The sequence below is a fragment of the Serratia sp. DFXYC6 genome (assembly GCF_057196085.1).
On record NZ_JBXUNV010000007.1, the window covers coordinates 1 to 111,477 of the forward strand.

Annotated in this window: 107 protein-coding genes (1 of these 107 only partly in view); 46 read left to right on the top strand and 61 right to left on the bottom strand. The window is 59.8% G+C overall.

Going from position 1 to position 111,477, the window contains the following annotated elements; genetic code table 11:
* Positions 1-328 precede the first annotated feature (328 nt).
* Both mobB and mobA read right to left on the bottom strand, forming a co-directional pair.
* Positions 329-847 carry a molybdopterin-guanine dinucleotide biosynthesis protein MobB gene (gene mobB / locus AC2CGQ_RS23425; RefSeq protein WP_049240865.1) on the bottom strand — a complete coding sequence of 173 codons (519 nt, stop codon included), beginning with the start codon at positions 845-847 and terminating at the stop codon, positions 329-331.
* Positions 844-1,434 (bottom strand): molybdenum cofactor guanylyltransferase MobA, encoded by a 591-nt coding sequence (mobA, locus tag AC2CGQ_RS23430; RefSeq protein WP_049240864.1) that lies wholly within the window; start codon positions 1,432-1,434, stop codon positions 844-846. Before mobA ends, mobB begins: the two co-directional genes overlap by 4 nt.
* 148 nt (positions 1,435-1,582) lie before the next feature.
* Here mobA and AC2CGQ_RS23435 point away from each other — a divergent pair, with 148 nt between their 5' ends.
* The 3 genes from AC2CGQ_RS23435 to dsbA all read left to right on the top strand — a co-directional run bounded on the left by AC2CGQ_RS23435 (position 1,583) and on the right by dsbA (position 3,590).
* Positions 1,583-1,852 carry a YihD family protein gene (locus AC2CGQ_RS23435; protein ID WP_004931268.1) on the top strand — a complete coding sequence of 90 codons (270 nt, stop codon included), beginning with the start codon at positions 1,583-1,585 and terminating at the stop codon, positions 1,850-1,852.
* Between the two features lie 98 nt (positions 1,853-1,950).
* Positions 1,951-2,937 (top strand): serine/threonine protein kinase, encoded by a 987-nt coding sequence (locus AC2CGQ_RS23440; RefSeq protein ID WP_166445500.1) that lies wholly within the window; start codon positions 1,951-1,953, stop codon positions 2,935-2,937.
* 29 nt (positions 2,938-2,966) lie between these two features.
* Positions 2,967-3,590 (top strand): thiol:disulfide interchange protein DsbA, encoded by a 624-nt coding sequence (gene dsbA / locus AC2CGQ_RS23445; RefSeq protein ID WP_004931264.1) that lies wholly within the window; start codon positions 2,967-2,969, stop codon positions 3,588-3,590.
* A gap of 42 nt (positions 3,591-3,632) precedes the next feature.
* Here the strand turns inward: dsbA and AC2CGQ_RS23450 are convergent, their stop codons facing one another.
* Positions 3,633-4,529, bottom strand: a complete 897-nt coding sequence (locus AC2CGQ_RS23450; protein ID WP_015379457.1) for an acyltransferase — start codon at positions 4,527-4,529, stop codon at positions 3,633-3,635.
* Positions 4,530-5,026: 497 nt separating this feature from the next.
* Between AC2CGQ_RS23450 and polA the strand changes: the two genes are divergently transcribed.
* Positions 5,027-7,825: a DNA polymerase I gene (gene polA, locus AC2CGQ_RS23455; protein ID WP_085337664.1), complete on the top strand. Its 2,799-nt coding sequence runs from the start codon at positions 5,027-5,029 to the stop codon at positions 7,823-7,825.
* 191 nt (positions 7,826-8,016) lie between these two features.
* Positions 8,017-8,064 carry a small protein SpfP gene (gene spfP / locus AC2CGQ_RS23460; protein ID WP_071892919.1) on the top strand — a complete coding sequence of 16 codons (48 nt, stop codon included), beginning with the start codon at positions 8,017-8,019 and terminating at the stop codon, positions 8,062-8,064.
* 278 nt (positions 8,065-8,342) lie between these two features.
* Here the strand turns inward: spfP and yihA are convergent, their stop codons facing one another.
* A complete protein-coding gene (yihA, locus tag AC2CGQ_RS23465; protein ID WP_004931258.1) occupies positions 8,343-8,987 on the bottom strand; it encodes a ribosome biogenesis GTP-binding protein YihA/YsxC in 645 nt (214 codons plus the stop codon).
* Positions 8,988-9,721: 734 nt separating this feature from the next.
* On the opposite strand from yihA, the gene yihI reads away from it, so the two are divergent.
* Positions 9,722-10,264 (top strand): Der GTPase-activating protein YihI, encoded by a 543-nt coding sequence (gene yihI, locus AC2CGQ_RS23470; RefSeq protein ID WP_015379455.1) that lies wholly within the window; start codon positions 9,722-9,724, stop codon positions 10,262-10,264.
* A 182-nt stretch (positions 10,265-10,446) separates the two neighbouring features.
* The gene (gene hemN, locus AC2CGQ_RS23475; RefSeq protein ID WP_166445499.1) at positions 10,447-11,820 is read left to right on the top strand and encodes an oxygen-independent coproporphyrinogen III oxidase; all 1,374 of its coding nucleotides are present in this window, start codon (positions 10,447-10,449) and stop codon (positions 11,818-11,820) included.
* Positions 11,821-11,854: 34 nt separating this feature from the next.
* On the opposite strand, the gene AC2CGQ_RS23480 is transcribed toward hemN, so the two are convergent.
* From AC2CGQ_RS23480 to glnA, 4 genes are all read right to left on the bottom strand, one after another.
* Positions 11,855-11,977, bottom strand: coding sequence for a YshB family small membrane protein (locus tag AC2CGQ_RS23480; RefSeq protein ID WP_015379453.1), 123 nt, complete (start codon positions 11,975-11,977; stop codon positions 11,855-11,857).
* A 112-nt stretch (positions 11,978-12,089) separates the two neighbouring features.
* Complete coding sequence (glnG, locus tag AC2CGQ_RS23485) at positions 12,090-13,502, bottom strand: nitrogen regulation protein NR(I) (RefSeq protein ID WP_015379452.1); 1,413 nt, start codon at positions 13,500-13,502, stop codon at positions 12,090-12,092.
* Between the two features lie 8 nt (positions 13,503-13,510).
* Positions 13,511-14,560, bottom strand: coding sequence for a nitrogen regulation protein NR(II) (glnL, locus tag AC2CGQ_RS23490; RefSeq protein WP_004931246.1), 1,050 nt, complete (start codon positions 14,558-14,560; stop codon positions 13,511-13,513).
* A 194-nt stretch (positions 14,561-14,754) separates the two neighbouring features.
* On the bottom strand, positions 14,755-16,164 hold the full coding sequence (gene glnA, locus AC2CGQ_RS23495; protein WP_004931244.1) for a glutamate--ammonia ligase: 1,410 nt from the start codon (positions 16,162-16,164) through the stop codon (positions 14,755-14,757).
* 370 nt (positions 16,165-16,534) lie between these two features.
* Here glnA and typA point away from each other — a divergent pair, with 370 nt between their 5' ends.
* The 5 genes from typA to fabY all read left to right on the top strand — a co-directional run bounded on the left by typA (position 16,535) and on the right by fabY (position 21,463).
* A complete protein-coding gene (gene typA / locus AC2CGQ_RS23500) occupies positions 16,535-18,358 on the top strand; it encodes a ribosome-dependent GTPase TypA (protein ID WP_004931243.1) in 1,824 nt (607 codons plus the stop codon).
* Positions 18,359-18,524: 166 nt separating this feature from the next.
* On the top strand, positions 18,525-19,115 hold the full coding sequence (gene yihX / locus AC2CGQ_RS23505; RefSeq protein WP_004931242.1) for a glucose-1-phosphatase: 591 nt from the start codon (positions 18,525-18,527) through the stop codon (positions 19,113-19,115).
* A 51-nt stretch (positions 19,116-19,166) separates the two neighbouring features.
* Positions 19,167-20,060: a virulence factor BrkB family protein gene (locus AC2CGQ_RS23510; protein ID WP_021504485.1), complete on the top strand. Its 894-nt coding sequence runs from the start codon at positions 19,167-19,169 to the stop codon at positions 20,058-20,060.
* Positions 20,057-20,494: a D-aminoacyl-tRNA deacylase gene (gene dtd / locus AC2CGQ_RS23515; RefSeq protein WP_025304712.1), complete on the top strand. Its 438-nt coding sequence runs from the start codon at positions 20,057-20,059 to the stop codon at positions 20,492-20,494. Before AC2CGQ_RS23510 ends, dtd begins: the two co-directional genes overlap by 4 nt.
* Before the next feature lie 21 nt (positions 20,495-20,515).
* Entirely contained in the window at positions 20,516-21,463 is a 948-nt protein-coding gene (gene fabY / locus AC2CGQ_RS23520) for a fatty acid biosynthesis protein FabY (protein ID WP_004931235.1), read from the top strand.
* A 37-nt stretch (positions 21,464-21,500) separates the two neighbouring features.
* Here the strand turns inward: fabY and AC2CGQ_RS23525 are convergent, their stop codons facing one another.
* Positions 21,501-23,162 (bottom strand): AsmA family protein, encoded by a 1,662-nt coding sequence (locus AC2CGQ_RS23525; protein ID WP_015379449.1) that lies wholly within the window; start codon positions 23,160-23,162, stop codon positions 21,501-21,503.
* A gap of 128 nt (positions 23,163-23,290) precedes the next feature.
* On the bottom strand, positions 23,291-24,691 hold the full coding sequence (locus AC2CGQ_RS23530) for a nucleobase:cation symporter-2 family protein (RefSeq protein WP_484593915.1): 1,401 nt from the start codon (positions 24,689-24,691) through the stop codon (positions 23,291-23,293).
* Between the two features lie 240 nt (positions 24,692-24,931).
* Here AC2CGQ_RS23530 and gltS point away from each other — a divergent pair, with 240 nt between their 5' ends.
* The gene (gene gltS, locus AC2CGQ_RS23535) at positions 24,932-26,143 is read left to right on the top strand and encodes a sodium/glutamate symporter (protein WP_060557979.1); all 1,212 of its coding nucleotides are present in this window, start codon (positions 24,932-24,934) and stop codon (positions 26,141-26,143) included.
* Positions 26,144-26,189: 46 nt separating this feature from the next.
* Here the strand turns inward: gltS and recG are convergent, their stop codons facing one another.
* The 6 genes from recG to AC2CGQ_RS23565 all read right to left on the bottom strand — a co-directional run bounded on the left by recG (position 26,190) and on the right by AC2CGQ_RS23565 (position 32,881).
* Positions 26,190-28,271 (bottom strand): ATP-dependent DNA helicase RecG, encoded by a 2,082-nt coding sequence (gene recG / locus AC2CGQ_RS23540; RefSeq protein ID WP_021504482.1) that lies wholly within the window; start codon positions 28,269-28,271, stop codon positions 26,190-26,192.
* Positions 28,268-28,963, bottom strand: coding sequence for a tRNA (guanosine(18)-2'-O)-methyltransferase TrmH (gene trmH / locus AC2CGQ_RS23545; RefSeq protein ID WP_004931227.1), 696 nt, complete (start codon positions 28,961-28,963; stop codon positions 28,268-28,270). The genes recG and trmH overlap by 4 nt, the downstream gene beginning before the upstream one ends.
* Positions 28,964-28,968: 5 nt before the next feature.
* A complete protein-coding gene (gene spoT / locus AC2CGQ_RS23550) occupies positions 28,969-31,080 on the bottom strand; it encodes a bifunctional GTP diphosphokinase/guanosine-3',5'-bis pyrophosphate 3'-pyrophosphohydrolase (RefSeq protein ID WP_004931224.1) in 2,112 nt (703 codons plus the stop codon).
* An 18-nt stretch (positions 31,081-31,098) separates the two neighbouring features.
* On the bottom strand, positions 31,099-31,374 hold the full coding sequence (gene rpoZ, locus AC2CGQ_RS23555; protein ID WP_004931221.1) for a DNA-directed RNA polymerase subunit omega: 276 nt from the start codon (positions 31,372-31,374) through the stop codon (positions 31,099-31,101).
* Positions 31,375-31,428: 54 nt separating this feature from the next.
* Positions 31,429-32,052 carry a guanylate kinase gene (gene gmk, locus AC2CGQ_RS23560; RefSeq protein WP_004931218.1) on the bottom strand — a complete coding sequence of 208 codons (624 nt, stop codon included), beginning with the start codon at positions 32,050-32,052 and terminating at the stop codon, positions 31,429-31,431.
* 211 nt (positions 32,053-32,263) lie between these two features.
* Entirely contained in the window at positions 32,264-32,881 is a 618-nt protein-coding gene (locus AC2CGQ_RS23565) for a trimeric intracellular cation channel family protein (protein WP_025304704.1), read from the bottom strand.
* 253 nt (positions 32,882-33,134) lie between these two features.
* Here AC2CGQ_RS23565 and AC2CGQ_RS23570 point away from each other — a divergent pair, with 253 nt between their 5' ends.
* Positions 33,135-33,569, top strand: a complete 435-nt coding sequence (locus tag AC2CGQ_RS23570) for a DUF3574 domain-containing protein (RefSeq protein ID WP_015379443.1) — start codon at positions 33,135-33,137, stop codon at positions 33,567-33,569.
* A 34-nt stretch (positions 33,570-33,603) separates the two neighbouring features.
* On the opposite strand, the gene AC2CGQ_RS23575 is transcribed toward AC2CGQ_RS23570, so the two are convergent.
* Entirely contained in the window at positions 33,604-34,788 is a 1,185-nt protein-coding gene (locus tag AC2CGQ_RS23575; protein WP_004931212.1) for a NupC/NupG family nucleoside CNT transporter, read from the bottom strand.
* A gap of 371 nt (positions 34,789-35,159) precedes the next feature.
* On the opposite strand from AC2CGQ_RS23575, the gene AC2CGQ_RS23580 reads away from it, so the two are divergent.
* A complete protein-coding gene (locus tag AC2CGQ_RS23580) occupies positions 35,160-35,549 on the top strand; it encodes a hypothetical protein (protein ID WP_015379442.1) in 390 nt (129 codons plus the stop codon).
* 55 nt (positions 35,550-35,604) lie between these two features.
* Here AC2CGQ_RS23580 and AC2CGQ_RS23585 read toward each other — a convergent pair whose 3' ends face one another.
* Positions 35,605-36,468: a YicC/YloC family endoribonuclease gene (locus AC2CGQ_RS23585; RefSeq protein WP_015379441.1), complete on the bottom strand. Its 864-nt coding sequence runs from the start codon at positions 36,466-36,468 to the stop codon at positions 35,605-35,607.
* A 126-nt stretch (positions 36,469-36,594) separates the two neighbouring features.
* On the opposite strand from AC2CGQ_RS23585, the gene rph reads away from it, so the two are divergent.
* Complete coding sequence (gene rph, locus AC2CGQ_RS23590) at positions 36,595-37,311, top strand: ribonuclease PH (protein ID WP_025160305.1); 717 nt, start codon at positions 36,595-36,597, stop codon at positions 37,309-37,311.
* A 96-nt stretch (positions 37,312-37,407) separates the two neighbouring features.
* A complete protein-coding gene (gene pyrE / locus AC2CGQ_RS23595) occupies positions 37,408-38,049 on the top strand; it encodes an orotate phosphoribosyltransferase (protein WP_004931204.1) in 642 nt (213 codons plus the stop codon).
* A 31-nt stretch (positions 38,050-38,080) separates the two neighbouring features.
* Here pyrE and slmA read toward each other — a convergent pair whose 3' ends face one another.
* The 3 genes from slmA to coaBC form a co-directional block, all read right to left on the bottom strand.
* Entirely contained in the window at positions 38,081-38,677 is a 597-nt protein-coding gene (gene slmA, locus AC2CGQ_RS23600) for a nucleoid occlusion factor SlmA (RefSeq protein WP_004931203.1), read from the bottom strand.
* Between the two features lie 250 nt (positions 38,678-38,927).
* The gene (dut, locus tag AC2CGQ_RS23605; RefSeq protein WP_015379440.1) at positions 38,928-39,386 is read right to left on the bottom strand and encodes a dUTP diphosphatase; all 459 of its coding nucleotides are present in this window, start codon (positions 39,384-39,386) and stop codon (positions 38,928-38,930) included.
* A complete protein-coding gene (coaBC, locus tag AC2CGQ_RS23610; RefSeq protein WP_033633512.1) occupies positions 39,364-40,581 on the bottom strand; it encodes a bifunctional phosphopantothenoylcysteine decarboxylase/phosphopantothenate--cysteine ligase CoaBC in 1,218 nt (405 codons plus the stop codon). Before coaBC ends, dut begins: the two co-directional genes overlap by 23 nt.
* 183 nt (positions 40,582-40,764) lie before the next feature.
* Between coaBC and radC the strand changes: the two genes are divergently transcribed.
* The 4 genes from radC (at position 40,765) to mutM (ending at position 43,023) form a co-directional block, all read left to right on the top strand.
* Positions 40,765-41,448, top strand: a complete 684-nt coding sequence (gene radC / locus AC2CGQ_RS23615) for a RadC family protein (RefSeq protein WP_004931197.1) — start codon at positions 40,765-40,767, stop codon at positions 41,446-41,448.
* A gap of 262 nt (positions 41,449-41,710) precedes the next feature.
* Entirely contained in the window at positions 41,711-41,947 is a 237-nt protein-coding gene (rpmB, locus tag AC2CGQ_RS23620; RefSeq protein WP_004931195.1) for a 50S ribosomal protein L28, read from the top strand.
* An 11-nt stretch (positions 41,948-41,958) separates the two neighbouring features.
* Complete coding sequence (gene rpmG / locus AC2CGQ_RS23625; RefSeq protein ID WP_002442576.1) at positions 41,959-42,126, top strand: 50S ribosomal protein L33; 168 nt, start codon at positions 41,959-41,961, stop codon at positions 42,124-42,126.
* 81 nt (positions 42,127-42,207) lie between these two features.
* Complete coding sequence (gene mutM, locus AC2CGQ_RS23630; RefSeq protein WP_172575035.1) at positions 42,208-43,023, top strand: bifunctional DNA-formamidopyrimidine glycosylase/DNA-(apurinic or apyrimidinic site) lyase; 816 nt, start codon at positions 42,208-42,210, stop codon at positions 43,021-43,023.
* Between the two features lie 5 nt (positions 43,024-43,028).
* Here mutM and coaD read toward each other — a convergent pair whose 3' ends face one another.
* Genes coaD through waaA form a run of 3 tightly spaced genes read right to left on the bottom strand, consistent with a single transcriptional unit; the run spans position 43,029 to position 45,569 of the window.
* Positions 43,029-43,514: a pantetheine-phosphate adenylyltransferase gene (gene coaD / locus AC2CGQ_RS23635; RefSeq protein ID WP_033631353.1), complete on the bottom strand. Its 486-nt coding sequence runs from the start codon at positions 43,512-43,514 to the stop codon at positions 43,029-43,031.
* 3 nt (positions 43,515-43,517) lie between these two features.
* Positions 43,518-44,291: a glycosyltransferase family 2 protein gene (locus AC2CGQ_RS23640; RefSeq protein ID WP_172575034.1), complete on the bottom strand. Its 774-nt coding sequence runs from the start codon at positions 44,289-44,291 to the stop codon at positions 43,518-43,520.
* Complete coding sequence (gene waaA / locus AC2CGQ_RS23645; protein WP_015379436.1) at positions 44,292-45,569, bottom strand: lipid IV(A) 3-deoxy-D-manno-octulosonic acid transferase; 1,278 nt, start codon at positions 45,567-45,569, stop codon at positions 44,292-44,294.
* 125 nt (positions 45,570-45,694) lie between these two features.
* On the opposite strand from waaA, the gene AC2CGQ_RS23650 reads away from it, so the two are divergent.
* Positions 45,695-46,708: a glycosyltransferase family 9 protein gene (locus tag AC2CGQ_RS23650; RefSeq protein ID WP_033631351.1), complete on the top strand. Its 1,014-nt coding sequence runs from the start codon at positions 45,695-45,697 to the stop codon at positions 46,706-46,708.
* Positions 46,709-46,749: 41 nt separating this feature from the next.
* Here the strand turns inward: AC2CGQ_RS23650 and AC2CGQ_RS23655 are convergent, their stop codons facing one another.
* The 3 genes from AC2CGQ_RS23655 to rfaQ are packed head-to-tail and all read right to left on the bottom strand — an operon-like array spanning position 46,750 to position 50,062.
* A complete protein-coding gene (locus AC2CGQ_RS23655) occupies positions 46,750-47,853 on the bottom strand; it encodes a glycosyltransferase (protein WP_172575033.1) in 1,104 nt (367 codons plus the stop codon).
* Positions 47,854-47,855: 2 nt separating this feature from the next.
* Positions 47,856-48,983 carry a glycosyltransferase family 4 protein gene (locus tag AC2CGQ_RS23660; RefSeq protein WP_033631349.1) on the bottom strand — a complete coding sequence of 376 codons (1,128 nt, stop codon included), beginning with the start codon at positions 48,981-48,983 and terminating at the stop codon, positions 47,856-47,858.
* Positions 48,980-50,062, bottom strand: coding sequence for a putative lipopolysaccharide heptosyltransferase III (gene rfaQ / locus AC2CGQ_RS23665; protein WP_041922294.1), 1,083 nt, complete (start codon positions 50,060-50,062; stop codon positions 48,980-48,982). The genes AC2CGQ_RS23660 and rfaQ overlap by 4 nt, the downstream gene beginning before the upstream one ends.
* Before the next feature lie 210 nt (positions 50,063-50,272).
* Here rfaQ and AC2CGQ_RS23670 point away from each other — a divergent pair, with 210 nt between their 5' ends.
* Both AC2CGQ_RS23670 and AC2CGQ_RS23675 read left to right on the top strand, forming a co-directional pair.
* The gene (locus AC2CGQ_RS23670) at positions 50,273-51,229 is read left to right on the top strand and encodes a polysaccharide deacetylase family protein (RefSeq protein WP_166445498.1); all 957 of its coding nucleotides are present in this window, start codon (positions 50,273-50,275) and stop codon (positions 51,227-51,229) included.
* Positions 51,230-51,237: 8 nt separating this feature from the next.
* Positions 51,238-52,332: a glycosyltransferase family 9 protein gene (locus tag AC2CGQ_RS23675; RefSeq protein WP_021504470.1), complete on the top strand. Its 1,095-nt coding sequence runs from the start codon at positions 51,238-51,240 to the stop codon at positions 52,330-52,332.
* A gap of 36 nt (positions 52,333-52,368) precedes the next feature.
* Here the strand turns inward: AC2CGQ_RS23675 and AC2CGQ_RS23680 are convergent, their stop codons facing one another.
* The 6 genes from AC2CGQ_RS23680 to rfaD are packed head-to-tail and all read right to left on the bottom strand — an operon-like array spanning position 52,369 to position 58,742.
* Positions 52,369-53,346, bottom strand: a complete 978-nt coding sequence (locus AC2CGQ_RS23680) for a glycosyltransferase (protein WP_484593916.1) — start codon at positions 53,344-53,346, stop codon at positions 52,369-52,371.
* Complete coding sequence (locus tag AC2CGQ_RS23685; protein WP_044030121.1) at positions 53,343-54,584, bottom strand: O-antigen ligase family protein; 1,242 nt, start codon at positions 54,582-54,584, stop codon at positions 53,343-53,345. Before AC2CGQ_RS23685 ends, AC2CGQ_RS23680 begins: the two co-directional genes overlap by 4 nt.
* Before the next feature lie 28 nt (positions 54,585-54,612).
* Positions 54,613-55,779 (bottom strand): glycosyltransferase, encoded by a 1,167-nt coding sequence (locus AC2CGQ_RS23690; protein WP_172575029.1) that lies wholly within the window; start codon positions 55,777-55,779, stop codon positions 54,613-54,615.
* Positions 55,776-56,741, bottom strand: a complete 966-nt coding sequence (gene rfaC / locus AC2CGQ_RS23695; RefSeq protein ID WP_004931160.1) for a lipopolysaccharide heptosyltransferase RfaC — start codon at positions 56,739-56,741, stop codon at positions 55,776-55,778. The genes AC2CGQ_RS23690 and rfaC overlap by 4 nt, the downstream gene beginning before the upstream one ends.
* Positions 56,742-56,743: 2 nt before the next feature.
* Positions 56,744-57,790: an ADP-heptose--LPS heptosyltransferase RfaF gene (gene rfaF, locus AC2CGQ_RS23700; protein WP_484593917.1), complete on the bottom strand. Its 1,047-nt coding sequence runs from the start codon at positions 57,788-57,790 to the stop codon at positions 56,744-56,746.
* 22 nt (positions 57,791-57,812) lie between these two features.
* Positions 57,813-58,742 (bottom strand): ADP-glyceromanno-heptose 6-epimerase, encoded by a 930-nt coding sequence (gene rfaD / locus AC2CGQ_RS23705; protein ID WP_016929696.1) that lies wholly within the window; start codon positions 58,740-58,742, stop codon positions 57,813-57,815.
* 240 nt (positions 58,743-58,982) lie between these two features.
* Between rfaD and kbl the strand changes: the two genes are divergently transcribed.
* Both kbl and tdh read left to right on the top strand, forming a co-directional pair.
* A complete protein-coding gene (gene kbl / locus AC2CGQ_RS23710; protein ID WP_004931154.1) occupies positions 58,983-60,179 on the top strand; it encodes a glycine C-acetyltransferase in 1,197 nt (398 codons plus the stop codon).
* Positions 60,180-60,188: 9 nt separating this feature from the next.
* Positions 60,189-61,214, top strand: coding sequence for an L-threonine 3-dehydrogenase (tdh, locus tag AC2CGQ_RS23715; RefSeq protein ID WP_004931152.1), 1,026 nt, complete (start codon positions 60,189-60,191; stop codon positions 61,212-61,214).
* 41 nt (positions 61,215-61,255) lie between these two features.
* Here the strand turns inward: tdh and AC2CGQ_RS23720 are convergent, their stop codons facing one another.
* Genes AC2CGQ_RS23720 through gpmM form a run of 3 tightly spaced genes read right to left on the bottom strand, consistent with a single transcriptional unit; the run spans position 61,256 to position 65,100 of the window.
* On the bottom strand, positions 61,256-62,209 hold the full coding sequence (locus AC2CGQ_RS23720; protein ID WP_021504465.1) for a divergent polysaccharide deacetylase family protein: 954 nt from the start codon (positions 62,207-62,209) through the stop codon (positions 61,256-61,258).
* A gap of 2 nt (positions 62,210-62,211) precedes the next feature.
* The gene (gene envC, locus AC2CGQ_RS23725) at positions 62,212-63,546 is read right to left on the bottom strand and encodes a murein hydrolase activator EnvC (protein WP_028128084.1); all 1,335 of its coding nucleotides are present in this window, start codon (positions 63,544-63,546) and stop codon (positions 62,212-62,214) included.
* A gap of 9 nt (positions 63,547-63,555) precedes the next feature.
* A complete protein-coding gene (gene gpmM, locus AC2CGQ_RS23730) occupies positions 63,556-65,100 on the bottom strand; it encodes a 2,3-bisphosphoglycerate-independent phosphoglycerate mutase (RefSeq protein ID WP_166445496.1) in 1,545 nt (514 codons plus the stop codon).
* Positions 65,101-65,397: 297 nt separating this feature from the next.
* Between gpmM and AC2CGQ_RS23735 the strand changes: the two genes are divergently transcribed.
* The 5 genes from AC2CGQ_RS23735 (at position 65,398) to cysE (ending at position 68,584) form a co-directional block, all read left to right on the top strand.
* Positions 65,398-65,832, top strand: a complete 435-nt coding sequence (locus tag AC2CGQ_RS23735) for a rhodanese-like domain-containing protein (RefSeq protein WP_015379424.1) — start codon at positions 65,398-65,400, stop codon at positions 65,830-65,832.
* A gap of 28 nt (positions 65,833-65,860) precedes the next feature.
* Complete coding sequence (gene grxC, locus AC2CGQ_RS23740; RefSeq protein WP_019452217.1) at positions 65,861-66,109, top strand: glutaredoxin 3; 249 nt, start codon at positions 65,861-65,863, stop codon at positions 66,107-66,109.
* 57 nt (positions 66,110-66,166) lie between these two features.
* On the top strand, positions 66,167-66,637 hold the full coding sequence (secB, locus tag AC2CGQ_RS23745) for a protein-export chaperone SecB (protein WP_004931139.1): 471 nt from the start codon (positions 66,167-66,169) through the stop codon (positions 66,635-66,637).
* Positions 66,637-67,656 carry an NAD(P)H-dependent glycerol-3-phosphate dehydrogenase gene (gene gpsA / locus AC2CGQ_RS23750; protein WP_033631338.1) on the top strand — a complete coding sequence of 340 codons (1,020 nt, stop codon included), beginning with the start codon at positions 66,637-66,639 and terminating at the stop codon, positions 67,654-67,656. The genes secB and gpsA overlap by 1 nt, the downstream gene beginning before the upstream one ends.
* A gap of 106 nt (positions 67,657-67,762) precedes the next feature.
* On the top strand, positions 67,763-68,584 hold the full coding sequence (cysE, locus tag AC2CGQ_RS23755; protein WP_004931135.1) for a serine O-acetyltransferase: 822 nt from the start codon (positions 67,763-67,765) through the stop codon (positions 68,582-68,584).
* Positions 68,585-68,645: 61 nt separating this feature from the next.
* Here cysE and AC2CGQ_RS23760 read toward each other — a convergent pair whose 3' ends face one another.
* From AC2CGQ_RS23760 to cpxR, 5 genes are all read right to left on the bottom strand, one after another.
* Entirely contained in the window at positions 68,646-69,317 is a 672-nt protein-coding gene (locus tag AC2CGQ_RS23760) for a DUF3313 domain-containing protein (RefSeq protein ID WP_484593918.1), read from the bottom strand.
* A 104-nt stretch (positions 69,318-69,421) separates the two neighbouring features.
* A complete protein-coding gene (locus AC2CGQ_RS23765) occupies positions 69,422-70,195 on the bottom strand; it encodes a CHAD domain-containing protein (RefSeq protein ID WP_060557955.1) in 774 nt (257 codons plus the stop codon).
* A gap of 50 nt (positions 70,196-70,245) precedes the next feature.
* Entirely contained in the window at positions 70,246-70,719 is a 474-nt protein-coding gene (trmL, locus tag AC2CGQ_RS23770) for a tRNA (uridine(34)/cytosine(34)/5-carboxymethylaminomethyluridine(34)-2'-O)-methyltransferase TrmL (RefSeq protein ID WP_004931130.1), read from the bottom strand.
* A 43-nt stretch (positions 70,720-70,762) separates the two neighbouring features.
* Positions 70,763-72,157, bottom strand: a complete 1,395-nt coding sequence (gene cpxA, locus AC2CGQ_RS23775) for an envelope stress sensor histidine kinase CpxA (protein ID WP_015379421.1) — start codon at positions 72,155-72,157, stop codon at positions 70,763-70,765.
* Positions 72,154-72,852 (bottom strand): envelope stress response regulator transcription factor CpxR, encoded by a 699-nt coding sequence (gene cpxR / locus AC2CGQ_RS23780; RefSeq protein ID WP_004931124.1) that lies wholly within the window; start codon positions 72,850-72,852, stop codon positions 72,154-72,156. The genes cpxA and cpxR overlap by 4 nt, the downstream gene beginning before the upstream one ends.
* A gap of 148 nt (positions 72,853-73,000) precedes the next feature.
* On the opposite strand from cpxR, the gene cpxP reads away from it, so the two are divergent.
* The 4 genes from cpxP to AC2CGQ_RS23800 all read left to right on the top strand — a co-directional run bounded on the left by cpxP (position 73,001) and on the right by AC2CGQ_RS23800 (position 76,885).
* Positions 73,001-73,480, top strand: coding sequence for a cell-envelope stress modulator CpxP (gene cpxP, locus AC2CGQ_RS23785; protein ID WP_004931122.1), 480 nt, complete (start codon positions 73,001-73,003; stop codon positions 73,478-73,480).
* A 132-nt stretch (positions 73,481-73,612) separates the two neighbouring features.
* Positions 73,613-74,515: a CDF family cation-efflux transporter FieF gene (gene fieF, locus AC2CGQ_RS23790; RefSeq protein WP_048326689.1), complete on the top strand. Its 903-nt coding sequence runs from the start codon at positions 73,613-73,615 to the stop codon at positions 74,513-74,515.
* 231 nt (positions 74,516-74,746) lie between these two features.
* Complete coding sequence (gene pfkA / locus AC2CGQ_RS23795) at positions 74,747-75,709, top strand: 6-phosphofructokinase (protein WP_484593919.1); 963 nt, start codon at positions 74,747-74,749, stop codon at positions 75,707-75,709.
* A gap of 186 nt (positions 75,710-75,895) precedes the next feature.
* Positions 75,896-76,885 carry a sulfate ABC transporter substrate-binding protein gene (locus AC2CGQ_RS23800; protein WP_015379419.1) on the top strand — a complete coding sequence of 330 codons (990 nt, stop codon included), beginning with the start codon at positions 75,896-75,898 and terminating at the stop codon, positions 76,883-76,885.
* Between the two features lie 65 nt (positions 76,886-76,950).
* On the opposite strand, the gene tpiA is transcribed toward AC2CGQ_RS23800, so the two are convergent.
* Both tpiA and AC2CGQ_RS23810 read right to left on the bottom strand, forming a co-directional pair.
* On the bottom strand, positions 76,951-77,718 hold the full coding sequence (tpiA, locus tag AC2CGQ_RS23805; protein WP_004931113.1) for a triose-phosphate isomerase: 768 nt from the start codon (positions 77,716-77,718) through the stop codon (positions 76,951-76,953).
* Positions 77,719-77,845: 127 nt separating this feature from the next.
* Positions 77,846-78,430, bottom strand: coding sequence for a DUF1454 family protein (locus AC2CGQ_RS23810; RefSeq protein WP_048326688.1), 585 nt, complete (start codon positions 78,428-78,430; stop codon positions 77,846-77,848).
* Positions 78,431-78,629: 199 nt separating this feature from the next.
* Between AC2CGQ_RS23810 and AC2CGQ_RS23815 the strand changes: the two genes are divergently transcribed.
* Positions 78,630-79,049: a DUF805 domain-containing protein gene (locus AC2CGQ_RS23815; RefSeq protein ID WP_004931108.1), complete on the top strand. Its 420-nt coding sequence runs from the start codon at positions 78,630-78,632 to the stop codon at positions 79,047-79,049.
* Positions 79,050-79,057: 8 nt separating this feature from the next.
* Here the strand turns inward: AC2CGQ_RS23815 and fpr are convergent, their stop codons facing one another.
* Positions 79,058-79,804 (bottom strand): ferredoxin--NADP(+) reductase, encoded by a 747-nt coding sequence (gene fpr, locus AC2CGQ_RS23820; protein ID WP_004931107.1) that lies wholly within the window; start codon positions 79,802-79,804, stop codon positions 79,058-79,060.
* Between the two features lie 3 nt (positions 79,805-79,807).
* Entirely contained in the window at positions 79,808-80,419 is a 612-nt protein-coding gene (locus tag AC2CGQ_RS23825) for a helix-turn-helix transcriptional regulator (RefSeq protein WP_004931104.1), read from the bottom strand.
* 297 nt (positions 80,420-80,716) lie between these two features.
* Between AC2CGQ_RS23825 and emrD the strand changes: the two genes are divergently transcribed.
* Positions 80,717-81,901, top strand: coding sequence for a multidrug efflux MFS transporter EmrD (gene emrD / locus AC2CGQ_RS23830; RefSeq protein WP_166445494.1), 1,185 nt, complete (start codon positions 80,717-80,719; stop codon positions 81,899-81,901).
* 194 nt (positions 81,902-82,095) lie between these two features.
* Here the strand turns inward: emrD and glpX are convergent, their stop codons facing one another.
* From glpX to AC2CGQ_RS23845, 3 genes are all read right to left on the bottom strand, one after another.
* A complete protein-coding gene (glpX, locus tag AC2CGQ_RS23835; RefSeq protein WP_016929713.1) occupies positions 82,096-83,106 on the bottom strand; it encodes a class II fructose-bisphosphatase in 1,011 nt (336 codons plus the stop codon).
* 129 nt (positions 83,107-83,235) lie between these two features.
* A complete protein-coding gene (gene glpK, locus AC2CGQ_RS23840) occupies positions 83,236-84,744 on the bottom strand; it encodes a glycerol kinase GlpK (RefSeq protein ID WP_004931097.1) in 1,509 nt (502 codons plus the stop codon).
* Between the two features lie 42 nt (positions 84,745-84,786).
* Positions 84,787-85,632 (bottom strand): MIP/aquaporin family protein, encoded by an 846-nt coding sequence (locus AC2CGQ_RS23845; protein WP_004931095.1) that lies wholly within the window; start codon positions 85,630-85,632, stop codon positions 84,787-84,789.
* Between the two features lie 523 nt (positions 85,633-86,155).
* Between AC2CGQ_RS23845 and zapB the strand changes: the two genes are divergently transcribed.
* Positions 86,156-86,395, top strand: coding sequence for a septal ring assembly protein ZapB (zapB, locus tag AC2CGQ_RS23850; RefSeq protein ID WP_004931092.1), 240 nt, complete (start codon positions 86,156-86,158; stop codon positions 86,393-86,395).
* 59 nt (positions 86,396-86,454) lie between these two features.
* On the opposite strand, the gene rraA is transcribed toward zapB, so the two are convergent.
* From rraA to priA, 7 genes are all read right to left on the bottom strand, one after another.
* Positions 86,455-86,940, bottom strand: coding sequence for a ribonuclease E activity regulator RraA (rraA, locus tag AC2CGQ_RS23855; RefSeq protein ID WP_004931090.1), 486 nt, complete (start codon positions 86,938-86,940; stop codon positions 86,455-86,457).
* A 75-nt stretch (positions 86,941-87,015) separates the two neighbouring features.
* Positions 87,016-87,933 (bottom strand): 1,4-dihydroxy-2-naphthoate polyprenyltransferase, encoded by a 918-nt coding sequence (locus AC2CGQ_RS23860; protein WP_033631325.1) that lies wholly within the window; start codon positions 87,931-87,933, stop codon positions 87,016-87,018.
* Between the two features lie 96 nt (positions 87,934-88,029).
* On the bottom strand, positions 88,030-89,364 hold the full coding sequence (hslU, locus tag AC2CGQ_RS23865; protein WP_033631324.1) for an ATP-dependent protease ATPase subunit HslU: 1,335 nt from the start codon (positions 89,362-89,364) through the stop codon (positions 88,030-88,032).
* Positions 89,365-89,376: 12 nt separating this feature from the next.
* Positions 89,377-89,907, bottom strand: a complete 531-nt coding sequence (hslV, locus tag AC2CGQ_RS23870; RefSeq protein ID WP_004931085.1) for an ATP-dependent protease subunit HslV — start codon at positions 89,905-89,907, stop codon at positions 89,377-89,379.
* A gap of 102 nt (positions 89,908-90,009) precedes the next feature.
* Positions 90,010-90,954, bottom strand: a complete 945-nt coding sequence (ftsN, locus tag AC2CGQ_RS23875) for a cell division protein FtsN (protein WP_166445493.1) — start codon at positions 90,952-90,954, stop codon at positions 90,010-90,012.
* A 65-nt stretch (positions 90,955-91,019) separates the two neighbouring features.
* Positions 91,020-92,048, bottom strand: coding sequence for a DNA-binding transcriptional regulator CytR (gene cytR, locus AC2CGQ_RS23880; protein WP_004931082.1), 1,029 nt, complete (start codon positions 92,046-92,048; stop codon positions 91,020-91,022).
* A gap of 291 nt (positions 92,049-92,339) precedes the next feature.
* Positions 92,340-94,535: a primosomal protein N' gene (gene priA / locus AC2CGQ_RS23885; protein ID WP_004931080.1), complete on the bottom strand. Its 2,196-nt coding sequence runs from the start codon at positions 94,533-94,535 to the stop codon at positions 92,340-92,342.
* 200 nt (positions 94,536-94,735) lie between these two features.
* Here priA and rpmE point away from each other — a divergent pair, with 200 nt between their 5' ends.
* The gene (gene rpmE, locus AC2CGQ_RS23890; protein WP_004931078.1) at positions 94,736-94,951 is read left to right on the top strand and encodes a 50S ribosomal protein L31; all 216 of its coding nucleotides are present in this window, start codon (positions 94,736-94,738) and stop codon (positions 94,949-94,951) included.
* A 77-nt stretch (positions 94,952-95,028) separates the two neighbouring features.
* Here rpmE and metJ read toward each other — a convergent pair whose 3' ends face one another.
* Positions 95,029-95,346, bottom strand: a complete 318-nt coding sequence (gene metJ / locus AC2CGQ_RS23895) for a met regulon transcriptional regulator MetJ (RefSeq protein WP_004931076.1) — start codon at positions 95,344-95,346, stop codon at positions 95,029-95,031.
* A 304-nt stretch (positions 95,347-95,650) separates the two neighbouring features.
* Between metJ and metB the strand changes: the two genes are divergently transcribed.
* The 3 genes from metB (at position 95,651) to metF (ending at position 100,374) form a co-directional block, all read left to right on the top strand.
* Positions 95,651-96,811 carry a cystathionine gamma-synthase gene (gene metB, locus AC2CGQ_RS23900; RefSeq protein WP_015379413.1) on the top strand — a complete coding sequence of 387 codons (1,161 nt, stop codon included), beginning with the start codon at positions 95,651-95,653 and terminating at the stop codon, positions 96,809-96,811.
* 2 nt (positions 96,812-96,813) lie between these two features.
* A complete protein-coding gene (locus AC2CGQ_RS23905) occupies positions 96,814-99,249 on the top strand; it encodes a bifunctional aspartate kinase/homoserine dehydrogenase II (RefSeq protein ID WP_166445492.1) in 2,436 nt (811 codons plus the stop codon).
* 228 nt (positions 99,250-99,477) lie between these two features.
* A complete protein-coding gene (gene metF / locus AC2CGQ_RS23910) occupies positions 99,478-100,374 on the top strand; it encodes a methylenetetrahydrofolate reductase (protein WP_004931071.1) in 897 nt (298 codons plus the stop codon).
* 106 nt (positions 100,375-100,480) lie between these two features.
* On the opposite strand, the gene ppc is transcribed toward metF, so the two are convergent.
* Complete coding sequence (gene ppc / locus AC2CGQ_RS23915; RefSeq protein ID WP_004931070.1) at positions 100,481-103,117, bottom strand: phosphoenolpyruvate carboxylase; 2,637 nt, start codon at positions 103,115-103,117, stop codon at positions 100,481-100,483.
* 258 nt (positions 103,118-103,375) lie between these two features.
* Positions 103,376-104,521, bottom strand: a complete 1,146-nt coding sequence (argE, locus tag AC2CGQ_RS23920; protein ID WP_033631320.1) for an acetylornithine deacetylase — start codon at positions 104,519-104,521, stop codon at positions 103,376-103,378.
* A gap of 216 nt (positions 104,522-104,737) precedes the next feature.
* Here argE and argC point away from each other — a divergent pair, with 216 nt between their 5' ends.
* From argC to argH, 4 genes are all read left to right on the top strand, one after another.
* Entirely contained in the window at positions 104,738-105,742 is a 1,005-nt protein-coding gene (gene argC / locus AC2CGQ_RS23925) for an N-acetyl-gamma-glutamyl-phosphate reductase (protein ID WP_004931065.1), read from the top strand.
* A gap of 20 nt (positions 105,743-105,762) precedes the next feature.
* Positions 105,763-106,536, top strand: coding sequence for an acetylglutamate kinase (gene argB / locus AC2CGQ_RS23930; protein ID WP_016929723.1), 774 nt, complete (start codon positions 105,763-105,765; stop codon positions 106,534-106,536).
* A 25-nt stretch (positions 106,537-106,561) separates the two neighbouring features.
* Positions 106,562-107,782 (top strand): argininosuccinate synthase, encoded by a 1,221-nt coding sequence (locus AC2CGQ_RS23935; protein ID WP_004931061.1) that lies wholly within the window; start codon positions 106,562-106,564, stop codon positions 107,780-107,782.
* A 68-nt stretch (positions 107,783-107,850) separates the two neighbouring features.
* Positions 107,851-109,224 carry an argininosuccinate lyase gene (gene argH, locus AC2CGQ_RS23940; RefSeq protein ID WP_033631318.1) on the top strand — a complete coding sequence of 458 codons (1,374 nt, stop codon included), beginning with the start codon at positions 107,851-107,853 and terminating at the stop codon, positions 109,222-109,224.
* A 36-nt stretch (positions 109,225-109,260) separates the two neighbouring features.
* On the opposite strand, the gene AC2CGQ_RS23945 is transcribed toward argH, so the two are convergent.
* The 3 genes from AC2CGQ_RS23945 to AC2CGQ_RS23955 all read right to left on the bottom strand — a co-directional run.
* Positions 109,261-109,587 (bottom strand): type II toxin-antitoxin system HicB family antitoxin, encoded by a 327-nt coding sequence (locus AC2CGQ_RS23945; RefSeq protein WP_015379405.1) that lies wholly within the window; start codon positions 109,585-109,587, stop codon positions 109,261-109,263.
* Positions 109,588-109,769: 182 nt separating this feature from the next.
* Positions 109,770-111,218, bottom strand: a complete 1,449-nt coding sequence (locus AC2CGQ_RS23950; RefSeq protein ID WP_021504448.1) for a dihydrolipoyl dehydrogenase — start codon at positions 111,216-111,218, stop codon at positions 109,770-109,772.
* Between the two features lie 72 nt (positions 111,219-111,290).
* Positions 111,291-111,477: the final stretch of a glutathione peroxidase gene (locus tag AC2CGQ_RS23955; RefSeq protein ID WP_015379403.1), read on the bottom strand. Its footprint extends 545 nt past the window's final position; only the last 187 of its 732 coding nucleotides appear in the window; its start codon lies beyond the right edge, outside the window — the gene reads right to left on this strand; its stop codon occupies positions 111,291-111,293.

A 111,477-nucleotide genomic window follows, 5' to 3' on the forward strand; every position in this document is an offset into this window, starting at 1 on the left:
AAGTGAAACGCCGTAGCGCCGATGGTAGTGTGGGGTCTCCCCATGCGAGAGTAGGACACTGCCAGGCATCAAATAAAACAACAAGCCTCATGCGAAAGCATGGGGCTTTTTGTTTTGTCTGTTATCTGGCGTTCTGCCCGAGCATGGGCATCCTGAGACGAATGGTGTAGGACAAATCCGCCAGGAGCGGATTTGAACGTTGCGAAGCAACGGCCCGAAGGGGGGCGGGCAGGACGCCCGCCATAAACTGCCAGGCATCAAATAAAGCCGAAAGCCCTGAACTGACGTTCAGGGCTTTTTGCTGTGCGTAAAACGTAAAAAAGCGCAGCTACGCTGCGCCTTTCAACCACTCGACAATAAAGTCGGCGATGCTTTCCGGTTGATTGAGATCCAGCTGCTTAGCTGAGATGGATAGTGGTCGGTCGCTGGCTACCGCCACGACAAACTGATCCAACATGTCTTCCAACGGTTTGCCGATCTCGGTCCGATAAAGCAGGATTTTGCTGACCGGCTCATGTTTAAACCCTTCAACAAGAATCAAATCGATCTTATCGGCATCAAAACGCTCTGCCAGGTAGCGTAGATCCAAAGGTTGTTGCTCCGGCGTTTCGGTCATTAATGCCCAGCGGCGATCGCTGGCGACCAGCGTCTGATCGGCGCCCGCTTTACGCAGCTCATAGCTGTCCTTACCTGGCGTATCCACATCCATATCGTGATGCGTATGTTTGATCAGTCCAATCCTTACCTGGCGCTGTTTCAGCAACGGGATCAGCTGTTTGAGCAGGGTGGTTTTTCCCGTACCGCTGTAGGCGCCGATGGCCAGCAAGGGGGGCAATGAACGATTCATTTCTTTAACTCTCGTGTTTGCTGCCAATGTCGGCAGTCTTCCGGCGTATTCAGGTTATGAAATGCCGCTTGTTGTCCGCTGAACACCACGCGTTGTGCGTTAATCTGATGCAAGAACAGCATCAGCTTGCGTTCACCGCGCGCCAGATAGTCGGCCAGCTGCGGCGCTATTTGGGTATGCAGTAACGCCAGCGTAGGGTGATCACGTTCGCCATCGCTGGCAAAGGCAGCCGGCGCAGCGCCTTTTTGCCGCCAGAGTTGTGCCACTAAGTCAGCGGGAAAGTCGGGGACGTCACAAGGGACGAAGGCCACCCATTCGTTGGAAGATTGCTTGAGTCCGGCCAGCATACCGGCCAACGGCCCGGCGAAATCGGGCGTCAGATCGCCAATCACCGGCAAACCGCTCGCCTGGTAACATGCCTGATTGCGATTGGCGCTGATGACGATGGAAGCCACCTGCGGCCGTAACCGAGCCAATATGTGTTGATAGAGTGCGATACCACCAATCGACACCAGGCCTTTGTCTTCACCGCCCATACGCGTGGCCCGTCCACCGGCCAAAATGACGCCGCTGATTTCTTTATGCATCTCGTTTATCCCGCCTTGTCGATGGGCTGATTGTAGCGCTAAAGCAGGCGTGACATCAGGATTTACCTTTATTGACAAGCCGGTTCTTTCACTGTGTGGGTAAGCCTGTTACTTTGTGAGTTTATTCATGCTATTGGACGATATTGAGATGAAAACGCATCGCGTAAACGAGTTGATCGAGCTGTTGCACCCGGCCTGGCAGGAAGATCCCGATCTCAATTTGATGCAGTTTTTGCAAAAGCTGGCGAAGGAAGCGGGCTTCCAGGGCGAGTTGTCCGAACTGAGCGACGACATTCTCATTTATCACCTGAAAATGCGCGGTAGCGCCGGCACGGATCAGATCCCGGGTCTGAAGAAAGATTACGAAGAAGATTTTAAAACGGCGCTGCTGCGCGCTCGCGGCGTTATCAAGGACTGATCCTCGTGCGGTGCGAGAAAGCATAGCGCGTGAAATGCGCCATTAATGCTACTATTTCTCATTCCCGGCACCGTGCTGTCAGCGATCAAACGAACGTTATGAATAACTCTGCTTTTAATTTCGAAACCCTGTCGCCCGATTTGATTATGGACGCGCTAGAAGGAGTTGGCCTGCGCGTCGATTCCGGCCTCACGGCGCTGAACAGCTACGAGAACCGCGTCTATCAGTTTATGGACGAAGATCGCCGGCGCTACGTGGTGAAGTTTTACCGCCCGGAGCGCTGGAGCGCCGCACAGATCGGTGAGGAACATCAGTTCGCTCTGGATCTGGCCGGTGCGGAGATCCCGGCGGTGGCGCCGTTGGCGCTGCAAGGCGCTACCCTGCATACGCACGGCGGTTTTTTCTTTGCCCTGTTCCCCAGCGTGGGGGGCCGGCAATACGAGATAGACAATCTGGATCAGTTGGAATGGGTGGGCCGCTTTCTGGGGCGTATCCACCAGGTCGGCGGTGAGCGTTTGTTCGCTGAGCGGCCAACGATGGGGATTGAAGAGTACCTCACCGCCCCGCGTCAGGTGCTGGCCGATTGCGGGCTGCTACCGGCAACGCAGCGTGACGCGTTCCTGCAGGCGACGGATAATCTGATTGCGGCGATCAAGTCGCACTGGCATCTGAACTGGCAGCCGCGCCGTTTGCACGGTGACTGCCATCCGGGCAATATTCTGTGGCGCGATGGCCCGCTGTTCGTCGATCTTGATGACGCGCGCAACGGCCCGGCAGTGCAGGATCTGTGGATGTTGCTGCATGGCGAACGTCGCGATCAACTGATGCAGCTGGATGTCTTGCTGGAGGCGTATAGCGAATTTGCCGAGTTCGATCAGCGCGAGCTGGCGTTGATTGAACCACTGCGGGCGATGCGCATGGTGTATTACCTGGCCTGGGTCGCTCGCCGCTGGCAGGATCCGGCCTTCCCTAAGAGTTTTCCGTGGATGGCGGAGTCTGATTTCTGGTTGTCTCAGACTGCGGCCTTCACCGAACAGGTTAAGCTGTTGCAGGAGCCTCCTCTGCAGCTGACGCCAATGTATTGAAGCTTTAACACAATGGAGAGTTTAGTCTTATGAAAAAAATATGGTTGGCGCTCGTTGGCATGGTGATGGCATTCAGCGCCTCGGCGGCACAGTTTAGCGATGGCGCTCAGTATGTGACTCTGGACAAACCGGTGACCGGCGAGCCGCAGGTGTTGGAGTTCTTCTCCTTCTACTGCCCGCACTGCTACCAGTTCGAGCAGGTCTATCATGTGTCTGAGAACGTAAAGAAAGCGCTGCCTGCCGGCACCAAAATGACCAAGTACCACGTGGAGTTCCTGGGGCCGTTGGGCAAACAGCTGACTCAGGCGTGGGCGGTGGCGATGGCGCTGGGCGTGGAAGACAAGGTGAGCCCGCTGATGTTTGAAGCGGTGCAGAAAACCCAGACCGTGCAAACGCCGGACGATATCCGCAACGTCTTCGTGAAAGCGGGCGTGACCGCTGCAGATTATGACGCGGCCTGGAACAGCTTCGTGGTGAAATCTCTGGTGGTTCAACAGGAGAAAGCCGCAGAAGATCTGCAGCTGCGCGGCGTGCCGGCGGTATTCGTCAACGGCAAATACATGGTTAAAAACGATGGCCTGGACACCAGCTCGATGGACGCTTACGTGAAGCAGTTCGCCGATGTGGTTAAATTCCTCAGCCAGCAGAAATAAGCCTGATTCAATATGAAAAACGCCGGCATCGCCGGCGTTTTTTTATCCGTATTGCCGCTTCAATTTATCCAGCAACCGGTCTTTTTCCTGCCACAGCGTATTCAGCCACAGCTGGAAGCGCCGCTTGAACTGTTTGTCGTTGAAGTAGTCGCCGTGCAGGGTTTCATCGATCGGCAGCGTCTCTATTCTCACCACGATACGCGTCAGCCGCCCACACAGCATATCCATAAAAGGCCGCTGGTTATTTTCCGGATAGAGCAGAGTAACGTTCAACACTTTGTCGAACTGATTGCCCAGCGCGCTGAGCGTAAACGCGATGCCGGCGGCTTTAGGCGCCAGCAAATTGCGATACGGCGAATTGCTTTTAATTTTCTTGGCTTCAGTGAAGCGCGAACCCTCGACGAAATTGACGATGGTGGTTGGACGCTGGCGGAATTTTTCGCAGGAACGGCGCGTCGTTTCGATATCCTTGCCGCGCTTTTCCGGATGCTTGAGCAAATAGGCGCGGGAATAACGCTTCATGAATGGCATATCCAGCGCCCAGCAGGCCAGGCCGACAAAAGGCACCCAGGCGAGCTGTTGCTTGAGGAAATACTTATTCATTGGAATATGATTTCTGAACAGCACGCATAACACGACAATGTCCGACCAGCTTTCGTGGTTGCTGATCAGCAGATACCAGTTTTTGCGATCCAACCCTTCCAGCCCTTCAATATCCCAACGCAATTGCCCATTAATGCGCAATAACAGCGCCAGCCCTTGGCACCAACACCACATCATGAAATCGGCGAAAGCCGAGATATATCGCCAGACGGCGGGAATGGGCACCAGGAGTTTCACGATGCCGGCCAGCGTGATGGGGATGGAGCACAACACCGTCACCAGAATGGTAAGTATGACGGAAATGATAAAGATAACAGGCGTTAACAATCTTGGCATGATTATGGGCTGACGGTTGTTGGGAACATCGTTGCATGCCAAAGCGCATGAACAAAAACGCATTTTAACAGAAATCGCCGGGGTAAAGCGCCGCTAAAAATCACTGTTTTTCGTCTCGATGGATAACCATTTGCTGAGTTTTCGTGCAACTTGTCCAGCTTGTGCTATGGTAATTGAGGCGCCGAATTTGATTAATAGTGCGATTAAAATCCGGCGAAAGTTATATCCACAAATTCAATAAATGCCAGTAATAAAGCGTCGCCGGAATTCGTTCTTTTAACGCGGTGATTTAAATAGGAATTTTATTCGCCGTTATAACGATAATCGCAGCGTTATAATTCGGTCTCTTTTCTATGCACAAAGTTATCCACAGGTAAGATCTTGCGGATCCTCGCACACAATCACATCATTTTCGTCCGCAATGCACGCTAAGGTTCGTCTCCGGCGGCCAGCTATGGCATGCTTACCTCTATGTCCGATCACGATAAAGAAACGCTATGGCCCAGATTGCAGAAAACCCACTAATCCTGGTTGACGGTTCCTCCTACCTCTACCGCGCTTATCACGCCTTCCCGCCGCTGACCAACTCGGCGGGCGAGCCGACCGGCGCGATGTACGGCGTGCTGAATATGCTGCGCAGCCTGCTGCTGCAGTATCAACCGAGCCACGTTGCCGTGGTGTTTGATGCCAAAGGGAAGACCTTCCGCGATGATCTCTTCGCTGAATACAAATCACACCGGCCGCCGATGCCGGACGATCTGCGCGCGCAGATCGAGCCGCTGCACAGCATGGTCAAAGCGATGGGCCTGCCGCTGCTGGTGACACCCGGCGTTGAGGCGGACGACGTTATCGGTACGCTGGCGTTGGAGGCCGAAAAGGCCGGCCATGCGGTGCTGATCAGCACCGGCGACAAAGACATGGCGCAGCTGGTGACGCCGAACGTCACCCTGATCAACACCATGAACAACACGATCCTCGGCCCGCAGGAAGTGTGCGACAAGTACGGCATTCCGCCGGAGTTGATCATCGACTTCCTGGCGCTGATGGGCGATTCATCGGACAACATTCCCGGCGTACCGGGCGTGGGCGAGAAAACCGCCCAGGCGTTGCTGCAGGGGATCGGCGGGCTGGATGCGCTGTACGGCAATCTGGAGAACATCGCCACGCTGAGCTTCCGCGGCGCCAAAACCATGGCGGCCAAGCTGGAGCAGAACAAAGAGGTCGCGTACCTCTCCTATAAGCTGGCGACGATCAAAACCGACGTCGAACTGGATCTGACCTGCGCGGACCTGACGGTATCTGAGCCGGATGTCGATACGCTGCAACAGCTGTTCAAACAGTACGAGTTCAAACGCTGGCTGGCGGACGTGGAAGCTGGCGTCTGGCTGGAAAACAAGAAAGGCGCGGGCGCGAAAGCTGCCGGCGCCGCCAAACCGGCAGCCGCCGTGGAAGCGCCGAAAGCCTTGGCGGAAGCCAAGCTGTCCCAGGACGGATATGTCACTATCCTGGATGAAGCGACCTTTACCGACTGGCTGACGCGGCTGAAAAAGGCCGACGTGTTTGCCTTCGATACCGAAACCGACGGTCTGGATACCCTGACCGCCAACCTGATCGGCCTGTCCTTCGCGATCGCGCCGGGCGAAGCGGCCTATTTGCCGGTGGCGCACGATTATCTGGATGCGCCGGCGCAGCTGGATCGCGCTTATGTGCTGGAGGCGCTCAAGCCGCTGCTGGAAGACGAGAAGGCGCTCAAGGTCGGGCAAAACCTGAAGTTCGACATGAGCCTGCTGGCGCGCTACGGCATCGAGATGCGCGGCATCGCCTACGACACCATGTTGGAGTCCTATGTGCTGGACAGCGTCGGCGGCCGTCACGATATGGACAGCCTGGCCGATCGTTATCTGGGCCACAAAACCATCACCTTCGAAGAGATCGCCGGCAAGGGCAAAAACCAGCTGACGTTCAATCAGATCGCGCTGGAGCAGGCGGCGCCTTACGCCGCCGAAGATGCCGATGTCACGCTGCAGCTGCACCTGGCGATGTGGCCGCAGCTGAAACAGAGCGCGGAACTGCTGACGGTATTCAATGAGATTGAAATGCCGCTGCTGCCGGTGCTGTCGCATATCGAACGCACCGGGGTGCTGATCGATCCGGCCATTTTGTCGGCCCACTCCCAGGAGTTGGCCAAGCGTCTGGCAGAGTTGGAGGCGCAGGCCCACGAGCTGGCGGAAGAGCCGTTCAACCTGGCGTCGACCAAGCAGCTGCAGGCGATCCTGTACGAAAAACAAAAGCTGCCGGTGCTGAAGAAAACCCCGGGCGGGGCGCCGTCCACCAACGAAGAGGTGCTGGCCGAGCTGGCGCTGGACTACCCGCTGCCGAAGGTGATCCTGGAATACCGCGGCCTGGCGAAGCTGAAGACCACCTATACCGACAAGCTGCCGTTGATGATCAATCCGGTCAGCGGCCGGGTGCATACCTCGTACCATCAGGCGGTGACCGCCACCGGCCGCCTCTCCTCGAGCGATCCGAACCTGCAGAATATCCCGGTGCGCAACGAAGAAGGGCGGCGCATTCGCCAGGCCTTTATTGCGCCGGAAGGCTACCGCATCGTTGCGGCCGACTACTCGCAGATCGAGCTGCGCATCATGGCGCATCTGTCACAGGATGAGGGGCTGCTGAAGGCCTTCGCCGAAGGGAAAGACATTCACCGCGCCACGGCGTCGGAAGTTTTCGGCGTGCCGTTGGATAAAGTGACCGGCGAGCAGCGCCGCAGCGCCAAGGCGATTAACTTCGGTTTGATTTACGGCATGAGCGCCTTCGGCCTGGCGCGTCAGTTGGGGATCCCGCGTGGGGAAGCCCAGCGCTATATGGATCTCTACTTTGAGCGTTACCCGGGCGTGCTGGATTACATGGAGCGCACCCGTCAGCAGGCTTCCGAGCAGGGCTATGTCAGCACGCTGGACGGCCGCCGTCTGTATCTGCCGGACGTCCGCTCCAGCAACGCCATGCGCCGCAAGGCGGCCGAGCGCGCCGCCATCAACGCCCCGATGCAGGGCACGGCAGCCGATATCATCAAGCGTGCGATGATCGAGGTCGACGCCTGGCTGCAAGGGCAGGAGAAGCCCTTGGTGCGCGCGATCATGCAGGTGCACGATGAATTGGTGTTCGAGGTGCATGAATCGGTGATCGAAGAAGCCAGCCAGCGCATCCGCCAACTGATGGAAGGCAGCATGGCCCTGGCGGTGCCGCTGAAGGTCGATGTGGGCGTCGGCATGAACTGGGATGAAGCGCACTGATCGCCGGGTTATCGCCGTATGCGCTAACTGGCGAGAAGCTAAGCACTTTTCGTAATTAAGCTACAAGATGCGGCGATAGTTTCCCCAACTTCGCCGTTCTTGCGCCGCAAATTGTGTAAGTAAACTACAAAAAATTCTTTTTCCCTGCGAAAAAATGATGTAGAGTTACAGGCGTAGGGTACAGAGGTAAGATGTTCTATCTTTCAGACCTTTTACTTCACGTAATCGGATTTGGCTGAATATTTAGCCGCCCCAGTCAGTATTGACTGGGGCGTTTTTTATTGTAAAAACAGCAGCAAACCATACGTTTTTCCTATCGCTCGGCCCCGCTTTTCATTTCAGCTTTCGCTCCCTCAATCCGCGTAATTCGGCGAGACAAGCCCGTTTTGGCAATAAGTCTTTATGATGGCTTTATTTCAAAAGTGTAATTAGATAACAAAAAATCCCGCCTGCGGCCGATCTGCGGGCATAAAAAAGCCGATGCGGCAAGGCATCGGCTCAAACGTGCGATCAGGGCTTATTCGCCGATGTCCTCTTCCGGCAGTACTTCCGGCGGGATCTCGTTAAACCAGGTGTCCAGCTTCTGGCGCAGCTTGTCGACGCCGATCTTTTTCAGCGATGAGAAGGCTTCGACCTGGATATCCCCCATAAACGGCAGCACCGCTTCACGCACCATGTTGAGCTGCGCCTTGCGTGCGCCGGAGGCCAGCTTGTCGGCCTTGGTCAGCAACACCAGCACCGGCGTGCCGACGTCGACCGCCCACTGGATCATCTGCTGGTCGAGATCTTTCAGCGGATGGCGGATATCCATCAGCACCACCAGCCCTTTCAGGCTGTTGCGCATCTGCAGGTATTCGCCCAGCGCGCGTTGCCATTTGCGCTTCATTTCTTCCGGCACTTCGGCGTAGCCATAACCCGGCAGGTCGACCAGACGAATGCCGTCTTCCACTTCGAACAGGTTGATCAGCTGGGTGCGCCCCGGCGTCTTACTGGTGCGCGCCAGGCTTTTTTGGTTGGTCAGCGTATTCAGCGCGCTGGATTTACCGGCGTTGGAACGGCCGGCAAAGGCGACTTCAATTCCTGCATCCCCCGGAAGATGGCGAATATCGGGTGCGCTGGTGACGAAATGGGTCACATGATAGTTGTAGTTCTTGCTGGTCAAAATTTTTCGTCTCCGTGAGGATGGCTAACTGGTTGGCGATTATAACTGCATCAGCGGTAAAAATGGCGTGTTTCTCCGTTTTTAAGCGGCGGGGCGCGATAAAACAACAGTTAAGCCGACCGTACGTTGTGAGACATTTGCCATTCGAATCGCGGGTAATGTCGCTTTATTCGAAAGTAATATTTCTGTTTTTATTTTAAAAACAACATGTTGTTTTTTCGTTGTGTGGAAATGTCAGTCAAATCGGTGTCAGGTGCCTTGAGCCTTCGCAACAATAACGTAAAGTACTCGTTAACGCAGGGTTGCGCAGGATTAGGGAACATCCGGGAAGGATGACAAATCTCAGGGAATGCACAGGGCGTGCAATGAGTGCCAGGATGAACACAAAAGGAAGTGACCCTTTCGCACCGGAATAGGCGGCAGGCACATCGGATGGTGAAGTATCGGCAGTTTGGATGCCCGCAGGAAGCGCGCTCGGGAAGAGCGGATGCGAATGGATTGCGCCATGGACGATTTTCCTTTCAGGATGAAGGACGTAGTGGCAGGGAATGCGGTTATAGCAGAAGGAAAAACCGGGATGTTGCATGTACGCAAGGAGCGCGTAACAGGAATACCCTTCGCAAGAAGGTGCGAAATAGGCGGCAGGTTTAACCTGCCGCCTTTTTTCTTTGTCCGCTTTCTGCTAGATTCCGCCGCAATTCTATACTGAATCTACATACCTAAGAGCACACGCTATGAACCAGCCATCAAAAGCACCTCGCGGCAGCGCGGCGAAGTCAAAAACGAAAAAGAAAAGCCGTATGGAGCTCGATCAGGAAGCGCGCGAGCGCAAACGCCTGAAAAAACGCCGCGGCCACGCTTCCGGTTCACGCACTCAGGTCGAGTCCGGCAGCCAGAAAAACAAATCGGCGGCGGAAGCCAAAGATCCGCGTATCGGTAGTAAAGTGCCGGTTGCGCTGGTGGTCGATGAAACCAAAGTGAAGGCTAAACCGCAACCGAAGCCAAAGGCCGAAGCGAAACCGCGCCTGTCGCCGGAAGAAGAGCTGGCGAAGCTGGAAAATGACGAACGCCTGAACGCGCTGCTGGATCGCATCGACGATGGCGAAACGCTGAACGCGCAAGAGCAGGCGTATGTCGACAAGACGTTGGATCGCATCGATGTGCTGATGGACGTGCTGGGCATCGAGCTGGGCGATGAAGACGATGAGGAAGAAGAAGAGAAGCAGGAAGATATTCTGAAGCTGCTGAAAGGCGGCAACCCGAAGGACGCTTTTTAACGCGCCATGTGGCTGATCCCGACAATAGCCCTACTCTTGATGTGTTATCTGCTGTGGTTATTCGGTAAACTATGGCGGCTGTCTAAGCGCAAAGCGCGTTTTCGCAGCGCTTCCGTGGCCAGACAGCGCAGACAACCGCCCCTCTCCCGGCCCGGTAGAAAAAGATATCGGAAGGAGTGAGCATGTCAGAGCAGACGATTGTCTGGGATTTGGCCCTGATCCAAAAATATAACTACTCAGGGCCGCGTTATACCTCATACCCCACGGCGCTGGAATTTAACCAGCGCTACGACGAAGCGGCGTTTCAACGCGCCGCGGCGCGCTACCCTGAGCGGCCGCTGTCGCTGTACGTGCATATCCCTTTCTGCCATAAGCTGTGCTATTTCTGCGGCTGCAACAAGCTGGTGACGCGCCAGACGCACAAGGCCGACGAATACCTGAACGTTTTGGCGCAAGAGATCGCCAGCCGTGCGCCGCTGTTCGCCGGCCGCAAGGTTGGCCAGATGCACTGGGGCGGCGGTACGCCAACCTACCTGGACAAAGCGCAAATCAGCCGGCTGGTGGCGCTGCTGCGTGAACATTTTGATTTTCTGCCCGATGCGGAGATGTCGATCGAGGTCGATCCGCGCGAGATAGAGCTGGATGTGCTCGATCATTTACGCGCCGAAGGCTTTAACCGTTTGAGCATGGGGGTGCAGGATTTCAACAAGCAGGTGCAGCAATTGGTCAATCGCGAGCAGGATGAAGCCTTCATTTTCGCCCTGATCGAGCGGGCCAAAGCGCTGGGCTTCCGCTCGACCAATATCGATCTGATCTACGGCCTGCCGAAACAGACGCCGGAAAGCTTCGCCTTCACCCTGCAGCGGGTGGCTGAACTGGATCCCGATCGCCTCAGCGTGTTCAACTACGCGCATATGCCGAATTTATTCGCCGCCCAGCGCAAAATCAAAGACGCCGATCTGCCCAGCGCGCAGCAGAAGCTGGATATCCTGCAGCAGAGCATCGCGTTCCTGACTGACGCCGGCTATCAGTTCATCGGTATGGATCACTTTGCACGCCCGGACGATGAGCTGGCGATTGCGCAACGCGAAGGCAAGCTGCACCGCAATTTCCAGGGCTACACCACCCAGGGCGACAGCGATCTGCTGGGGTTGGGCGTGTCGGCCATCAGCATGCTCGGCGACAGCTATGCGCAGAACCAGAAAGAGCTGAAGCGTTACTATGAGAGCGTACCGGCGCAGGGCAACGCCCTGTGGCGCGGGCTGGCGCTGACGGACGACGATTGTCTGCGGCGCGATCTGATCAAAACCCTGATCTGCAACTTTCGGTTGGCGTATCAGCCGCTCGAACGGCAATACGGCATCGATTTCACCGCTTACTTCGCCGAAGACCTGCAGCTGCTGGCGCCGTTTGAACGCGATGGGCTGGTGGAGCGCGACGAGCAGGGCATTCGTGTGACGCCGCGCGGGCGCTTGCTGATCCGCAATATCTGCATGTGTTTTGACCGCTATCTGCGGCAACAGGCGCGCAGCCAGCAGTTCTCTCGGGTGATCTGAGGATGAAAAAACAGCCGCTGATGCGGCTGTTTTTTTAACTGAAGAAGTTAATCAGCGCGGCGCACAACACTGCGGCAACCGCCGCCTGCGGGGTGTGGCTGGCGGCGGAGCCCAGCTCCGCGCCCTGAGAAATGAATACGATGAATGAGTCCAGCATCGTCAACCTCCAGAGTGTGCGACACGATCATACTGCGCCCGCGCCGGCTGTAAAGCCTGAGGTTGGCGTTTTTTTGTGCGCCGGACTGCGTTTTTCATCATCCACCCCGTTCCTATTCCATGCCCAGCTCTTTAAGCTTGCGTGTCAGGGTATTGCGCCCCCAGCCCAGCAGGCGCGCGGCTTCCTGTTTGTGCCCTTGGGTGTGGCGCAGGGCGGTGGTGAGCAGCGTGCGCTCCATTTCCGGCTGTGCTTCCGACAGCAGATTTTGATGACCGGAACGCAGCGCGCGATCGGCCCACTGCGCCAGCAGCGTGGCCCAACTGTCCGGCAGACTGTGGCTGGGGCTCTCCGGCGCAGCGGTTTCGAACAGTTCACCCGGCAGATCCTGAATCAGCACCTCTTGCCCGGCGGCCATCACCGTCAGCCAGCGACAGGTGTTCTCCAGCTGGCGCACGTTGCCCGGCCAGGGCAGGCGGGTCAGCGCGGTTTCGGTTTCCGGATGCAGGTTCTTGGCCTCGACGCCCAGCTCCTTGGCGGCGATCTGCAGGAAGTGGCGCGCCAGCCGCGGGATGTCTTCACGGCGTTCGCGCAGCGGCGGCAGGTGTACGCGGATCACGTTCAGGCGGTGGAACAGATCCTCGCGGAACTTGCCTTCCTGTACCCGCAGCTCCAGGTTCTGGTGCGTGGCGGCGATGATGCGCACGTCGACCTTCACCGGCGCATAGCCGCCGACCCGGTAGAACTGGCCGTCCGCCAGCACCCGCAGCAGGCGCGTTTGCACGTCGAGCGGCATATCGCCGATCTCGTCGAGGAACAGCGTGCCGCCGTCGGCCTGTTCAAAGCGCCCCTGACGGATTTGGTTCGCGCCGGTGAAGGCGCCTTTCTCGTGGCCGAACAGCTCGGACTCGATCAGATCCTTGGGAATAGCGGCCATGTTCAGGGCGATGAACGGTGATTTGGCGCGCGGGCTGTGGCGGTGCAGCGCATGCGCCACCAGCTCTTTACCGGTGCCGGATTCGCCGTTGATCAGCACGCTGATCGACGAACGCGAGAGCCTGCCGATGATGCGAAACACGTCCTGCATCGCCGGCGCTTCGCCGATGATGTCCGCCGCCGGATCGCTGGCCGGCTGGCTGCGCACCGGCTGCTGCTGCTCCTGATAATGGCTGATGGCGCGCTCGACCAGCGCCACCGCTTCGTCGATGTCGAACGGCTTCGGCAGGTAGTCGAAGGCCCCTTGCTGATAGGCGCTGACGGCCGCGTCCAAATCCGAATGCGCGGTCATGATGATCACCGGCAGCATCGGGTGGCGCTGTTTGATCTGCTTGAGCAGCGCCAGACCATCAATGCCCGGCATGCGGATATCGGACAGCAGCACGTCGGGGGTTTGCGTGGCCAAGGCTTCCAGCACGTCATTGCCGCCTTCGAAGGTGGCGCAGCTCAGGCCCGCGCCGGTGAGCGCGCGCTCAAGCACCCAGCGGATGGAGCTATCGTCATCGACGATCCAGACTATCCCTCGTTGCATTGCAAACCTCACTGGCGAATGGGCAGGTAGACCGAGAATTCGGTATGACCTGGCCAACTGTTGAACTCAATTTTTCCGCAATGCTGATCGATCAGATTGCGGGCGATGGATAATCCCAGGCCGGTACCGCCTTCACGGCCGCTGACCATCGGGTAGAACAGCGTGTCCTGCAGCTGCGCCGGCACGCCGGGGCCGTCGTCTTCGACATCGATGCGCGCCGCCAGGCGATAACGGGTGCCGTGCAACGTAATCTGAAACGCGGTGCGGGTGCGCAGCGTGATGGTGCCGCCCGCCTCACCCAGCGCCTGCAGCGCATTGCGGGTGATGTTCAGCAGCACCTGCTCTATCTGATCCGGGTCGTGGGCCATTTCCGGCAGGCTGGGATCGTAGTCGCGCACCAGCGTGACGTTATCCGGCATTTCCAGCGACACCAGCTGGCAGACGCGCTCCGCGACCTGATGGATGCTTTGGGTGATGTGCTGGCCGGGCCGCTGCGGTCCGAGCAGGCGATCCACCAGATTGCGCAGCCGATCGGCCTGCTCAATGATCACCTTGGTGTATTCGGTCAGCGCCGGATCGGGCAGCGCCTTGGCCAGCAGCTGCGCCGCGCCGCGCAGGCCGCCCAGCGGGTTTTTAATCTCGTGCGCCAAACCGCGCACCAGATCGCGGGCCGCCACCTGTTGGGCATGCTGCAGCTGTTCCTGGCTCAGGCGGCGCTGATTGTCCATCGGCGCCAGTTCGACCAGGATATAGCCTTCCGGCAGCGCTTGAGCGGTCAGGGAAAGGATATGCGCGCGGCCGTCGACCACCAGAGTTACTTCGTTGTCGGTGAAGCCCTGCCCGGCGCGCAGGCTTTCGCGCATCAAAGAGACGTTCAGCGAAAAATAACCAAGCAAATCGGGCAGCGGCGTGCCGAACAGCTTGCGGGAGCTTTGCGCCAGCAGCTGCTGTGCCGCCGGGTTGGCGTAGTGAACTGCCAGTGAGTCATCCAACAGCAGGATGCTGTTGATGAGTGAATTGAGGATCTGCCCAGCATCGGGCAGCTTGCCAGTTGCCATACAGCAGACTCCTGCACCTTTTTAGTGCATCTATCCTACTCCATCCGGGATCGACGCGGTATGGAATAGTTTTGCAGAAAATACGGTGGAGAAAAAAACCCATCCGAAGATGGGCTGAAAGTTTCCACGGCAACAAAAAAGCGATAACAAAAATTGTGGGCGCCGTCCGCCTTTTCAGACGGCGCGGGTAGGGCTTAGACGCTGTAGTACAGTTCGAACTCGACCGGGTGTGGCGTCATGCGAATGCGGTCCATCTCTTCTTTGCGCAGTTCGATGTAGGCATCGATCGCATCGTCGGTGAACACGCCGCCGCGGGTCAGGAACTCGCGGTCTTCGTTCAGTGCGGCCATCGCCTCGTCCAGCGAGCCGGCCACTTTTGGGATCTCGGCTTCTTCTTCCGGCGGCAGGTCGTACAGGTTCTTGTCCATGGCATCGCCAGGGTGGATCTTGTTGATGATGCCGTCCAGGCCGGCCATCAGCAGTGCGGCGAAGCACAGGTATGGGTTAGCCGCCGGATCCGGGAAGCGGGCTTCGATGCGGCGCGCTTTCGGGCTGGCGACCACCGGGATGCGGATAGACGCGGAGCGGTTACGGGCGGAGTAAGCCAGCATCACCGGCGCTTCGTAGCCTGGCACCAGACGTTTGTACGAGTTGGTGGTCGGGTTGGCCAGCGCGTTGATCGCCTTGGCGTGCTTGATGATACCGCCGATGTAGAACAGTGCGGTTTCAGACAGGCCGCCGTATTTGTCGCCGGCGAACAGGTTGGTGCCGTTCTTGGACAGCGACATGTGGCAGTGCATGCCGGAACCGTTGTCGCCGAACATGGGTTTCGGCATGAAGGTCGCGGTTTTACCGAAGGCGTGCGCCACGTTGTGCACCACGTACTTGTAGATCTGAATTTCGTCGGCTTTCTTGGTCATGGTGTTGAAGCGGGTCGCCACTTCGTTCTGACCGGCGGTCGCCACTTCGTGGTGGTGCGCTTCAACCACCAGGCCCATCTCTTCCATGGTCAGACACATGGTGGAACGCAGATCCTGCGAAGAGTCGACCGGTGGAACCGGGAAGTAACCGCCTTTCACCGCCGGACGGTGGCCTTTGTTGCCGCCGTCGTATTTTGTGCCGGAGTTCCAGGCGCCTTCGATATCGTCGATCGCCACGTGGGAACCGCGGATGCTGCTGCCGAAGCGGATGTCGTCGAACAGGAAGAACTCAGGCTCTGGCCCGAACAGCACGGTGTCCGCGATGCCGGAGGAGCGCAGGAAGTCTTCGGCGCGTTTGGAGATGGAGCGCGGGTCGCGATCGTAGCCTTGCATGGTGCCCGGCTCGAGAATGTCACAGCGAATGATCAGCGTAGGTTCTTCGAAGAACGGATCCAGAACCGCCGTGCTGGCGTCCGGCATCAGCACCATGTCAGATTCGTTGATGCCCTTCCAACCACCGATAGAGGAGCCGTCAAACATTTTACCTTCTTCGAAGAAGTCGGCGTTTACCTGGTGAGCCGGGATAGTCACGTGCTGTTCCTTACCCTTGGTGTCAGTGAAACGCAGGTCTACGAATTTCACTTCATGCTCATTCAGCATCGTCAAAACGTGTTCAGCGGACATACTTAACTCTCCCGGTTTATCATTGTCGTCGTCGTGGAACGAATCTGTGGAACTGGCTTTTTTTCGCCTTGAAAAGACTAAAGCGAAAAGCGTGCCAACTTTTAAAAAAGGCTTTCATCGCCTTTCTGCGCGGGTTTTACCCAACCACAGTATGCACCATTAGTGATAAATTGCACCGGAATGGTGCAATTGGGGTGGGCGTGGGCACTGAAATGGTGCAAAAGTGCAACGATTGCGGCTTTTTGCACCGTGAAAGGGATCACAAACTGACCGGTACGCGGTTGTTTATAAGAGATGGTTGTGATCTTGTTTAGTCCCTCGCTTAATACGTGTACAATAGCGCGCTATTTCTAATGCCCGAGGCAAAGCTGTGATCGAAAATTTGCGTAACATCGCCATTATTGCCCACGTTGACCATGGTAAAACCACCCTGGTTGATAAGCTGCTGCAACAATCCGGTACTTTCGGAGAGCGTGCGGAAGCCACCGAACGCGTAATGGACTCCAACGATTTGGAGAAAGAGCGTGGGATTACCATCCTCGCAAAAAACACCGCCATTAATTGGAACGGTTACCGTATCAACATCGTGGATACCCCGGGACACGCCGACTTCGGCGGCGAGGTAGAGCGCGTGATGTCGATGGTTGACTCGGTGCTGCTGGTTGTGGATGCAATGGATGGCCCTATGCCGCAAACCCGCTTCGTGACCAAGAAGGCCTTCGCCAACGGTCTGAAGCCGATCGTGGTCATCAACAAGGTTGACCGTCCTGGCGCGCGCCCTGACTGGGTTGTGGATCAGGTGTTCGACCTGTTCGTGAACCTCGACGCGACCGACGAGCAGCTCGACTTCCCGATCATCTACGCTTCTGCGCTGAACGGCATCGCCGGTGTCGACCACACCGACATGGCGGAAGACATGACCCCGCTGTATCAGGCGATCGTCGACCACGTGTCTGCGCCGCAGGTTGAGCTGGAAGCGCCATTCCAGATGCAGATCTCCCAGTTGGACTACAACAACTACCTGGGCGTTATCGGCATCGGCCGCATCAAGCGCGGTAAAGTGAAGCCGAACCAGCAGGTCACCATCATCGACAGCGAAGGCAAAACTCGCAACGGTAAAGTGGGTAAAGTGTTGGGTCATCTGGGTCTGGAGCGTATCGACAGCACCCTGGCGGAAGCGGGCGACATCATCGCCATCACCGGCCTGGGCGAGCTGAACATCTCCGACACCATCTGCGACACCAACGCCGTAGAAGCGCTGCCGGCGCTGTCCGTCGACGAACCGACCGTAACCATGTTCTTCAACGTCAACACCTCGCCGTTCTGCGGTAAAGAAGGTAAGTACGTGACCTCGCGTCAGATCCTGGATCGTCTGAACAAAGAACTGGTGCACAACGTGGCGCTGCGCGTCGAAGAAACCGACGATGCGGACGCCTTCCGCGTATCCGGTCGTGGCGAGCTGCACCTGTCGGTGCTGATCGAAAACATGCGTCGCGAAGGTTTCGAGCTGGCGGTTTCCCGTCCGAAAGTTATCTTCCGCGAAATCGATGGCCGCAAGCAGGAGCCATTCGAGAACGTAACGCTGGATATCGAAGAGCAGCATCAGGGTTCCGTGATGCAAGCGATGGGTGAGCGTAAAGCTGACCTGAAAAACATGGATCCGGACGGTAAGGGTCGCGTGCGTCTCGACTACGTGATCCCAAGCCGCGGTCTGATCGGCTTCCGTAACGAATTCATGACCATGACTTCGGGTACCGGCCTGCTGTACTCCACCTTCAGCCACTACGACGACGTGCGTCCGGGCGAAGTGGGCCAGCGTCAGAACGGCGTGCTGATCTCCAACGGCCAAGGCAAAGCGGTCGCGTTCGCGCTGTTCGGCCTGCAGGATCGCGGCAAGCTGTTCCTGGGCCACGGTGCGGAAGTGTATGAAGGCCAGATCATCGGTATTCACTCACGTTCCAACGACCTGACCGTAAACTGTCTGACCGGTAAGAAGCTGACCAACATGCGTGCTTCCGGTACTGACGAAGCGACTACCCTGGTTCCGGCCATCAAAATGACCCTGGAGCAAGCTCTGGAGTTCATCGATGACGACGAACTGGTAGAAGTGACGCCAACCTCGATCCGTATCCGTAAGCGTCACCTGACGGAAAACGATCGTAAGCGTGCCAGCCGCGGTCCAAAAGACGCTTAATCGCTGATTGAGTGTCTCATGCTTAGGGCGCGGCTCTCGCGCCCTGAGTTTTTTCCTCTGTTGTTCCCCGTTTGTGCGGCGCGCTATGCGCTTTTCCGTTCGCTCCCTGTTCAGCTGTTCCTTTTCCCGCTACAGTGAAATCTCACCGGCCCATCAGGAGAGGACTATGCTGTATATCTTTGATTTAGGTAATGTGATCGTCGATATCGATTTCAAGCGTGTGCTGGGCGTGTGGAGCAATTTGAGCGGCACGCCGTTGGCGGTGCTGTCCGATCGTTTCGCCATGGGTGAGGTGTTCCAGCAACATGAGCGCGGTGAAATCAGCGATGAAGACTTCGCCGGCAAGCTGTGCGATGAAATGGGCATTGCGCTCAGCTTCGAACAATTCGCCACCGGCTGGCAGGCGGTATTTGTCGCGCTGCGCCCGGAAGTGATCGACATCATGCAGCGCCTGCGCAACGAAGGTCACCGGGTGGTGGTGCTGTCGAACACCAACCGTCTGCACTGCAACTACTGGCCGCAGCACTATCCTGAAGTGGCCGCCGCCGCCGATCATCTCTATTTGTCGCAAGATCTCGGCATGCGCAAGCCGGAGGCCGATATCTATCAACATGTGCTGGCCGCGGAAAACACCGCCGCCGCCGACGCGGTGTTCTTCGACGATCACCCGGCGAACGTCCTCGCCGCGCAGGCGCTGGGGATCAAGACGGTGCACGTCACCGATCGCGACGTGGTGCCGGCCTATTTTGCTCAATGAGCGCAGGGCGCGTTAAGCTTAAGGCGTATCAACGGACATCAAGGAGTGACCATGTCGTTTTTCCGCCGCAAGAAGCTGCCCTCTGCGATTAAGCCCGGCGTCACCTTCGGACGGCTGCTGTACCAGCGTATCGATCATGATGGCCTGACGATGTTGGCGGGCCATCTCGCCTATGTTTCCCTGCTGTCGCTGGTGCCGCTGGTCACCGTGGTGTTCGCGCTGTTCGCGGCTTTCCCGATGTTTTCCGACATCAGCGAGCAGCTGAAGAGCTTTATCTTTTCCAATTTCGTGCCGGCCGCCGGCAACGTGATCCAGAACTACCTGGAACAGTTCGTCGCCAATTCCAACAAGATGACCGCCGTCGGCACCTGCGGGCTGATCGTCACTGCGCTGTTGCTGATTTCCTCGGTGGACAGCGTGCTGAACACCATCTGGCGCAGCAAGAACAAACGGCCGATCGTCTTCTCCTTCGCCGTGTACTGGATGGTGCTGACGCTGGGGCCGCTGCTGGTGGGCGCCAGCATGGCCATCAGTTCTTACCTGCTGTCGCTCAACTGGCTGGCGCAGACCGGCGTCAATGGCCTGGTGGATCAGGTGCTGCGCATCTTCCCGTTGATTTTGTCGTGCATCTCCTTCTGGCTGCTGTATTGCATCGTGCCGACGGTGCGCGTGCCGCCCAAAGACGCGCTGATTGGCGCGGTGGTGGCCGGATTGCTGTTCGAGCTGGGCAAGAAGGGATTCGCGCTGTACGTCACCATGTTCCCTTCCTATCAGCTGATTTACGGCGTGCTGGCGGTGATCCCGATTTTATTCCTGTGGGTCTACTGGAGCTGGTGTATCGTGTTACTTGGCGCGGAAATCACCGTGACCATCGGCGAATATCGCGACTACCGCCGGCAGAAGGCGGAGCAACAGGAACCAAAAGCAGAAGGGCAGCAGGAATGATTGCGTTGATTCAACGGGTGTTAAACGCCAGCGTCACGGTGGGTGGCGAGACGGTAGGCAAAATTGGCCCCGGTTTGTTAGTGTTATTGGGCGTGGAGCAGGGCGATAACGAGCAAAAAGCGCAGCGCCTGTGCGAACGCGTGTTGGGATACCGCATTTTCGGCGACGAGAACGACAAGATGAACCTCAACGTCCAGCAGGCCGGGGGCAGCGTGCTGGTCGTTTCGCAGTTCACCCTGGCGGCGGACACCCAGAAAGGCATGCGGCCCAGCTTCTCGCGCGGCGCCGCGCCGCAGGAAGCCGATCGGTTGTATCAATATTTTGTTGGCCAGTGCCGCGAACGCGGCGTAGAGACCCAGACCGGCGAGTTCGCCGCCGACATGCAGGTGGCGCTGGTCAACGATGGTCCGGTGACATTCTGGCTACAGGTCTAAGCATTCGGAGAACAGGCGTCTATGTATCACCTACGAGTACCCGTAACAGAGCAAGAACTGAAAGAGTATTACCAGTTTCGCTGGGAAATGCTGCGCAAGCCGCTGCACCAGCCGGTGGGTTCGGAAAAGGATGCCTATGACGCCATGGCCCATCACCAAATGGTGGTGGACGAGGCCGGTAAAATCGTCGCCATCGGGCGGCTGTACATCAATGCCGACAACGAGGCGGCGATCCGTTTTCTTGCGGTAGACCCGACGCTGCAGGATAAAGGGCTGGGGACGCTGGTGGCGATGACGCTGGAGTCCGTCGCGCGGCAGGAAGGCGTGAAGCGGGTGGTGTGCAGCGCCCGTGAAGATGCGGTGGATTTCTTTGCCAAGCTGGGGTTCGTCAATCAGGGCGAGATCACTGCGCCGCAGACCACCCCGATCCGCCACTTTTTGATGATCAAACCGGTAGCGACGCTGGACGATATCCTGCATCGCCCCGATTGGTGCGGTCAATTGCAGCAGGCCTGGTATGAACATATCCCCCTGAGCGAAAAGATGGGCGTGCGCATCAGCCAGTACACCGGCCAGCGCTTCGTCACCACCATGCCGGAGATCGGCAACCAGAACCCGCACCATACGCTGTTTGCCGGCAGCCTGTTCTCGCTGGCGACGCTGACCGCCTGGGGGCTGATTTGGCTGCTGCTGCGCGAGCGCCATCTCGGTGGCACTATCATTCTGGCGGACGCGCACATTCGCTACAGCAAACCGATCACCGGCAGGCCGCGGGCGGTGGCGGATCTCGGTTCGCTAAGCGGTGATTTGGCGCGTCTGGCGCGGGGCCGCCGCGCGCGCGTGCACGCCGAAGTGCATCTGTTCGGCGATGAGGATAAGGGCGCGGTGTTCGAAGGCACTTACATGGTGTTGCCGGCCGAGCCGGATGTGCCGCTGGATCAGGGCGGTTCCGAAGCGCTGGAAGAGTAAAACGGCGGCCCTGCCTGGCGGTGGGCCGCGCGATAGATTACGGCAGCTGTTGGTTCACCGTCTGGCCGTCGCCGGCGGTGGCTTGCAGAGTCCCCTTCAATGAAGCTTTGAACGGCCCGTCGCTGTTCAACAGCCCTTTCAACTGCAGCTCAAGGTTGCCGTCGCCCGTCAGCGGCACCGGCTGCCATCCCCATTGCTGCAAGGTATTGAGCGGTACCGAACGGCCGTGCAGCGTCAGCTGGAACGGCTTGCCCGGCAGCTGATCGACGGTCGCGTTGGCCTCAAGCAGCCCATTGGGCATAAAGGCGCTGAGTTCGGTGACGGCGATCTGGTTGGCGTCGGCGTTCAGCGCCAGCGAAGGGCGCCGCACGTCGATTTTGTTGAAGGTGGCCTCGCTGCCGTTCAGGTTTAACGAACCGGACCAAATGCCCCACTGGTGGTCGCGCGCCAGCAGCAGGTTGCTGCCGTAACCGTCCAGCGCGGTGATCTGGAACGGGAATGCCGGGTTGATATCGATAATCAGATTGCGGTTGGTGGTCAGCTTGGTGACGTACACCTCCGCCAGCCAGTCCGGCAGCGGTTTCAGCCACAGCTCGCGCCAGTCGATTGGCAGGGTGTACTCCAGCGCCGCCATGGCCACTTCATCCAGCTGCAGGCGTTTGCCGGCGCGCAGCCAATTGCCGGAGGTGCGCAGCAGCCCGCCTTCCCAGCGGGTGGTGAATTGCTGAATGGCGATGCCGGCGGAGGAGAGGCGCAGGGTGGCGATCGGGTCGATCAGGTGGAAACCGCCGTTGATCACATCGCTGGCATTGACGTTGAGCGAGCCGTCTTCGCTGCGCCAGTCGCCTTTTTCGATGCTGACGTTTTGCAGCGACAGATCGAGATCGTTAAACGCCCACGCCTTGCCTTCCAGGCGCGCATCGATCAGATCGAAACGCTTGAGGGTGACCGGCGGCAGGGTGGTAAAGCGCTGCATGAATTCCGCCAGCGTCAACGGGGTCTGCATGCGCACGCCGCTCAGCCGCAGGCGATCCACTTGCCAACTGCCGTCGGCGGCGCGGCTGGCCACGCCGGTCAGGTCGCCCTGCGCCAGATCGGCGCCGAAATTGTTCAACAGCAGCTGGCCCTGTTTTTGCTCCCCCTGCACCAACACCTTCGAAGCGGGAATGCCGTTCAGCGTCATCGAACCGGCGCTGAACTGGAACTGATTGTTGTCCCCCAGCAGATGGCCGGCCAGCGGGCGCCACGGCGTGATGCCGGCATTGACCCGCTGCGCGTTGAGCTGCCACTCGTTATCGTTGGATTGCAGCGCCATGTTGCTCAGCTGCAGCACGTCGGCCTGTACAGGCAGCGCAGCAGTCTGCGGCTGCACGTTCAGCGTGCCGTCACGCAGCGTGACGCTGTGGAAATAGCGCGGTTCGGTGATTTGGCGCAGGCTGAGGCCGAGATCGACGCGTTTGGCGGCCAGCGCCTGCGGCTGGCCATTGCGCGCCAGCTGCACCTCTTCCAGACCGATCTGGCCCGGCTGATTCCACGAGTGGGTGATTTTTCCTATCGACAGGCGGTATTCGCTGTTGTCGCTGATCCAGGCGCTCAGGCGGCCTGCCGCCCAGCGGGTTTGCCCCACCAGATACAGCACCACCGCCGCCAGCACGGTCAGCAGCAGCAACGTCAGCAACAGCTTTCCGATAAATTTCATCGTCTACATCCGCATCGGTCAAAAAAGATACCCTGTTTATGCCGCAATTGGCCGGGCATCTCAAGGGCAATGGTCTGATAGACAATAAAAAACGGCCGCAAGCGGCCGTTTGAACGTCAATGGACGGGTTACTTTTTCTCGTGTTCCTGCGGGAACACCAGGTTCAGCACGATGGCGGTAATGCCGCCTGCGGCGATGCCGGAAGAGAGCAGGGTTTTCAGCCAGTCCGGCGCGAACTGCAGGATCAGCGGCTGCTGGGAGACGCCCATGCCGACGGCCAGCGACAGCGCCATGATCATGATGGCGCGCCGGTTCAGGCGCTCGCGCGACACGATGCGCACGCCGGAGGCGGCGATGGTGCCGAACATCACGATGGTCGCGCCGCCCAGTACCGGCTCGGGAATGTGCTGCACGAAGCCGGCCACCGCCGGGAACAGCCCCAGCGCGATCAGCATCAGCGCCACCACGAAGCCGACGTAACGGCTGGCGACGCCGGTCATCTGGATCACGCCGTTGTTCTGGCCGAAGCAGGAGTTGGGGAAGGTGTTGAACACCGCCGACAGCATCGAGTTCAGGCCGTTGGCCAGCACGCCGCCCTTCAGGCGCTTCATGTACAGCGGCCCGCTGACGGGCTGTTCGGAGACGTCGGAAGTGGCGGTGATGTCGCCGATGGTTTCCAGCGAGGTGACCATAAAGATCAGCATCAGCGGCAGCAGCAGGTTCCAGTCGAAGCCCAGGCCGTAATAGAGCGGCGTGGGAATGGTGATCGCCGCCGTTGGGGCTGCCGATGCGCCGGCGGGCAGCATGTCCATCGCCCAGGCCAACAGATAGCCGACCGCCATGGCGATCACCAGCGAAGCGACGCGCAGGTAAGGGTTGCGCTGGCGGTTCAGCAGGATGATGACCGCCAGCACCGCGCCGGCCAGTAGCAGGTTTTTCGGTGAGCCGAAGCTGTGATCGTTCATCGCGGCGTAGCCGCCGCCGATCGAGGTCAGACCGACCTGAATCAGCGACAGGCCAATGATCATCACCACGATGCCGGAAACCAGCGGGGTGATAATGCGGCGCGCCAGATGCAGCACGCGCGACAGTAAAATTTCGGTGCAGGAAGCGACCATCAGCGTGCCGAACAGCGCGGCCATCATGGTCGGCACGTCGGCGCCGCCGTTTTTCAGCGCCAGACCGCCCATGATCAGCGGCGAAACGAAATTGAAGCTGGTGCCCTGAATCGACAACAGCCCGGAACCCACCGGCCCCCAGGTTTTGATTTGCAGAATGGAAGCCAGACCGGAGGCGAACAGCGACATGCTGATGATGTGCTGGGTATCCTGTGCCGGCAGGCCCAGCGCCTGGCAGATCAGCAGCGCCGGTGTGATCACCGCGACGAACATCGCCAGCAGATGCTGGCCGGCGGCAAACAGCGTTTGCGGCAGCGGCGGGCGATCTTCCAGGCGATAAATCAGTTCACTGGCGCGGGGTTCTGAGGCGGCTTGGCGCGCGGCATCAAGCTCGGAGGATGACATGCTCATGGTGTGGCGTTTCCAGATACGGCAAAGCAGGCATTTTAATGCCCCGCCCCGCAAAAGCAAACGGTTGCGCGTAAATATTATGTTGCCGACTTTCCCGTTTATGTCGCATTTTCATTCATTTTTTCTTGTCATCTCAGCGTTTTTTACTTCTAATCCTGCACTCATCAAGTTTAAAAACTAAGTGGTTTTCTATAACTTATTATTTTTATTTGGATCTTTTCCCTTACATGGAGTACCTGGATGTTTCATCTTGATACTTATGGCACGTTAGTCGCGGCGACGCTGGTTTTGCTCCTCGGGGGCAAGTGCGTCAGAACCATTCCCCTGCTGCGAAAATATACCATTCCCGCTCCCGTCGCCGGTGGTTTGCTGGTGGCCCTCCTGCTGTTAGCCCTGAAAAAGCTCGTCAACTGGGAAGTCAGTTTTGACATGTCGCTGAAGGATCCGCTGATGCTGGCCTTCTTCGCCACCATCGGCCTGAACGCCAACCTGGCGCGTTTGCGCGCCGGCGGCAAGGTGCTGGTAGTGTTCCTGTTCGTGGTGCTGGGGCTGCTTATCGTGCAGAACGCCATCGGCATCGGCATGGCGAAAATGCTGGGGCTGGATCCGCTGATGGGCCTGATTGCCGGATCGATCACCCTGTCGGGTGGCCACGGCACCGGGGCGGCCTGGAGCAAGCTGTTCATCGAGCGCTACGGTTTTGAAAACGCGACGGAAGTCGCCATGGCCTGCGCCACCTTCGGCCTGGTGCTGGGCGGTCTGATCGGCGGCCCGGTGGCGCGCTATCTGGTCAAGCACTCCTCCACGCCGGAAGGCACCCCGGATGACAGCGTGCAGCCGAGCGGTTTTGAGAAGCCGGAAAGCGGCCGTCTCATCACCTCGCTGGTGATGATCGAAACCATCGCCATGATCGCCATCTGTCTGAGCCTGGGGCAATTGATTGCCGGCCTGCTGGGCGGCACGGTGTTTGAACTGCCGAACTTCGTTTGCGTGCTGTTCGTCGGGGTGATCCTCAGCAACACGCTGGCCTTCACCGGCTTCTATACCGTGTTTGAGCGGGCGGTGTCGGTGTTGGGTAACGTCAGCCTGTCGCTGTTCCTGGCGATGGCGTTGATGAGCCTGCGCCTGTGGGAGCTGGCCTCGCTGGCGCTGCCGATGCTGGCGATCCTGGCGGTGCAGACGCTGGTGATGGCGCTGTACGCGATATTCGTCACCTACCGGGTGATGGGCAAGAACTACGACGCGGCGGTGCTGGCCGCCGGCCACTGCGGCTTTGGCATGGGCGCCACGCCGACGGCGATCGCCAACATGCAGGCGATCACCGATCGTTTCGGCCCGTCGCACGTGGCGTTTTTGGTGGTGCCGATGGTGGGGGCGTTCTTTATCGATATCGCCAATGCCATCGTCATCAAGCTGTATCTGCTGCTGCCGGTGTTCCCGGCGGTGGGGTGATATCGCGAGCCAGAAAAAAAGAAGAGGGCGCCGTCGGCGCCCTTTTTTATGCGTTGGAGTAGCGTGCCTTCTCCGGCAGCCAGCGTTCAATCAGCGCCTGGGCGTGTTCCGGGTAGTGCTGGTGGAGGTGGCGAGCGACGCGCTGCACTTCGGGGATCATCGCCTGGTCGCGCAGCAGGTCCGCCACTTTGAATTCGGCGCTGCCGGTCTGGCGGGTGCCGAGCAGCTCGCCCGGGCCGCGGATCTCCAGATCGCGCTGGGCGATGACAAAGCCGTCGTTGCTGTCGCGCAGCACCTGCAGGCGCGTTTGCGCGGTTTTGCTCAGCGGCGTTTTGTACAGCAGCACACAGTGTGAGGCCACCGCGCCGCGCCCTACGCGGCCGCGCAGCTGGTGCAGCTGCGCCAGGCCAAGCCGTTCCGGGTTTTCGATGATCATCAGGCTGGCGTTCGGTACGTCGACGCCGACTTCGATCACCGTGGTGGCGACCAGCAGCTGCAGCTCGCCCTGTTTAAACGCCTGCATCACCGCCTGCTTCTCCTGCGCTTTCATGCGGCCGTGCACCAGCGCCACCTTCAGCTCCGGCAATGCGGCTTTCAATTCCTCCCAGGTGGCTTCTGCCGCCTGCGCTTCCAGCAGCTCAGATTCCTCGATCAGCGTACACACCCAGTAAGCCTGCCGCCCCTCTTCCAGGCAGGCGCTTTTCACCCGTTGAATGATGTCGGCGCGGCGGGTATCGGGAATGGCGACGGTGGTCACCGGCGTGCGGCCCGGCGGCAGCTCGTCGATGACCGAGGTGTCGAGATCGGCATAGGCGGTCATCGCCAGCGTGCGCGGGATCGGCGTGGCGGTCATGATCAGCTGATGGGCGTGGAAGCCTTGTTCTTCGCCTTTCTCCCACAGCGCCAGCCGCTGATGCACCCCGAAGCGGTGCTGCTCATCGATGATCACCAGCGCCAGGCCGTTGAACTGTACCTGCTCCTGGAAGATGGCGTGGGTGCCGACCACCATTGACACCTGGCCGCTGGCGATGGCTTCCTGCTGCGCGATGCGCGCCTTGCCTTTCTGTTTGCCGGCCAGCCAGCCGACCTCCAGCCCCAGCGGTTCAAACCACTGGCGGAAATTGTTGGCGTGCTGCTCGGCCAGCAGCTCGGTCGGCGCCATCAGCGCCACCTGTTTGCCGTGCGCGATAGCGCGCAGCGCCGCCAGCGCCGCCACCAGCGTTTTGCCGGAGCCGACGTCGCCTTGCACCAGCCGCATCATCGGGAAGTCTTTTTGCATGTCGGCTTCGATGTCGGCCACCACGCGCGTTTGCGCGCCGGTCGGCGAGAACGGCAGCTGGGCGAGAAAACGTTTTTTCAGCCGATCGTCCGGCAGCAGCGGCTGCGCCTGATAACTCTGGGCGCCGGCGCGCACCGCCAGCATGCTGAGGTTATGCGCCAACAGCTCTTCGAGGATCAGGCGTTTTTGCGCCGGGTGTTTGCCCAGCTCCAGATCCGCCAGCTGGATGTCCGGCGGCGGGCGGTGCAGGGTGTGCAGCGCCTGCGGCAGGCTCATCAGGCCGCCGCTCAGCTCCGGCGGCAGCAGTTCGGCGATGGCGCAGGTATCCAGCAGCGCCAGCGCCTGATCGGTCAGCTTGCGCAGCGTGGCTTGCCGCACCCCCTCGGTGGTGGGGTAAACCGGCGTCAGCGACTCCTGCAGCTCGACTTCGCTGGCTTCGCCCTGAATGCGGTATTCCGGATGGATGATCTCCGCGCCGTGGTTGCCGCGTTTGATCTCGCCGTAGGCGGTCACGCGGCGGCCGGTGGCCAGGCTGTTTTTCATCGCGGCGTTGAAGTTGAAGAACCGCATGGTGAGGATGCCGGTGCCGTCGCTGATCTGGCAGGTCAGCATGCGGCGGCGGCCGAAACTGATGTCGCTGCGCAGCACTTCCCCCTCTACCGTAGCGTAGATGCCCGGCAGCAGATCGTTGATCGGATAGAGGCGGGTGCGATCTTCGTAGCGCAGCGGCAGGTGCAGCAGCAGATCCTGAATGGTGTCGAGGCCGAGTTTGGCCAATTTGCCCGCCTGGCTGGCGCCAACCCCGGAAAGCGTGGTGAGTGGGACAGCATCCAGCAGGCGGCCTTTCATTTGCGCACCGTCGCCTGCATGGCCGCCCACCATTCGGCGCTGGCGACCACCTGGCCCTGTTCATCGATCTGCGGGCGCGGCAGCCCTTTGCGCTTGGCCACGTTGGCCAGCACCGGGTAACCGCCTTCGAACAGCAGACGCTGCTGCTCTTCTTCGTCCAGCATACTGTTGTCGCGACGGTACAGGCCGGCGTTCTGCCGCTGGCGCTGCGCCTCATACAGGATCAGCGCCGAAGCCACAGAGACGTTGAGCGATTGCACCATGCCGATCATCGGAATGACGATGTCCTGATCGGCCAGCGCCAGCGCTTCTTCGGTGATGCCGGTTTTTTCCTGGCCGAGCAGCACGCAGGTTGGCCGGGTGTAGTCCACCTCGCGGAAATCGACCGCGCGCGCAGACAGGTTGGTAGCCAGAATTTGCATGCCCTGCGCTTTCAGGTGCCCGACCGCGTCGCCGATGGTGCGGTGGGTTTTAACGCTGACCCAGCTGTTGCTGCCGGCGGCGGAGGAGACCAGGGTGCGCATGCGGGTGGTGGGCCACACGGCGTGGACCTGATGCACGCCGACGGCGTCGGCGGTACGGATAATGGCGGAGACGTTATGCGGCTTGTGTACCTGCTCCAGGCAGACCGTCAGATCCGGCTGCCGGGTCGCGAGCATTTCACAAATCCGCGCATAGCGTTCAGGACTCATAAGCGCTAGTTTCGGTTGCGGTTAACTTTGATCACATCCGGCATGATACGGATTTTACGCATAATGTTTGCCAAATGGATGCGATCGCGGGTGGTCAAGCGGATAAAGGCGCTATAAACCCGACCGTCTTTCTCTTCGGTGTTCAGGCTCTGAATATTGGACTCGGCCGCGTTGATCGCCGCCGTCAGGTTGGCCAGCGCACCCTGGTGGTTAAACATATCCACCTTGATCTCGGCGATGAACTCCTGCTCGGTCTCTTTATCCCACTCGACCGCCATGAACTTCTCAGGCTCTTTCTGATAGCCGCGAATATTGCGGCAGGATTCATGGTGGATCACCAGCCCTTTGCCCGGGCTGACGTGAGCGATAATCGGGTCGCCCGGAATCGGACGGCAGCACTTGGCGAAGGTGATCAATACGCCGTCGGCGCCCTTGATGGCCAGGTTGCGCACGCCGGAAGAGGTGCCCAGGCTGGACTGATCGCCCTGCAGGTTCTTCGCCACCACCACGCTCATGGCGTTGCCGAGGCCAATTTCCGCCAGCAGATCGTCCAGCGTCGCCAGCTTCATGCGATCCAGCTCGTGCTGAATATTTTCCTGCGGGATTTCGGCCAGTTTGCGGCTGCCGCCCAGCGCATGGTTGAGCAGACGGCGGCCGAGGCCGACGGAGTCGTCGCGCTTGAGGTTCTTCAACATCTGGCGAATCTTGGCGCGCGCTTTCGAGCTGACCACGAAGTTCAGCCAGGCGGCGTTGGGCCGTGCGCCCGGCGCGGTGATGATCTCGACGGTCTGGCCGCTGGTCAGCGACTGCGACAGCGGGTACGGCTGACGATCGACGCGCGCGCCGACGCAGGCATGGCCGATATCGGTATGCACCGCATAGGCGAAGTCGACCGGCGTGGCGCCGGCGGGCAGCTCGACGATGCGGCCTTCCGGGGTGAAAACGTAAATCTCATCCGGGAATAGATCGGATTTGACGCTCTCGATAAATTCAAACGAACTGCCGGCGCTTTGCTGCAGCTCCAGCAGGCTTTGCATCCAGCGTTGGGCGCGGATCTGCGCCGTGGTGCCGGTTTCGCCCTGTTCTCTTTCCTTGTAAGCCCAGTGCGCGGCCACCCCCATCTCAGCCATTTGATCCATGTCTTCGGTGCGGATCTGCACTTCGACCGGCACGCCGTGCGGGCCGATCAGCGAGGTATGCAGCGATTGATAGCCGTTGGCCTTGGGAATGGCGATGTAATCTTTCACCCGCCCCGGACGCGGTTTATACAGGCTGTGCACCTGGCCGAGCACGCGGTAGCAGGTATCGACCTCTTTGACGATCACCCGGAACGCGTAGATATCCATGATGGAATGGAAACGCTGTTCTTTCAGGTGCATCTTGAGGTAGATGGAGTAAAGGTGTTTTTCCCTTCCGCTGACGCGGCAGGCGATGCCGGCCTCGGTCAGTCGCCCTTCGATCTCGGAGAGGATTTTTTGAATCATCTCTTTGCGGTTGCCGCGCGCGGCTTTCACCACTTCCTTGATCACGCGATAACGGTTTGGGTACAGCGCCTCGAAGCCCAGCTCTTCCAGCTCGGTTTTCAGGTGATGAATACCCAGGCGGTGGGCGAGGGGGCTGTAGATTTCCAGGGTTTCACGCGCGATGCGCCGGCGTTTGTCGGGGCGCAGCGAACCGAGGGTGCGCATGTTGTGCGTACGGTCGGCCAGCTTGATCAGCACGACGCGGATATCCTGCACCATCGCCATGATCATCTTGCGGAAGTTTTCCGCCTGCGCTTCTTTCTTGTCCTGGAACTTCAGCTTGTCGAGCTTGGAGACGCCCTCAACCAGTTCGGCGACGCTCTTGCCGAACAGCTGTTCCATATCTTGATAGGTGGCTGGGGTGTCTTCGATGACGTCGTGCAGCAACGCCGCCATCAGCGTCTCGTGGTCGAGACGCATTTCCGCCAGGATGCAGGCCACGGCGACCGGGTGAGTAATGTAGGGCTCACCGCTGGAGCGTGTCTGGCCCTCGTGCGCGTCGCGCGCGACGAGGTATGCCTGTTTGAGGCGCTTAATCTGCTCCTCGGGCAGGTAACGTTGAATCAGCAGATTCAGGCTTTCAAACAGGTACAAGGCGGACTCGCTGTCTAATTAACGACGACCTTCAGCAATCGCGGTAACCGCTTGAATCTCTGCGGCTTCCTGCTCTTGCTGTTCCTGGCGCTCACGCACGTCGAGGATCTGGCTAGTGATCAGGCCTTCTTCGATTTCGCGCAGGGCGATAACGGTGTACTTGTCGTTCTCTTCCGGAACCAGTGCATCTTTGCCGCCGGTCTGGATCTGACGCGCCCGACGAGCAGCGACCAACACCAGGTCAAAACGGTTACCAATTTTCTCTACAGCGTCTTGAACAGTTACGCGTGCCATATTTGTGCTACTCCACAGGTGACGAAAAGACTGGGCATGATACTGAAACTGCCTTCAGTCTGCCAATAGTTTGCTGATTAAAGCGTCATGCCGCAGCAACTGGCGGCCCAAACGCAGGCGTTCGGCGCGAATGATGGTCTTCAGATCGGACAGCGCCAGATCGAAATCATCGTTCACGATCAGGTAATCGTACTCCGCGTAATGCGTCATTTCCGCCACGGCCTGGGCCATGCGTTTGGCGATCACCTCTTCGGAATCCTGCCCGCGCCCGCGCAGGCGGCGGCCCAGTTCTTCCTTCGACGGCGGCAGAATGAAGATGCTGCGCGCCTGCGGCATTTTGGCGCGGATTTGCTGCGCGCCCTGCCAGTCGATATCCAGAAACACGTCTACGCCGGTCGCCAACACTTGTTCGATGGCGGCGCGTGAGGTGCCGTAATAGTTGCCGAACACTTCGGCGTGCTCAAGAAACGCATCCTGCTCGATCATCCGGCGGAATTCGTCTTTCGAGACGAAGAAATAGTGCTCGCCGTGATTTTCACCCGGGCGGCTGTCGCGCGTGGTGTGCGAAACCGAAACCTGCGTGTCGTACAGCGGTTGCGTCTTTAACAAAGCCTGAATCAGACTTGATTTACCTGCGCCACTGGGAGCAGAGACAATATAAAGCGTGCCTTGAGCCATGATGATGTTCGTTGATAACGGTTGATATGCCAAAAACAGCGGATGTGTATTTTCTCCGCACAGTATACACGGCTAACGCGCCGGGTGCAGCGTTAGCTCGCATTTTGCCCGCGGCTTTGCGTGGAAAAAGCGTCGAAAGGGCGAATATGCGCGCTGAAGAGCAATATTTTGGCAGTTTTGGCCTCGGCGGCGGCGCGTTGCCGCCCCGAGATCAGTGATCCGGATGCTGGTAGTTGAACACCGGCAGACCGAGGCGGAAGCGCAGGGCGATAAGACGCGCGCTCAGGCCGGCGACCAAGGTGAGGATCACCACCAGATTGTGCGGCAGGCTGAGGTGCTGCAGGCCGATATACAGCCAGGCGGCGCTGAAGGAGATGCCGGCGTAGATTTCTTTCTGGAAAACCAGCGGGATACGGTTGCAGAACATGTCGCGCAGCACCCCGCCGAAGACGCCGGTGATCACTGCGGCGATGGCGGCGATAATCGCGCTGTGCCCCATATCCAGCGCCACCTGCGCGCCGATGATCGAGAAAACGATCAGGCCGACGGCGTCGAGCACCAGGAACAGGCGGCGCAGATGGCGCATCAGAGGAGCCACCCAGGTGGTGACGATCGCCGCTATTGCGACGATGACGATGTATTCCGGGTGTTTGACCCAGCCCAATGGAAAATGTCCGAGCAACATATCGCGCACCGACCCGCCGCCGATCGCGGTGACCGAGGCGATGATGATCACGCCGAACATGTCCATTTGGCGGCGGCCGGCCGCCAACGCGCCGGTCATGGCTTCGGCGGTGATGCCGATGATATAAAGGATGCTCAGTAACATAAGGGATTCACAGCGTACTTGCGTCAGAATGATGGCCGGCAGGGTAATCGCCGCCGAGGACGCGCGCCACTGAGTTTTTTTCACCGATGGTATTTCGGATTAATATAGCTAATCCAAACTCCGTTTTTATTGCCGATAACCAGCCTTTTTTAACATCTGGCTGTTAATGAAAGCATTAGAAATTTCGCGCTAATTTCCATCGCTGACTATGATTTTTGCAGCGAATCCTTCAACCGAGAAACCGAGACTGCAGATGAAAAACTCCCCGAGACTGGCTGCTGGCGCCATGATGGCAGCCCTGCTGCTGAGCGGCTGCGTGGCGCCAGGCCACCAGGCTGTTTCCCCCACCCCGGCTTGCCGCACCGGCGATCCGCTGGTGCAGACAACGCTCTACTTCGGCCTGAACCGGCCGGCGGGGCCGGCGATCACCGCCGCCGAGTGGCAAACCTTCGTCGATAGCCAGGTGACACCACGTTTTAAAGACGGGCTGACGGTGTTTGATGCCAAAGGGCAGTGGCTGGGCCACGACGGCAAACTGGCGCGCGAGAACAGCAAGGCGCTGCTGCTGATCCATGCGCCGGGCAAAGAGAGCGAGGCGAATATCGAGGCGCTGCGCAGCGGCTATAAGCAGCAGTTTGCGCAGGATTCGGTGATGCGGGTGGATGCGCCGGTGTGCGTGGCGTTTTAAAACGCACTCCCGGCCGCCTGGCCGGGAGTGAGGATTACAGCACCAGGCCGGCGATGGCTGCCGACAACAGGCTCACCAGCGTCGAGCCGTAAACCAGCTTCAGGCCAAAACGGGAAACCACGTTGCCTTGCTGCTCGTTCAGTCCTTTGATGGCGCCGGCGACGATGCCGATGGAGGCGAAGTTGGCGAACGACACCAGGAACACCGACAAAATGCCCAGCCCGCGCGGCGACAGCTCCGCCGCGATCTTCTTCAGTTCAATCATTGCCACGAATTCGTTGGCCACCAGTTTGGTCGCCATGATGCTGCCCGCCTTCAGGGCCTCCTCCGCCGGGATGCCGATCAGCCAGGCCAGCGGATAGAACACGTAGCCGAGGATCTGCTGGAAGCTGATGCCGAGCACCGCCGAGAACAGCGCGTTGACGGCGGAGATCAGCGCGATAAAGCCGATCAGCATCGCCGCGATGATCATCGCAATCTTGAAGCCGGCCAGAATGTACTCGCCCAACATTTCGAAGAAGCTCTGATCTTCGTGCAGCTTGTTCAGCTTCAGCTCCGGCTCGTCTTCAACCTGATACGGGTTGATGATCGACAGGATGATGAAGGTGCTGAACATATTAAGGATCAAGGCCGCCACCACGTACTGCGCGTCGATCATCGACATGTAGGCGCCGACGATGGAGAGCGATACCGTCGACATGGCGGTCGCGGCCATGGTGTACATGCGGCGCGGCGAGATGTCGCCGATGATGCCCTTGTAGGCGATGAAGTTCTCTGACTGCCCCAGCACCAGCGTGCTGACGGCGTTGAACGATTCCAGCTTGCCCATGCCGTTGACCTTGGACAGCAGGGTGCCCACCAGGCGGATGATCAGCGGCAGAATGCGGAAATGCTGCAAAATGCCGATCAGGGCGGAAATAAAGATGATAGGGCACAAAACGCCGAGGAAGATAAACGCCAGGCCATCCTTACTCATGCCGCCGAATACGAACTCCGATCCTTGGGCGGCGTAGGCGAGCAGGGTGTCGAAGAAGCCGGCGACGTGTTTGATCACGCTGAGCCCGCTGGCGGAGTGCAGGAAGAAGTAGGCCAGCGCGCCTTCGATCACCAACAGCTGGATGATATAGCGCAGGCGGATTTTCTTGCGATTATTGCTGACCAGCAGCGCCAGGGCGATGATCACCACCAGGGCCATAATAAATTGCAGAATTTGTGGCATAAACGGTCCGTACGGTTCACGGGCAGGAAAAAAACACATTTAGCCACAGCATCGCCGTCCTTTCATTACCTTGCGTGATAATTAGAACAAAATACTTATGGCATGCGGGATATCTTGCCGATTGTCATCCGCACGCGCTGCTCGGCAGTTTTTCATAAGCCCCCGAAGTGCCTTAGTGAGCCGTCTTCCATGATGCCTGCCGGCTCGCAGCCTGATGCAACCACCGTCCCGCACGTTCAGGCACCTGGAATCTGGCTCGCAATGGGCGATTTTTCCCGGCGCAAAATGTGGTTTTCTTGGCTAAGGCGGAGAAACATGTTTGGGCAAGGCGCCGCGACTGGCGCGCATTTTCTCAAACCAGGAGGCGAACGATGAATACCGGCACGTTGCTCAGGGCGCTGGCCAACGGCGTTAATCCCGACACCGGCGAGCTGTTGAGACCGGCTTCGGCGGCCTGCGCGCCGGAGGCTATCCGGCTGCTGTTCGCGTTGGCCAACGAGTTTGACGGTGAATCCGAACTGCAGAAAAAAGCCAGGCTGACGCCGGAAGAAAAGCAGCAGAAGAATCTGGCCGAGGGGCGGCCGGCCAATGCCTACTTCCCCTGGCCGGAAGAGGAAAAGCTGCGGCTGCGCGAGAGCCATGCGGCCGGGGCGACGCTGGAAGCGCTGAGCGATGAGTTCGAACGCTCAACCTGGAGCATTGCGGTGCAGCTGCAGAAAATGGGGTTGATCGGTGAGGAGCAGGCGGCCGCCTATCGCTGATCTGCAGCCATAAAAAAGCCCGCGTGGCGCGGGCTTGATGGCGTGCGGCGCGGGATCACTCAATGTTCTGGATCTGCTCGCGCATCTGTTCGATCAGCACCTTCAGCTCGATGGCGGAGGCGGTGACGTCGGCATTGATCGACTTGGAGGCCAGGGTGTTCGATTCGCGGTTGAACTCCTGCATCATAAAGTCGAGGCGGCGGCCGACGGCTTCTTTCTTCTTCAGGATGTTGTGCGTCTCTTTCACGTGCGCTTCCAGGCGGTCCAGCTCTTCGGCGACGTCGATGCGCTGCGCCATCAGCACCAGCTCCTGCTCCAGGCGGGTGTTTTCCAGCTGCACCTGCGCCTCTTCCAGCTTGCTGACCAGGCGCTCGCGCTGCCATTGCAGGATGTTCGGCATCTGGGCGCGCACTTTGACCACTTCGGCGCTGACGCCGTCGAGGCGCTGTTCGATCAGCGTTTTCAGCGCGGCGCCTTCGCTTTCGCGTGCGACGATAAAGTCATCCAGCGCGCCGTCCAGCGCCTGCATCAGCTCGGCGCTGATGGCATCCAGATCCTGCTCCTGCGCGGACATCACGCCCGGCCAGCGCAGCACGTCGATCGGGTTGATTTCCCCTTCGTCGCTCTGCATTTTCACCCAGTTGGCGGCTTCGACCAGCTGTTTGGCCAGCTTTTCGTTCAGGATCAGCGAGCTTTGCGCGCTTGGATCCAGTTCGAAACGCAGGTTGCATTCGACTTTGCCGCGGGTCAGGCGGCCACGGATACGTTCACGGATCACCGGCTCCAGGCTGCGGAATTGTTCCGGCAGGCGGATGTAGGTTTCTAAGTAGCGCTGGTTAACGGAACGCAGCTCCCAGGCTGCGCTGCCCCATTCACCCTTGATTTCACGCCGGGCGTAGGCGGTCATGCTGCGGATCATTGATGCGTACCCGTAATAGGAAAAGATGGGGCGATTATAGCGTCGCGGCTGCGGGCAGGATAGGCATTACGTCACGAAGCCCGTATAATGCGCAGCCAATAGTTGATTTGAAGCCGGAGAGAGCCCATGCGTCCTGCAGGCAGAGCACCACAGCAAGTTCGCCCACTGACACTGACCCGTCACTATACCAAACACGCTGAAGGTTCAGTGCTGGTTGAGTTTGGCGATACCAAAGTCTTGTGCACCGCCACGGTAGAAGAGGGCGTTCCGCGCTTCCTGAAAGGCCAGGGGCAAGGTTGGATCACCGCCGAGTACGGTATGCTGCCGCGCTCCACCCACAGCCGCAACGCCCGTGAAGCCGCCAAAGGCAAGCAGGGCGGCCGCACGCTGGAAATCCAGCGCCTGATCGCCCGCTCGCTGCGTGCCGCGGTGGATCTGAAAAAGCTCGGTGAATTCACCATCACCCTCGACTGCGACGTATTGCAGGCCGACGGCGGTACCCGCACCGCCTCCATCTCCGGCGCCTGTGTGGCGCTGGCCGACGCGCTGAACACCCTGGTGGCCAACGGCAAGCTGAAAGCTAACCCGATGAAGGGCATGGTGGCGGCGGTTTCCGTCGGCATCGTCAATGGCGAAGCGCTGTGCGATCTGGAGTATGTGGAGGATTCCGCGGCGGAAACCGACATGAACGTAGTGATGATGGAAGACGGCCGCATGATTGAAGTGCAGGGCACCGCCGAAGGCGAGCCGTTCAGCCACGATGAGCTGTTGGCGCTATTGGCGCTGGCCCGAGGGGGCATCGAAACCATCTTCCAGGCGCAGAAAGCGGCGCTGGCGGACTGATTTTTCAAGGCGACTGAGAAGTCGCCTTTTTTATGCCCGGCGATCGGGCGGCAGTAATGACAAGACCCAAGCAGATTCAGACGAGGAGAAGCAGTAATGAAAGCCTATCAGCGCCAGTTTATCGAGTTCGCGCTTAACAAGCAGGTATTGAAGTTCGGCGAGTTCACCCTGAAATCCGGCCGCACCAGCCCGTATTTCTTCAACGCCGGCCTGTTTAATACCGGGCGCGATCTTGCGCTGTTGGGGCGCTTCTACGCCGAAGCCCTGATGGATTCCGGCATCGATTTCGACCTGCTGTTTGGCCCGGCCTATAAAGGCATTCCTATCGCCACCACCACGGCGGTGGCGCTGGCGGAACACCATGAACGCGACGTGCCTTACTGCTTTAACCGCAAGGAAGCCAAGACCCATGGCGAAGGCGGTTCGCTGGTGGGCAGCCCGCTGCAGGGGCGCGTGATGCTGGTGGACGATGTGATCACCGCCGGCACCGCGATCCGCGAGTCGATGGAAATCATCGGCGCCAGCGGCGCTTCGCTGGCGGGCGTGCTGATCTCCCTCGACCGCCAGGAACGCGGCCGCGCGGATATCTCCGCCATTCAGGAAGTGGAACGCGACTATCACTGCAAGGTGATTTCAATCGTCACGCTGAAGGATCTGATCGCCTATCTGGAAGAGAAACCGGAGATGGCGGACCACCTGGCGGCGGTGCGCGCTTACCGTGAGCAGTACGGAGTATAAATAACAACGCCGGGCATGCCCGGCGTTTTCGTTATTGCAGCTGTGCCGCTAATAGCGGCCAGCGGGCGTCGAATTCCTGCGTGGGGCGATAGCGGAATTCCGAACGCACATAGCGCGACAACATGCCTTCGCAGAAGGCCAGCAGTTGGCTGGCCAGCAGCGTTTCATCGACGATAAAGCCTTTGCCTTCGCGCAATTTGCGCTCTTTCAGCACCTGACGCAGCTGCGCCTCGATGCGCTCGAACAGCTGGTTGATGCGGCCCTGCAGGCGATCCTGTTCAAACATCAGTGCGTGGCCGGTCATGATGCGCGTCAGCCCTGGGTTGCGCTCCGCAAAGCCCAGAATCAGCAGCAAAATCAGGCGCAGACGATTAAACGTCTCTTTCTCGTCCTGCAAGATCAGGTTGATGCGGGTGATCAGGCTGTCTTCGATAAACTCGATCAGACTGTCGAACATCCGTGTCTTGCTGGGGAAATGCCGGTACAGCGCAGCTTCAGAAACACCCACGTTCGCGGCGAGCTTGGCGGTGGTGATGCGTTGGCTGCCGTCGCTGGACTCCAGCATCTGGGCTAACGCCTGCAATATTTCCTCGCGCCGATTCCTTTTCGTCTTTTCTTTTTCTGCCATGTCTGATTAGACCCTTGCTAAAACTTAACTGACGGAAACCCGCGCACCGGCCGCTGCAGAGCAGGCTCTGTGCGGCTTATGTGATAGCTTTTTTACGATGCTGGGGTCAGCGGCCTTAACGGCCTTTTTCCGCGCTGCCTGGTGTGCGCTGCAATTGTCGCGGTAAAACCTTGCCGCAGAGACATCCATCTCCCCGGAAAGCAAGGTTCAGGCGACGTTTCCCTGCCGGCCCTCGTGCATTGGGTGGCGCTTAGTGGCGCCCCGAGTGGCCGAAGCCGCCTTCGCCGCGCTCGCTGCTGTCGAACTCTTCCACCAGGTTGAACTCGGCCTGTACCACCGGCACGAAGACCATCTGCGCGATGCGTTCGCCCGGCTCGATGGTGAAGTGCTTCTGGCCGCGGTTCCAGACGGACACCATCAGCTGGCCCTGATAATCGGAGTCGATCAGGCCGACCAGATTGCCCAGCACGACGCCGTGCTTATGGCCCAGGCCTGAGCGCGGCAGGATCACCGCCGCCAGGCTGGCGTCGGCGATGTGGATCGCGAGACCGGTAGGCAGCAGCGTGGTTTCACCCGGCGCCAGCTCTACCGCGCTATCCAGGCAGGCGCGCAGGTCGAGACCGGCGGAGCCCGGCGTAGCGTAGGTCGGTAGCGGGAAATCCTGACCGATGCGCGGGTCGAGGATCTTAACGTCGATTTTTTTCATCATAACGGCTGACTATCTCGTCTATTAAACGTTGGCCAAGGAGTGCCTTGTCGCTCAGCGCCAGGCGTTTCTCTCCATCCTGCCAAAAAAGATGCAGGGCATTGGTGTCGCTGTTGAACCCGTGCTCTGCAAGCGATACATCGTTAGCGCAAATCAAATCCAGCTTCTTACGCGCCAGTTTTTGCCGCGCGTATTCTTCCACATTCTGGGTTTCGGCGGCAAACCCCACGACAAACGGTCGATTTTTGGTCATCGCCGCCACGCCGGCGACGATATCGGGGTTTTTTACCATCTTGAGGACGATTTCATCACCCTGTTTTTTTATTTTTTCATCGGCGATCCGCTCGGGGCGATAGTCGGCCACGGCGGCGCAGGAGATGAAAATCTGCTGCTGAGCGGCGCGTTGTTGCACTGCCTGCTCCATCTCCAGCGCGCTGGTGACGTCCACGCGTGTGACCTTCGGCGGCGTCGGCAGGCTCACCGGCCCGGCGATCAGCGTCACCTGCGCGCCGCGGGCGGCGGCGGCGCGGGCGATGGCGAAGCCCATTTTGCCGGAGCTGTGATTGCTGATGAAACGCACCGGATCCAGCGCTTCACGCGTCGGGCCGGCGGTGATCATAACCTGCAAATGTTGCAGATCCTGCGGGGCGGAGAAATGACCGCTCGCCAGCTCGACGATGTCCAGCGGATCCAGCATGCGGCCCGGGCCGACGTCGCCGCAGGCCTGGCTGCCGCTGTCCGGCCCCCAGAGCAGCATGCCGCGCGCCTGCAGCGTTTGCAGGTTGGCCTGCGTGGCGGCGGCGCGATACATCTGCTGGTTCATGGCGGGCGCGGCGGCGATAGGGGCGTCGGTCGCCAGGCAGACGGTGGTCAGCAGATCGTTGGCCATGCCGACAGCGACGCGCGCCAGCAGATCGGCGGTCGCCGGCGCCAGAATCACCAGATCCGCCCATTTGCCGAGCTCGATGTGGCCCATGGCGGCTTCGGCGGCGGGATCCAACAGATCGTCGGACACCGGATGGCCGGAAACGGCCTGCAGCGTCAGCGGCGTAATGAACGCCTTGGCGGCGTGGGTCATCACCACGCGCACTTCCGCGCCCCTGTCGCGCAGGCGGCGCACCAGCTCTGGGCACTTGTAGGCGGCGATGCCGCCGCTGATGCCAAGCACAATATGTTTGCCGGAAAGTCCCGTCATCATCATTGTCCGATTGAAAGCCGAAAGATGCGCCATTTTAGCATATCCGCCGTTCAGGTGAGCGATTCCGCAATGGCTGCAGGGCGTTACATTGTGCTTTGCGAAACACTTCGCAATGTTATCAAACACCTGTCGAACGCGTCGGGTGGCGCATGGCATGCTGTAGCCCTTTCAGGGAGGAACACGATGAGCAACCCGATTGTGGCGTGCTGGCCGGGCGCGTTGGCGCCGCGTGAAAAGCTGTTGATGCAGGGGGCGGCGTCGCTGTCTGACGCAGAGCTGTTGGCCATTTTCTTGCGCACCGGGTTGCCCGGCGTGCATGTGATGCAGCTGGCGGAGCAACTGCTGCGCCGATTCGGCTCGCTTTATCACCTGATGTCGGCCGACCATCAGGCTTTTTGCAGCCAAAAAGGCCTGGGCGACGCCAGCTATACCCAACTGCAGGCGATTGCCGAGCTGGCGCTGCGCTTCTTTTCCAGCCACTTGTCGCAGGAAAACGCCATGCTCAACCCGCGCGTCACCCAGCATTATCTGCAAAGCCTGCTGGCGCATCGCGAGCGAGAGGTCTTTTTGGTATTGTTTTTAGACAATCAGCATCGGGTTATTCGCCATCAGGAGATGTTTGCTGGTACCATCAGCAGCGTCGTCGTCTATCCGAGAGAAATTGTGCGTGAAGCGTTGAAGGCTAATGCCGCCGCGCTGATTCTCGCGCATAATCACCCTTCGGGTAAGGCTGAACCCAGTCATGCCGACCGTTTGATAACGGAACAGGTGGTGAAAGCCTGTCAGTTATTGGAGATCCGAGTGCTTGATCATTTGGTGATCGGTCGGGGTGAATGCGTCTCTTTTGCCGAGCGCGGATGGCTTTAAGCGATTTTTTCGCGATCCTTGTGGGATCTTTAGCTGTTCGGGACTTGAGCACTTACGCTTCAGAGCGTATACTACGCCACCTTTGAGAATCTTGGGTTTGGCGCAAGAGCCTATCTCAGCAGGTTTCTGACCTGATGTGTGGTTTCTACCTGATGACGAGAGTCTCCTCAGTATGAAGTTTGCTGAGATGGGCTCTAAAAGCCTGACGAGGCGGCCATACCCTATACGAAGCTCGAGCTGATTTGATTTTTGGAGAATAGACATGTCCCGAGTCTGCCAAGTTACTGGCAAGCGCCCGGTGAGCGGTAACAACCGTTCCCACGCAATGAACGCGACCAAACGCCGTTTTCTGCCTAACCTGCACTCACACCGTTTTTGGGTTGAGGCTGAGAAGCGCTTTGTAACTCTGCGTGTATCTGCTAAAGGTATGCGTGTTATCGATAAGAAGGGTATTGAGACGGTTCTGGCCGATCTGCGTGCCCGTGGTGAGAAGTATTAAGGAACTGAATCATGGCTAAAGGTGTTCGCGAGAAGATCAAGCTGGTTTCTTCTGCTGGTACTGGTCACTTCTATACCACCACGAAGAACAAGCGTACTAAGCCGGAAAAATTGGAACTGAAGAAATTCGATCCAGTTGTCCGTCAGCACGTAGTATACAAAGAAGCTAAAATTAAATAATTTTAGTGGATTAATGAAAAACCCGGCCTTGGCCGGGTTTTTTGTTTTATAAAGGGTAGAAAACGTCGGAGGGGAAGCCAGATGCCTGAATTACCGGAAGTTGAGACGAGCAGACGCGGTATAGAGCCTTATCTTGTCGGCCACAGCATTCAGTATGCGGTGGTGCGCAATGCGCGCCTGCGCTGGCCGGTTTCCGAGCAGATCCTGACGCTGAGCGATCGGCCGGTGCTCAGCGTGCAGCGCCGGGCCAAATACCTGCTGATCGAGCTGGAGAACGGTTGGATTATCGTGCACCTGGGCATGTCGGGCAGCCTGCGCATGCTGCGCGAGGAAAACGAAGACGAAGCCGGCAAACACGACCACGTCGATCTGGTGATCAGCAACGGCATGATCCTGCGCTATACCGATCCGCGCCGTTTCGGCGCCTGGCTGTGGTGCGAAGACCTGGCGACCAGCAGCGTGTTGGCGCATCTGGGGCCGGAACCGCTGAGCGAAGCGTTCAACGGCGACTACCTGTATGAAAAATCACGCAATAAGCGCACGCTGATCAAACCGTGGCTGATGGATAACAAGTTGGTGGTCGGCGTTGGTAACATTTACGCCAGCGAATCGCTGTTCAGCGCCGGGATCCTGCCCGATCGTCCGGCGGGATCCTTGAGCAAAGCCGAAGCGGAACTGCTGGCGAAGACCATCAAGGCGGTGTTGCAGCGCTCTATCGAGCAGGGCGGCACGACATTGCGCGACTTTTTGCAGTCGGATGGCAAACCGGGGTATTTCGCGCAGGAGTTGCAGGTTTACGGCCGGGCGGGAGAACCGTGCCGCGCGTGCGGCACGCCGATCGAATCCGCCAAGCACGGGCAGCGCAACACCTTCTTTTGCCGCCGCTGCCAGCGCTGAGCCGATCACTCGGCGGCGAGCTTCGCCATCAGCGCCTGGGTGACCACATCGGGCAGGAAAGGCGCGATATCGCCGCCGTGACGGGCGACCTCCTTCACCAGTGAGGAGGAGATGAACGACCACTCTTCGGAAGGCATCAGAAATACGCTTTCCAGCGTTGGCATCAAATGGCGGTTCATGTTCGCCAGCTGCAATTCATATTCAAAGTCAGACACCGCACGCAGGCCACGCACCAGGATATTGGCATTCTGGTGCGCGGCGAAGTGTGCCATCAGTTCGCTGAAGCCCAGTACCTCAACATTGCCCAGATGTGAGGTGACCTGCGTCGCTAACGCCACGCGCTCATCCAGGCTGAACAGCGGTTTTTTGCTCGGGCTGGCGGCGATGGCCAGAATGACGTGATCGAACATTAGCGACGCGCGCGTCACTAAATCCAGGTGGCCGTTGGTCATGGGATCGAACGTCCCGGGATAGATGGCTTTGCTGGTCATGATTCACTTCTCTGAGTAGTTGCGGCCCAATGCCCATAATGCGGCATATTTATTGAAGGTATATTGCGCGTTGACCACCGCTAACAGCAACCCCTGTTTGCCATCCAGGAAGCCGGCGCGCAGCAGCCAGGTTTTGACGAAGGCGCCGAGCGTGTGGGTCAGGATAGACAAATAGCCGCAACGCTTGCCGGCCCGGTGGCGCTGCGTGGCCCACTCTTCGGCATAGCGCAGCTGTTTGCGCTGGAAGGCGAAGAAATCGCGGCAGGTCAGGTGCAGCATATCGCCGCTGAGGGGGATCACTTTGGCGTCGCCGATGTTCAGCGACTCGTGCACCAGATCGTCGTTATAGCGATAGCGTTGGTTGGCGTACAGGCGGTTGACGCGGTCGGGATACCAGCCGCTGTGGCGCATGAAACGGCCGAGGAACAGGTTGCGCCGCGCGCAGCTGTAGACAGCGCCGTCCTCCGGCGCGTTCAACACCTGTTCGATAGATTGCCGCAGCTCGGGTGTGACGCGTTCGTCGGCGTCGATCATCAAAACGTAGTCATGGCTGGCGTAGCTTTGCGCCAGCTGACGCTGCTTGCCAAACCCTTGCCAGTCGGTGTGGGTGAAGACTTTGGCGCCCAGGCTTTCGGCGACGGTGACGCTGTCGTCCTCGCTGCCGGAGTCCAGCACGATGATTTCATCGGCCCATTCGACCGAGCGCAGGCAGTCCGGCAACAGCCCGGCTTCGTTTTTGGCGATCATCACCGCCGACAGGCTTTTGCGGCTGCTCATTCAGTGACTCCGGGGCGGCAGGTGCGGTTCCAGCAGCTGCAGCAGGCGCTGCAACGCTCCCTGATTCTGATACAGCACTTCCACCGCATGGCGGCCGTAGTAACGGCGGTAGTCTTCGTCGGTCAGCAGGGTTGCCACTTCCTTCACCAGCGAATCGACATCGGTCACGGTGATCAGGCCTTCGGCCTGCGAAAGCTTGGCGCAGATGTCTTTAAAGTTGAAAGTATGCGGGCCCATCAACACCGGGATGGCGTGCGCGGCGGCTTCCAGCGGGTTGTGCCCGCCGCGTTCCACCAGGCTGCCGCCGACAAAGGCCAGATCGGCGATGCCGTACAGCAGCATCAGTTCGCCCATGGTATCGCCGATCACCACCTGGGTGCTGCCGGACGGGATTTCGCCGCTGCTGCGCAGGGTGTAACTGAAGCCGGCCTTCTGCACCAGCTCTTTGGCTGTCGGGAAGCGTTCCGGGTGACGCGGCACCAGTATCAGCAGCAGGTCAGGGTGTTTTTCCAGCAGTTTGCGGTGCGCTTCCAGCAGGATGGTCTCTTCACCGTCGTGGGTGCTGGTGGCGATCCACACCGGGCGGCGCGGCGCCCATTGGCGGCGCAATGTAACAGCGCGGGCGGCCAGCTCCGGGGTGACGGAGATATCGAATTTCAGGCTGCCGGTTACGGCCAACTGCGAGCGTTTCAGGCCCAGTTCGATAAATCGATCGCCATCTTCCTGGTTCTGTGCGGCGATCAGCGTGATGCGGCGCAGCATATCGCGCATGAATCCGCCAATTTTCTTATAGCCGGCGGCGGAGCGGGCCGACAGACGCGCATTGGCGATCACCAGGGGGATTTGCCGCTGATGCAGCGCGTTGATCAGGTTAGGCCATAGCTCGGTTTCCATGATGATCACCAGCTTGGGATTCACCTGGTCGAGGAAACGGTTCATGGCGCCGGGCAGATCGTAGGGCAGATAGACATGATGCACGTCTTTGCCGAAAGCGGACTGGACGCGTTCTGAACCTGTCGGGGTCATTGTGGTCACAGTTATCGGCAAAGCGGGGTAACGATGGCGCAGCGCCCGCACCAGCGGGATGGCCGCCAGCGTTTCGCCGACGGAGACGGAATGCAGCATGATGCCGCCTGGCACGACTTTCCCGGCGCAGAAGCCATAGCGTTCCGCCCAGCGTTTACGGTAGGCTGGAGCTTTGCGGCTGCGCAGCAGTAAGCGGAGCCAGATCAGGGGTTGGATGAGGTAGAGTAGTACCTGATATAAACGCAGCAACATTCTATCAATTTCATTTATATGGGTTATTCGGAATAGTACCATAACTGGAAGGGAAAGGCGCTAATTTGGTAACCTTGGGTGTCAGTTTCAGACAACCGGCGAGCGATTTCGCCGACAGGCTCGGAATGAAGAATATTTTAATTATTCGCCGCGACAACATCGGCGATCTTGTTTGCACCACGCCCTTGATTGAGGGGGTGAAAATTGCCTATCCGGACGCAAAAGTTTATCTGCTGATCAATAAAGTCAGCCAGGATGTTGTTAAAAACAATCCTCATCTCGAGAAAGTCTTTGTCTATAAAAAGGCCAAGCACAAGGCGAAAAATGAGACCACGTTGGGCGTTTATTTCGAACGCATGATGATCTTCCTGAAGCTGCGCAAAATAAAGTTCGATGCGGTTATTCTGGCCAACCCGGTGCCTTGCAAATACAGCCTGCGTCTAGCGAAAATGGCCGGCGCCACCCATATCATCGGCGCCGATTTGGGCACGAAAGATATTCATCGCCCGTTCCGCAAGGACGATTTCCGCGGCCTCCATCAGGTCGAACACACCTACAGCTATTTATCGGCGATAACCGATCAATCCATTCCGATCCCGCCGGTGCGGGTGTTTCTGGCGCCTGAAGAGCGGCAATTGGCGGCGCAGCGGCGGCAGGAACGTCTGCCGCCGGTCGAACGAGTCTGCGCCGTGCATATCAGCAGCCGCAGCCCGAAACGGCGCTGGCCGGTTGAGCGCTATGCCGAAATCATCAACCGTCTGGTTGCCGATCCCCGCACCGGCGTGCTGATCTTTTGGTCGCCGCAGGGCACGTTGGCACCGGACGACATCGGCGATCAGCAGCGCGCCGAACAGCTGCTGGCGCTGTGTCAAAACGAACGCGTCGCGCTTTATCCGACGGCGTCGGTGCGTGAGCTGTTGGGCGGGTTTGATTTATGCGACCGGGTGCTGTGCAGCGACGGTGGGCAGATGCATCTTGCTGCTGCGTTGAATAAGGACATGGTGGTGTTCTTTGGCGATACCGATAAAGTGTCCTGGCATCCATGGACTGGCCGCCATCATATTTTGCAAAGTGAATCGGGGCACTGTGAAGATGTTTCTGTCGATGAGGTTTGGCAGAAAATGCAGGCGCTCAACTAACGAAGAAAATAAGGCAGGCATCCCCTGCCTTATTTATTTTTTTATTGTTCTTCTTTCAGCTCAATATATTGATGGCAAATAGGCTCAAGCCCATAGCTCAGCAATTGCTGTTGATTTATCTGCGGCGGGTTGGCGTAAAACTCCGCCATTTTTTCTGCCAGCGACGCTTCGTTTAATTCCGCCAGCGTGTTAGCCATGCCGGCTTTTTCCAGAATTTCCGCAGGGCCGCCCGGGCAGCGAGTGCTGACCACCGGTGTGCCGCACAGCAGCGATTCTACCAGTACGTTGCCAAACCCTTCGCTGTCGGAGCTGAGCACCAGCAGCGAGGCATGGCGAATAAACGGGTAGGGATTGCTCTGGAAACCGAGGAACAACACGCGCTCTGCGATGCCCAAGTCTGTCGCCAGACGTTTGACCTCGGCGACTTTGGCGTCGTCACCGGACCCGATCAAGGCCAGCGGTGCCTGAATGCCGGAGAGCGCATAGGCTTTCAACAGGCGGTCATGCCGCTTGGTGGTGTGAAAGCGGCCGACGTGCACCAGATAGTCCTGGCCGGCCAGTTCGCAAGGCGCCGCCGCCTGTTGCTGAATAGCGTCGATGTCGAACGGGTTGTTGATGACCGCCAACCGGCGCGGGCGGATCGGCAAGTTCCGCTGCAGATCGTCGCCGACCGCCTGTGAAACGGCGACGATATTTCTTCCCTGGTAAACGTTGGCGATTTTGCGTTGCTTCAGCCAGCGATCCAGACCCTTGCGGTGACCGAGGTAGGAGGTGGAGAGGATGCCGTGAATGCAGAACCACAGGCGATCCGCGGCCAACCGCTTGCTGCGGCTGACGATACGATCGGTTTTATGCAGGTTGGAGAACACCAGATCGAACGCGCCGTTTTGGCGCTCGTGTTCGGCTATAGCGCGATCCAGCGCGGCGGCGCGACGCGACAGCTCGGTCAGCTTGCGCCAGGGGGCACGGCTGCGATCGGCCAGCACCTGATAATCAATGCCCGGTGGAATAGGGTAATTGCAGACGTCGCGCAGCGAGATCAGACTGACGTCGTGCCCCTGTTGCTGCATGCCCTGACACAGGGTCAGCACCACTTTTTCCGCGCCGCCTCCCGGCAGGCCGTCGATGATCATCAGAATACGCATAGCTAATCCAGTAACCGGTTATAGAGGGAAATCAGCTGTTCGGACAGATGCGCCGGCGTAGCCGTCATAATGCGCAATCTCGCCGCTTCGCCCATGGATGATCCCAGCGCCTGGCGCGGCAGTGCCCGAATAGCCTCCGTGATGGCCGGTACATCGAGCGCGTCGGTCACGAAGCCGTTCTGGCCGGGGGTGATAAACTCGGCGCCGCCGCAGGTGGTGCTGGTGATAACCGGCAGGCCGCACGACATCGCTTCCAGAATTACATTCGGGAACGGATCGTACAGCGTCGGCAGCAGCAGCGCGTCCGCGGCCTGATAGAACGGCAGGGTCTGCTTCTGCACGCCCATAAAGTAAATGCGATCGCCGCAGCCCAGCGACTGCGCCAGCGCCCGGTAGCGTTTTTCGGCTTTGTCTTTACCGACTACCAGGAGGTGACTGTCGGTCGCCGCCACGGCGCGGATGGCGGCGGCCAGCCCTTTGCGCTCGAAACCGGAGCCGACGAAGATCAGGCAGTGCGCCTGTTGCGGGATCTGATATTGCTCGCGCAGACGTTGACGCAGGGCCTCGTCGGCGGGCGGGAACTTTTGATTGTCGATGGCGTTATAGATCACCGTGATCTTGTCGGCGGGCACGCCAAAGTCGGCGATGATTTCCTGCTTGATCATCTCGGCGTTGCAGATGACGGCTTTCAGCTCGGGCGCGGCGTACATGGCGCGTTCGGCGCACATCACATAGCGGTGATAGCGATTGGAGAACAGCCACTTGCGGCGCCATTCCGGCAGCAGACGCGCGCGTTGCAGCAGCCAGCGGCGGTGTACGCCGTCGCCGGCGCGATAGATGTCGCAGCCGGGAATGCGCTCGTGGCTTTGCACCAGATCGAAGCGCTCTTTCTGCCACAGCGCCCTGGCTGCCACGGCGAAGCCTCGCTCGCGGCTGATGCGGCCGAGCTTTAACGGGTTACACAGGTGGATATGCCAGTTGGGATTGGCGTCGCCCTGCCATTCGCGAGTGATGACGTTCAGATCGAGATCCTGTTGCTCCAGCGCTTCCAGGGCGCGGGAAACGAAACGTTCGGCTCCGCCGTCCGGGCGATATTTTTGGCGAACGATCGCCAAACGAAATGCTTTCATGCCAGCGTGCTCCGCGCGGCTGCAATCACCGCGTCTGTAGGAATAAGGTCGAGATACCGTTCGTCGGTGCCGGTATCGATGGCGTCCGGATCGGGCAGTTCGCCGAAGTCGCCGGCCCAGATCACGGCGCCGGTAGCTTGCCACGGCCGCCAGAAAGTCAGCTTGGAAGGGCCGAACAGCGCCACGCACGGCGTTTGCAGCGCGGCGGCCATGTGCATCGGCACCGAATCCACGCCGATAAACAGCTTGGCGTGGTCGATCAGGGCGGCCAGTTGGCGCAGCGTCAGCTGGCCGGCCAACGAGATCACGCCCTGTGGCGGGCAGAGCGCCAAAATGCGCTCGACCATGGCTTGTTCTCTGGCGTCGGGGCCGGAGGTGATCACCAGCTGGTGGCCGTCGGCCTGCAAGGCGGTGAGGGTGGCGGCCATTTTCTCTTCGCTCCAGCATTTGAAGAACCAGCGCGAGGTGGGTTGCACCACAATATAACTGCCGAAGACGCCCTGCTTCTGCAACCGTTGCTCACAAGCCTGCCAATCCTGCGGATCGTAACTCATGGTCACATGTTCATTGAGCGCGGGCAGGTTCAGCGGCGCCAGCAGCGAAAGATTCTGTTCGACGGTATGCAGGTGGGCGTGATTGTCGACCGGCACCAGCTGGGTGTGGCAATGGCGCCACAGCAAGCCGCGGCGTTTGGGGAAATCGAAGCCCAGACGGATACGCGCACCGGTCAGGCGCGTGAGGATGGCGCTGCGCCACTGATCGGCCAGGTTGACCACCAGATCGTAGCGTTGCGCCTTCAGGCGACGCAGCAGCGCCAGTTCGTGCCCCAGGTGCGCGCGGGCGCCCTGTTTTTTCCATTGACGGTCGATGGCGAACAGCGTCGACAGTTCCGGATTACTGGCCAGCATCTCCTGCGTTTCCTGATACAGCAGCACATCGATCTGCGCCTGCGGGTAGTTTTGCCGCAGGCTGCTGATGACCGGCGTGACCAGCAGCATATCGCCGTGATGGCGCAGTTTTATGATCAGAATACGCTGTACGGATGGGGCGGAAGTTGGGGCTGGCGCGTCGTTCATCATGAGTCGCTTTCTGGGAAACCAATCTTTGATTCTAAATGACACGATCGCATGTGGCTACTGTTGCAAGGTTTTCTTGCCTGGCCGTAAAAAAATCGCCGAGCCGGGGACGAATGCGCTTCAACGTTGTCCAAACCAGGCAGCAAAGTCGTTTGCCCTGGCGAAACGGCCTGCGTAACATAGTGCATTCTGTTGATATCAGGCTCGATATTCATGACTAAACCGGCGTTTCTCATCACCATTGATACCGAAGGCGATAATCTGTGGCAAAACCACGATCGCATCGCGACCGAAAACACGCGTTTCTTGCCGCGCTTTCAGGCATTGTGCGAAAAATACGCCTTCAAACCGGTTTATCTCACCAACTATGAAATGGCGGTGGACCCGGCTTATGTCGAGTTCGCGCGCGACGTGATCGCTCGCGGCACGGGTGAAGTGGGCATGCACCTGCATGCCTGGAACAGCCCGCCGCTGACGCCGCTCACCGACGACGACTGGCGCCACAAGCCTTATTTGATCGAGTATCCCGCCGATCAGATCCGCGCCAAGGTCGATCACATGACCAAGCTGCTGGAAGATGCCTTCCAGACCAAAATGCTCAGCCATCGCGCCGGCCGTTGGGCGTTCAACGAATATTATGCCTCGCTGCTGCTGGAATACGGCTATCAGGTGGATTGTTCGGTGACGCCGCGGGTCAACTGGCGGTTTTCGCCGGGCAATCCACAGGGCAACGGCGGCACAGATTACAGCCGGTTCCCGTCGCAGTCCTATTTCATCGATCCGCAGAACATCGCCAAACCGGGCGCTTCGTCGTTGCTGGAAGTGCCGATGAGTATCCAGTACAAGCACTCGGCGCTGATGAATGCCTTCAAGCAGGGCTATGACCGGCTGCGCGGCAAGCGGCGTTCGCCGTCCGTCAACTGGCTGCGGCCGAGTGGCGGCAACGTGGCCAAGATGATAAGCGTGGCCGAGACGTCGTTGGCGCAGGGGCATGACTACGTCGAGTTTATGCTGCACTCCTCCGAGTTTATGCCGGGCGGCAGCCCGACGTTCAAAACCGAGCAGGATATCGAAGGGCTGTACCGCGATCTGGAGCAGCTGTTTGACTGGCTGCAGCAGCGCACGGTGGGCATGACGCTGGCCGAGTATTATCAACTTAAAGCGAATTAAGCACGCACATGTCGAAGAAATGGAAAATCAAGGTTGCCGACTGGTTCTTGCGGCGCTATACGGCGAAGTACGGCCGTTTTCAGGACAAGGCGACGTTCGACGGCGCCCAGCAGTTTGACAATATCGTCATCTATTCCACCACGGCGTTGGGCGACTTCATGTTCAACACGCCGGCACTGCGGGCGATGCGGGAACGCTACCCCAACGCGCACATCACGCTGGTGGTGCACAAGAAAAACCGCGAGCTGGTGGAAAACGGCCGCTATTACGATCGCGTGGTGTATTGGGACAGCAAGATCAAGACGATGCGCCCGTTGCTGAAATCGCTGCGCGAACATCAGCCGGATTTGGCGCTGATCCTGCACTCTCACCTGCCTTATGACATCATCAGCGCCGTCATGGCGGGGGCAAAGTACATCATCAGGGATAACTACAGCTCGGGTATTTGCGGGCTGGAGCCTTGGCTAACCAACTACGTCTTCCATTATTACGGCCACTTCGTGCGCCGCAAGCTGGAGCTGATTTCCATTTTGGGCTGCCGCAGCGACGATCCGACGATGGAAATTCCCGTGGATTATCAGCGCGGCGTCAAAAGCAGCGAGCATCCCACCATCGGTTTTCAGCTGGGGGCGTCAACGGAGTCGCGTTGCTGGCCGGTTGCGCACTATGCGCGGCTGGCCGATGAGCTGGTGGCGAAGCACCCAAATGTACGCATCGTGCTGATTGGCGCACCGTTTGACGACGGCAAGGCCAAACAGTTTTTGAGTCTGATCGGCCCGCAAACGCAGGCCTGCGTGGATAACCAGATCGGTAAAACGGGGCTGCAAGGTTTGCTGACGTTGCTCGACAGTTTCCATGTTCTGGTTACCGGCGATACCGGGCCGCTGCATCTGGCAGTGGCATTGAAGGTGAAAACCATCAGTCTGTTCGTGACCGCCGACTCACGCTCCACCGGGCCGATTCAGGATCCTGAACTGCATCGCATCATTCAGGTGTCTCGTACCGGTTATACAATGCCGCTGGAGGCGGAAAGCCCGATGGGGGTTATCCAGCCGCAGCGGATTTATGACGAGCTGGTCGCGCACGTGCCTTTAGCGCGCTAAAGGCGAGACGACGCATCGGCCGCCCGGCCGATGCGATTAGTGCGGCCTGCGCCCGCGCAGCTTCGAAAGAAAGGTATCTACTCGCGCATAGCGCATCTGGCGGACTTTTTTGCCCGGCACGTCGCTGTTGCGGCAGACAGCGGCGGCGCGGCGCAGGATATGCAGCGTTGCCGGTGCGTAATGGTAATAGCCGTATACCGCCTTCGACATGCTTTTCACCTCGGAAAAGCAGTTGGCCAGCATCAGGGCGGCTAACCGGCGCAGCGGCTCATCCCCGGGATGCTGCGCCACAAAACGCAGCATCTTCTCCATGGCGAACAGCAGATCTTCAATATCTTTGGGTTTGATATTGCGGGTGATGCCCTGGCTGTTGTCCCGATAGAAGTAGAGTTCGCAGTCAAGATGGGCGATGCGGCGAGTTTTGAAATACTGAAAAGGCGTGAAAATCACGTCTTCGTAGCGCCTGCCGTCTTCGAACGCCTCCCCTTCCAGCAGCGTGCGTTTATATACCCGGCTCCAGAGATGCCACATCGAACGTGCAAACAGCGGTTGCAGGCAGCCGAGCCCCGACTGTGAAAAGTCGTAGGCTACGGGCTGCGCCGCGCGGTTATCCGGCGTCGACGGATGTTCGGTGAACTTCTGATAATTAAAATCGATCAGGTCATATTCACCGGCGATCAGCAGGGGGCGCAGGATCGCCAGATAGTCGTCGCTCAGCAGATCGTCTCCGTCGAGAAAGGTGATATAGCGCCCGGTGGCCTGCTGTAGGCCGACGTTGCGGGCGTGCGCAATGCCGCCGTTGGCCTGCGAAGTAAGGACCGCGCGCGGGTGCCGCCGCTGCGCCAGATAGTGGCTGACCAGCGCCCCTGACGCATCGGTAGAGCCATCGTCGATGATCACCACTTCGATATCGTCGCTAATCTGTACAAATAACGAATCCAGCGCAGCGATGACGAACGCTTCGTTATTGTAAAACGGCACGATAACGCTGAGCAGCGGTGGCTGTGTCTTCACGCGGTTTGCTCCTGAGCGGAAGGCTGTTTCGCCACGGAGAGCACGGCGGCGATCAGCGCCAGGCAGAACATGACGGTGCCTTCCGTGCTGAAGAAGATGACGTCGCTCAGGCCGTAAACGAACAGGCTGGCGCTGACGCTCAGCAACAGCGCGTTGCGCTGCGGCCGGAATGAAGAGCAGAACAGGCCGATATACAGCGCCAGCAACAGCAACGTCCCCCAGACGCCCTTGAGCGAGTAGGTTTCCAGCAGTTCGTTGTGCAGGTGGACGTTGATGTAGGGCATGACGCCGTACAGATGTGGCTGCTGCGCGACGATGGCGCGGATCTCTTCACCGCGTTGTTCGGCGGATTGGCCCCAAGGGGCTTGTGAACCGGTACGCCATGCCAGCGTTTGCATCGACAGCCGGGAAATGATCGAGTTATCTATCTCAGGTTTATCGATCAGTTGCATGTTGGTTTTGAAGTCGGCAATGCGTTGTTCAATCTGCGCTTTAAAGACGAATCCGCAGATGAGCAGCAATAATGGCACCGAGGAGACCAGCAAAAACTTGTGTTTTCTGGATACCAGATGCTTGGTCGCCAGCAGCGACAGACAAACCGCCACCGGGTAAACCAACATGGCCGCGCGCGTGCCGGTGAGCACCAGCGCAGAGAAGGACAGCAGGAACGCCGCAATGTACAACACCAGACGGTAGCGGGTGCGCAGCATCAGGATGGCTTGCATCATCACCAGATCGATGGCGGTCATCAGGTAGGCAACGACCGTGGCGCGATCGAAGTTGAGCTCCACGCGCGGAATATCCAGCCGCAGCCCCTGATAGAGTGAATAACCGTTGACCGCCAGACCGGTAATGAGGGCCACGACAACGAGCAGGCGCTGCACGCACAACCGCTCATTAAGCGCAATCAGCAGGATGAAGGCGGTTGCCAGTTGGAGTTTACCGGTCGACATATAAGAGCGGTAAATGTTGATGTATTCACCCGGCTGTTTGAAGTGGTGCATCCAGAGGATGGTCCCCATGCCGACGCTGAACATCAGCGCCGGCAACAGCAGATTTTTAACGTTGCTGAGGTAATAGCGCGGATACAGGCAAACGGCGATAAAGGCGATGTAGCTGGAAACATAAAACAGATTGCGTCCGGTCGCGGAACCGAAAGGAATGGTGCAAAAAGCGATGGCGCACCCCAGATAGATTAAATAGCTGAAGGCAGGGTGCGGTGTTCTGTGTTTTAACATTGGGCGTGTTTTCCGGCTCACGTTTTAATTAAGCGATGAAGGAGCGCAGCGTGTCGTCGAACTCAACTTTGAACTGAGCATAGTTGAAATGCTCCGCAGAATAGCGCTGCGCATTTCGGCTCAGAGTCTGGTAGGTTTCTCGCTCCAGCAATTTCTCAACGGCATCCGCACAGTCGATATGCGACAGCAGCTTGGGCGCCACCAGGCTGTCGGTCTGCGGATCGTAGACCTCATGCGGGAAGTCGACCTCGATATCGGTGAGCTGCCGGTGTTGTTCGATGGTGACCGACGGCGTCAGGCCAAGGCCGCAGACCCCGTCCCTGACCGCTTCCGGCTGGCCGTCGACCTGCGGGAAGATGACCGGCACGCCGAAATAGAGCGATTCCATGCAGGACAAGCCGAACGGCTCGGTGATCGGCGTGCTCATGTAGATGTGCGTGCGATTGAAGAAGCCGGCGACGTCATCCTGATAACCGCTGAAGGTGACGCGATCGCCGAGCTGAAGCCGTGCCGCCAGCGCCTCGAACGCCGCGCGATCCGGCCCTTTGCCGGCCACTTCCAGCGTGACGTCATGCCCGCGCCGCAGCAGTTCCTGCATCATCAATAATGAAACGCTGATGCCTTTCAGGCTGACCAGGCGTGAGGCAGTGCCGATCCTGACCGGCTGCGACAGCGTTTTCGGCGCAGCGTCGATCCCCGCCGGCGTCTTGATGCGGTTGATCACCACGTGATTTGGGCAAGGCAGATTAAAGCGCAGCTCCATCACCCGCTTCGACGCGTGTGAGGCGGAAATCACGCCGTCCAGCATGGCGAAGAAACGCAGCGTCTTTTTATTCTTGGGGTAACGCCAGGAGCAGCCGTGATCGTAGTAAACCAGCTTGCCACGCTTGGGTTTGGCCGCCAGCCCCGGCACCAGGTCCCAGACGATCACCACGTCGGCGTTCGCCCGTTCAATTTTCCATTTCAGCAAAAATTTGCGCAGGAACTGCGGGCAACGCAACGGCAACGCATTGATCAGGCGGTTGGCGAAGGTGACGGGCTGATGCGCCGGCAACTGGCGGCGGATCTCTTCGCCAATGTCGCCGCTGATGCACAGGACCTGGTTGCTGCCGTCGGTGGTATCGTTGATGTACTGCAGGAACAGGCGCTCGACGCCGCCCATTTTACCCAGGTTGATAATGTGCAGTTTTTTCATGCTATAACCTTTTGCAGCGCCTGCCATGCCGTATCGGCGTCGATTGTCGCCATGCTTTTTTCCGGCGAAATCAGCGAGTGCTGATTTTGCCCGTAACCGCCGATCAGGCCGGGATCGGTCGGCCCGAACAGCGTGATGTTCGGTTTGTCGAGCGCGGCGGTCAAATGGCTGAGCCCGGTGTCGACCGAGATCACACCCCTGGCGCCGGCCAGCACCTCGGCCACCTGCTGCAGGCTGAGTTTCGGCAGCACCTCGACATGTGGAAAACCTTCCGCCAAGCGCAGCGCGCGCTGATGTTCATGCTCTGCGCCCCACGGCAGTTTTATCTTCAGCCCGCTGTCCGCCGCCAGCGCGATCAGCTCACGCCAGTTTTGCTCCGGCCAATGCTTATCGTCACGGGTCGTCGCGTGCAGAAACACCAAATACTGCCCGGCATCGGCCGGCGGGCGGCTGAGAAAGCGTGCGGCGATGGCGTAATCGCCGTAGCTGCCCGGTTTATCGTAGCCGAGGCTTTTGGCGAACAGTTCGCGCGTGCGTTCCACCGCGTGCTGCTGTTTGTCTACCTCATGGCGCACATTGTAGAACCAGCTGGCGAACGGCTCGCGCGCGCTCTTGCAGTCCGGGCCATGTTTGTTGCCTTTAGCGATGCGCGTGATCAGCGCGGCGCTTTTGATCAGGCCCTGCGCGTCGATCACCACGTCGTAACGGCGTTCTTGCAGCGCGCGCTTGAAGTCGCAGCGCTGTTGCCGAGTATCGTTGCCGAACCAGTTTTTTCGCCAGCGGCGAATGGCCACCGGGATCACGCGATCTACCGCCGGGTGCCAGGTGGGGATTTGGCTGAAGCCTTCTTCCACCACCCAGTCGAAGCGGATATCGGGAATGGCCTGCAGCGCGTCGGTCAGGGCGGGCAGCGTATGCAGCACGTCCCCCATCGAGGAGGTTTTTACAATTAACACCTGCATGACTATTCCTCGCTGGCGACAAGTAACGGCGTCAGCGCATCCAACACTTGCTGCGGCTGAATATCGATCAAACTTTGGTGGTATCCCTGCTCGGCATCGCCCTTACGCACCTTGTGGTAGCCGCTGATCAGGCGAATGACCCGCGCCTTGTCGGAAAGCGGCGGTGTGAAGTCGGGGCTGCTTGGCCCGTACAAGGCTATCAGCGGTTTGTTCAACGCTGCGGCAACGTGCATTAAACCGGAGTCGTTGCTGACCACCGCCCGGCAGGCTGCGATCAGGATAACTGCTTGCTCCAGCTGGGTTTTCCCGGCCAGATTAAGGCAGAAATCGCGCGCGTCTTCCTGCAATGCGGCGCGGATCTGTTCGCCGGCCTCATGGTCTTTCGCCGAACCGAACAGCGCGATTTGATAGCCGCTCTCGATCAGCCGCTGAGCCAGCGCCGCGTAGTGATAGTGCGGCCAGCGCTTGGCGGGGCCGAACTCCGCGCCTGGGCAGAAGCCGACGATCGGCCAGCTGTCGGTCAGGTTGAAGGCCGCGGTGGTGTCGGCGATCTCTTCGTCGCTCACCCGCAGCTGCGGCCACAGCAGCGGCTGCGGCAGATCGTCGGCGCGCTGAACGCGGCCTTTGTCATAGGCCAGCGCCACATAGCGCTGCACCATCAGCGGGAAAGCGGCCTTGTCGAGCACGCGGACGTCGTTCAGCAGGCCGTAGCGCATTTCGCCCCGCCAGCCGGTGCGCTGCGGGATATCGGCGAAGAAAGGCACCAGCGCGGATTTGAACGAGTTGGGCAGAACGTAAGCGCGATCGTAACGGTTGGCGCGCAGAGCGCGCCCCAGGCGGCGGCGCTCGCCGAGCCCCAGCGCGCCGTGGCCCAGCGGCATCGCCAGCGCCTGATTGACTTCCGGCATGCGCGCCAGCAACGGGCGACACCAGGCCGGCGCCATCACATCGATCTCCGCCGACGGGTATTCGGCCTTCAGGGTGCGATAGAGACTTTGCGACATCATCATGTCGCCAACCCAAGAAGGGCCGATAACCAGTATTTTCATACCCAGCGTTAATTCCTTCAGCTTATGCGGTGCGGTTCAACCAGGCCATGTACTCTTTCACGCCTTCGGCGACCGTTTTGAACGGTGCGTCGTAGCCGGCCGCGCGCAGCTTGGTCAGATCGGCCTGGGTGTACGCCTGATAGCGGCCTTTCAGCTTCTCCGGGAACTCGATGTATTCCACAGCGCCTTTCTGGTGGAAGTCCACCACCGCGTCGGCTACCGCCTGGAAGGTTTCCGCTCGGCCGGTGCCGCAGTTGAAGATGCCGGATTTGCCGGTTTCCCAGAACCACAGGTTAACCGCCGCCACGTCGCCGACGTAGATGAAGTCACGCTTGAAGTTTTCGCTGCCGGCGAACAGTTTCGGGTTTTCGCCGCGGTTGATCTGGGTATTCAGGTGGAAGGCGACGCTGGCCATGCTGCCTTTGTGGCCTTCGCGCGGGCCATAAACGTTGAAGTAGCGGAAGCCGCAGATCTGCGAGTCCGCTTCCGGCAGGATCTCGCGCACGTATTGATCGAACAGGAATTTGGAGTAGCCGTAAACGTTGAGCGGCGCTTCATACTCACGCTCTTCGATGAACTCTTCGCGGCCGCCGTAAGTGGCGGCGGAGGAGGCATACAAGAACGGGATTTCGCGATCCAGGCAGTAGTGCAGCAGGTCTTTGGAGTACTGATAGTTATTGTCCATCATGTACTTGCCGTCCCACTCGGTGGTCGCGGAGCAGGCGCCTTCGTGGAACACCGCTTCGATATCGCCCAGATCGTCGCCGGCCACGATGCTGGCGATAAAGTCTTCTTTATCGATATAGTCGGCGATATCCAGATCGACCAGGTTGACGAACTTGGTGCCGTCTTTCAGGTTATCCACCACCAGGATATCGCGATATCCCTTGTCGTTCAGTGCCTTAATGATGTTGCTGCCGATCATGCCGGCGCCGCCTGTGACGATAATCATTGGGTTACCCCTGCTAAGCTGCCTGGCGGGGCACAATGCCCCACGCTCAATGGCGGTTATAATAGCATTTCATGCCGCGGCAAACAGCGGAAGGGCTCCGAATATCCCGCATTGCCATTGAAGTCCGCCGTTTGCCGTGATATCTGCTGCAATTTTAATATTCTCTCCCGCGCATTCTCGTCAGTTTGGTTACAAATCAGTAAAATATGCCGCAAATAGCCCAATCCTGGAGATAACCGAATGTCAGCGTCTTTTTATCAGCAGTTGGAACAACAGCTTGCCGCCACGCGCAGTGAAGGGCTGTTCAAGGAAGAACGCATCATCACCTCCGCGCAACAGGCGGATATCGCCGTCGCCGACGGCAGCCATGTGATCAACTTCTGCGCCAATAACTACCTGGGCCTGGCCAACCACCCGGCGCTGATCGCCGCCGCCAAGTCGGGCATGGACAGCCACGGTTTCGGCATGGCGTCGGTGCGCTTCATCTGCGGCACCCAGGACAGCCACAAGCAGCTGGAACAGAAACTGGCGGCCTTTTTGGGCATGGAAGACGCGATCCTGTACTCCTCTTGCTTCGACGCCAACGGCGGGCTGTTCGAAACCCTGCTCGGCCCGGAAGACGCCATTATCTCCGATGCGCTGAACCACGCGTCGATCATCGACGGCGTGCGCCTGTGCAAGGCCAAGCGCTATCGCTATGCCAATAACGACATGACCGAGCTGGCCGCGCAGCTGAAGCAGGCCAAAGCCGACGGCGCGCGTCACATCCTGATCGCCACCGACGGCGTGTTCTCTATGGACGGCGTGATCGCCAACCTGAAAGGGGTTTGCGATCTGGCGGACGAATACCAGGCGCTGGTGATGGTGGATGACTCTCACGCGGTGGGCTTTGTCGGCGCCAACGGGCGCGGCACCCATGAATACTGCGAAGTGATGGGCCGCGTCGATATCATCACCGGTACGTTAGGCAAAGCGCTGGGCGGCGCGTCCGGCGGCTACACCGCCGCCAAGAAAGAAGTGGTGGAGTGGCTGCGCCAGCGTTCGCGCCCGTACCTGTTCTCCAACTCGCTGGCGCCGGCGATCGTCGCCGCGTCGATCAAAGTGCTGGAACTGCTGGAAGAGGGCGATGCCCTGCGCGATCGCCTGTGGGCCAATGCGCGTCTGTTCCGCGAAAAAATGACCGCCGCCGGCTTCACGTTGGCCGGCGCCGATCACGCCATCATCCCGGTGATGCTGGGTGAGGCGAAGTTGGCGCAGGAATTCGCCAATGCGTTGCTCAAGGAAGGCATCTATGTGACCGGTTTCTTCTATCCGGTGGTGCCGAAAGGCCAGGCGCGCATCCGCACCCAGATGTCCGCCGACCACACCCCGGAGCAAATCGAACGCGCAGTGGCGGCGTTTACACGTATCGGTAAGGATCTTGGCGTTATTGCATAAGGTAAAACCATGAAAGCACTGTCAAAACTGAAAGCGGAAGAAGGGATTTGGATGACCGACGTGCCTCAGCCGGAGCTGGGCCACAACGACATCATGATCAAAATCCGCAAAACCGCGATCTGCGGCACCGATGTGCATATCTACAACTGGGACGAGTGGTCGCAAAAGACCATTCCGGTTCCGATGGTGGTCGGCCATGAATACGTGGGCGAAGTGGTGGCGATCGGTCAGGAAGTCAAAGGTTTCAACATCGGCGATCGCGTGTCCGGCGAAGGCCATATCACCTGCGGCCACTGCCGCAACTGCCGCGGCGGCCGCACGCACCTGTGCCGCAACACCGTCGGCGTGGGCGTGAACCGCCCGGGCAGCTTCGCGGAATACCTGGTGATCCCGGCGTTCAACGCCTTCAAGATCCCGGATAACATCTCCGACGAACTGGCTTCGATCTTTGATCCGTTCGGTAACGCAGTGCATACCGCGCTGTCGTTCGATCTGGTTGGGGAAGACGTGCTGGTGTCCGGTGCCGGCCCGATCGGCATCATGGCGGCGGCGGTGTGCAAACACGTCGGCGCCCGCCATGTGGTGATCACCGACGTTAACGAATACCGCCTGGAACTGGCGCGCAAGATGGGCGTGACCCGTGCGGTGAACGTCAGCAAGGAAAACCTCAGCGACGTGATGGCCGAACTGGGCATGACCGAAGGGTTCGACGTCGGCCTGGAAATGTCCGGCGCGCCGCCGGCGTTCCGCACGCTGCTCAATGCGATGAACCACGGCGGGCGCATCGCCATGCTGGGCATTCCGCCTTCGGATATGTCGATCGACTGGAATCAGGTCATCTTCAAAGGGCTGTTTATCAAAGGGATTTACGGCCGCGAAATGTTCGAAACCTGGTACAAGATGGCGGCGCTGATCCAGTCCGGTCTGGATTTGACCCCGATCATCACCCACCGTTTCTCGATCGACGAGTTCCAGCAGGGCTTCGACGCCATGCGCTCCGGCAAATCGGGCAAAGTGGTGCTGAGCTGGGATTGATCTCGGCAGGCGTGAAAAGGGCCGGAATTCCGGCCCTTTTTTTATGCTTGCGGTTTGGTTTGCGTCCAGTGCTGCCAATGACGCTTGATGAAGGTCACCGGCGGCGAGGTGGCAATGCTGTCGGCGATAACGCCCAGCGCGGTGCCGGCGTTGGTTTTTTCCTTCGGCGGTTTGACCTTGCACTGTTTGATGCCGCCGCTGAACGGGTTCTTCGGCTGCGGTTTTTGCGGTTTGACCGGCGGCGGGACGTAGCTGCCGCCACCGTTGCCCTGCGGTTCGTTCAGCAGCGCGCTCGGTTTGACCAGCACGATATCGGCGGGCAGCGACGGCAGCATCTGCTGCAGCACTTTCACCGTCGCCGGGCGCGGGTGGCCGATGGCGATGGCGGAACCGTTGCGCCGCGCCAATTCAACCGCGCGGTTGAACTGACGGCGGATATCGGCTTCGTTCGCGGTATCGTCGAGGAACACCCTGCGTTTGATCACTTTCACGCCGGTGCCGGCCGCGGCGCGGGTCGCCTGGCTGCTGCCGATGGTCATGCTGTCGAGGAAATACAGACGATAGCTTTCGAGCGCCTGCATCACTTTCTGCATGCCCGGCAGGCTGGAGGTCATGGCGCTGCCCATGTGGTTGTTCATGCCGACCGCGTAGGGCACGTTGTTCACCGCGTTGCGGATGATGCGCTGGATCTCGTCGCTGCTCATGGAAGGCTGCAGGGTATCGCGTTCCAGCGGCTGCTTGCTGAGCGGCGCCATCGGCATGTGGATCAAGACTTCGCGGCCCTGGCTGTGGGCGCGGGTGGCCATCAGGCGGGCATGCGGCGCGTTGGGCAAGACTGCGACCGAGATCGCCGTCGGCATTTGCAGCACCGCGTTTTCTTCGTGAGGGCGGTAGCCCACGTCATCGATGACGATGGAGAGTTTTCCTGCCTGCGCAGCGTAAACCTGCAGCAGACAGCCGATTAACAAAGCTGTACGGGTTTTGACATAACGCAAATCTATCTTCCCAACCACGGCAGTGGGTTAACCGCCTGCCCCTGACGACGGATTTCGAAATAGAGCGACGGCGTTCCCTGGCCGCCGCTGGTGCCGACCAGAGCGATCGGCTGGCCAGCGCGCACCTGCGCCCCGACGTTGACCAACGCGCTTTGGTTGTAGCCGTACACGCTCATGTCGCCTTTACCGTGTTCGACCACCACCATCAGGCCATAGCCTTGCAGCCAGTCGGCCAGCAGCACGCGGCCATCGGCGACGGCTTTCACTTCGCTGCCTTCGCGGGCTTCGATCACCATGCCTTTCCAGCGTAGCTCGCCCTGCTGCTGCTCGCCAAAGCCGTGCAGCGTGCGGCCGCGCACCGGCCACATCAGCTGGCCGGCCGGACGACCGAGGCCGCCGGTTCGCGCCATCAGCGAGCGATCGGCTTCGCTAGGTTTGTAGGTGGTGCCGGTTTTCTTCGCCTGCTGTTCCTTGATGCGCACCTGTTCGCGCACCTTGGCCGCTTCACGCGCTTCGCGTTCGGCGCGCGCACGGGCTTCGCGCTCCGCTCGGGCGATCTTGTCGCGCATGCGGGCTTCGTTTTGGCGCAGTTCCACCAGGCGTTGTTGGTCTTTTTCCAGCGAGGCTTCCAGCGCGGTCAGCGTTTTCTTGCGGGCGCCGCGCGCCTGCTCCAGCTTCTGCTGCTGCGTCTGTTGTTCGCTCAGTAAGGATTTTTGCTGGCCCTGTTTGGCCACCAGCGTGGTTTTTTGCTTCGCCAGCTCGGCGCGGGTCTGTTTCAGCTCTTCGATGGTTTTCTGGCGCGCTTCGTTCAGATAACCGAAATAGGCCAGAATACGTTCGCTGCGCTGGCTTTCTTCACCGCTGAGGATCAGCTGCACGGCGCTGTGCTGCCCTTGCCGGAAGGCGGCGTCGAGCTGTTTGGCGAGGAGGTTTTGCTGGGTCGATTGCTGTTTTTGCAGTTTGGCTATCGAGGCGTTCAGGCCGGAAATGTCCTTGCCCAACTGGGTGAGCGTGCCCTGGGTGTCGCGCAACTGGCGGCTGGCCTGGGCGATGGTTTTTTCCTGTTGACGCAGCTGATCCTGCAGCGAGCTGCGCTGCTGTTGCTGCTGCTTCACCGCCTTTTCTTTCTCGGCGATGCTCTGCTGGATGTCTTTCAGCTGGGATTTATTGTCTTCCGCCGCCTGGCCGGCGAGCGGCAACAGCAAGACGCCAGCGCAAAATACGCTGGCGCACATGGCGGTGAACGTCCTTGGCGCGGTGCGTTCAGGCAGCGGCCGGCTGCCTGCGTTTGCGCTTCGGGTTACCCTTGATAGTGCAAAAAACGCCTTCTCCCTCATGGAGAAGGATTATTCCACGATGAACAGCGGCTTACCAGTCATCTCTTGCGGGATTTCCATTCCCATCAGCGTTAACAGGGTTGGCGCGATGTCCGAAAGCTTGCCGCCTTCGACCGCGCGCGCCGGTTTGCCGACGTAAATCAGCGGCACCGGCAGGCTGGTGTGGGCGGTGTGCGCCTGGCCGGTGGCCGGATCGCGCATCTGCTCGGCGTTGCCGTGATCGGCGGTGATCAGCAGTTGGCCGTCGACGTCGCGCACCGCGTCAACCACCTGAGCGATGCAGGCGTCCAGCGTTTCCACCGCTTTGACCGCTGCTTCATACACGCCGGTATGCCCCACCATGTCGCCGTTCGGGTAGTTGCAGATGATGGCGTCGTATTTGCCGCTGCGGATGGCGCTCAGCAGCTTGTCGGTCAGTTCGGCGGCGCTCATCTCCGGCTGCAGATCATAGGTGGCGACCTGCGGCGAGTTGACCAGCACGCGGTCTTCTCCCTTGAACGGCGCTTCCACGCCGCCGTTATAGAAGAAGGTGACGTGGGCGTATTTTTCGGTTTCCGAGATGCGCAGCTGGGTTTTGTCGTGCTTCATCAGCCATTCGCCGAAGGTGTTGGCCAGCGGCGCCGGCGGATAGGCGCAGGCGGTCGCGATGTCGGCGGCGTATTCGGTCAGCATCACGAAATCGCCGAACTGCACCTGCTTGGCGCGCGGGAAACCGTCGAAGTCGGCGTTCACGAAAGCGCGGGTGATCTGGCGCGCGCGGTCGGCGCGGAAGTTCATGAAGATCAACGCGTCGCCGTCCTGCATTGCGGCATCGGCCTCACCGGCGGCGCGGATCACGGTCGGTCTGACGAACTCGTCGTTTTCACCGCGCTGATAAGCAGCCTGCAGGCCGGCGATCGCATCCTCGGCCACGGAATCGCCTTTGGCTGCGGTCAGCAGGTCATAGGCCAGCTGCACGCGATCCCAGCGGTTGTCGCGGTCCATCGCGTAGTAGCGGCCGATCAGCGAGGCGATGCGCCCGACGCCCAATGCGGCGAAGGCGTCGCGGCAGCGTTGCAGCGGGGCTTCGGCGCTGCGCGGCGGCGTGTCGCGCCCATCAAGGAAGGCATGCAGATAAATGGCTTTGGCGCCGCGTTGGGCGGCCAGCTTGATCATGGCCAGGATGTGCTCGTCATGGCTGTGCACGCCGCCCGCCGACAGCAGACCCATGATATGCACCGCCTTGCCGGCCGCTACGGCCTTATCGACGGCGGCGGTCAGCACCGGGTTGGTGAAGAAGTCGCCGTCGGCGATCGCTTTGTCCAGCCGGGTCAGATCCTGGTACACGATGCGCCCGGCGCCCAGATTGACGTGGCCGACTTCGGAGTTGCCCATTTGCCCATCGGGCAGGCCGACATCCAGCCCGGAGGCGGCGATCAGCGTATGCGGCTGCTCCCGCCACAGACGATCCATCACCGGGGTGCCGGCGTTCAGGATCGCGTTGTCCTGTCGCTCTTCACGGTGGCCGTAACCGTCCAGGATCACCAGGACCATCGGTTTTTTGTTGTTCGACATTGCATTGACCTCTTATGAACTTTTTAAGCTGCGAATAGCCATGCGCCCGCCGCAAGCATGGCTATTCGCCCTCGAAAAACCGGCTGATTTTACACCGCCGCCGGCGATAAATAGCCCAAAGAGATCAAGGTTGCGGCGAATCGCGCGGGCTTTTATGCTCTGACCTCGGGAATTTCTCAGCGCAGCCCGCAGTTTCTACAATCGCGCTTGCTTATTGGCTGTATTTGCCGCACTCGGCAGGTATACTCTGGAACCTTGACTTATTTATCCCTTAACTGACGGGAGTTGTTACACCCCATGCTGCAAGAAATTATGCCATTCGTAAGCAGACACCCTATTCTGAGCCTGGCTTGGATCGCTCTGCTGGTCGCCGTGATCGTCATGACCTTCAAAAGCCGTTTCTCCAAGGTCAAAGAGATCGCCCGCGGTGAAGCCATTCGCCTGATCAACAAAGAAGAAGCCGTGGTGGTCGACACCCGCAGCCGCGACGATTTCCGCCGTGGTCACCTGGCCAACGCCATCAACCTGACCGCCAGCGAAATCAAAAACGGCAGCCTGGGCGAGCTGGAAAAACACAAAGCGCAGCCGATCATCGTCGTGTGCGCCAACGGCACCGCCTCCCGCGAGCCGGCGGAGAACCTGAGCAAGGCCGGTTTTGAAAAGGTGACTATGCTGAAAGACGGCATTGCCGGCTGGAGCGGAGAAAACCTGCCGCTGGTGCGCGGTAAGTAACCGTTTAACCTATTTGAGGTGGCAATCCATGGCTAACATTGATATCTACACCAAAGCGACCTGCCCGTTCTGCCATCGCGCCAAGGCGCTGTTGAACAGCAAGGGCGCGGCGTTTAACGAGATCGCCATCGACGGCGATAGCGCCAAGCGCGAAGTGATGATCGAGCGCAGCGGGCGCACCACCGTGCCGCAGATTTTCATCGACGGCCGGCATATCGGCGGCTGCGATGATTTATATGAACTCGATGCTCGCGGCGGCCTGGATCCGCTGCTTTAAGCAGCTTGCCGGTTCACCGAGTGTCAATAAGGACGTTTAACCAAGGGTATTACTCACATGTCAGAACAAAACAGCACCGAAATGGCTTTCCAGATCCAACGTATCTATACCAAGGATATCTCCTTCGAAGCGCCGAACGCGCCGCAGGTTTTCCAGCAGGAATGGCAGCCGGAAGTTAAACTTGATCTGGATACCGCGTCCAGCCAGCTGGCTGACGAAGTGTATGAAGTGGTACTGCGCGTAACCGTGACGGCGACCCTGGGCGAAGAGACGGCGTTCCTGTGCGAAGTGCAGCAGGCGGGCATCTTCTCGGTAGCAGGCATCGAAGGCACGCAGCTGGCGCATTGCCTGGGCGCATACTGCCCGAACATTTTGTTCCCGTATGCGCGCGAGTGCATCACCAGCCTGGTTTCCCGCGGCACCTTCCCGCAGCTGAATCTGGCACCGGTCAACTTTGACGCGCTGTTCATGAACTATCTGCAGCAGCAGGCGGAAGGCGAAGGTGCCGCACCACATCAGGATGCCTGATGAACACCGTCAATGCTTCAATGACTGTTATCGGTGCCGGCTCGTACGGCACCGCATTGGCCATCACGCTGGCGCGTAACGGCCACACCGTGGTGCTGTGGGGGCACAACCCCGCGCAAATTCAAACGTTGCAGCGCGATCGCTGCAATCAGGCGTTTCTGCCCGACGTTCCCTTCCCCGATACCCTGCTGCTCGAAGCCGATTTGGCGCGTGCGCTGGCCGCCAGCCGCGACGTGCTGGTGGTGGTGCCGAGCCACGTGTTCGGCGACGTGCTGCGCCAGCTGAAGCCGCATCTGCGCCCGGATGCCCGCATCGTGTGGGCCACCAAGGGGTTGGAAGCGGAAACCGGCCGGTTGCTGCAGGACGTGGCGCGTGAGGCGCTGGGCGAGACGATCCCGCTGGCGGTGCTCTCCGGGCCGACGTTCGCCAAAGAGCTGGCCGCCGGCCTGCCGACGGCGATCGCGCTGGCGGCGACCGATGCGCAGTTCGCCGACGATCTGCAACAGCTGCTGCACTGCGGCAAGAGTTTCCGCGTCTACAGCAATCCCGACTTCATCGGTGTGCAGCTTGGCGGCGCAGTGAAGAATGTGATCGCCATCGGCGCCGGCATGTCCGACGGCATCGGTTTCGGCGCCAATGCCCGTACCGCGTTGATTACGCGCGGGCTGGCGGAAATGAGCCGTCTGGGTTCTGCGCTGGGCGCCGATCCTTCGACGTTCATGGGCATGGCGGGGCTGGGGGATCTGGTGCTAACCTGCACGGACAACCAGTCGCGCAACCGTCGCTTCGGCATTATGCTGGGGCAGGGTAAAGGCGTGCAGGAAGCGCAGGACAGTATCGGTCAGGTGGTCGAGGGCTATCGCAATACCAAAGAGGTGTTGGCGTTGGCGCAGCGGCACGGTGTGGAAATGCCGATCACCGAACAGATTTATCAGGTGCTTTACTGCCACAAGGACGCCCGCGAAGCGGCGCTGAGCCTGCTGGGGCGAGCCCGAAAGGACGAAAAACCCAGCGCGTGACATAAAACGATATGTCGGGGCAGCGGAATGCTGACCCCGCAAATGACCTGGGCTGCTTCGCGCTACCGTGTGAAGCGGCTCGTTTGGCAAGGCAGAGGGGTATGTGATGTCGTCAGAAGAGTTGGAACAGGTCTGGAACAGCATTAAATCAGAAGCGCGAGCACTGGCTGATTGTGAACCGATGCTGGCCAGCTTTTTCCATGCGACGTTGCTCAAGCACGAGAACCTGGGCAGCGCGCTCAGCTATATGCTGGCCAACAAGCTGGCCACGCCGATCATGCCCGCCATCGCGGTGCGCGAGGTGGTGGAAGAGGCCTACAAGTCTGACAACCAGATGATCGTTTCGGCGGCGCGCGATATCCTCGCGGTGCGCCTGCGCGACCCGGCGGTCGATAAATACTCCACGCCGCTGCTTTACCTGAAGGGGTTCCATGCGCTGCAGGCTTACCGCATCGGTCACTGGCTGTGGCAGCAAGGGCGGCAGGCGCTGGCTATCTACCTGCAAAATCAAATTTCCGTCGCCTTTGGCGTGGACATCCATCCGGCGGCGACCATCGGTTGCGGCATCATGCTCGATCACGCCACCGGCATCGTGATCGGTGAAACGGCGGTGGTGGAGAACAACGTCTCTATCCTGCAGTCGGTCACCCTGGGCGGTACCGGTAAAACCAGCGGCGACCGTCACCCGAAAATCCGTGAAGGGGTGATGATTGGCGCAGGCGCCAAAATTCTCGGCAATATCGAAGTGGGCAAGGGCGCGAAGATCGGCGCGGGCTCGGTGGTCTTGCAGGCGATACCGCCGCACACCACCGCCGCCGGCGTGCCGGCGCGCATCGTCGGGCGGCCGGAGAGCGATACGCCGTCGATGGATATGGACCAATACTTCAACGGCACCAACCACGGCTTCGAGTATGGCGACGGCATCTAAGCCGTGGTTGCGGGTTCATTCAGGGGGAGCTTCGGCTCCCCCTGTGTTTTTCAGGCGGTGGTCAGCCCTGTTTCGGGAACGTGACGATGTCGTTGACCATGTCATCGATCGCCGCTTTGACTTCTTGTTCCGTGACTGGCGCGCTGTCGTTGTTGACGGTTTTGCCGTAACTCTTGCGCACCACTTCCAGCACCGTTTTACCGCTATCCTGATCGATCAACTGCGCTTCCAGGAACAGCGTGGTGTTTTGCGTCCGGTGGCCAGTGGCGGCCATGGTGCTGGCCACCACGGCCGCTACCGGCACCACTTCATAGAATTTCATATCCTCATCTTCGGCAGACACGGCGGTAATCGCGACTTTGGCCAACAGCACGCGGGAACCTGTCGGGTTATTCAAAACGGTAGTGCGCTCGGCCACCGCTTTTCTCACGCTTTGGTCGGTATAGTTTCTAATTTTGTCCAGCGTTTGTTGGCTGACGCGGGCGGTGGGTTTAGCCGCCGGGTAATAAACCACGGGAGCGACATACACGCCGCGATAATTCGACTCTTTAAAGTTGGGATCGATCCAACGCAGCGTTTTATGGCCGCTTGGCGAGCTGGTTTCCTGCAGCTTGCTGTAGTCCGGCAGGAACCCCGAATATTGATTCGTTTGGGTGACTTTGGACGAGCAGCCCGCCAGCAACAGGCCCACCGCCAGAACCGCCATGGCAACGCTCAAACGTTGTTTCTTCATATGGTTTCCTATGATGAGTGGTGATTACCCTTACAAAACATAGCGCATTATCTGCGCCTCATCGGGGTTTTTCGGGGCCGGGCGTGCCCTGCTGCGGCCTTTTTTCAGGATCGTGATGCGCCGCCGGTTTTCGCCGCCAGTGCCGGTGATAAGGCGGCGAGCAAGGCGTCCGCTCTGACCAGCGCCTGGCGTTGCTCAGCTTGCCACCGGGGCAACAAGGGCCAGAGATCCGCCTGATGCTCGGCTTGCAGGCACCAAACCTCCCGGTCGTGCCAATCACCGAGGGCGTTCTGCGCCGCTTTCAGGCTCGCCATCGCGGCGGGAGAGAGGGGAAGGCTCTGCGGATAGGCTTCAGCCGCGTAACGCAGGCGTTTTATCAGCAGCCTCAGGCGGTGGCGATCGTAGCCGGTATCGGCCAATGCCCGGCACAATTGCCGTTGTTGGCGCTGCAGGCGTCGGTTCACACGGTGTTTGGCAGCGCGTTGCGCGCTGCGGCGAAAGCGGCGCGGCCAGGCGTGCAAAAGCGAGGGAAAACCGATGAGCTGCGGATGGGCGAGCAGTTGACGGCAGCGGGCCTGAAATTCGCTCTGGCGCACGTTGGCCTGCCAATCGAGGCGATGACGCGCCAGTTCGGCGATCAGCACCTCGAGATCGCGCAGCGGCGTCGTGAGCCTGCCCAATTCGGCGGCGGCCCGATCGAGCCGGGTTGCGCCGGGGCAGCCGCGTAACGGGCGCAGCAGGCTGCGAATGCGGCGCAGACAGACGCGCAAGTCGTGCAGCGCTTCGCTGTCTTGCGCCTGTTGCAGCCGCAACAGCGCCTCGTTCAGCGCCGGTTCGAGCCGGCGAAGCTGGGTGACAATCTCTGCGATGAAAGCCATGTGCCGTGCCTGGAGAGGATAACTCTTCCAGTATGGCGCGACGTCGCGGATTACGCCTTGATCAGCGCACCGGCATAGTCCAGCTGCCGCCAGGCTTCATACACCACCACCGATACGGCATTCGACAGGTTCATGCTGCGGCTTTGCGCCTGCATCGGGATGCGGATTTTTTGCTGCGCGGGCAGCGCATCGAGGATGTCGGCAGGCAACCCGCGCGTTTCCGGGCCGAACAGCAGGTAGTCGCCGGCCTGGTAGCTGACGGCGCTGTGCGCTGGCGTGCCCTTGGTGGTGAGGGCAAACAGCCGCTGCGGGTTTTCGGCGGCGAGAAAGGCGGCGTAATCGGCATGGCGGCTGACGCGGGTGAACTCATGATAGTCCAGCCCGGCGCGGCGCAGGCGTTTGTCGTCCCACGGGAAACCCAGCGGTTCGATCAGGTGCAGATTAAAGCCGGTATTGGCGCACAGGCGGATGATATTGCCGGTATTGGGTGGAATTTCGGGTTCAAATAAAACGATGTTCAGCATGTTGCAGGCCCCTCGTGAACGAGGGGCGCAGGATAGCAAACTCTTACTGTTCTGTCTTAGACGATAGGCGTTGATGATGCAGCGGCAGCCACAGCACCAGCCGCAGACCGCCAAGCGGGCTGTCTTCGGCCTTCACCCAGCCGCGATGCTGATTGACCGCCGCCTCGACGATAGCCAGGCCAAGGCCGGTGCCGCCGGACTCACGGTCGCGCGCCTCATCGGTGCGGTAGAACGGACGGAAGATCTGCTCGCGGTCTTCGGCGCTGACGCCGGGGCCGTCGTCGTCAACCTGGATAGTCACGCCCTGATTGTCGGCGCTGAACGCCACGGCGATGCGGGTGTGCGAATAACGCAGGGCGTTGCGCACGATGTTTTCCAACGCGCTGTCCAGCGCGCTCGCGTTGCCGAACAGCGTCCACGGACCGGGCGGCGCAGCGATCTCCAGTTGCTTGCCCATCTGTTCGGCTTCGAAACGGGCGTTATCCAGCACGTCGGCCCACAGTTCGTTGGCCTTCAACTGCTCGCGCGCCAGCTCGCCCTTCTGCTGCCCGCGCGACAGCGCCAGCAGATCGTTGATCATCGAATCCAGCCGTTGCGCTTCGGTTTCGATGCGCGCCAGCTCGTGGCCTTCGCCGTGGCGGCGGCGCATCAGCGCGGTAGCCAGCTGCAGGCGAGTCAGCGGCGTGCGCAGCTCGTGCGAGATGTCCGAGATCAAGCGTTGCTGGGCGTTCATCATGCGTTCCAGCGCGCTGACCATCTGGTTGAAGCTGGCGCCGGTGGCCAGAAATTCCTGCGGGCCGGCCTCCAGTTCCGGATGCTGCTTCAGGTTGCCGCGCGCCACGTCATCGGCGGCGTTCTTCAGCTTGCGCGCCGGTTTCGCCAGGCTCCAGGCCAGCCACAGCAGCAGCGGGGCGCTGATCAACATGGTGACGATCAGCAGCAGCAGCGGCCGGTCGAACATCAGGTTGATGAAATCGGATTGCGGGCTGTTGGCGGGGCGGATCAGGTACAGCTGGTAGTTGTCTTCGCCGTCGCGCACCGCGAACGGCCCGACCAGTTCGACGCGGCCGTATTTTTTCTTCTTCGGATGATCCGAATTGTCGGATTGGCCGATGAAGTTGCGGACGATCTGCATTTCATTGCGCTGCGCGCCGATCACCCGGCCTTCGCTGGTGACCAGCAGCAGGCGTTGGCCCGGCGGCGCCCATTTGTCGATGGCGCGGAACAGGCGGCGCCACCACATCAGATCGTTGGCCGGATCGTTTTGCAACTCGGCCTCGACGTGCTGTTCCAGCATCAACCCCTGCCGCTGCTCGCTGTCGAGCAGCGAGGTCATTTGGCGGGAGTCGAGCTTGGGCACCATCAGCACCAGCATTAGCACCAGGGCTAACGTGAACCAGAAAATGGCGAAGATGCGTGCCGTCAAACTGTTGATCATGTTGCAGATACCATCAAATAACCACGCCCGCGCAGGGTTTTGAACCACGGATGCCCGTCTTTGCGATCCGGCAGCTTACGCCGCAGGTTGGAGATATGCATGTCGATGGCGCGATCGAACGGAGTCAGGCGTTTGCCCAGCACTTCCTGGCTCAGCAGTTCGCGCGACACCACCTGGCCGAGATGTTGCGCCAGCAGATACAGCAGGGTGAACTCGGTGCCGGTCAGATCCAGCACCTGGCCGTCGAAGCTGGCCTCCTGGCGGCCGGGGTTCAGCTGCAGGCCATCGACATCCAGCGTCGGGGCGCCGCTGTCGACCTGCTGCTGCTGTTCGCTCCAGTTGGAACGGCGCAGAATGGCGCGAATGCGCGCGACCAGTTCGCGATCGTTGAAGGGTTTCGGCAGGTAATCATCGGCGCCCAGCTCCAGGCCCAACACGCGGTCCAGTTCGCTGCCGCGCGCGGTCAGCATGATGACCGGCGTCTGGTGATGTTGGCGCAGTTCTTTCAGCGTATCGATGCCGTTTTTCTTCGGCATCATGATGTCGAGCAGCAGCAGATCGACGGAGCTGTCCAGCAGCGACAACGCCTGCTCGCCATCGTGCGCGACGACGATATTAAAACCTTCCATTTCAAGCAGTTCTTTTAACAGCGAGGTCAACTCGCGGTCGTCGTCAACTAACAGAATCTTGTTCATTATGATTTACCTCCAGACGCAAAATACGTCATCAACTGTTGCCATTCCATGACTTTACGTAGTTTTACATGCACTGACGCAGGTTTTCAGGTGTGGCGGTACACTGCTCCTCGTTGATTCGCAAAGTGAGAAAGCTTGAGGAGTTGAAATGCGTAAGGTGACCGCATTAGTTATGGCATCACTGCTGGCAATTGGTTCGACCGCTGCCTTCGCTGCCGACACTATACCGGACACAGCCCAACCTCCCGGCAACGACGCGATGACCCGAATACCCGGCCAGCACCATATGTTCGACGGTGTCAGCCTCAGCGAACAGCAGCGCCAGCAAATGCGCGATTTGATGCGCCAGGCCCGGCACGATCTGCCTGGTGTCAATGTAGCTGAAATGGAAGCCATGCATAAACTGGTGACCGCAGAGAAATTTGACGAAGCCGCCGTGTATGCCCAGGCGGAAAAGATGGCCCAACAGCAGGTCAAGCGCCAGGTCGAAATGGCCCGGGTGCGCAACCAAATGTATAACCTGCTGACGCCAGAGCAAAAAAGTGTTTTAGACCAGAAACATCAGCAGCGCATGCAGCAGATGGAGCAACAAATTTCTGGTTTGCAGCAAGCTTCTGCCCAGAAGTGAAGTACGACTGAGTAGTCCCCTGTTTTTCCTTGCCATAGACACCATCCCTGTCTTCCCCGCCATGATGGCGGGGTTTTTTTTATCCGACATTTCGCTATATTGAGCGCCACACCTTTTGACCGGGATCCCTCAATGGAACAGCGCTATGCACGCCTGGTAAAGTCCGCTGCGTTGGCCGCTACCGCGCTGGCGTCGTCGCTGTTGCTGATCAAAATCGTCGCCTGGTACCAGACCGGTTCTGTCAGCCTGCTGGCGGCGCTGGTGGATTCGCTGGTCGATATCGCGGCATCGCTGACCAACCTTCTGGTGGTGCGCTATTCGCTGCAGCCGGCCGATGCCGAGCACACCTTCGGCCACGGCAAAGCGGAGTCGCTGGCGGCGCTGGCGCAAAGCATGTTTATTTCCGGTTCCGCCCTGTTTCTGTTTCTCACCGGCTTCCAGCATCTGTATGCACCGCAAACGCTGCGCGATCCCGGCGTTGGGGTCATCGTGACGGTGATCGCGTTAGTCAGCACCCTGATGCTGGTCACCTATCAACGCTGGGTGGTCAGAAAAACGCGCAGCCAGGCCGTGCGCGCAGATATGCTGCATTATCAGTCAGATGTCATGATGAATGGTGCTATTCTTATCGCTCTTGGGCTAAGCTGGTACGGCTTCCAGCGGGCGGATGCGCTGTTTGCACTGGGCATCGGCGTTTACATCCTGTATAGCGCGCTGCGCATGGGCTACGAAGCGGTGCAGTCGCTGTTGGATCGGGCGTTGCCGGATGACGAGCGCCAGGCGATTATCGCCGTGGTTTCCTCCTGGCCCGGCGTGAAAGGCGCGCACGATCTGCGCACGCGGCAGTCGGGGCCGACGCGTTTCATCCAGCTGCATCTGGAGATGGACGACACGCTGCCGCTGCGCGAGGCGCACCGGTTAGCCGATCAGGTGGAACAGGCGTTGCGGCACCGTTTTGCGGGGGCGGACGTCATCATTCACCTGGATCCGTGCTCCGTGGTGCCGCCGGGTAGGCAGGGGCATTGGGAGCTATAATCATATAGAGGCATAGCGCAAAGTATTATCATGAATATCTGAGTTAGCTCAGCGTGCCATGCGGCGTTTTAACCGTTATATTGCGTGACTTGAATCAATTCAGCTGGGTGTTTTTGATATAATATCCAGCAATAAGCCATAAAGCTGGTTTTCTGCAGCCGGAGAGGTTTCAAGACGATCGGCGGAGACAGAATTCTTAAGAAATTGCATCTACACAGTTCAGAGGTAGTCATGATCAAGAAAATCGGTGTACTGACGAGCGGCGGTGATTCGCCGGGTATGAACGCTGCAATCCGCGGCGTTGTGCGTTCTGCGCTTTCAGAAGGTCTGGAAGTTTTTGGTATTTACGATGGCTACCTTGGCTTGTACGAAGATCGCATGGAGCAGCTGGATCGCTATAGCGTGTCCGACATGATCAACCGTGGCGGCACCTTCCTTGGTTCGGCCCGCTTCCCGGAATTCAGGGATGAAAACGTGCGCGCCAAGGCGATTGAAAACCTGAAGAATCGCTGCATCGACGCGCTGGTGGTGATCGGCGGCGACGGTTCCTACATGGGCGCCAAACGCCTGACGGAAGAAGGCTTCCCGTGCATCGGTCTGCCGGGCACCATCGATAACGATGTCGCCGGCACCGACTACACTATCGGTTACTTCACCGCGCTGGAAACCGTGGTGGAAGCGATCGACCGCCTGCGCGATACCTCCTCGTCGCACCAGCGTATCTCCATCGTGGAAGTGATGGGCCGTTACTGCGGCGATCTGACGCTGGCGGCGGCGATTGCCGGCGGCTGCGAATTTATCGTGCTGCCTGAAATCGAATTCAACCGCGAAGATCTGGTGTGCGAAATCAAGGCCGGTATCGCCAAAGGCAAAAAACACGCTATCGTGGCGATCACCGAGCACATCTGCGATATCGATGAGCTGGCGCGCCACATTGAGCAGGAAACCAAGCGTGAAACCCGCGCCACTGTGCTGGGCCACATCCAGCGCGGCGGTTCGCCGGTCGCCTATGACCGCATCCTGGCCTCGCGCATGGGCGCCTACGCCATCGAACTGCTGCTGCAGGGGTACGGCGGCCGCTGCGTCGGTATCCAGAACGAAAAAATGGTGCATCATGACATCATCGACGCGATCGAAAACATGAAGCGTCCGTTCAAGGGCGACTGGCTGGAAACGGCGAAAAAGCTGTACTGATACGCCACTCACCGCACGACAAAAAAGCCTCCGCTCCCGGGGGCTTTTTTATGCTCGCCAGTGACATATTCCAGAATCATCTATCCCAAAATTTTTTATTCTTTAGTTGCCGGGAAAGTTTCTGGCAGGCTCTGATGCTAAATCAACCGATTGAGGTTGCGCTTAATTTTCTGGGAGAGCCTGTCGATGCGTAAATGGGGTGTAGGTCTGACATTGGTGCTGTTGGCGTCCGGCGCCATGGCGAAGGATATTCAGTTGCTGAACGTGTCATACGATCCGACGCGTGAGTTCTATCAGGCTTACAACACGGCATTCAGCAAGCACTACCAGGCGGAAACCGGCGACAAGGTGACGGTGCGCCAGTCGCACGGCGGCTCCGGCAAGCAGGCGACGTCGGTGATCAACGGCATCGAGGCCGATGTGGTGACGCTGGCGTTAGCCTATGACGTCGACGCCATCGCCGAACGCGGGCGCATCGAGAAAGACTGGATCAAACGCCTGCCGGACAATTCGGCGCCTTACACGTCGACCATCGTCTTCCTGGTGCGCAAAGGCAACCCGAAACAGATTCATGACTGGCCTGATTTGATCAAGCCGGGCGTGTCGGTGATCACCCCAAACCCGAAAACTTCCGGCGGCGCCCGCTGGAACTACCTGGCCGCCTGGGGCTACGCGTTGCATCACAATAACAACGATAAGGCCAAGGCGCAGGACTTCGTCAAAAACCTGTACAAGAACGTCGAGGTGCTGGATTCCGGCGCGCGCGGCTCGACCAACACCTTCGTTGAGCGCGGCATCGGCGACGTGCTGATCGCCTGGGAAAACGAAGCGCTGCTGGCGGAGAAAGAGCTGGGCAAAGACAAGTTCGAGATTATCACCCCGAGCGAATCGATCCTGGCCGAACCGACGGTGTCGGTGGTGGATAAGGTGGTCGACAAACGCGGTACCCGCGAGGTGGCGACCGCCTACCTGAAATATCTGTATTCGCCGGAAGGGCAGACTATCGCGGCACAGCACTATTACCGCCCGCGCGATGCGGCGGTGGCGGCCAAGTTCGCCGGGCAGTTCCCGCAGTTGAAGCTGTTCACCGTGGATGACACCTTCGGCGGCTGGACCGAAGCGCAGAAGGTGCACTTCGCCACCGGCGGCGTATTCGACGAAATCAGCAAACGCTGATGCCGTTTAAACGGCAATAAAAAACCCCGGCTTGCCGGGGTTTTTTTATGGCAAGCCTAAGGCAATCAGGCTTTTTTCGCTGCGGCAGCGGCTTTGACGATCACGGCGAAAGCGTCGGCTTTCAGCGAGGCGCCGCCAACCAGCGCGCCATCGATGTCCGGCTGGGAGAACAGCTCTGCGGCGTTCTTGTCGTTCACCGAACCGCCGTACTGGATGATGATTTCAGCGGCAACCGCGGCATCGTGCTTGGCGATGTGATCGCGGATAAATTTGTGCACGGCCTGCGCCTGCGCAGGGGTGGCGGATTTGCCGGTACCGATGGCCCAGACCGGCTCATAGGCGATCACGGTGCCTTTCATCGCCGGTGCGCCCAGCGTTTTCAGCACGGCGTCGATCTGGCGCGCGCATACTTCTTCGGTTTTGCCCGCGGCGTTTTCCGCTTCGGTTTCACCGATGCACAGCACCGGGATCAGGCCGGCTTCTTTCAGCACGGCGAATTTCTCGGCGATCACTTCGTCGCTTTCTTTGTGGTAGGTGCGACGCTCGGAGTGGCCGATGATGATGTACTGAGCGCCGACGTCTTTCAGCATGTTGGCGGAAACTTCACCGGTGAAGGCGCCGGACAGGTTAACGTCCACGTTCTGCGCGCCCAGCGCGATGCGGCTGCCGGCCAGCGCGTGCTTGGCCTGATCCAGATACATCACCGGCGGGGCGATGGCGACGCCACAGCCGTCAACGCTGCTCAGCTCATTGCGCAGACCGGCGATCAGTTCGTTGACCATGTGAGTGCTGCCGTTAAGCTTCCAGTTACCCATAACTAATGGATGACGCATGTTTTTTCCTCCAACTAGGGAACGCGAGAGTCGAAATGACAACTGCCGGACCGGCAGTTTACCTGCCCAACAGTATAGAGATCATTAAGCGCGAAGGCTTTGCTTTTCGTCATTAAATGCCGCGCCGTTACGGCTCGGAAAGCGCCAGCTTAATCGGTTCAACCGCGAAGGTTACGCCTTTATCGCCGTTGTCCGAGACGACATAGCGAATGGCGCCGACCTGCTGTTGGTAAAAGCGCGATCCTTTGCCTTTTTCCAGCAGGCTGTTCACCTTGTTCTGGCTCTGCTCCACCGTCAATGCCGGTTCGAACTGGCGCATCAGCGCCGCCATGTAGTTGATGGCGATGGCGCGCGCGGCTTTTTCTTCATTGGCCTGCTGCAGCGGCAGATGCGTGATCTGCAACGTTTTGATTTTTCCGGTGCCTTTCTCCAGCGCGGTGGAGGCGTACAGGTTTTCGTTGAGTTTGCTGGCGGCGCGCGTCAGCAGCGGCGAATCGTCTTCGGTGGCCGGAATGGCGCGGAATTCGCCAATCGGCAGTTTCGGGTTGTCGCGATTGTATTTTTCGCGGAATTTGACCACCGTCAGATCGAAGGTCGGCGCCCCGGCCAGCAGGTAAGGCGCGGTCGGTTTCGCTTCGGCGGCGGGCGGTTCGGCCCAGGCGCTGGCGGCGGCCTGCAGCAGGCAGGCGATGGCGAGGGTTTTTCTCAGCATGGCGTATGGCATCAAGGACAAAGATGGCTCCGATTAAAGCGATAACTCGCGGGCCTTGTCAAAGATCCCACGCCATTATCGGTTCGCTGACGAGAAAGCTGTGCGGCGCGCCGCGTTATGCAAGGCGGAAAACTCGGCCCGGCAGCGTCTATGTTACACTGCGGCGCAGAATATGGGCAGGCTTAGAGCGCAGGAATCGATGACGTTACAACAGTGGTGTTTTTCTTTTAAGGGCCGCATCGGGCGGCGCGACTTCTGGATCTGGATGGGGCTGTGGTTGGTGCTGATGGCGGCGGCGTTTACGCTGGCCAATTATCAATTGATAGCCATCCAATCCATCGCCTTCTTTATCGTGGCGCTGCTGTGGCCGACGGCGGCGGTGCTGGTCAAACGTCTGCACGATCGCAACAAGGCCGGCTGGTGGGCGTTGCTGCTGATCCTGGCGTGGATGCTGGCGGCGGGCAACTGGCAAATGCTGGCGCCGATCTGGCAATGGGGCGTCGGGCGTTTCATCCCGACGCTGATTATTGTGATGATGACTATCGATCTGGGCGCCTTCGTCGGCACGCCGGGAGACAATCGGTTCGGCCCGGAAGCCGAACCGGTGAAGTTCCGCTGATCCTCGGGTTACCAGTAGTGCTCGCTGGTGATGTGGCCCGGTTTGCGGCGCAGGTGCTTGCGCATTTGGCGGTGGTCTTTCAGCGTTTGCTGGGTGTCCCGCACCATCTGCGGGTTGCCGCACAGCATCACGTGGCTGGTTTCGGCGTCGATGGTCAAGCCGATCGCCGCTTCCAGCCGGCCGTCCTCGATCAGCGCCGGCACGCGGCCGGTCAGTGAGCCGGGTGTTTCTTCACGGCTGACGACGGTCTGGATGCGCAGCTTGCCGTTGTAGCGTTGCTGCAGTTGCTGCATCAGCGGCAGGTAGCTCAGATCGCGCGCAAAACGCGCGGCGTGCACCAGCACCAGGTTGTTAAAGCGTTCCAGGCCGACGCCTTGCTGCAGAATCGATAGATAGGGGCCGATGGCGGTGCCGGTCGCCAGCATCCACAGCGTGTCGCAGTCGGGCACTTCATCCAGCACGAAGAAGCCGGCCGCTTCTTTGGTCACCATGACATCCGACCCTGGCCGCAGCTGATTGAGGCGCGGGCTCAGTTTGCCTTCCGGCACCGTCACCAGATAGAACTCCAGGTTGGCGTCATCGGGGGCATTGACGTAGGAGTAGGCGCGTTGCACTCGTTCGCCGTCGATCTCCAGCGCCAGTTTGGCGAATTGCCCGGCGGTGAAAGGATCGATGGGGGCATTGACCACCAGGCTGAACAGCCCGTCGGTCCATTGTTTTACCTGCGTAACCTTGCCGTTTACCCATTCAGCCATACTCTAAAGCTCCCGTGGTCGAATCAAATAAGCACAATGTCGTGAGCCGGAAATGGCGTGCGTGGTGCGCTCTATCCGGTAGTCGTTGCCGAACAGGCGGTGAAACAGCTGCAGCTCGGAATTGCACAGGCTGCTGCAGTTGGAACCGGCCACGCCGATCGGACAGTGGTTTTCCACCAACAGCGCACCGTGCGGATGATCGAGCAATTCGGCCATGTAACCGTCATGTTGCCGCAGACGCACCAATCGGGCTAACCGCTCTTGGTGGCTGCGCTCGGCGGACAGCTCTTCGGCATAACGCAGATAAAGCTGCTCTTCGCGCGCGTTCAGCAACGGTTCCACACCGGCGCCGCCAAACAGCCGCAGCGCGGATGCCCGCAGCCGTTCCTGGTCGGCGGCCGCAAAAGCGTGCCCTCGCGCTGTCAGCGACCAGTAGCGCGTCGGGCGGCCGACCTTGCTGCGCGCTTCTTCGTAACAAACCAACTCACGTTTTTCCAGGGATTGCAGATGTTGTCGGATGCCCATCGGCGTGATGTCCAGACGCTCCGCCAGCATTTTGGCCGAGTGCGGGCCGAGCGCCTTTAACTGCAATAAAATCAGCTCAGGTGTTTTCATGAACCAAATCCCTATGGTGTTATTTTATTTCAAGTTGATGAAAATAATTATCGATTAAATGCTAAAGCGCGGCTACTGCAAGGGCGCTATTTTTAACTCCAAAGCGTTAGACGTACAGTTTAATTTACGAGCCTGGTCGGGTTTGCTGCCAGTGTGACCTGGATCAATATCTGCCTGAAACTCGCTAAAAAAATCAGATTTGATTAGTTTATGCCGCCATAGAGGGCTGCTCGCCGTTCTGGCTGCTGCAACGGCCATACCGGGACGCTGTGACGAGTTGAAACGTTAACGAAGATAATGAGAAAACTAGAGAATTTTCACCTGCTGGTGATGCTTATCCTGTTGGTCGCCGTCGGCCAGATGGCGCAAACCATTTATGTTCCCGTTATTGCTGATATCGCCCACGATCTGTCGGTTCGCACCGGCGCCGTGCAACGGGTGATGGCGGCGTATCTGCTGACCTACGGTTTCTCCCAGCTGATTTACGGGCCGATATCGGATCGGATCGGGCGCCGCCCGGTGATCCTGACCGGCATGATGATCTTCCTGTTCGGTGCGCTGGGCGCACTGCTGTCCACCAACCTGACGATGCTGGTCGCCGCCAGCGCGATTCAGGGCATGGGCACCGGCGTGGCGGGCGTGATGGCGCGCACCATGCCGCGCGATCTGTATGCCGGCACCGCTCTGCGCTACGCCAACAGCCTGTTGAACATGGGGATTTTGGTCAGCCCGCTGCTGGCGCCGGTGATCGGCGGCGCGCTGGCGATGGTGTTCGGCTGGCGAGCCTGTTACGCCTTCCTGCTGGCGCTGTGCGCCTGCGTCGCCTTCGCGATGTTCCGCTGGCTGCCGGAAACCCGCCCGGTGCAAACGGAAAAACGTCGCATGCTGGCCAGTTTCCGCCAGCTGCTGGGTGACAGCACCTTCAGCTGCTATCTGGTGATGCTGATCGGCGCGCTGGCGGGGATTGCGGTATTCGAGGCCAGCTGCGGTGTGTTGATGGGCGGCGTGTTGGGGCTGAGTGGGCTGACCGTCAGCATCCTGTTCATTCTGCCGATCCCGGCGGCGTTTTTCGGCGCCTGGTACGCCGGGCGCGACGGCAAGACCTTCCACACGCTGATGTGGCATTCGGTGATTAGCTGCCTGCTGGCGGGGGCGATGATGTGGATCCCGGGCTGGTTCGGCGTGATGAACATCTGGACGCTGATCGTGCCGGCCGCGTTGTTCTTCTTCGGCGCCGGCATGCTGTTCCCGCTGGCGACCACCGGGGCGATGGAGCCGTTCCCTTACCTGGCCGGCGCGGCGGGCGCACTGGTGGGCGGGATGCAGAACATGGGGTCCGGTCTGGCGACCTGGCTGTCCGCCATGTTGCCGCAAACCGGGCAGTTCAGCCTCGGCTTGCTGATGTTCGCGATGGCGCTGCTGATCCTGCTGTGCTGGTGGCCGCTGTCCAATCGTATGCAGCATCAGGGGCATACCGCATAACGACAGGGCTCCATTCGGCGCCCTCATACCGTTGACAAAGGGGAGAAAAAGCGGGGTTTTTCTCCCCTTTGTGGTTATCAGCCGAAAATCAATAAATTGACTTTCCTTGTTTTTTATTCGCTGTTCTCTGCCAACACGGCAAGGGCATGAGGTTTGTCATCAATCATCAGGGCGCCATTCGGCGCCCTGTTTCGTTACAGCAGAAACTCGTGCAGCGCCGGGTCTTTGCGATCCAGATAGTGGGTCGAACGAATACGGCGGATGGTGCGCGACTTGCCGCGGATCAGCAACGTTTCGGTGGTGGCCATGTTGCCCTGGCGGCTGATGCCTTCCAGCAGATCGCCCTTGGTGATGCCGGTGGCGGAGAAGATCACGTTGTCGTTGCGCGCCATCTGATCCAGACGCAGCGCCTGGCCGGCTTCGATACCCATCTCCCGGCAGCGGGCCAACTCCTGTTCGCCGATGCGGCGGTTTTCGGCGCTGTCGCCTTTCACCTCATGACGCGGCAGCAAACGCGCCTGCATGTCACCGTCCAGCGCGCGGATCACCGCGGCTGAGATCACCCCTTCCGGTGCGCCGCCGATGCCGTACATCACATCGACCTCGCTTTCCGGCATGCAGGTGAGAATGGAGGCCGCTACGTCGCCGTCAGGAATGGCGAATACTCGCACGCCCAACTGCTGCATCTGCGCGATGACGCCGTCGTGGCGCGGTTTGGCCAATACGATCACCGTCAGCTGCGACAGCGGTTTGCCCAGTCGTTCGGCGACGTTCTGCAGGTTCTCTGCCAATGGCCGGTTGAGATCGATGGCGCCGCGCGCCGCCGGGCCGACCACCAGCTTCTCCATGTACATGTCCGGCGCATGCAGGAAGGTGCCGCGATCGCCCACCGCCAATACCGCCAGCGCATTGGACTGGCCCATGGCGGTCATGCGGGTGCCTTCGATCGGATCGACCGCGATGTCGACCGCGTCGCCCTGGCCGGTACCGACCTGCTCGCCGATATACAACATCGGCGCTTCGTCGATCTCGCCTTCGCCGATCACGATGCGCCCATCGATATCCACTTTGTTGAGCATGATGCGCATGGCGTGGACCGCCGCGCCGTCGGCGGCGTTCTTGTCGCCGCGCCCCAGCCATTTGTAGCCCGCCAGCGCGGCGGCTTCGGTAACGCGGGAGAATTCGATGGCTAATTCACGTTTCATGGCAAACCTGTCTGTGAGAAAGGGAGGAAAATATCGACAAAGTCTATCACAGCGCGGTGGCGGCAGGGCGGGGCAAAAAAAAAGCGCCGCCCGCAGGCAGCGCTTGTTGGCGAAACGGCAGCTTCGGGATTACTCGTGATCTTCCCATGCCTGAGCGCGAGCCACCGCTTTTTTCCAGCCGCTGTAGCGGTAGTTGCGTTCGGTGGTTTCGATGCTTGGGCGGAATTCACGCTCAACCACCGCTTTGCTCTTCACTTCATCCAGATCGTTCCAGTAGCCGATGGCCAGGCCCGCCAGGAACGCCGCGCCCAGCGCCGTCGATTCACGCACTTCAGGGCGTTCTACGCGGGTGCCGAGAATATCGGACTGGAACTGCATCAGGAAGTTGTTGGCGACCGCGCCGCCGTCCACGCGCAGCGATTGCAGGCGGGTGTTGGCGTCGGCCTGCATGGCGTCCAGCACGTCACGGGTCTGGAAGGCGATGGATTCCAGCGTGGCGCGGATGATGTGGTTGCTGTTGGCACCACGGGTCAGGCCGAAGATGGCGCCGCGAGCATACGGATCCCAGTAGGGCGCGCCCAGGCCGGTGAAGGCCGGCACCACATAGACGCCGTTGCTGTCTTTCACCTTGGTGGCGAAATATTCGGAGTCGGCGGCGTCGCTGATCAGTTTCAGCTCGTCGCGCAGCCACTGGATAGACGCACCGCCGATGAACACCGCGCCTTCCAGCGCATAGTTCACTTCGCCGCGCGGGCCGCAGGCGATGGTGGTCAGCAGACCGTTTTTCGAGCGCACCGCTTCTTTGCCGGTGTTCATCAGCAGGAAGCAGCCGGTGCCGTAGGTGTTCTTCGCCATGCCCGGTTGAACGCACAGCTGGCCGTACAGTGCCGCCTGTTGGTCACCGGCGATACCGGCGATAGGAATACGCGTGCCGCCCTTACCGCCGATGTTGGTCTGGCCGTACACTTCGGAGGACGGGCGGACTTTCGGCAGCATGGCGCGCGGGATATCCAGCACTTCCAGCATGCGCTCGTCCCAGTCCAGTTCGTGGATGTTGAACATCATGGTGCGTGAGGCGTTGGTGTAATCGGTGACGTGTACGCGCCCCTGGGTCATTTTCCACACCAGCCAGGTATCCACGGTGCCGAACAGCAGTTCGCCGCGCTTGGCGCGCTCGCGGGCGCCTTCGACGTTGTCCAGGATCCACTTCACCTTGGTGCCGGAGAAGTACGGGTCAACCACCAGGCCGGTGTTGTGACGGATGTACTCTTCCAGGCCGTCGCGCTTGAGCTTCTCGCAGATGTCGGCAGTGCGGCGGCACTGCCAAACGATGGCGTTGTAAATCGGCTTGCCGGTCTCTTTTTCCCAGACGATGGTGGTTTCGCGCTGGTTGGTGATGCCGATGCCGGCGATCTGATCGGAATTGATGTCGGCTTTCGCCAGCACTTCTACCAGCGTCGAACTTTGCGATGCCCAGATCTCCATCGGGTCGTGCTCAACCCAGCCGGCCTTTGGATAGATCTGCGGGAATTCGCGCTGCGATACTGCAACGATGTTGGCGTCGTGATCGAGCACGACGGCACGTGAGCTGGTGGTCCCTTGGTCGAGTGCGACAATGTATTTTTTTTCTACAGTCATGGTAATTATCCTGCTGTTGTTAACCGTGTAAAACTGCACCCATCACGCTTTACGCTGCTGGGTCTTGGCGTCGGGCTCTTCTTCCGTCACGCAGACGTCGCACGGCAGGTGGCGGCCAATCAGCGCGCGGTAACCGAAAGCGCCCAAGCCACAGCCGACGATAGGGGCGAAGATCGGCACCAGGAAGTACGGGATGTCGCGTGCGCCGGTGAAGGCGACTTTGCCCCAGCCGGCCAGGTAGGCGAACAGTTTCGGCCCGAAGTCACGCGCCGGGTTCAACGCAAAGCCGGTCAATGGTCCCATGGAGGCGCCGATCACGGCAATCAGAATACCGATCAGCAGCGGCGCCAGCGGGCCGCGCGGAATGCCGTTGCCGTCGTCGGTCAGCGCCAGGATCAGGCACATCAGGATTGCAGCGATCACCATTTCTACCAGAAAGGCCTGGCCGACCGAGATGTGCGCGTTAGGGTAAGTCGAGAAGATGCCTGCCAGTTCGAGGCTTTCGTTGCTGCCGCGCACCATGTGGTGGGCCGCTTCGAAGTCGAAGAACAGATTGTAGTACAGCCCGTAGACCAAGGCCGCGGCGCAGAAGGCGCCGGCGATCTGCGCAATGATGTAAGGCACCACTTTGCGCCCGTCGAAGCAGGCGAACAGCCACAGGGCGAGGGTGACCGCCGGGTTGAGATGCGCACCGGAAATGGCGGCGGTCAGATAGATGGCCATGGCGACGCCCAGGCCCCAAATGATGCTGATTTCCCACTGGCCGAAGCTGGCGCCCGCCAGTTTCAGCGCGGCAACGCAGCCTACGCCAAAGAAGATCAGCAGCGCCGTGCCGAGGAACTCGGCGATGCACTGGCCTTTTAATGTCGGACTGGTGGTTTGGCTCATAATGTTGGTGTCCTGCAAAACGGCGGTTGTTGGTTTATAGGCTCAGCCAGGTATACATCTGGCCTATGGGCACAGTTTTTTCATCTCGTCCAATTATTGAATGAGGACGTGATGTAAATTTATCGTTAACGAACATAAACGAGAAATAGCGAAATCAAAATGTGTGTGGCGCGTCATAAAATTGAGCGATTTCGCGTCGTTTAGTGTTCTTTCTGAGCCATAAAAGTGTGATCTGACCAGTGGTTTAGCGAGGGGCGTTAACAACTCGTGGCGGCGCCGACGGGGATTTTCAGTTTTTACTGATGGCGAGGGCAGGAAAATTGCAACAGACTGCGCGATGATCCGGTATGTTGCTAGACAGGCGGAGACTGGCTACTTACAATCGTTTTTAACGAATCGAGACCGGCGCGCCTTTCGTAATGGCGCGCGTCACTGAGCGCGATGCAATATTCGCAGTAGCTGCAGCCGACGTTGCGGCCGCTACTTATAGATGTACGCCTTGCTATCATGAGGGGACTGAAGCATGTCATTTGAAGTATTTGAGAAACTGGAAGCAAAAGTACAGCAGGCGATTGATACCATCACCCTGTTGCAGATGGAAATTGAAGAGCTGAAAGACAAAAACAACTCTCTGTCGCAGGAAGTTCAGGCTGCCTCCGGCAACCACGAAGCGTTGGTGCGCGAAAACCAACAGCTGAAAGAAGAACAGCACGTATGGCAAGATCGCCTGCGCGCGCTGCTGGGCAAAATGGAAGAGGTCTGATTCTCACGCCATGCAGCAACGAAAAGGGCGCCTGAGGCGCCCTTTTTCATGTCCGAAAATCACTCGATGTCGAGCGGATCCTCGGAGAGGATGATGCCGGTGTTGTCGGCATACAGGTGGTCGCCGGAGAAGAAGGTGACGCCACCGAAGTTGACGCGGATATCGCTTTCGCCCACGCCTTCGCTCACGGCACCCGCCGGGATTGCCGCCATCGCCTGAATGCCGATGTCGAGCTCTTCCAGATCGTCCACCTGGCGCACCGCGCCGTACACCACGATGCCTTCCCATTCGTTCTGGGCGGCCAGGCGCGCCAGTTCGGCGTTGATCAGCGCCCGGCGTACCGAACCGCCGCCGTCGACCAACAGCACGCGGCCGCGGCCGTTTTCTTCAAGCAGATCGAACAACAGGCCGTTATCCTCAAAGCATTTCACCGTGGTGATCTGCCCGCCAAATGAAGTACGCCCGCCAAAATTGGAGAACAGAGGTTCAACAACGTTCACCTCTTCATGATAGATGTCGCAAAGTTCGGAAGTATCGTATTTCATAGGATTTTACGTCTGTTTGCCGCTGGAATGTTCAGTATATCCCTTTATTCGCCCTGTTGGCAAAATCATCAGTTTTTAACTGAGCGCCACGCCGATGGCGAACAGCAGATTGGCCAGCAACGCCGCCTTGACCATATGCTCCAGCATCGGCCGCATGCCTACCGGCGTCGGATCGCGCAGCACGCGCAGGCCGTGGCGCGCCAGCAGCGGGATCGCCAGCACGAACAGCCAACCCCACGGGCTGTGCAGGTTGAACAGCGTGAACAGCGCGAAACACAGCACTGCGCCGCCGAGCAGTAGGGCATGGTAAATGCGCGCCTTGTGCGGGCCGAGACGCACCGCCAGCGTATTCTTGCCGTTTTCGCGATCGCTTTCGATATCGCGCAGATTGTTGATGTTGAGCACCGCCGTCGCCAGCAGGCCGCAGGCGGTGGCGGGCAGCATCACGACGCTGTCGAAGGTGTGCGTCTGCAGATAGTAGGTACCGGCCACGCTCAGCCAGCCGAAGAACACCAGCACCGAGATATCGCCCAGCCCCAAATACCCGTAGGGCTTGTTGCCAACGGTATAGGTGATGGCCGCCACGATGGACAGCCCGCCCAGCACCAGGAAACCCACCACGTCGCTGGGTTGCTCGCAGGCGACGGCGATCAGCGAACAGCCGGCGATGGCGATCAGCACCACCGTCACCACCAGCGCCCGTTTCATCTGCGCCTGGGTGATCATGCCTTTCTGCATGCCGCGCAATGGCCCGATGCGATCTTCTTTGTCGCTGCCTTTGACCGCATCGCCGTAGTCGTTCGCCAGGTTGGAGAGGATCTGCAGCAGGCCGGCGGTCAACAGCGCCAGCAGCGCCACTTCTGGTTTCAGGCTGCCGTGCCAGGCGGCGATCGCCGAGCCGACCACGATGGAGGCAAAGGCCAACGGCAGGGTGCGGGGGCGTAGACTTTCGAGCCAGGCGGAAATCGGGGTGGTGGAGGTTGATGAGCTCATGTTTCGCTTCTGTCAGTAAGTTGCGGTGTCCGTTAGAAATAATTGTGGGAGGCAATGCCTCCCACACAGATGACTGACAAGACAATGATTGAGCGATTATAGGATAAAACGACTCAAATCTTCATCCGCCACCAGTTCATCCAGATGACTGCGCACGTAATCCGCATCAATTGTAATGGATTGGCCATTAATTTCACTCGCATCGTAGGAAATATCTTCCATCAGACGCTCCAGCACGGTGTGCAGACGACGCGCGCCGATGTTCTCGGTGCTTTCGTTGACCTGCCACGCGGCTTCGGCGATGCGGCGGATGCCGTCGGCGGTGAACTCGATGTTGACGCCTTCGGTGCCCATCAGCGCTTTGTACTGCTCGGTCAGCGACGCGCTCGGCTCGGTCAGGATGCGCTCGAAGTCTTCGGTGGTCAGCGCCTGCAGCTCAACGCGGATCGGCAGACGGCCCTGCAGTTCCGGGATCAGATCCGACGGATTGGCGGTCTGGAACGCGCCGGAAGCGATGAACAGGATGTGGTCGGTCTTCACCATGCCGTGCTTGGTGGACACGGTGCAGCCTTCCACCAGCGGCAGCAGATCGCGCTGCACGCCTTCACGCGAGACATCCGGACCGGAGCTTTGGCCGCCGCGCTTACAGATTTTGTCGATCTCATCGATAAACACGATGCCGTGCTGCTCAACCGCTTCGATCGCCTGCTCTTTCAGCTCTTCCGGGTTCACCAGCTTGGCGGCTTCTTCTTCCACCAGCAGCTTGAAGGCTTCTTTGATCTTCAGCTTGCGCGGTTTTTGCTTCTGGCCGCCGAGGTTCTGGAACATCGACTGCAGCTGGTTGGTCATCTCTTCCATGCCTGGAGGCGCCATGATTTCCACGCCCATCGGCACGGCGGCCAGATCGATTTCGATCTCTTTGTCATCCAGCTGGCCTTCGCGCAGTTTCTTGCGGAATGCCTGGCGGGCGGCGGACGGTTCCTGATTTTCTTCCGGCTGGCCCCAGTTGTTTTTGGCCGGCGGGATCAGCACGTCGAGAATGCGCTCTTCGGCCAACTCTTCGGCGCGGGTGCGGTTTTTCTCGATCGACTGCATGCGCACCATTTTGATGGCGGCATCTGTCAGATCGCGGATGATGGAGTCCACTTCTTTGCCCACATAGCCCACTTCGGTGAACTTGGTGGCTTCAACCTTGATGAACGGCGCGTTGGCCAGCTTCGCCAGACGGCGGGCGATTTCGGTTTTACCGACGCCGGTCGGGCCGATCATCAGAATGTTTTTCGGGGTCACTTCGTGACGCAGCATCTCGTTGAGCTGCATCCGGCGCCAGCGGTTGCGCAGGGCAATGGCGACAGCGCGTTTGGCCTTGTTTTGGCCAATGATATAGCTGTCCAGTTCGCTGACGATCTCGCGCGGGGTCATTTCAGACATGGTATTCGATCCTTACGCTTTGGAAGGCAATTCTTCAATGGTGTGGAAATGGTTGGTGTAAATACAGATGTCGCCGGCGATGTTGAGAGATTTCTCAACGATGTCGCGGGCGCTCAGTTCGGTATTTTCCAACATGGCGCGGGCGGCAGCCTGGGCGTACGGGCCGCCGGAGCCGATGGCGATCAGATCGTTTTCCGGCTGCACCACATCGCCGTTGCCGGTGATGATCAGCGAGGCGGTTTCATCGGCGACCGCCAGCAGCGCTTCGAGCTTGCGCAGCATGCGGTCAGTGCGCCAGTCTTTCGCTAGCTCGACGGCGGCTTTCACCAGGTGGCCCTGATGCATTTCCAGTTTGCGTTCAAACAGTTCAAACAGCGTGAAGGCGTCAGCGGTGCCACCGGCGAAACCGGCGATCACTTTGTCGTTATACAGGCGACGCACTTTCTTGACGTTACCCTTCATCACCGTATTACCCAGGGTTGCCTGGCCATCACCACCGATGACGACCTGGCCGTTGCGGCGTACGCTTACAATTGTTGTCACGAGCAGACCCTCGTTAAAGACGGAAAGAAGTCCCCGCAGCGCCTGCTTTCACAGACGCTACGAGGCATATTGAGAGTATAGATGGGGGGGGATTGACGCTTTTCAACCCCCAACGGAGAGGGGAATGCAACTCGACATGCCGACGCCCTTCAGGCGCGAAAGGGTTTTGTCCGCTGCGGCGCGGCTGCTGTAGGGGCCGAGCACTACGCGATTCCAGCCGCCGCCGGCGGTGATGCGGCTCTCGATGCCTTCGAACGCCAGGCGCGCCCGCACGGATTCAGCCTGATCGGTGGCGCGGAACGAACCGCATTGCACCATCCACTTCTGTTTCGATTCCGGCTTGGTTTCCTGCTTGGCCGTTTCCTGTTTCACTTCCGGTTTGGGCTCCGGCTTCGGTTGCGGCTTCGGCTCAGGCTGTTTCACCTGCACCGGTTGCTGGGTGGCCGGCTTCGGCTGCTGGTGCTGCTGCTGCTGCTGCACCGGCGCGGTGGTGGCCCCGCTGTTGAACGGGTTGCGCGGCGGCTGAGCGACCTGCTGCTGTTGCTGTACCGGCTGCTGCTGCATTTGCTGTTGTTGCATCTGCTGCTGCTGGCGGTTGCTGCGCGCGTTGGCCTGGCCCGGATCGTTATACGGCACTTCATTCAGCTGCGTCGGACGCTGCTGCATGTCGGCCTGCATTTGTTCCAGCAACTGCCGCTGTTCGGCGGTCAGCTGAGTTTTGGAATTGAGCTCGCCGCCGGCCGTCGGTTCGGTCGGGGTTTGCACGCCGATCTGCCGGTTTTCCAGCTCTTTGATATAGCGCCAGCGCTCTTCCGGCTTCGGCGGCAGGCCGTTGCCCGGGCGAGTGGTGTGCGCAGGCAACAACGGCGCGTCTTCCGGCTTGTTGTGCGTAATGAAATAGAGGCCACCGACAAAGACAACCAGCAACGCGGCGGCTAACGCCAGCACGGTTTTGGAAACCTTCGGAGAACTGCGTTTTTTACGGCTGGGGGTTTTACGCTTAGCTCCTGCTGCGCGCCCACGGCTTACATAGTCTTTTTGTGCCACTATTATTCCGCTGTGTCCTGATGAGAGGATAAGTCCGTCATGTTACTGAACCCTAAAATATTTGACTAGCGTTTCGGGGCAGCGGTGCTGCCTCTGATAATCAATTCACTGTCCAATAGCCGGGAGCCGCTGGCCACCGTTTGGCCGTTCAACTGCTCCAGCAGCAGCAACATCGCCTGCTGGCCGATCTGGAAGCGCGGCTGCGCCACCGTGGTCAGCGGCGGATCGCAATACTGCGCCAGCTTGAGGTCGTCAAAGCCGACGATCGACAGATCCTGCGGTACCCGCAGCCCCATTTTCTTCGCCTGGGACAGCACGCCGATCGCCATGACGTCGCTGTGGCAGAACACCGCCGTCGGCGGTTTCGGCTGAGCCATCAGCGCCGTCAGCGCTTGCGCGCCGGCTTCGTAGGTAAAATCACCCCGGGTAATATAGCTGCTTTCGACGGTAATGCCATTACGACGTAGCGCTTGAACGTAACCCTGCAGCCGATAATGGCTCAGCGGCATCTGTTCCGGCCCGGCGACGCAGGCGATCTGCCGGTGGCCCAATTGATGCAAATAATGCACGGCTTCAAAGGCGGCAGTCAGGTTATCGATGTGCACCGTCGGCAGTTCCAGCTCAGGGGCAAACTCGTTGGCCATCACCATCGGCGGCAGGTTGCGCTGCTCTTCCTTGCTGGCGTCGAACGGCAGGTTGGAGCCCAGCAGCAGCATACCGTCGATCTGTTTGGTGATGATCAGATTGACGAAGGTGCGCTCTTGCTGATTTTGCTGAGCGCAGTCGCCGATCAGCACCAGATAACCTTGTTGGGCCGCGGTCTGTTCGATCCCCTGGATCACATCGGCGAAAAACGGATCGCAGATGTCGGGCACGATCACCAGGATGGTGCGGGATTCGTTGCGTTTGATATTGCGTGACAGAGCATGAGGAGAATAACCCACGGCCAGCACGGCCTGTTCCACTTTCTGGCGCGTTGGCGTTGACACCTTTTCCGGGTTCATCAGCGCACGCGATACGGTAGCCGTTGAAACGCCCGCCATTTCGGCGACGTCTTTCATGGTCGCCATGGATAACTCTTTCTTGTGTTCCAACGCCTTTCTCCTTGCGTCAGCCCCATGCCGACGCCACTACTGCTGTTTGCTCACAATGTCCGGCATGCGGTGGCGAGATTGTTGTCATTGAGCGCCACTCGCGTTCGGGCACTCCGTCGCGCTGCGATGTGGCGACAAAATTTGCCCTCGCAGACATTCTAAACAGAATACGCCCCGCCTTTGTTACCTAATTTGCATAAAAAATGTGACCTGAGAAGGTTTTTTAGCGTTCGCTCGCAATTTCAAGGGTAAACGTTTGCACTGCGGCAGCTAAATCGGACTTTTCCGGGATCAGCTGTCGATCGGATCGACATCCAGCGTCCATTTCACCTTGCGCGTTTGCGGCAGGGTGCCGATCAGCGGCAGCGAGCTTTTCATCAGCTGTTGCAGGACGCGCCGCGTCGGGTGCTGCAGCAGCAGCTGCCAGCGGAAACGGCCGCCGCGTTTGGACTGCAGCGCCGGCACCGGGCCCATCACCCACAGCGAATCGTCCTTAAGCGGGCTGGCTTCCAACAGATTGCGCAGCTGCTGCAGGAACAACGGGGCCTGTTGGTTATCGTGATCTTCGGCGCGCACGATGATGTGGCTGGTGTAGGGCGGCAGAAACACGCTGTTGCGCTCCGCCAGCGTCTGTTTGGCGAAGGCGTCGTAACCCTGTTGCAGCAGCACCTGCAGCAGCGGGTGCTCCGGGTGGTGGGTTTGCAGCAGCACTTCACCCTGTTTGCCCGCGCGGCCCGCCCGGCCGGAGACCTGGGTATACAGCTGAGCGAAACGCTCGGCGGAGCGGAAGTCGGCGGAGAACAACGCGCCGTCCACGTCCAGCAACGCCACCAGCGTGACGTCGGGAAAGTGGTGGCCCTTGGCCAGCATCTGCGTGCCGATCAGAATGCGCGCTTCGCCGCGATGAATATCCGCCAGGTGTTGCTCCAGCGCCCCTTTGCGGCTGGTGGTGTCGCGATCGATGCGGGTGATCGGCGTGTCGGGGAACAGCGGCGCCAGCTCCTGTTCCAGCTGTTCGGTGCCGACGCCCACCGACACCAGGTGGGTGGAGCCGCACTGCGGGCACTGGTGCGGCACCGGTCGCTGGCTGTCGCAGTGGTGGCAGCGCAGCTGGCGCTGATGCTGGTGGAAGGTGTAGTAGTGATCGCAGCGCTGGCATTCGGCGATCCAACCGCACTCGTGGCACAGCAGCGCCGGGGCGTAACCGCGGCGGTTGAGGAACAGCATCACCTGGTTGCCGGCTTTTAAATGGTGTTGCATGCTCTTCAACAGCGGCTGTGACAGGCCGACCTTCAGCGGCAACCCTTTCAGATCGATCAGGTGCTGCGCCGCCGGTTTGGCGTTGCCCGCGCGTTGGGTGAGCTTCAACTGGCGATATTTGCCCAGCTGCACGTTGTGCAGCGTTTCCAGTGCCGGCGTGGCGGAGCCCATCACCATCGGGATGTCCTCTTCCCGGGCGCGAAACACCGCCAGATCGCGGGCATGGTAGCGCCAGCCTTCCTGCTGTTTATAAGAGCTGTCGTGCTCTTCGTCGATGATGATTACGCCCAGTTGCCGGAACGGCGTGAACAGCGCCGAGCGGGTGCCGATGACGATCGCGGCTTCGCCGCTGCGCGCGCGCAGCCAAACCGCCAGCCGTTCGCTGTCGTTCAGCCCGGAGTGCAGCACGTCCACCGGCGCGTTGAAGCGCTCGCGAAAGCGGGCGATGGTTTGCGGCGTCAGGCCGATTTCCGGCACCAGCACCAGCGCCTGCCGGCCTTTGGCCAACACGTTCTCCAGCACGCTGAGATACACCTCGGTCTTGCCGGAGCCGGTGACCCCGGCCAGCAGCCAGGCGGCGAACTGCTCATCCTCGCTTCTGATCGCCCCGACGGCGGTGGCCTGTTCGGTATTCAGCCGCAGCCGCTCGCCAAGCACCGCGAAATTGGGGCGCCAGTCCTGCGTGGCCGCGACCTGAGCGCGCAGGTCGATCAGCCCTTTGGCGCGCAGCGCCTGTAGAGCGCTTTCCGTCAGCTCAAGCTGGCTGACCTGATGGCGATAGACCGGGCGTTGCAACAGCGCCGCCAGCGCCTGCTGCTGTTTCGGCGCGCGTTTCAGGCTTTCGGGCGGCGTGGCGCGCCCCTCTTCGGTGGCGAACCACTGCCACAACGGCGCGGCCTCGGCCGGTTTGCCTTGGCGCAGCAGGATCGGCAGCGCATGGAACAGCACTTCACCGATGGGATAGTGATAGTAATCGCTGGCCCAGCGCAGGATGCGCCACAGGCTGGGAGAGAACAGCGACTCGGTGTCGATCACGCTGTCGATCGGTTTGAGCTTGTCCAGCGGCAGTTCGCTGGTGTCGCTGCAGCCGGTGACGATGCCGATTGCATGCTGCCTGCCCCAGGGCACGCCCACGCGCGCGCCGGCCACCGGCTGCATGCCGGGCGGCAGCAGATAGTCGAAGGTGCGGGCGAGGGGGACCGGCAAAGCAACGTGTACGACGGGCATGATCTCATCCAAATTGAAAAAAAGTGGGCATCAGTTTACACGGCGCATCGGCAAATGTACGGTTCCGATTGCGCGCCCCGACTAATGCTGTATAATTTGCCGCCTTTGGTATAATTCGATACCAAAATTCTATTATCAACCACGTGTGGTGTCTGGCGAAACAGGGCTGGATAGCGACACGGCCTTAACTGAGGTTTCCCATGAAACAAGGTATCCACCCAAAATACGAAGAAGTTACTGCTAACTGCTCTTGCGGTAACGTGATGAAGATCCGCTCCACCGTGGGCCACGATCTGAACCTGGACGTTTGTGGCGCATGCCACCCGTTCTACACTGGCAAGCAGCGTGACGTTGCTACCGGTGGCCGCGTTGACCGCTTCAACAAGCGTTTCAGCGTACCAGGCGCTAAGAAATAAGATTTCTTATCGACCGATGAAAAAGGCGCCCTGGGCGCCTTTTTTCTTTTCTGCCGCCGGCGTTCGCCGGGCGGTTCTCAATATTCCCAGGTATCGGGATCGACACCCAGTTCGCGCATCAACGCTTTTGCGGCTTCCGGGATTTCATCGCTGCGCTCTTTGCGCAGGTCTTCATCGTTCGGCAGCGGCTGGCCGGTAAAGGCATGCAGAAACGCTTCGCACAGCAGTTCGCTGTTGGTGGCGTGGCGCAGGTTGTTCACCTGGCGACGGGTCCGTTCGTCGGTAAGGATTTTCAGGACCTTCAGCGGAATGGATACCGTGATCTTTTTGACTTGCTCGCTTTTTTTACCGTGTTCAGCGTAAGGGCTGACATACTCGCCGTTCCACTCAGCCATGGGACACCTTAACTTTGTCAGAAAAATTACAAAATTCTAAAAACCGGCCAATTATGCCCGATCTTCACTGTTCTCACTAAATAAATGTCAATTTTACGCGACCAGGGTCACTGAATGCCCCGCTTCGGCCAGGCATTGCCGCTTAACATCTTATCGTCATGTCATATCGGCATAATTTTAGCGGGTATTGTGTCATTGCTCAATCTATACGCAAAGAAGTTTAGATGTCCAGATGTATTGACGTCTATCAATCCTGCGATTACTCTTTAGGCCTCATCCACCGAACCGAGAGCCGAGCGAGCCCATGACGCGTAAACCAGCCACGATTGCCGTACGCAGCGGCCTGAACGACGACGAACAGTACGGCTGCGTTGTCCCGCCGATTCATTTGTCCAGCACCTATAACTTTACCGACTTCAACCAACCCCGAGCCCATGACTACTCGCGCCGCGGCAACCCGACGCGCGACGTAGTGCAGCGCGCGTTGGCGGAGCTGGAAGGCGGCGCCGGCGCGGTGATGACCGGTAGCGGGATGTCGGCGATCCATCTGGTGACCACCGTGTTGTTGAAGCCCGGCGATCTGCTGGTGGCGCCGCACGACTGCTACGGCGGCAGCTATCGGCTGTTCGACAGCCTGAGCAAGCGCGGCGCCTATCGCGTGCTGTTCGTCGATCAGGGTAATGAAGAAGCCCTGCAGCAGGCGCTGGCGCAGAAGCCGAAGCTGGTGCTGATAGAAAGCCCCAGCAATCCGCTGCTGCGGGTGGTGGACATCGCGGCGATCTGCGCTGCCGCGCATGCGGCGGGCGCGTTGACGGTGGTGGACAACACCTTCCTCAGCCCGGCCCTGCAACAGCCGATCGAACTCGGTGCCGATCTGGTGGTCCATTCTTGCACCAAATACCTGAACGGGCATTCGGACGTGGTGGCCGGGGCGGTGATTGCCAAAGATCCCGAGCTGGCGGTCGAGTTGGCCTGGTGGGCAAACAACATTGGCGTGACCGGCGGCGCGTTCGACAGTTATCTGCTGCTGCGCGGCATGCGCACGCTGTCGCCGCGCATCAAGGCGGCGCAACAAAACGCTGAAGCGATTGTTGACTATTTACAGCAGCAACCGCTGGTGAAAAAGCTGTATCATCCCTCCCTGCCGGAGAATCCGGGGCATGAGATCGCCCGCCGTCAGCAGCGCGGTTTCGGCGCGATGCTGAGTTTTGAACTGGACGGCGATGAAGCGGTGCTGCGCCGTTTTCTCTCTGCCCTTGAGCTGTTTACTCTGGCAGAATCGTTGGGCGGCGTAGAAAGCCTGATCTCGCATGCAGCGACCATGACTCACGCCGGCATGGCGGCGGAGGCGCGGGCAGCGGCCGGCATCTCCGAGAGCCTGCTGCGCATTTCCGTGGGTATTGAAGACAGTGAAGATTTGATTGCCGATCTGGAACGCGCTTTCCAGGCGGCGGCAACGAGGTAAGCATGAATGCAATTGCTGTAGCAGGGCCGGTGAGCGGGCGTCAACTGCACAAGTTTGGCGGCAGCAGTCTGGCGGATGTGAAGTGTTATCTGCGTGTGGCCGGGATTATGGCGGAATACAGCCAGCCGGGCGACATGATGGTGGTATCGGCCGCCGGCAGTACCACCAACCAGTTGATCAACTGGCTGAAGCTCAGCCAGAGCGATCGCCTGTCTGCGCATCAGGTGCAGCAGACGTTGCGTCGCTATCACAGCGATCTTATCAGCGGCCTGTTGCCGCCGGAAAGCGCCGAGCCGCTGATCGCCGAGTTCATTCAGGATCTGGAACGTCTGGCGGCGCTGCTGGACGGCAACGTCGACGAGGTATGCTATGCCGAAGTGGTCGGGCACGGCGAGATCTGGTCGGCGCGCCTGATGGCGGCGGTGCTTAATCAGCTGGATATGCAGGCGGCCTGGCTGGACGCGCGTGATTTCCTGCGCGCTGAGCGCGCCGCGCAGCCGCAGGTGGATGAAGGCCGTTCTTACCCGCTGCTGCAGCAATTGATGGCTCAACATCCGGGCAAACGCCTGGTGGTGACCGGGTTCATTTCGCGCAACGACGCCGGGGAAACCGTGCTGTTGGGGCGTAACGGCAGCGACTACTCCGCCACTCAGGTCGGCGCGTTGGCCGGCGCTGCGCGCGTCACCATCTGGAGCGACGTGGCCGGGGTATACAGCGCCGATCCGCGCAAGGTGAAAGACGCCTGCCTGCTGCCGCTGCTGCGTCTGGACGAAGCCAGCGAGCTGGCGCGCCTGGCGGCGCCGGTATTGCACACCCGCACCCTGCAGCCGGTCTCCGGCAGCGATATCGATCTTCAGCTGCGCTGCAGCTATCAGCCGGAGCAGGGCTCGACGCGCATCGAGCGCGTATTGGCGTCCGGCACCGGCGCCAAGATTGTCACCAGCCACGACGATGTGTGCCTGATTGAACTGCACGTTGCCGCTCAGCATGACTTCAAACTGGCGCAGAAAGAGTTGGATCTGGTGCTCAAGCGCGCGCAGATCAAACCGCTGGCGGTGGGCATCCACCCTGACCGCAACCTGGTGCAGCTGTGCTACACCTCCGAGGTGGTCAACAGCGCGCTGGTGATGCTGCAGGCCGCGGCGCTGCCAGGCGAGCTGCGCCTGCGTGAAGGGTTGGCGCTGGTGGCGATGGTCGGCGCCGGGGTGTGCAAGAACCCGCTGCACAGCCACCGTTTCTATCAGCAGTTGAAAGATCAGCCGGTCGAGTTCATCTGGCAGGCGGAAGATGGCATCAGCCTGGTGGCGGTATTGCGCCAGGGGCCGACCGCGCTGCTGATCCAGGGGCTGCACCAAAGCCTGTTCCGCGCCGAGAAGCGCATCGGTCTGGTGCTGTTCGGCAAGGGCAATATCGGGTCGCGCTGGCTGGAGCTGTTCGCCCGTGAGCAGACCAATATCTCCGCGCGCAGCGGCTTCGAATTTATCCTGGCGGGGGTGGTGGACAGCCGCCGCAGCCTGCTGAACTATGACGGGCTGGACGCCAGCCGCGCGCTGGCATTCTTTGAGGATGAGGCGCAGGAGCTGGATGAAGAATCGCTGTTCCTGTGGATGCGCGCGCACCCGTTCGACGATCTGGTGGTGCTCGACGTGACCGCCAGCGAAGAGCTGGCCGGGCAGTATCTGGATTTCGCCAGCTACGGTTTCCACGTGATCAGCGCCAACAAGTTGGCGGGGGCCTCGTGCAGCGACAGCTATCGCCAAATTCGCGACGCCTTCGCCAAAACCGGCCGCCACTGGCTGTACAACGCCACCGTCGGCGCCGGCCTGCCGGTCAACCACACGGTGCGCGATCTGCGCGACAGCGGCGACAGCATTCTGGCGATCAGCGGCATCTTCTCCGGCACGCTTTCCTGGCTGTTCCTGCAGTATGACGGCACGGTGCCGTTCACCGAGCTGGTGGATCAGGCCTGGCAGCAGGGGCTGACCGAACCGGATCCGCGAGTCGATCTCTCCGGCCAGGACGTGATGCGCAAGCTGGTGATCCTGGCGCGCGAGGCGGGCTACGACATCGAACCGAACCAGGTGCGGGTCGAGTCGCTGGTGCCGGCGGGGTGCGAGCTGGGCTCCGTCGATCAGTTCTTCGAGAACGGCGAGGCGCTGAACCAGCAGATGCAGCAGCGCTTTGAGGCCGCCAGCGAAATGGGCCTGGTGCTGCGCCACGTGGCGCGTTTCGACGCCAACGGCAAGGCGCGGGTCGGCGTGGAGGCGGTGCGCCCTGAGCATCCTCTGGCCTCGCTATTGCCGTGCGACAACGTGTTTGCCATCGAAAGCCGCTGGTATCGCGATAATCCGCTGGTGATCCGCGGGCCGGGCGCCGGCCGCGACGTGACCGCCGGCGCGATCCAGTCAGACCTTAACCGATTGGCGCAGCTGCTTTAATCCTCTGCGGGCGCGGGTTCACCGCGCCCCTTTGCTTTTCCTGCCATACTTATCCCTGCCGCTGTCATGAAATTTCCTCTTTGAGCGGGTGAGGATTAATCATCTTATTCCCCTCATTTTCCTGTTGACTCTTTAGCCAACATGCGGCATTTTCTATCTAGACGTCTAAACGTATAGACGCTCATCAAGATGAAATAAAAACAGTGATCGAGAAGAGGTGAGCAGGGTATGAGTTTTTTCCACGCAAACCAGCGGGAAGCGCTGAATCAGAGTCTGGCGGAGTTGAACGGCCAGATTAACGTATCATTCGAGTTCTTCCCGCCACGCACCAGCGAGATGGAAGAGACCCTGTGGCAGTCGATCGATCGTCTGAGCATCCTTAAACCCAAATTCGTTTCCGTCACCTACGGCGCCAACTCCGGCGAGCGCGATCGCACCCACAGCATCATCAAGGGGATCAAGGAGCGCACCGGCCTGGAGGCGGCACCGCACCTGACCTGCATCGACGCCAGCCCGGCGCAGCTGCGCGACATCGCGACCGATTACTGGAACAGCGGCATTCGCCATATCGTGGCGCTGCGCGGCGATCTGCCGCCGGGCGGCGGCAAGCCGGACATGTACGCGACCGATCTGGTGGCGCTGCTGAAAGACGTGGGCGACTTCGATATTTCCGTCGCCGCCTACCCGGAAGTGCACCCGGAGGCGAAGAGCGCCCAGGCGGATTTGATTAACCTGAAGCGCAAGATCGACGCTGGCGCCAGCCGCGCCATCACTCAGTTCTTCTTCGACGTCGAGAGCTACCTGCGCTTTCGCGACCGCTGCGTCGCCGCCGGTATCGACGTGGAAATCGTGCCGGGCATTCTGCCGGTGTCCAACTTCAAGCAGCTGCAGCGCTTCGCCACCATGACCAACGTGCGGGTGCCAAGCTGGATGACCAGCATGTTCGAAGGGCTGGACGACGATGCGGAGACCCGCAAAATGGTCGGCGCCAACATAGCCATGGACATGGTGAAGATCCTCAGCCGCGAAGGGGTGAAAGATTTCCACTTCTATACGCTGAACCGCGCCGAGATGAGCTACGCCATCTGCCACACGCTGGGCGTGCGCCCGGTGGCCGCCGCCTGACGGGCTTGTTCCATTGAAAAAGGGCGTCGCTTTACCGCGGCGCCCTTTTTTTGTGGGGGAAGGCATAAAAAAACGACCCCGATAAACGGGGCCGCGATTAGGCTCACTAGCCGGTGTTGCGCATCCCGGCGGCGACGCCGGCGATGGTGACCATCAGCGCCTGCTCGACGCGGGCGTCCGGCTGCTCCTGCTGGCGCGAACGGTGCAGCAGTTCGGCCTGCAGGACGTTCAGCGGGTCGGTATAGACGTTGCGCAGCGCGATGGATTCGGCGATCCACGGCAGGTCTTCCATCAGATGCGCATCGTTGGCGATGGTCAGCACTACCTTGATGTCGCTTTCCAGCTGATCGCGCAGCTGTTGGCCCAGCGGCCACAGCGATTTATCCACCAGGCGCTGATCGTAGTATTCCGCCAGCCATAGGTCGGCCTTGGCGAACACCATTTCCAGCATGGCGATGCGGGTGGAGAAGAACGGCCAGTCGCGGCACATCGCCTCCAGCTCCGCCTGTTTGCCGGCCTTCACCGCTTCCTGCAATCCGGCGCCGGCGCCGAGCCAGGCCGGCAGCATCAGGCGGTTCTGCGTCCAGGCGAAGATCCACGGAATGGCGCGCAGGCTCTCTACGCCGCCGTTCGGCTTGCGTTTGGCCGGGCGCGAGCCCAGCGGCAGTTTACCCAGCTCCAGTTCCGGCGTGGCCGCGCGGAAGTAAGGCACGAAGTCCGGGTTTTCACGCACGTAGCCGCGATACATCCGGCAGGAGGTCTCGGACAGGTCGTCCATCAACGCCCGCCATTCTTTCTTCGGTTCCGGCGGCGGCAGCAGATTGGCCTCGAGGATCGCCCCAGCATACAGCGCCAGGCTGCTGATGGTGACTTCCGGCAGGCCGAATTTGAAGCGGATCATCTCGCCCTGTTCGGTGACGCGCAGGCCGCCCTTCAGGCTGCCCGGCGGCTGCGACAGCAGCGCCGCATGCGCCGGTGCGCCGCCGCGGCCGATGGAACCGCCGCGCCCATGGAACAGCGTCAGCGCCACGCCGGCTTTTTCACAGGTTTTGATCAACGCGTCCTGCGCACGGTACTGCGCCCAGGAAGCGGCCATCACGCCGGCGTCTTTCGCCGAGTCGGAATAGCCGATCATCACCATCTGTTTGCCCTGAATAAAGCCGCGATACCAGTCGATATTCAGCAACTGGGTCATTACGTCGTCGGCGTTGTTCAGATCGTCGAGGGTTTCGAACAGCGGAGCGACCGGCAGCGCGAACGGGCAGCCGGCCTCTTTCAGCAGCAGGTGCACCGCCAGCACGTCGGAAGGCGTGCGCGCCATCGAAATCACGTAGGCGGCGATCGAGCCCTGCGGCGCTTCGGCGATCACCCGGCAGGTTTCCAGCACTTCCTGCGTGTCGGCGCTCGGTTGCCACTTCAGCGGCACCAGCGGGCGTTTGGAGTTCAGTTCGCGGATCAGGAACGCCTGTTTATCGGCTTCCGACCAGCTTTCATAGTCGCCCAGCCCCAGATAGCGGGTCAGCTCGGCGATGGCTTCGGTATGGCGGGTGCTTTCCTGGCGCACATCGATGCGCACCAGCGGCACGCCGAAGCAGCGCACGCGGCGCAGGGTATCCAGCAGTTGACCGTTGGCGATGATGCCCATGCCGCAGGCCTGCAGCGACTGGTAGCAGGCATACAGCGGCTCCCACAGCTGCTCGTTGTTCACCAGCAGGTCGTGCGGCTTCAGCACGCGCTCGCCCTTCAGGCGGCCTTCAAGATAAGCCTGGGAACTCATCAGCTGGCTGCGCAGCTGCTTCATGATTTCGCGGTACGGCTCCTGCACCTCATCGCCGCCGGCGCGGGCGCGCAGCTCCGGGGTGCATTCGGTCATCGACAGTTCAGAGACCAGCACCTGGATGTCGCGGGTGAACAGGTCGCAGGCTTTCCAGCGGCTGAGCAGCAGCACATGGCGGGTAATTTCGGCGGTGACGTTCGGGTTGCCGTCGCGGTCGCCGCCCATCCAGGAGGTGAAGCGCACCGGCACCGCTTCCACCGGCAGGCTGTAATCGATGGAGTTTTCCAGCTGTTCGTTGAATTCGCGCAGGAACGCCGGCACGCCTTCCCACAGGCTGTTTTCCACCACCGCAAAGCCCCATTTGGCTTCGTCGATCGGGGAAGGGCGGTGTTTGCGAATTTCATCGGTGTGCCACGACTGGGCCACCAGTTGGCGCAGGCGGCGCATGATCTTGTTGCGCTCGTAGTCGGCCAGATCGTTGTGATCGAGCTGGCTGAGGCAGGTGTTGACCTCCACCAGCTTGTGGATCAGGGTGCGGCGGGTGATCTCCGTCGGGTGCGCCGTCAGCACCAGCTCGATGGAAAGTTGCGACACCGCGTGCTGCAGCTCTTTGTCGCTGAGCTTTTTGTCTTTGAGACGGCTGAACAGCTGCGCCAGCGCTTCCGGGTTGCTGGCGGCCTCGCCGTTGGGCGAAATGCTGTGGTACTGCTCGGCGACGTTGGTCAGGTTGAGGAACTGGCTGAAGGCGCGCGCCACCGGCAGCAGCTCGTCGTTGGATAGGTTCTGCAGGGTGGAGAGCAGCTCCTGGCGATGCGCTTCGTTGCCGGCGCGTGAGGATTTGGAAAGCTTACGGATGGTCTCAACGCGATCGAGAATATGCTCACCCAGCGCTTCTTTGATGGTATCGCCGAGCAATTTGCCGAGCATACTGACATTACTGCGCATTGCCGAATATTGTTCGTTCATATAACCCCTGACCCAGTTCTGTATGATTTTTATCTTGTAAATAAATTTCACGCGTCAGGCGCAGACCGCCAGCCTGATCACATCGCGTTCCTGTCCAATCGTCAATTGACACTATTTTTAGCAAAAAAACATCAAAATCGGCGCATTTTCTGAAATTTAATTACGCCTCGTCGGTTATCAGCACGGCTTATTTCGCCGTTTTCTACTTATTTTGAGGTAGGGGAAAGCATAAGGCATTTCCCCTGTTAAATGTCGGGTTTATTGCCGGCAAAAGTGACTGACCAGCTGGCCCAGCAGTTTGCGCGTCGGTTCGATAAACGCGGTATCGATGTACTCGTCCGGCTGGTGGGCCTGATCGATGGAACCGGGGCCGAGCACCAGGGTCGGGCATACCTGTTGCACGAACGGCGCCTCGGTACAGTAGTTGACCACCTGCGTGCGGGTGCCCAGCAGCTCCTCGATCACCGCCACCATGCGGTGGTCGGTCGGGCACTCGTAGCCCGGCACCGACGCGTGCAGCTCTTCGATGGTCAGGCGGCCCGGCCAGCGTTGGCTCACCGGCTCCAGCGCCTGATGCATCAGTTCGTTGATGTTGTCGAGCGTCATGCCGGGCAGCGGGCGGATATCCAGGTGCAGCTCGCAACAGGCGCAGATGCGGTTGGCCGCGTCACCGCCGCTGATATGGCCGAAGTTCATGGTGGGATAAGGCACGGCGAACGCCGGATTGTTGTAGCGCTCCTGCAGGGTTTTGCGCAGCTCCATCAGGCGGCCGATGGACTCGTGCATCAGATCGATGGCGTTGACGCCGCGCGCCGGATCGCTGGAGTGGCCGGACTGGCCGACGATGCGAATGGCGTTGGCCATGTGGCCCTTGTGCGCGCGCACCGGCTGCAGCGAGGTCGGCTCGCCGATGATGGCGAAATCCGGCCGAATGGCGGTGGAGGCGGCGAAATAACGCGCGCCGGCCATCGTCGTTTCTTCATCTGCGGTCGCCAGAATGTACAGCGGCTTGGTCAGCTTGCTCGCGTCGATGTCGCGCACCGCGTCCAGAATAAAGGCGAAGAAGCCTTTCATGTCGGCGGTGCCCAGCCCGTAGAGCTTGTTGTCGTGCTCGGTCAGGGTGAAGGGATCGCGCGTCCAGCGGCCTTCGTCGTAAGGCACCGTATCGGTGTGGCCGGCCAGCAGCAGGCCGCCGCTGCCTTCACCAATGCTGGCCAGCAGGTTGAATTTGTGGCGCGACTCCGGCACCGGCTGCACGTCGACTCGGAAGCCCAGGTCGGCAAACCATCCGGCCAGCAAGTTGATTAACGCCTCATTGCTCTGATCGAGGCCGGCATCGGTGGCGCTGATTGACGGAGTGGCGATCAACGCCCGGTACAGCTCAATAAATGGAGGTAATTTCATCTTCACTGTTGACAGCCTTTGGTTAGGATAGTATCAATATTCATGCATTTATTTTGAATAAAAATACAGTAAGCCGAAGCGTAAGGGAACCCGATGCCCGGATGTTTATAAAAGCATCAACGCCTGGCTCCGTGGGTGAACGGCGCAACAACGCTGGCTAGCCCTGTTACCTGGGTCGCAAGCGACCGCACGTCAGTTTAGAAGGTGAAAGGCCACATGTTGAATACGCTGATCGTTGGTGCCAGCGGTTACGCCGGAGCGGAGCTCACGGCTTACCTGAATCGCCACCCACACATGAACATAACCGCTTTAGCGGTTTCAGCGCAAAGTGCAGATGCAGGAAAGTTGCTTTCCGATCTCCATCCCCAGTTGAAAGGCATCGTCGATCTGCCGCTGCAGCCGTTGACCGACGTCGCCAAGGCGGCGCAGGGCATCGACGTGGTGTTCCTCGCCACCGCTCATGAAGTCAGCCACGATATCGCACCGGCCTTCCTGGCGGCAGGCTGCGTGGTGTTCGATCTGTCCGGCGCCTTCCGCGTGCAGGACGCCGGTTTTTATACCCAGTACTACGGTTTCGAGCATCAGCATGGCGCCCTGCTGGAGCAGGCGGTGTACGGCCTGGCGGAGTGGCAGAGCGACAAGATCAAACAGGCGCAGCTGATCGCCGTGCCGGGCTGCTACCCGACGGCGGCGCAGCTGGCGCTGAAACCGTTGATCGAAAAGCAACTGCTGAACCTCGACCAGTGGCCGGTGATCAACGCCACCAGCGGCGTCAGCGGCGCCGGGCGCAAGGCCAGCATGACCACCAGCTTCTGCGAAGTGAGCCTGCAGCCGTACGGTATTTTCACTCACCGGCACCAGCCGGAGATCGCCGCGCACCTGGGCGTGCCGGTTATCTTTACGCCGCACCTGGGCAATTTCCCGCGCGGCATTCTTGAAACCATCACCTGCCGCCTGAAAGCCGGCGTGACCGCGCAGGACGTGGCCGCCGCCTATCATGCCGCCTATGACGACAAGCCGCTGGTGCGGCTGTACGACCAGGGCGTGCCGGCGCTGAAAGCGGTGGTGGGGCTGCCGTTCTGCGACATCGGTTTTGCGGTGCAGGGCGAGCATCTGATCGCCGTGGCGGCGGAAGATAACCTGCTGAAAGGCGCGGCGGCGCAGGCGGTGCAATGCCTGAATATCCGTTTCGGCTTCCCGGAAACCCAATCACTCCTTTAAACCAGCGTGAGTAAACAGCAATGAACCCGTTAATTATCAAGTTAGGTGGCGTGTTATTAGACAGTGAAGAAGCGCTGGAGCGTCTGTTTACCGCGTTGGACAGCTATCGGCAGCAGCACCAGCGCCCGCTGGTGATCGTGCACGGCGGCGGCTGCGTGGTGGACGAACTGATGAAGCAGCTCGCTTTGCCGGTGGTGAAAAAGAACGGCCTGCGGGTCACGCCGGCCGATCAGATCGACATCATCACCGGCGCGCTGGCTGGCACCGCCAACAAAACGCTGCTGGCGTGGGCGATTAAACACCAAATCAACGCTGTCGGCCTGAGCCTGGCGGACGGCGGCAGCGCGGTCGTGACCCCGCTCGATCCGGCATTGGGCCACGTCGGCAACGCGCAGCCCGGCTCGCCCGCGCTGCTCAATACCCTGCTGGGCGCCGGCTACCTGCCGGTTATCAGCTCCATCGGCATCACCGCCGAAGGGCAGTTAATGAACGTGAACGCCGATCAGGCGGCGACGGCGCTGGCCGCGACGCTGGGGGCGGATCTGATCCTGCTGTCGGACGTCAGCGGCATCCTCGACGGCAAGGGCCAACGCATTGCGGAAATGACGGCGCAAAAAGCGGAACAACTGATCGCGCAAGGCATCATCACCGATGGTATGGTGGTGAAGGTGAATGCGGCGCTCGACGCCGCCCGCACCCTCGGCCGCCCGGTGGATATCGCCAGCTGGCGCCATGCCGATCAGCTTCCTGCTTTGTTTAACGGCGTGTCGATTGGCACCCGGATCCTCGCTTAATTTTAGAATTAGAAAGGAATAGATCATGCAAAACCAAGGCATCAAAAAAATCGTTCTGGCGTACTCCGGCGGCCTGGATACCTCGGCCATCATTCCATGGCTGAAAGAGAACTACGGCGGCTGTGAAGTGGTGGCGTTCGTGGCGGACATCGGCCAGGAGCGCAGCGATCTGGAAGGCGTGGAGCAAAAAGCCCTGCAGTCCGGTGCCTCTGAATGTCACGTGGTCGATCTGCGTGAAGAATTTATCCGCGATTACGTTTATCCGGTGCTGCAGACCGGCGCCCTGTACGAAGGCAGCTACCTGCTGGGCACCTCGATGGCGCGGCCGATCATTGCCAAGGCGCAGGTCGAGCTGGCGTTGAAAGTGGGCGCGGACGCGCTGTGCCACGGCGCAACCGGCAAAGGCAACGATCAGGTGCGTTTCGAAACCACCTACACCGCGCTGGCGCCGCAGCTGAAAGTGGTGGCGCCGTGGCGTGAGTGGAACCTGCGTTCCCGTGAAGCGCTGCTGGATTACCTGAAAGAGCGCAATATCCCGACCACCGCATCGCTGGAGAAAATTTACAGCCGCGATGAGAACGCCTGGCACATCTCCACCGAAGGCGGCGTGCTGGAAAGCCCGTGGAATGCGCCGAACAAGGATTGCTGGGTATGGACCGTCGATCCGCAGGAAGCGCCGGATCAGCCTGAGCAGGTGACCGTCACCGTTGAGAAAGGCCGCGTTGTGGCGGTTAACGGGAAAGCGTTGTCGCCTTACCAGTGCCTGGAAACCTTGAACGCGCTGGGCGCCAAGCACGGCGTCGGCCGGATCGACATCGTGGAAAACCGTCTGGTGGGCATCAAATCCCGCGGCTGCTATGAGACCCCGGGGGGCACCATCATGGTGGCGGCGCTGCGCGCCATCGAGCAGCTGGTGCTGGATCGCGACAGCTTCAAATGGCGCGAGCAGCTGGGCCTGGAGATGTCCTATGTGGTGTATGACGGCCGCTGGTTCGCGCCGCTGCGCCGCTCGCTGCAGGCCTCTGCCGAAGCATTGGCTGAAGAGGTGAACGGTGAAGTGGTGCTGCAGCTGTACAAAGGCCAGGTGACGGCGACCCAGAAAAAATCCGCCAACAGCCTGTACTCCGAAGAGTTCGCCACCTTCGGCGAAGACGAAGTTTACGATCACAGCCACGCGGGCGGCTTTATCCGCCTGTTCTCTCTGTCTTCACGCATCCGCGCGTTGAATGAGAAAAAGAATAAATAACCGATTGGCGTGACTCTGCAAGGGCGCAGCATGCTGCGCCCTTTCGCATAAAAATTCAGGAGTAAGGTATGGCACTTTGGGGCGGAAGGTTCACTCAGGCGGCGGATCAGCGGTTCAAGCAACTCAACGATTCGCTGCGGTTCGATTATCGCCTGGCGGAGCAGGATATCGTGGGCTCGGTGGCCTGGTCGAAGGCGCTGGTGACCGTTAACGTGTTGACGGCAACGGAGCAACAGCAGCTGGAGCTGGCGCTGAATGCGCTACTGAAGGAAGTCCAGGCCGAGCCTTTGGCGATCGTCCAAAGCGATGCCGAAGACATCCACAGCTGGGTGGAGCAGAAGCTGATCGAGAAGGTCGGCGATTTGGGCAAGAAGCTGCACACCGGCCGCAGCCGCAACGATCAGGTCGCGACCGATCTGAAGCTGTGGTGCAAACAGCAAATAGGCGATCTGCATCAGGCGATCGTCCAGCTGCAGCAGGCGCTGGTGGAGACCGCCGAAGCCAACCAGGATGCGGTGATGCCGGGGTATACCCACCTGCAACGCGCGCAGCCGGTGACTTTCGCGCACTGGTGCCTGGCCTATGTCGAGATGCTGGCGCGCGATGAAAGCCGCCTGCAGGATACCCTGAAACGGCTGGACGTCAGCCCGCTGGGCAGTGGCGCGCTGGCCGGCACTGCTTATCCTATCGATCGCGAGCAACTGGCCGGCTGGCTGGGCTTCGCCTCGGCGACCCGCAACAGCCTGGACAGCGTATCCGATCGCGATCACGTGCTGGAGCTGCTGTCCAACGCCGCCATCAGCATGGTGCATCTGTCGCGCTTCGCCGAAGATCTGATCTTCTTCAACAGCGGCGAGGCGGCGTTTGTCGAGCTGTCCGACCGCGTGACCTCCGGCTCTTCGTTGATGCCGCAGAAGAAAAACCCGGACGCGCTGGAGCTGATCCGCGGCAAGTGCGGCCGCGTACAGGGCGCGCTGACCGGCATGATGATGACGCTGAAAGGCCTGCCGCTGGCGTACAACAAAGACATGCAGGAAGACAAAGAAGGGTTGTTCGACGCGCTCGACACCTGGATGGACTGCCTGCAGATGGCGGCGCTGGTGCTGGACGGCATTCAGGTGAAGCGCCCGCGCTGCCAGGAAGCGGCGGAGCAGGGCTATGCCAACGCCACCGAGCTGGCGGATTACCTGGTCGCCAAGGGCGTGCCGTTCCGCGAAGCGCACCATATCGTCGGTGAGGCAGTGGTAGAAGCGATTCGCCAGGGCAAACCGCTGGAAGCGCTGCCGCTGGCGGATTTGCAGCAGTTCAGCGCGACGATCGCTGACGATGTCTACCCGATCCTGGCGTTGCAATCCTGCCTGGACAAACGTGCGGCCAAAGGCGGCGTTGCGCCGCAGCAGGTCGCCGCGGCAATCGCCGCAGCGAAACAGCGTTTGGCTTGACGACGACAAGGGCGGCCTGGCGCCGCCCTTGAACCTCTACCCCGCCAGGCGGGCGCACAGATAACGGTTCAGGCTCACGCCTTCCTCCATCGCGCCAATCGCCAGCCGGCGATGCTGTTCCGGCGTCATGCGCAGTACCAGTTTGCCGCTGAAGTTCTTTTCCGCCAGCGCCTGCGGCGGCGTTTCGCCTTGCGCCAGCATATCGGCGATCGTTTCGCTCACCACTCTTTCGATGCCCTCCAGTGCGCCAGTACGCGTGGCGGCCAGCCAGGACAGAGAGGGGAATTCGGCGCACAGCCCGACATATTCACGATCTTCCGCTGACCAGGTGATGCGATAGGTATAGTGTTCATGCTTTTCCATGCTCTTCCTCCATTCTGGTTCTGCCCTCCATTTCAGTGTCATTATTGATATCACTTCAATGCCAAAGCATAAAAAATGCGTGCAGGAGGGGCGTGAGGCAAGAGGAGGGAGGCAAATGTGGAAAGTGCTGCGCAAAAAAACCGGGCCTGAAGGCCCGGTGGGTATGAATGGAGAATGAGGGGTTATTCGCCCGGGCAGCGCTGGCAGCGCTCGATTTCGGCCGCGCCGAGTTTGAGCTTCGCCTGCAGGTCGCGCAGCGCGGTGCGCAAGCCTTCTTCGATCACTGGATGATAGAACGGCATGTCCAGCATCTGATCGACGGTCATCTGCTGCTGGTGCGCCCAGGCCAACAGATGCGCAATGTGTTCGGCGTCCGGGCCGATCATTTCCGCACCGAGGAAACGGCCGGTGCCCTGTTCGCCGTAAACGTGCAGAACGCCCTTGTTGCGCAGCATCACCCGCGAGCGGCCCTGATTCTCAAACGAGACCTTGCCCACTTCAAAACAGCCGCAGGCGCTGAACTTCTCGCTCAGCTCGCGGAAGGTCGAGCCGACCATGGCGATCTGCGGATCGGAGAACACCACCGAAATCGCGCTGCGGCGCAGACCCGGATTGATCTCCGGGAAGCTGCCGGCGTTGGCGCCGGCGATGCGCGCCTGATCGCTGGCCTCATGCAACAGCGGCAGCTGGTTGCTGGCGTCGCCGGCGATAAAGATATGCGGCACGCTGGTTTGCATCGTCAGGCGGTCGGCCAGCGGCACGCCTCGAGCGTCGAGCTGCAGGCCGGTATTTTCGAGGCCAAGCCGATCGACGTTGGGGCGGCGGCCGGTGGCGGCCAGCACGTAGTCCACCAGGATCTCCTGCGACTGGCCCTGCAGATCCTGATAGCGGATAAATACGCGGTCGCCTTCGCGCTGCATCATCTCCACTTTCACGTCGGCGTCGAGGTAGAACTCTTCCCCCAGCGCCTTCGCAGCGTAATCGCGCACGGCGCTGTCGGTGAGCGGCCCGACGGCGCCGCCGATGCCGAAGACTTTGGTGTCGACGCCGAGGCGGTGCAGCGCTTGCCCCAGCTCCAGCCCGATCACGCCGGGGCCGAATACCGCCACGGACTGCGGCAAGTCATCCCAGTTGAACAGATCGTCGTTGACGATCAGGCGATCGCCCAGTTCATTCCACGGCGCCGGCCAGCTGGGGCGAGAGCCGGTGGCGATCACGATGCGCTGCGCCACGATGCGCGTATGGTCATCGACCTGCAGCGTGTTGTCGTCGATAAAGCGGGCATAGCCCTGAATTTTGTCGGCGGCCGGGATCTCGTCCACGCCTTCCAGCACGAAGCCGACGAAACGATCGCGTTCGCGTTTGACGCGCGCCATCACCTCGCGCCCGTCAATGCGCGTTTTGCCGGTTGGGTGCACGCCAAAGCCCGGCGCACGTTCGATTTGATGCACCGCTTCGGCGGCGGCGATCAATAATTTGGATGGCATGCAGCCAACGCGCGCACAGGTGGTGCCATAAGGCCCACCTTCGATCATCACCACGCTGGGGGTAGACAGTTTGGCCGCTCGGTAGGCGCCGAGCCCTGCGGTGCCGCCGCCGATGACCGCGACATCAACGTTCAACAGTTTCATATCCGCTCCTGAAAGGTAAAAAAAGGGCGGGCCGTAGCCCGCCAAAGTTCACGTTGGCTTTGTTATTACTTATTAAGCTGACAGGAATGTTTCCAGATCGTCGCTGCCGCCGATGTGACGGCCGCCGATGAATACCTGCGGCACCGTAGCGCGGCCGCTGACGGCGCGCAGGCTGACGGTGGTGGCGTCTTTGCCCAGCACGATCTCTTCATACTGAATGCCGCGCTCTTGCAGCATCTGCTTGGCTTTGGCGCAGAAT

What these genes read in the sequence shown, in the direction of transcription:
- mobB (WP_049240865.1), bottom strand. Translation starts at nt 847, where the DNA reads ATGAATCGTTCATTGCCCCCCTTGCTGGCCATCGGCGCCTACAGCGGT.
- mobA (WP_049240864.1), bottom strand. Translation starts at nt 1,434, where the DNA reads ATGCATAAAGAAATCAGCGGCGTCATTTTGGCCGGTGGACGGGCCACG.
- AC2CGQ_RS23435 (WP_004931268.1), top strand. Translation starts at nt 1,583, where the DNA reads ATGAAAACGCATCGCGTAAACGAGTTGATCGAGCTGTTGCACCCGGCC.
- AC2CGQ_RS23440 (WP_166445500.1), top strand. Translation starts at nt 1,951, where the DNA reads ATGAATAACTCTGCTTTTAATTTCGAAACCCTGTCGCCCGATTTGATT.
- dsbA (WP_004931264.1), top strand. Translation starts at nt 2,967, where the DNA reads ATGAAAAAAATATGGTTGGCGCTCGTTGGCATGGTGATGGCATTCAGC.
- AC2CGQ_RS23450 (WP_015379457.1), bottom strand. Translation starts at nt 4,529, where the DNA reads ATGCCAAGATTGTTAACGCCTGTTATCTTTATCATTTCCGTCATACTT.
- polA (WP_085337664.1), top strand. Translation starts at nt 5,027, where the DNA reads ATGGCCCAGATTGCAGAAAACCCACTAATCCTGGTTGACGGTTCCTCC.
- yihI (WP_015379455.1), top strand. Translation starts at nt 9,722, where the DNA reads ATGAACCAGCCATCAAAAGCACCTCGCGGCAGCGCGGCGAAGTCAAAA.
- hemN (WP_166445499.1), top strand. Translation starts at nt 10,447, where the DNA reads ATGTCAGAGCAGACGATTGTCTGGGATTTGGCCCTGATCCAAAAATAT.
- AC2CGQ_RS23480 (WP_015379453.1), bottom strand. Translation starts at nt 11,977, where the DNA reads ATGCTGGACTCATTCATCGTATTCATTTCTCAGGGCGCGGAGCTGGGC.
- glnG (WP_015379452.1), bottom strand. Translation starts at nt 13,502, where the DNA reads ATGCAACGAGGGATAGTCTGGATCGTCGATGACGATAGCTCCATCCGC.
- glnL (WP_004931246.1), bottom strand. Translation starts at nt 14,560, where the DNA reads ATGGCAACTGGCAAGCTGCCCGATGCTGGGCAGATCCTCAATTCACTC.
- glnA (WP_004931244.1), bottom strand. Translation starts at nt 16,164, where the DNA reads ATGTCCGCTGAACACGTTTTGACGATGCTGAATGAGCATGAAGTGAAA.
- yihX (WP_004931242.1), top strand. Translation starts at nt 18,525, where the DNA reads ATGCTGTATATCTTTGATTTAGGTAATGTGATCGTCGATATCGATTTC.
- AC2CGQ_RS23510 (WP_021504485.1), top strand. Translation starts at nt 19,167, where the DNA reads ATGTCGTTTTTCCGCCGCAAGAAGCTGCCCTCTGCGATTAAGCCCGGC.
- dtd (WP_025304712.1), top strand. Translation starts at nt 20,057, where the DNA reads ATGATTGCGTTGATTCAACGGGTGTTAAACGCCAGCGTCACGGTGGGT.
- fabY (WP_004931235.1), top strand. Translation starts at nt 20,516, where the DNA reads ATGTATCACCTACGAGTACCCGTAACAGAGCAAGAACTGAAAGAGTAT.
- AC2CGQ_RS23525 (WP_015379449.1), bottom strand. Translation starts at nt 23,162, where the DNA reads ATGAAATTTATCGGAAAGCTGTTGCTGACGTTGCTGCTGCTGACCGTG.
- AC2CGQ_RS23530 (WP_484593915.1), bottom strand. Translation starts at nt 24,691, where the DNA reads ATGAGCATGTCATCCTCCGAGCTTGATGCCGCGCGCCAAGCCGCCTCA.
- gltS (WP_060557979.1), top strand. Translation starts at nt 24,932, where the DNA reads ATGTTTCATCTTGATACTTATGGCACGTTAGTCGCGGCGACGCTGGTT.
- recG (WP_021504482.1), bottom strand. Translation starts at nt 28,271, where the DNA reads ATGAAAGGCCGCCTGCTGGATGCTGTCCCACTCACCACGCTTTCCGGG.
- trmH (WP_004931227.1), bottom strand. Translation starts at nt 28,963, where the DNA reads ATGAGTCCTGAACGCTATGCGCGGATTTGTGAAATGCTCGCGACCCGG.
- rpoZ (WP_004931221.1), bottom strand. Translation starts at nt 31,374, where the DNA reads ATGGCACGCGTAACTGTTCAAGACGCTGTAGAGAAAATTGGTAACCGT.
- gmk (WP_004931218.1), bottom strand. Translation starts at nt 32,052, where the DNA reads ATGGCTCAAGGCACGCTTTATATTGTCTCTGCTCCCAGTGGCGCAGGT.
- AC2CGQ_RS23565 (WP_025304704.1), bottom strand. Translation starts at nt 32,881, where the DNA reads ATGTTACTGAGCATCCTTTATATCATCGGCATCACCGCCGAAGCCATG.
- AC2CGQ_RS23570 (WP_015379443.1), top strand. Translation starts at nt 33,135, where the DNA reads ATGAAAAACTCCCCGAGACTGGCTGCTGGCGCCATGATGGCAGCCCTG.
- AC2CGQ_RS23575 (WP_004931212.1), bottom strand. Translation starts at nt 34,788, where the DNA reads ATGCCACAAATTCTGCAATTTATTATGGCCCTGGTGGTGATCATCGCC.
- AC2CGQ_RS23580 (WP_015379442.1), top strand. Translation starts at nt 35,160, where the DNA reads ATGAATACCGGCACGTTGCTCAGGGCGCTGGCCAACGGCGTTAATCCC.
- AC2CGQ_RS23585 (WP_015379441.1), bottom strand. Translation starts at nt 36,468, where the DNA reads ATGATCCGCAGCATGACCGCCTACGCCCGGCGTGAAATCAAGGGTGAA.
- rph (WP_025160305.1), top strand. Translation starts at nt 36,595, where the DNA reads ATGCGTCCTGCAGGCAGAGCACCACAGCAAGTTCGCCCACTGACACTG.
- pyrE (WP_004931204.1), top strand. Translation starts at nt 37,408, where the DNA reads ATGAAAGCCTATCAGCGCCAGTTTATCGAGTTCGCGCTTAACAAGCAG.
- slmA (WP_004931203.1), bottom strand. Translation starts at nt 38,677, where the DNA reads ATGGCAGAAAAAGAAAAGACGAAAAGGAATCGGCGCGAGGAAATATTG.
- dut (WP_015379440.1), bottom strand. Translation starts at nt 39,386, where the DNA reads ATGATGAAAAAAATCGACGTTAAGATCCTCGACCCGCGCATCGGTCAG.
- coaBC (WP_033633512.1), bottom strand. Translation starts at nt 40,581, where the DNA reads ATGATGACGGGACTTTCCGGCAAACATATTGTGCTTGGCATCAGCGGC.
- radC (WP_004931197.1), top strand. Translation starts at nt 40,765, where the DNA reads ATGAGCAACCCGATTGTGGCGTGCTGGCCGGGCGCGTTGGCGCCGCGT.
- rpmB (WP_004931195.1), top strand. Translation starts at nt 41,711, where the DNA reads ATGTCCCGAGTCTGCCAAGTTACTGGCAAGCGCCCGGTGAGCGGTAAC.
- rpmG (WP_002442576.1), top strand. Translation starts at nt 41,959, where the DNA reads ATGGCTAAAGGTGTTCGCGAGAAGATCAAGCTGGTTTCTTCTGCTGGT.
- mutM (WP_172575035.1), top strand. Translation starts at nt 42,208, where the DNA reads ATGCCTGAATTACCGGAAGTTGAGACGAGCAGACGCGGTATAGAGCCT.
- coaD (WP_033631353.1), bottom strand. Translation starts at nt 43,514, where the DNA reads ATGACCAGCAAAGCCATCTATCCCGGGACGTTCGATCCCATGACCAAC.
- AC2CGQ_RS23640 (WP_172575034.1), bottom strand. Translation starts at nt 44,291, where the DNA reads ATGAGCAGCCGCAAAAGCCTGTCGGCGGTGATGATCGCCAAAAACGAA.
- waaA (WP_015379436.1), bottom strand. Translation starts at nt 45,569, where the DNA reads ATGTTGCTGCGTTTATATCAGGTACTACTCTACCTCATCCAACCCCTG.
- AC2CGQ_RS23650 (WP_033631351.1), top strand. Translation starts at nt 45,695, where the DNA reads ATGAAGAATATTTTAATTATTCGCCGCGACAACATCGGCGATCTTGTT.
- AC2CGQ_RS23655 (WP_172575033.1), bottom strand. Translation starts at nt 47,853, where the DNA reads ATGCGTATTCTGATGATCATCGACGGCCTGCCGGGAGGCGGCGCGGAA.
- AC2CGQ_RS23660 (WP_033631349.1), bottom strand. Translation starts at nt 48,983, where the DNA reads ATGAAAGCATTTCGTTTGGCGATCGTTCGCCAAAAATATCGCCCGGAC.
- rfaQ (WP_041922294.1), bottom strand. Translation starts at nt 50,062, where the DNA reads ATGATGAACGACGCGCCAGCCCCAACTTCCGCCCCATCCGTACAGCGT.
- AC2CGQ_RS23670 (WP_166445498.1), top strand. Translation starts at nt 50,273, where the DNA reads ATGACTAAACCGGCGTTTCTCATCACCATTGATACCGAAGGCGATAAT.
- AC2CGQ_RS23675 (WP_021504470.1), top strand. Translation starts at nt 51,238, where the DNA reads ATGTCGAAGAAATGGAAAATCAAGGTTGCCGACTGGTTCTTGCGGCGC.
- AC2CGQ_RS23685 (WP_044030121.1), bottom strand. Translation starts at nt 54,584, where the DNA reads ATGTTAAAACACAGAACACCGCACCCTGCCTTCAGCTATTTAATCTAT.
- AC2CGQ_RS23690 (WP_172575029.1), bottom strand. Translation starts at nt 55,779, where the DNA reads ATGAAAAAACTGCACATTATCAACCTGGGTAAAATGGGCGGCGTCGAG.
- rfaC (WP_004931160.1), bottom strand. Translation starts at nt 56,741, where the DNA reads ATGCAGGTGTTAATTGTAAAAACCTCCTCGATGGGGGACGTGCTGCAT.
- rfaF (WP_484593917.1), bottom strand. Translation starts at nt 57,790, where the DNA reads ATGAAAATACTGGTTATCGGCCCTTCTTGGGTTGGCGACATGATGATG.
- rfaD (WP_016929696.1), bottom strand. Translation starts at nt 58,742, where the DNA reads ATGATTATCGTCACAGGCGGCGCCGGCATGATCGGCAGCAACATCATT.
- kbl (WP_004931154.1), top strand. Translation starts at nt 58,983, where the DNA reads ATGTCAGCGTCTTTTTATCAGCAGTTGGAACAACAGCTTGCCGCCACG.
- tdh (WP_004931152.1), top strand. Translation starts at nt 60,189, where the DNA reads ATGAAAGCACTGTCAAAACTGAAAGCGGAAGAAGGGATTTGGATGACC.
- envC (WP_028128084.1), bottom strand. Translation starts at nt 63,546, where the DNA reads ATGAGGGAGAAGGCGTTTTTTGCACTATCAAGGGTAACCCGAAGCGCA.
- gpmM (WP_166445496.1), bottom strand. Translation starts at nt 65,100, where the DNA reads ATGTCGAACAACAAAAAACCGATGGTCCTGGTGATCCTGGACGGTTAC.
- AC2CGQ_RS23735 (WP_015379424.1), top strand. Translation starts at nt 65,398, where the DNA reads ATGCTGCAAGAAATTATGCCATTCGTAAGCAGACACCCTATTCTGAGC.
- grxC (WP_019452217.1), top strand. Translation starts at nt 65,861, where the DNA reads ATGGCTAACATTGATATCTACACCAAAGCGACCTGCCCGTTCTGCCAT.
- secB (WP_004931139.1), top strand. Translation starts at nt 66,167, where the DNA reads ATGTCAGAACAAAACAGCACCGAAATGGCTTTCCAGATCCAACGTATC.
- gpsA (WP_033631338.1), top strand. Translation starts at nt 66,637, where the DNA reads ATGAACACCGTCAATGCTTCAATGACTGTTATCGGTGCCGGCTCGTAC.
- cysE (WP_004931135.1), top strand. Translation starts at nt 67,763, where the DNA reads ATGTCGTCAGAAGAGTTGGAACAGGTCTGGAACAGCATTAAATCAGAA.
- AC2CGQ_RS23760 (WP_484593918.1), bottom strand. Translation starts at nt 69,317, where the DNA reads ATGAAGAAACAACGTTTGAGCGTTGCCATGGCGGTTCTGGCGGTGGGC.
- AC2CGQ_RS23765 (WP_060557955.1), bottom strand. Translation starts at nt 70,195, where the DNA reads ATGGCTTTCATCGCAGAGATTGTCACCCAGCTTCGCCGGCTCGAACCG.
- trmL (WP_004931130.1), bottom strand. Translation starts at nt 70,719, where the DNA reads ATGCTGAACATCGTTTTATTTGAACCCGAAATTCCACCCAATACCGGC.
- cpxA (WP_015379421.1), bottom strand. Translation starts at nt 72,157, where the DNA reads ATGATCAACAGTTTGACGGCACGCATCTTCGCCATTTTCTGGTTCACG.
- cpxR (WP_004931124.1), bottom strand. Translation starts at nt 72,852, where the DNA reads ATGAACAAGATTCTGTTAGTTGACGACGACCGCGAGTTGACCTCGCTG.
- cpxP (WP_004931122.1), top strand. Translation starts at nt 73,001, where the DNA reads ATGCGTAAGGTGACCGCATTAGTTATGGCATCACTGCTGGCAATTGGT.
- fieF (WP_048326689.1), top strand. Translation starts at nt 73,613, where the DNA reads ATGGAACAGCGCTATGCACGCCTGGTAAAGTCCGCTGCGTTGGCCGCT.
- pfkA (WP_484593919.1), top strand. Translation starts at nt 74,747, where the DNA reads ATGATCAAGAAAATCGGTGTACTGACGAGCGGCGGTGATTCGCCGGGT.
- AC2CGQ_RS23800 (WP_015379419.1), top strand. Translation starts at nt 75,896, where the DNA reads ATGCGTAAATGGGGTGTAGGTCTGACATTGGTGCTGTTGGCGTCCGGC.
- tpiA (WP_004931113.1), bottom strand. Translation starts at nt 77,718, where the DNA reads ATGCGTCATCCATTAGTTATGGGTAACTGGAAGCTTAACGGCAGCACT.
- AC2CGQ_RS23810 (WP_048326688.1), bottom strand. Translation starts at nt 78,430, where the DNA reads ATGCTGAGAAAAACCCTCGCCATCGCCTGCCTGCTGCAGGCCGCCGCC.
- AC2CGQ_RS23815 (WP_004931108.1), top strand. Translation starts at nt 78,630, where the DNA reads ATGACGTTACAACAGTGGTGTTTTTCTTTTAAGGGCCGCATCGGGCGG.
- fpr (WP_004931107.1), bottom strand. Translation starts at nt 79,804, where the DNA reads ATGGCTGAATGGGTAAACGGCAAGGTTACGCAGGTAAAACAATGGACC.
- AC2CGQ_RS23825 (WP_004931104.1), bottom strand. Translation starts at nt 80,419, where the DNA reads ATGAAAACACCTGAGCTGATTTTATTGCAGTTAAAGGCGCTCGGCCCG.
- emrD (WP_166445494.1), top strand. Translation starts at nt 80,717, where the DNA reads ATGAGAAAACTAGAGAATTTTCACCTGCTGGTGATGCTTATCCTGTTG.
- glpX (WP_016929713.1), bottom strand. Translation starts at nt 83,106, where the DNA reads ATGAAACGTGAATTAGCCATCGAATTCTCCCGCGTTACCGAAGCCGCC.
- glpK (WP_004931097.1), bottom strand. Translation starts at nt 84,744, where the DNA reads ATGACTGTAGAAAAAAAATACATTGTCGCACTCGACCAAGGGACCACC.
- AC2CGQ_RS23845 (WP_004931095.1), bottom strand. Translation starts at nt 85,632, where the DNA reads ATGAGCCAAACCACCAGTCCGACATTAAAAGGCCAGTGCATCGCCGAG.
- zapB (WP_004931092.1), top strand. Translation starts at nt 86,156, where the DNA reads ATGTCATTTGAAGTATTTGAGAAACTGGAAGCAAAAGTACAGCAGGCG.
- rraA (WP_004931090.1), bottom strand. Translation starts at nt 86,940, where the DNA reads ATGAAATACGATACTTCCGAACTTTGCGACATCTATCATGAAGAGGTG.
- AC2CGQ_RS23860 (WP_033631325.1), bottom strand. Translation starts at nt 87,933, where the DNA reads ATGAGCTCATCAACCTCCACCACCCCGATTTCCGCCTGGCTCGAAAGT.
- hslU (WP_033631324.1), bottom strand. Translation starts at nt 89,364, where the DNA reads ATGTCTGAAATGACCCCGCGCGAGATCGTCAGCGAACTGGACAGCTAT.
- priA (WP_004931080.1), bottom strand. Translation starts at nt 94,535, where the DNA reads ATGCCCGTCGTACACGTTGCTTTGCCGGTCCCCCTCGCCCGCACCTTC.
- rpmE (WP_004931078.1), top strand. Translation starts at nt 94,736, where the DNA reads ATGAAACAAGGTATCCACCCAAAATACGAAGAAGTTACTGCTAACTGC.
- metJ (WP_004931076.1), bottom strand. Translation starts at nt 95,346, where the DNA reads ATGGCTGAGTGGAACGGCGAGTATGTCAGCCCTTACGCTGAACACGGT.
- metB (WP_015379413.1), top strand. Translation starts at nt 95,651, where the DNA reads ATGACGCGTAAACCAGCCACGATTGCCGTACGCAGCGGCCTGAACGAC.
- AC2CGQ_RS23905 (WP_166445492.1), top strand. Translation starts at nt 96,814, where the DNA reads ATGAATGCAATTGCTGTAGCAGGGCCGGTGAGCGGGCGTCAACTGCAC.
- metF (WP_004931071.1), top strand. Translation starts at nt 99,478, where the DNA reads ATGAGTTTTTTCCACGCAAACCAGCGGGAAGCGCTGAATCAGAGTCTG.
- ppc (WP_004931070.1), bottom strand. Translation starts at nt 103,117, where the DNA reads ATGAACGAACAATATTCGGCAATGCGCAGTAATGTCAGTATGCTCGGC.
- argE (WP_033631320.1), bottom strand. Translation starts at nt 104,521, where the DNA reads ATGAAATTACCTCCATTTATTGAGCTGTACCGGGCGTTGATCGCCACT.
- argC (WP_004931065.1), top strand. Translation starts at nt 104,738, where the DNA reads ATGTTGAATACGCTGATCGTTGGTGCCAGCGGTTACGCCGGAGCGGAG.
- argB (WP_016929723.1), top strand. Translation starts at nt 105,763, where the DNA reads ATGAACCCGTTAATTATCAAGTTAGGTGGCGTGTTATTAGACAGTGAA.
- AC2CGQ_RS23935 (WP_004931061.1), top strand. Translation starts at nt 106,562, where the DNA reads ATGCAAAACCAAGGCATCAAAAAAATCGTTCTGGCGTACTCCGGCGGC.
- argH (WP_033631318.1), top strand. Translation starts at nt 107,851, where the DNA reads ATGGCACTTTGGGGCGGAAGGTTCACTCAGGCGGCGGATCAGCGGTTC.
- AC2CGQ_RS23945 (WP_015379405.1), bottom strand. Translation starts at nt 109,587, where the DNA reads ATGGAAAAGCATGAACACTATACCTATCGCATCACCTGGTCAGCGGAA.
- AC2CGQ_RS23950 (WP_021504448.1), bottom strand. Translation starts at nt 111,218, where the DNA reads ATGAAACTGTTGAACGTTGATGTCGCGGTCATCGGCGGCGGCACCGCA.